The sequence below is a fragment of the Pseudomonas sp. ArH3a genome (genome assembly GCF_022648765.1).
Taxonomy (GTDB): domain Bacteria; phylum Pseudomonadota; class Gammaproteobacteria; order Pseudomonadales; family Pseudomonadaceae; genus Aquipseudomonas.
In genome coordinates this window covers 631,859-747,201 of record NZ_CP080330.1, presented here as the reverse complement: position 1 = coordinate 747,201, position 115,343 = coordinate 631,859, and the positions used below count along the sequence as shown (strand labels likewise).

Here is a 115,343-nt window from a genome sequence, read left to right as displayed (position 1 = left end):
AGCTCATGCACCGCGCGCAGGAACGCGCCGGCATGTTCCGGGTTCACTTCCGGCGTGATGCCATGGCCGAGGTTGAACACGTGCCCGCTGCCCTTGCCGTAGCTGGCCAGGATGCGGCCGACTTCGGTGCGGATCGCTTCCGGCTTGGCGTAGAGCACGGTGGGGTCCATGTTGCCTTGCAGCGCCACCCGGTTGCCAACGCGGCTGCGCGCGTCACCGAGGTCGCAGGTCCAGTCCAGGCCGAGTGCATCGGCACCGGCGTCGGCGATGCTTTCCAGCCACAGGCCACCACCTTTGGTGAACATGATCACAGGTACTTTGCGGCCTTCGTGTTCGCGGATCAGGCCGCTGACGATTTTGCGCATGTAGGCCAGGGAGAATTCCTGGTACGCCGCCGACGACAGGTTGCCGCCCCAGGTGTCGAAGATCTGCACCGCTTGCGCACCGGCCATGATCTGGCCGTTGAGGTAGCTGGTCACCGACTGGGCCAGTTTGTCCAACAGCAGGTGCATGGCTTGTGGGTTGTCATAGAGCATGGCCTTGGTCTTGCGGAAGTCTTTCGACGAGCCGCCTTCGACCATGTAGGTGGCCAGGGTCCATGGGCTGCCGGAGAAGCCAATCAGCGGCACACGGCCATTCAGCTCGCGGCGGATGGTGCTGACGGCGTCCATCACGTAACCGAGGTCTTTGTGCGGATCAGGGATCGGTAGGGCTTCGATGTCGGCGAGGGTGCTGACGACTTTCTTGAAACGCGGGCCTTCGCCGGTTTCAAAGTACAGGCCTTGGCCCATGGCGTCAGGGATGGTGAGGATATCGGAGAAAAGGATGGCCGCGTCCAGTTGTGGGTAGCGGTCCAGCGGCTGCATCGTGACTTCGCAGGCGAACTCCGGGTTCATGCACAAGCTCATGAAGTCGCCGGCATTGGCGCGACTGGCGCGGTATTCCGGCAGGTAGCGACCGGCCTGACGCATCATCCACACGGGCGTGACATCTACGGGTTGCTTGAGCAGGGCACGAAGGAAACGGTCGTTCTTGAGGGCAGTCATGTCGGCATCCGCAAAAAAAGTACGGGCATTTTCTCAGAGCGCGACGCAAAAGGCACGGAGTGAGCCGTGCCTTTTGTCTATCGGGTCAATTTGTCGCGGTGATTGGACCTCGCACTTGAGCCTCTTCGCTGCAATAACTTGAAACTAAACGTCACATTTGCTCGCACTCTTGCAACGTCGACTTAACAGCAAATTAACTGCTCGTTCCTAGCATCCATGCCTCTTTATGGAGGCATGTCGATGTATAGAAAACTGCGTTTCGCATCAGGTTCACTGGTGTTGGCGATTGCTGTGAGCGGCTGCACTCCGGCAACCGAGCCGCAGGCATCCGCCCCCGTAAAGGTGAGCACCGAAACCCTGCAAGCCAAACCCCTGTCTATCACCAGCGAGCTCAGTGGGCGCATTGCGGCACCACGAACGGCCCAGGTAAACGCTCGGGTAGCTGGGGTGGTGCTCAAAAGTGTGTTCGCGCAAGGCGCTGACGTAAAACAGGGCGACGTGCTGTTCTACATCGACCCGGCGCCGCTCCAAGCTGACTTGGATAGCGCGCTGGCCGGGCTCAAAAGGTCTCAAGCCGATGCTTCACGCGCGCGCCAGCAAGAACAGCGCTACCGCCAGTTGATCTCAGGCAATGCGATCAGTGCTCAGGAATATGACAACGCACGGGCGGGCGCACGGCAGGCCGAGGCTGACGTCGCGGCCAATGAGGCCTTGGTACAACGCGCGCGTCTTAATTTGGGTTACGCCACCGTTACCGCGCCCATCTCCGGGCGTATCGGGCGCGCCTTGGTGACCGAAGGCGCCTTGGTCGGCCAGAACGAATCAACCCCGCTGGCGCTGATCCAGCAACTGGACCCGGTCCATGTCGACCTCACGCAATCGACCCGTGAACTCAACGAACTGCGCCGCGCATTCCGCTCCGGCCAGTTGCAGCAATTGAGCCCAGGCCAGGCCAAAGCCACCTTGCTCCAGGACGACGGCAGCGCGTACCCGTTGCCCGGCAAGCTGCTGTTCAGCGACATCGCCGTCGACCCCGGCACCGGCCAGATCATCCTGCGCAGCGAATTTCCCAACCCCGACCTCGATTTGCTGCCCGGCAGCTTTGTGCGTGTGCGGCTGGAGCACGCCATCGACCAACAAGGCATCAGCGTGCCGCAGCGCGCCATCCTGCGTAACAGCGCGGGGTTGCCACAGGTGCTGTTCGTGGATGACCAACTGCGCGTGAGCCTGAAAACCGTGCAACTGGGCGCGGTGCACCAGAACCGGTGGGTCGTCACCGACGGCCTCAGCGCCGGCGACCGCATCGTCGTCGAAGGCCTGCAGCATGCCCGACCAGGCGAGCAGGTCGTGCTCGACAACGCCGCTCTTCCACTCGACCAAGCTATTGGTCAGTCAGCAGGACGCTAGCTTATGCCGCAATTCTTTATCGATCGCCCGGTATTCGCCTGGGTCATTGCGCTGTTTATCGTGCTGGCCGGTGTCCTGGCGATTTCGCAGTTGCCCGTGGCGCAATACCCCAACATTGCACCGCCCAAAATCGAGGTCGTTGCCACCTACCCCGGCGCGTCGGCGCAGGCCATGGACCAAAGTGTCGTCAGCCTGATCGAAGAAGAGCTCAGCGGGGCTGATCACCTGCTGTATTTTGAATCGCGCAGCAGCCAAGGCTCCGCCACGATCACCGCGACCTTCAAACCCGGCACCAACCCTGAGCTGGCGCAGGTCGACGTGCTCAATCGCTTGAAGGTCATCGAGTCGCGCCTGCCGCAAGCGGTGATAGAACAGGGCTTGCGCGTGGAGAAAGTTTCCACGGGTTTCCTGCTGTTCATCTCACTGATCGGCACCAGCGATGACGTCGACAACGTGTCCCTCAGTGATTACCTGGCGCGCAACGTGGTCAATGAGATCAAACGTCTGGACGGCGTCGGCAAGGTGCAGATGTTCGGCGCCGAGCGTGCCATGCGTATTTGGGTCGATCCGCAAAAGCTGATTGCCTTCAACCTGACAGCGGCGGACGTGAATGCCGCGATCATCGCGCAGAACGCCCTGATAGCCGCCGGCAGCCTCGGGGAGCTGCCGGTCGCCGGCAGCCAGGAAATCACTGCGAGCATCCTCGTAGACGGCCAACTGTCGAGCCCTGAAGCATTCGCCGATATTGTGCTGCGTGCCCAGCCCAATGGGGCCAGCGTGCGCATAGGTGATGTTGCCAGGGTCGAGATCGGCAGCCAGGAATACCAGTTCGGTACTCGCCTCAACGGCCAGCCTTCCAGCGAATTGGGCGTGCAACTGACACCCGGCGGCAACGCATTGAGTACTGCGACGCTGGTGCGCGCGAAAATGGATGAGTTGACGCGCTACTTTCCGGCAGACATGAAATACCAGATCGCTTACGACACCTCGCCCTTCGTCAAAGTCTCGATCACCAAAGTGGTTTACACCTTGCTCGAAGCGATGGTGCTGGTGTTTGCCGTGATGTACCTGTTCTTGCAAAACATCCGCTACACATTGATTCCGACATTGGTTGTGCCGGTGGCCCTGATGGGCACCTTTGCACTCATGCAGGTGCTGGGGTTCTCCATCAATGTGCTGACCATGTTCGGCATGGTGCTATCCATCGGCATTCTGGTGGACGACGCCATCGTGGTGGTGGAGAACGTCGAACGCATCATGCTTCAGGAGCGCCTCTCACCCAGGGACGCCACGCGCAAGGCGATGAAACAAATCGGCGGCGCCATCGTCGGCATCACCCTGGTGCTGGTGGCCGTGTTTATTCCGATGGCGTTCATGCAAGGTTCGGTCGGGATCATTTACCAGCAGTTTTCCCTGACCATGGCCACGTCGATTCTGTTCTCGGCGTTCCTTGCCCTGACCCTCACACCGGCACTGTGCGCCACGCTACTGAAACCCGTTGCACCGGGTGAGCACAAGGCCCGCGGATTCTTCGCCGGGTTCAACCGCCGATTCGAACAACTGACCGAGCGCTATCAGGGCTGGGTCGCACAGGCCTTGAAACGCAGTGGCCGCTATTTGTTCATCTATGCCGCGCTACTGATCGTGCTGGTGGTGAGTTTCAATCGTCTGCCCTCCTCGTTTCTTCCAGTCGAAGACATGGGCTATACGATCACCGATATTCAACTGCCTCCCGGGGCGAGCCAAAGCCGCACGATCGAGGTCATCAAGCAGATCGAAGCACACAACGCCACCGAGCCGGGTGTGGACAACAGCACCTTTGTGCTCGGTTTCAGTTTTTCCGGCAGCGGGCAGAATGCCGGGCTGGGTTACACGGTGCTCAAGGATTGGTCGCAGCGGGGCAGCAATGACACGGCGGCCGCGATCGCCGAACGGGCGAACGCGGTGGCCAGCCAAATCAAAGGCGCCGAAGTGTTCGTCGTATTGCCGCCGCCGATTGACGGGCTTGGCACTTCCAGCGGGTTTGAGTTCCGCCTGCAAGACCGTGGCGGCCTTGGGTACGCGACATTGATGCAGGCACGCAGCGATTTGCTGGAGGCCGCTCAAGCCAGCCCGATCCTGATCAATGTGCGCGAAAGCGCGCTGGCCGAAGCGCCCCAGGTAAAACTGGAAGTCGACCGCCGACATGCCAATGCGCTGGGTGTCGCCTTTGCCGATATCGGCAACGTCGTGTCCACCAGCATCGGTTCGGCCTATATCAATGACTTCCCCAATCAGGGCCGCATGCAACGGGTGGTGGTCCAGGCTGAAGGCGAGCAACGCAGGCAGGTCGAGGACTTGCTGAAGATGCACGTACGCAACAACGAGGGACAAATGGTGCCGCTGTCGGCTTTTGTCCAGGCCAATTGGATTAAAGGGCCGGCGCAACTGAACCGCTACAACGGCTACCCGGCGATCAGCATTTCCGGCGAACCGGCGCCCGGCTACAGCACCGGCGAAGCCATGGCGGAAATCGAGCGCCTAGTGGCGCAAGGGCCTGCCGGGCTGGGGCAGGAATGGACGGGGCTGTCATTGCAGGAGCGTTTGTCGGGCAACCAGGCGCCGATCCTGTTCGGCTTGTCGCTGCTGGTGGTGTTCCTGTGTCTGGCGGCGCTGTACGAGAGCTGGTCGATCCCGACGTCAGTCCTGCTGGTAGTGCCCCTGGGCGTGCTCGGTGCCGTGCTGGCGGTGACCCTGCGCGAGATGCCCAACGACGTCTTCTTCAAGGTCGGTTTGATCACCATCATTGGCCTGTCGGCGAAAAACGCGATCTTGATCATCGAGTTTGCCAAGAGCCTCTACGACGAGGGCCACGACCTGGTCGACGCCACCCTGCAAGCCGCGCGGCAGCGGTTGCGGCCGATTGTGATGACCTCCATGGCGTTCATCCTTGGCGTGGTGCCCCTGGCCATTGCCACCGGTGCCAGTTCGCAAAGCCAACAGGCCATCGGCACGGGCGTGATCGGCGGGATGATCACCGCGACGTTGGCCGTGGTGTTTGTACCGGTGTTTTTTGTGGAGGTGACGAAGCGAGTGAAAACCCGCCGTCGCTGAAACGCAAAAAGCGGGCTTGTCCGTAAAGAACACGCCCGCTTTTGTGTGTGGCTTAGCCGGGCCTAGACGCCCAGGTAATCCAGGATCCCTTCAGCGGCATTACGCCCTTCGAAGATCGCGGTTACCACCAGGTCAGAACCCCGAACCATATCGCCACCGGCGAAGATTTTCGGGTTGCTGGTCTGGTGCTTGTACTGGCCTTGTTCCGGGGCTACGACACGGCCCTGGCTATCGGTCTGGATTTCGAACTGCTCGAACCACGGCGCCGGGCTTGGGCGGAAACCGAAGGCGATGACCACGGCGTCAGCCGGGATAATCTCTTCAGAACCCGGGATCGGTTCAGGGCTGCGACGGCCACGGGCGTCCGGCTCGCCGAGACGGGTCTCGACCACCTTCACGCCTTCGACACGGTCTTCACCGACGATGGCAATCGGCTGGCGGTTGTAGAGGAATTTCACGCCTTCTTCCTTGGCGTTCTTCACCTCTTTGCGCGAGCCTGGCATGTTGGCTTCGTCACGACGGTACGCACAGGTCACCGACTTGGCGCCCTGGCGGATCGAGGTGCGGTTGCAGTCCATCGCGGTGTCACCACCGCCGAGCACCACAACCTTCTTGCCTTTCATGTCGACGAAATCTTCCGGCGACTTTTCAAAGCCCAGGTTGCGGTTGACGTTGGCGATCAGAAAGTCGAGCGCGTCGTAAACGCCCGGCAGGTCCTCACCGGCAAAGCCGCCCTTCATGTAGGTGTAGGTGCCCATGCCCATAAACACCGCATCGTATTCGGCGAGCAGTTGCTCCATGGTGATGTCTTTACCGATTTCGGTATTGAGACGGAACTCGATACCCATGCCGGTGAACACTTCGCGACGGTGGCTCAGTACGGTTTTTTCCAGCTTGAACTCGGGGATGCCGAAGGTCAGCAGACCGCCGATTTCCGGGTTCTTGTCGAACACCACCGGGGTCACGCCGCCACGCACCAACACGTCGGCGCAGCCCAAGCCCGCCGGGCCTGCTCCAACGATCGCGACACGCTTGCCGGTCGGCTTGACCTTGGACATGTCCGGGCGCCAGCCCATGGCGAACGCGGTGTCGGTGATGTACTTCTCCACCGAACCGATGGTCACCGCGCCGAAGCCGTCGTTAAGGGTGCAAGCACCCTCGCACAGACGATCCTGCGGGCACACCCGGCCGCAGACTTCCGGCAGGGTGTTAGTCTGGTGCGACAGCTCGGCGGCGGCGAGGATGTTGCCCTCAGCCACCAATTTTAGCCAGTTGGGAATGAAGTTGTGCACCGGGCACTTCCATTCGCAATACGGGTTACCGCAACCCAGGCAGCGGTGGGCCTGGTCGGCCGAGTGCTGGGGTTTAAAGGGCTCGTAGATTTCCACGAACTCTTTCTTGCGTTGACGCAACAGTTTCTTCTTCGGATCTTTGCGCCCGACATCGATGAACTGGAAGTCGTTATTCAGACGTTCAGCCATGTTAAAACCTCATCAAACTGTTCAGGCGCATATCACTGCGGGTTGGCACGGATGCTGGAAAGCAACGATTTCAGGTTGGCAGCCTTGGGCTTGACCAGCCAGAAACGACGCAGGTAATCATCGAGGTTTTCAGCGAGGTTACGCCCCCATTCGCTGCCGGTTTCCTCGACGTATTCGTCCAGCACGTGCTGCAAGTGGTTCCGGTAGGATTCCATGGCTTCACCGCTGATCCGCTGGATCTCGACCAACTCGTGGTTGACCTTGTCGACGAAGGTGTTGTCCTGGTCGAGCACGTAGGCGAAACCGCCGGTCATGCCCGAACCGAAGTTGTAACCGGTCTTGCCCAGTACCGCGACAAAGCCCCCGGTCATGTACTCGCAGCAGTGATCGCCAGTGCCTTCCACCACGGTGTGGGCACCGGAGTTACGCACGGCGAAACGCTCACCGGCCGTACCGGCGGCGAACAGCTTGCCGCCGGTGGCACCGTACAAGCAGGTGTTGCCGATGATGGCACTGTCCTGGGTCTTGTAGATGCTGCCTTTAGGCGGAACGATCACCAGCTTGCCGCCGGTCATGCCCTTGCCCACGTAGTCGTTGGCGTCACCTTCCAGGTACATGTGCAGGCCGCCGGCGTTCCACACGCCGAAGCTCTGGCCCGCAGTGCCGTTGAAGCGGAAGGTGATCGGCGCTTTCGCCATGCCTTGGTTGCCGTGCTTGCGCGCGATTTCGCCGGAGATGCGTGCGCCGATGGAGCGGTCGCAGTTGCAGATATCCAAGGCGAATTCGCCACCGCTGGCGTCGTTGATCGAGGCGCTGGCCATCTCGACCATCTTCTCGGCCAGCAAGCCTTTGTCGAACGGCGGGTTGCGCTCCACCTGGCAGAATTGCGGCTTGTCTGCCGGGATGTGATCGCTGCCCAACAGCGGCGTCAGGTCCAGGTGCTGTTGCTTGGCAGTCTGGCCTTCGAGGATTTCCAGCAGATCGGTACGCCCGATCAGCTCTTCCAGCGAGCGCACGCCCAGCTTGGCTAACCACTCACGGGTTTCTTCGGCGACGTAGGTGAAGAAATTCACCACCATGTCGACGGTGCCGATGTAGTGATCCTTACGCAGCTTCTCGTTCTGAGTCGCGACGCCGGTGGCGCAGTTGTTCAGGTGGCAGATGCGCAGGTATTTGCAGCCCAGGGCGATCATTGGCGCGGTGCCGAAGCCGAAGCTTTCGGCGCCGAGGATCGCAGCCTTGATCACGTCGAGGCCGGTTTTCAGGCCGCCGTCAGTTTGTACACGGACTTTGCCGCGCAGGTCGTTGCCGCGCAGGGTCTGGTGAGTTTCAGCCAGGCCCAGTTCCCACGGCGCGCCGGCGTACTTGATGGACGTCAGCGGCGAAGCGCCGGTGCCGCCGTCGTAGCCGGAGATGGTGATCAGGTCGGCATAGGCCTTGGCCACGCCAGCGGCGATGGTGCCCACGCCGGCTTCGGCTACCAGTTTCACCGAGACCAGCGCCTGCGGGTTGACTTGTTTCAAGTCGAAAATCAGCTGCGACAAGTCTTCAATCGAGTAGATGTCGTGGTGCGGCGGCGGCGAAATCAGGGTCACACCCGGCACCGCATAACGCAGCTTGGCGATCAAACCGTTGACCTTGCCGCCTGGCAGTTGGCCGCCTTCACCGGGCTTGGCGCCCTGGGCGACTTTGATCTGCAGCACTTCGGCGTTGACCAGGTATTCCGGGGTTACACCGAAACGGCCAGTCGCGACCTGCTTGATTTTCGAGCTTTTGATGGTGCCGTAGCGCGCCGGGTCTTCACCGCCTTCGCCGGAGTTGGAACGCGCACCCAGGCGGTTCATGGCTTCGGCCAGGGCTTCGTGGGCCTCAGGCGACAAGGCGCCGAGGGAAATACCCGCGGAGTCGAAGCGCTTGAGGATCGATTCCAGCGGCTCGATTTCGCTGATGGCCAGCGGCGTGTCCAGGGTTTTCACCTTGAACAGGTCGCGGATCATCGACACCGGGCGGTTATCCACCAGCGCGGTGTATGCCTTGAACTTGGCGTAGTCGCCCTGCTGCACAGCGGCTTGCAGGGTGCTGACCACGTCCGGGTTGTAGGCGTGGTATTCGCCACCGTGCACGAACTTGAGCAGGCCGCCTTGCTGGATCGGCTTGCGCGCGCTCCAGGCTTCGGCGGCCAGGGCTTTCTGTTCGGCTTCGATGTCGACGAAACGCGCACCCTTGATGCGGCTCGGCACGCCACGGAAGCTCAGCTCGCAGACTTCTTCAGACAGGCCGATGGCTTCGAACAATTGAGCGCCGCGATAGGACGTGACGGTGGAGATACCCATCTTCGACAGGATCTTCAACAGGCCCTTGGTGATGCCTTTACGGTAGTTCTTGAACACCTCGTAGAGGTCGCCCAGCACTTCACCGGTACGGATCAGGTCACCGAGCACTTCGTACGCCAGGAACGGATAAACCGCCGAGGCGCCGAAACCGATCAACACCGCAAAGTGATGCGGGTCGCGGGCTGTGGCGGTTTCGACGAGGATGTTGGAGTCGCAACGCAGGCCTTTTTCGGTCAGGCGGTGGTGCACCGCACCGGTCGCCAGGGAAGCGTGGATCGGCAACTTGCCTGGAGCGATATGACGGTCAGTCAGCACGATCTGGGTACGACCGGCACGCACCGCTTCTTCAGCCTGATCGGCGACGTTACGCACAGCGGCTTCAAGGCCGAGGCTCTCGTCGTAGTTCAGGTCGATGATCTGGCGGTCGAAGCCTGGGCGCTCCAGGGTCATCAACGAACGCCACTTGGCTGGCGAGATCACTGGCGAGCTGAGGATCACGCGGGAGGCGTGCTCAGGCGACTCCTGGAAGATGTTGCGCTCGGCACCGAGGCACACTTCCAGCGACATCACGATGGCTTCGCGCAGCGGGTCGATCGGTGGGTTAGTCACCTGGGCGAACTGCTGGCGGAAATAGTCGTATGGCGTGCGCACACGCTGGGACAGCACGGCCATCGGCGTGTCATCGCCCATGGAGCCGACCGCCTCGTAGCCTTGCTCGCCGAGCGGGCGCAGCACTTGGTCGCGCTCTTCGAACGTGACCTGGTACATCTTCATGTACTGCTTGAGTTGGTCGACGTCATAGAAAGCCGAACCGTGGTCGTTGTCTTCCATGGTCGCCTGGATGCGCAGGGCGTTCTTGCGCAGCCATTGCTTGTACGGGTGACGCGACTTCAAGCGGTTGTCGATGGCGTCAGTGTCGAGGATCTGCCCGGTTTCGGTGTCCACGGCCAGGATCTGGCCAGGGCCTACGCGGCCTTTAGCGATAACGTCTTCAGGCTTGTAGTCCCATACGCCGATTTCCGACGCAAGGGTGATGAAACCGTTGGTGGTGGTGACCCAACGCGCCGGGCGCAGACCGTTACGGTCGAGCAGGCACACCGCGTAGCGGCCGTCGGTCATTACCACGCCGGCCGGGCCGTCCCACGGCTCCATGTGCATCGAGTTGTACTCGTAGAACGCACGCAGGTCCGGGTCCATGGTCTCGACGTTCTGCCACGCTGGCGGAATGATCATGCGCACGCCACGGAACAGGTCAATGCCGCCGGTGACCATCAGCTCGAGCATGTTGTCCATGCTGGAGGAGTCGGAGCCCACACGGTTGACCAGCGGGCCGAGCTCTTCGAGGTCCATCAAGTCGTTGGCGAACTTGGTGCGACGGGCCACAGCCCAGTTGCGGTTGCCGGTGATGGTGTTGATCTCGCCGTTGTGGGCGAGGAAGCGGAATGGCTGGGCCAGCGGCCATTTCGGCAGGGTGTTGGTGGAGAAGCGCTGGTGGAACACGCAGATTGCGGTTTGCAGGCGCTCATCGCTCAGGTCTGGATAGAAGGCGGTCAAATCCGCCGGCATCATCAGGCCTTTATAAATGATGGTCTTGTGCGAAAAGCTGCAGATGTAGTGGTCGGTATCCAAGGCGTTGGACACTGACGAACGACGACGCGAGGTAAACAGCTTGATCGCCATGTCCTGGTCGCTCAGGCCACTACCTGCGATGAACACTTGTTCGATCTGCGGCAGGCGCTCCAGGGCCAGGCGGCCGAGCACGCTGGTGTCGATCGGCACTTTGCGCCAGCCGACAAGTTGCAGGCCGGCAGCGAGGATCTCGCGGTTCATGTTCTCGCGAGCGGCTTCGGCTTTGACTGGGTCCTGGTTGAAGAAAACCATGCCCACGGCGTATTGCTTGGGCAGGTCGACCGCAAATTGCTCTTTGGCGACAGCGCGCAGGAACTGGTCGGGCTTTTGAATCAGCAAGCCACAACCGTCACCGGTCTTGCCGTCGGCGTTGATCCCACCGCGGTGGGTCATGCAGGTCAGGGCCTCGATGGCCGTTTGCAAAAGGGTATGACTGGGCTCGCCCTGCATGTGGGCTATCAGGCCGAAACCGCAGTTATCCTTGAATTCATCGGGTTGGTACAGACCTGCTTTCATAGACACTTTCTCACCAGGCTGCCTCTTATACCGAGGCAAATTTCTTTTTAATTCAACCGGTTACCTTCCACGCCGAACGTACGCCGGCTTAGCGGGGGCAAAAGGGAGGTCATTGTACACACCGACACGAACGCTCACAAATTTAGCGACGAAATGTCGCAAATCTATGTCGCATTTATGAAAGGTTTAAAGCGATATGCTGTGCTAGTCAAAACTTTTTTAATTCTGACCGCTACGACTCAAAAGTGACGTGTGCAGACACCACAAAGCGCGCGGCCTTCAGGGCTGCACGCTTTGTCGTTTTTTTTGAGGTGCCGAGAGGGCGGCCTGGGTAAGGCCGCCGAATCTTCAGCGAGTTGTTGCGAGTTCTTGTTGAACGCTGGCAACAGTGCGAGGCCAAGGTTTACCAGCCTGAACCTTCGCTGGCAAGGCCTTGATAGCGGATTCAGCTGCTGCGCGGCTGGAGAAGTTGCCGTAAGTGATCACGTAGAGAGGCTTGCCGTTGAGCACTTTCTTGAAATAACGGTACTCGCCGCCCTGCTCTTTCACGAACGCCTGGGCATTGGCTTCGGAGCTGGTGCCGAGGATCTGCACCACGAAGTTGCCGGTCGGCTGGCTGGTGTACCAGCTGCTGCCGGCGGCGCCTGCCTTGGCGACAGTGGCTGCTGGTTTTTCAGCAGGCTTGGCAGCCGGTGCCGGCTTGGCGGCTGGTGCCGGTGCGACAGGCTTGGCAACCGGAGCCGGTTTGGCGGTGGCGACGGTCGGTGCCGGGGTCGGCTTGGCCGCTGGCGTGGCTGCCGGGCCGGCTGGTACGCCTGCAGGCGGCGCGGTAGTGGTCACGGTCGGTGGCGTGGCACTGGAGCCTTCCACCGGCACACCGTCGTCGCCTTCGGAGATACCACCGGCTTCTTCGGCGAGCGGGCCGCGCATCACCGGCTGGCCCACCATCGGCAGGTTGGTCGGTTGGCCGGAGTTGGCGAATTCGACATTTGGCGTGGGCTTGCCCAGTGGCAACTGCGCCTGTTCGGTTGGCGCGCCGGCGGTGGCGGGTGCCTTGCTGCGACCTGGGATCAACCAGGCGGCGGCGACAGCGACCACGACAACGGCGGAAATAGCCAATACGTGCTTCTTAGGCATAGTAAACCCCATCTTTGGACGCTTAACCGCAGAGCGGCTTGCAATCATGGCTTCGATCAAGGCATCCCGGGCAACCTGGTTGATGGTGCCAGGCCAGCCGTCGGAGCTTTCGTGAATATCAGAGATCTGCGCAGCGGAGAAAAGTTCGATACCGGCCCCGGCGCCTTCGAGGCGTTGAGCCAGGTATTCGCGGGTCTCTTCCTCTTCGTACGGCTGCAATTCGATAACGTGAAACAGCTCCTGGTCGCCACTGATCTGCTCCAGATCAGCGATCAACGACGATTCGCCAAAGAGGAACACGTGCGGGCGGCCTTCAGGCGTGCCCGCGGCCAGCGCCAGCAGGGCTTCCAGAGCGGATTCGTCGAGCTGCTCGGCGTCGTCCACCAGCAGGTAGACTTCCTGGCCGGTCAGGCCCAGTTGCACCACTTGCTTGAGAATCGCGTTCGGCTCGGCCGTGGCCACGTTCAGCGCTTGGGCCACTTGGCGCAACACGCCCGCCGCATCACCGGCGCCACGGGCCGACACCACCACGCTCTGTACCGATTGCTTGTTGGTGCTGGCGACCAGCGCCTGGCGCAGCAGGGTCTTGCCGCTGCCCAACGGGCCAGTGACTACCAGCAGCAATTGGCTGTAGCGCGCCAAATGGTGCAGTTGGCCAAGCACCGGCTTGCGCTGGGCAGGGAAAAATTTGAAGCCCGGCACCCGTGGAGCAAAGGGGTCGTGGCTTAGCTGGTAATGGCCGAGGAACGCCTCGTCGGCATGCAAACTAGTCATCGGGATCTTATTAACCTTTAAGCTGGGCCAGGGCGCGGTAATCCGCTCCCAGCGTGGCCTGTAAAATCTCTTTCGGATAATCGTCGGTCACTACCGCTTCGCCCATGCGGCGCAGCAGTACCAGTCGCAGGCGACCGTCGATCACTTTCTTGTCGATTGCCATATGTTCGAGGAAATCCGCCTCGGTCATCTCGGTAGGTGGAACGACCGGCAAACCGGCGCGCTGGAACAGGCGAATGCCACGATCACGTTCCTGGGCGCTGATCCAGCCCAGCCGTTGCGACATCTCCAACGCCATCACTGTGCCAGCCGCTACGGCTTCCCCATGCAACCACACACCATAGCCCATGTGCGTTTCGATCGCATGGCCGAAGGTGTGGCCAAGGTTCAGGGTGGCGCGTACGCCGGACTCCCGCTCGTCGGCATTCACCACCAGCGCCTTGGCGGCGCAGGAGCGGGAAATCGCTTCGGTGAGTGCAACCTGGTCCAGAGCGCGCAGGGCGTCCATTTGTTCTTCAAGCCAGGTCAGAAACGGCTCGTCGCAGATCAGCCCGTACTTGATGACTTCCGCCAGGCCCGCCGACAGCTCGCGCGGCGGCAGGGTGTTGAGGGTGGCGGTGTCGATCAGCACAGCTTGGGGCTGATAGAACGCGCCGACCATGTTCTTGCCCAGCGGGTGGTTGATGCCGGTTTTGCCGCCCACCGACGAATCGACCTGGGACAACAAGGTGGTCGGCACCTGGATAAAGTCCACACCGCGCTGGTAACAGGCCGCCGCAAAGCCGGCCATGTCGCCGATCACACCGCCGCCCAGGGCAACCACGGTGGTACGCCGGTCATGACGCGCGGTCAGTAGGCCATCAAAGATCAGTTGCAGGGTTTCCCAGTTTTTGTGGGCCTCGCCATCCGGCAAGATCACCGAAATCACCGAGTACGCCGCAAGGCTGCGGCTCAGACGCTCAAGATACAGCGGCGCGACCGTTTCGTTGGAGATGATCGCCACTTGCCGCCCGGCAATATGCGGTGCGAGCAACTCGGGCAGGTCCAACAAACCTTCGCCAATATGGATTGGGTAGCTGCGCTCGCCTAGATCGACCTTAAGTGTCTGCATGTGTCCCCGCGTGAAGATGTATGTACGATCGGCAACGCTCGGATCTGACGTCGCCTGATGGCTCTGCGCCACACCCCTAAGGCTGATAGCGCGCCGCCGAGAATAGCGCATTTCGGGTCTGGCTTTAACGGGGTGGCAACTGCTGCAAGCGCTCAAGAATGTCGAGAACCACCATTCGTGGTGGCCGCTCATCGGTTTCCACCACCAGATCGGCGATTTCCCGATAGAGCGGATCGCGCAGCGCCAGCAAATCCCGCAAGGTCTTGGCTGGGTCGGCGGTACGCAACAGCGGGCGATTGCGATCACGGGCGGTACGGCCCACTTGCTGCTCGACCGACGCATGCAGATAAACCACGCGACCACCGGCATGCAGCGCCCGACGGTTTTCATCGCGCATGACCGCGCCGCCGCCGGTGGCCAATACCACGCCATCGCAGCCGCACAGCTCGGCAATCATCGCCTGCTCGCGGTCGCGAAAGCCCAGTTCACCTTCCTTATCGAAGATCCATGGGATATTGGCGCCCGTGCGCAATTCAATTTCCTTGTCGGAATCTTTGAATGGCAGGCGCAGCTCTTTGGCCAGCAAACGGCCGATGGTGCTTTTACCAGCCCCCATCGGTCCTACAAGAATCAAATTTCGCACAGAATCAACGACTCACAGCAATCGCCTGGTTATTCATAATACGCGGAGTCAGGAATACCAGCAGCTCGGATTTTCTTTGCGCAACCACATCGCGCCGGAAAAGGCGGCCAAGATACGGCACATCGCCCAAAAATGGCACTTTATCTACCACTTTGCTTTGGGTATTGGAGAAAACCCCGCCGATGACGATGGTCTCGCCATCCTTGACCAATACCTTGGCATTAACTTCGTTTTTCTTGATCGGCGGCACGTCATTGAGCTTATTCAGGTAATCGGGCTCATCCTTGGTGACCTTGACCTCCATGAACACCCAGCCGTCAGGGGTAATTTGCGGGGTGACCTCCAGCGACAGCGAAGCCTCCTTGAAGGACACTGACGTTGCACCCCGGCCGCTGGATTCCTGGTAGGGGATTTCGGTGCCCTTGAGGATGCGCGCGGTTTCCTTGTCGGAGGTGACCACCTTGGGCTGTGAGACGATTTCACCGTTGCCGGTTTTCTCCATGGCGGTCAGCTCCAAGTCCAGCAACAGGTTGTCGGTGATATAGGCGATGCCCAGGCCTGCCGTACCGGTGAGCGAACCCATGTCGACAAACGGTGAGCTGGGCGGGTTTACCGGCGGCTCAACCCCTTCGCCCAAGGGCTTGCTGATACCACCCGCGCCCCAGTTGCCACGGTTGAGTCGGCCGCCCCAGCGCACGCCCAGGCTTTTGTCGTAATCGACATTGGCCTCGACGATCCGCGCTTCAATCATCACCTGGCGCACTGGAATGTCCAACTGCGCCACGATCCGCCGCAGCTCTTCGAGCCGCTCGCTGGTCTGGTAGGCGATGATGTTATTGGTGCGGTCATCCACCGCCACTGAGCCGCGCTCATCGGTGATGCCTTCCAGGCCCGTCACCGACTGGAACAACTTGGCCAGGTCCGCCGCCTTGGCGTAATTGACCTGCAACAGCTCCCGGCGCAACGGCGCCAAATCCGCCATCTGTTTACTTGCCTCCAGTGTCAGCAGTTCGCGAGCCGCCAGCTCTTCGGCCGGCGCCACCAGCAACACACCGGCTTTCACGCGCTTGTCCAAGCCTTTGCTTTGCAGCACCAGGTCCAGCGCCTGATCCCAGGGCACCTCTTTGAGCCGCAGGGTGATCGAGCCCTGCACCTCATCGCTGGCCACCAAGTTAAGCCCCGCGACATCCGCAATCTGCTGCAATACGACACGCACATCGATGTTCTGGAAGTTAAGGTTCAGCTTGTCGCCGGCATAGGGAGTGCCCAGAGCTGCCTGACCGGGAGGCGGCAGCTGGATCAGATCCACACGATTGGGCACAGCAGATGCCATCGGTGCCGTGAACGCTATCCATAGCGCCACACCGAAGGACGAGAAAGTCCTTTTCATTGTTTGATTCCGTTATGAGTTGACGTTTAACACGAGGGTTCGCGAACGCTCCAGCCATGCGCCCTGTTCATCCGGGAACAGTTCGGCCAGTTCGATGTAACTGTCATGAATAGCTGTGACCCGGCCATGGTGAGGCCCCAAGTAATCGCCGACTGCTAGGCGATGCACCGTCGAGGCCGCACGCAGCAATACAAAGGTCTGTAAGCCACGGGACAACGTGCCGACCATTTCGAACCGGTCGATGGCCAGACCTTCCAAGGCGCCACGCTTGCGCGCGAGGTCCGGCGCACGCGCCGGCCGGCCTGACACGTGGCCCACTTGCAAGGCCAGCGGCTGGAACGGATCACGCAGGGAGGCGGCGGCGTAGACAAATCGCGCGCCCTGCTCGACTGCCTGGGCAGGCTTGCCATGGCCTGAGGCGCTTCGATAACTCTTGGCCAGCAGATCAAGGCGCAGCAACGACCCATCAGGCCGAAGCACCACATCATGTGCGGTGACGATGCGCGGCAGCCCGCCCAAGCCGCTCACAAACATTGCCAGGTCGTGGTAGGCGCCAAACACACCGACCTGCACGGGCTCCTCGATGTAGAACGGATGAGGCTGCTCATCCAATACCGTGACGTCCTCGACCACCAGACCATTGGCAACCGCCAGCCGGGCAATGTCTTCCAACAAGCCGGGCATGTCGGATTCGCCGGGCAACTGCCGTAAAAGCCCGGCGACCTGATCCTCCGTCACTTGAGCCTGACGGGTGAGCCCCTCAAACCCCGCGACCTTGCCGGCATTTTGCGCGTGCGCCTGTTGCAGGATTACTTCCTGTACCTCTAACGCTTGCAGCCGCTCACGGGCCGGGGCCAGCAACACAACATCGCCCACCAGCAGCACCAGGCCCGCCAGCGCGCAGCCCAACAGGGCCTTACCGGGTAAGGGCCATTTCGCAGCGTTGTGAGAGAGCGTAGAGAAGTCGAGCCTGGGCAGGCTCATGGCTGGGCCTCGGTGGATTCGCCCTGGCGCACCATGAGTTGGAATTCGTTGCCGCCACCCTCGCCCTGCGCACGCACATGCTGCAACCGGGTAGCGTGGGCACCTTCAGAGGCCTGCAAGCGGCGCATCAACTGGGCGATATCCTGGCTGGACTCGGCACTGCCACTGATACTCACCGTGCCGCCCTTGGCGACAACCTCATGCAGGTGCACGCCATCGGGCACCGCACGCGCCAACTGGTCCAATAGCTGCGCGCTGGCCGAACGGCCTTCGTGCAGGTCCTGCACCACCTTCATGCGTTGCGCCAATTGCTGGCTTTGTTCTTGAAGGTTGTCGAAGGTCTTGAGGCGCGCATCCTCGACGGTGACTTCCTTGCCCAGATGGTTATTTCGCGCGGCTTGCCGGTCAATTGCCTGGTCGATCACCTGATCCGCCAGCCACACCGCCGCGAGCGCCACACAAGCGAACGCCAGCAAAAATATCAGGAAGTATTTGCGCCGCCGTTCCGCCAGCGCCTGGCGCCAAGGCAAAAGATTGATTCGTGTCATCCAGCGAAACTCCTCAGGGCCAACCCGCAAGCAATTCCCATCCCGTGGGCATCCACGGCCCACTGTGCGCCATCGACTCGATGGCCCGGCATGAAGCTGGCGAAATCCTGACTGCAAGCGCGCTCCAATGCAAACCCTTCGACATCCACGACCCGCGTCACCAGCCCGGCCAGGGCCAAAACCGCTTCGCGGGCTTCGACCTGCTGCTTGAGGCACGCCGCCAGCAGCACCTCGACGCGGGCCGGGTCGTGAGCCGAAGGGCCGCGCACCTGAAAATCGATGGCGACGTCGTCCAAGGGGTAAGGAATGTATTGATCGGCCTCCATCTGGATCTTCCAGACCATCTCCTCGTCGCTGAGCCCTGCCGCCATTTCTATCACCCGCGTGATAACCGAAGGGCCCGCCACCGCCACAGCCGCCTGCCTGGCCGAAGTATGCAACTCAGATAACGCCTGTTGCAGTACCCGTCCAATCGCCTCAAGGTCCAGCAGCGTGCCATCAACCACCGCATTGGCAGGCAAGCGCTGTGTGACATAGCCATGAACGCTATAGCCACGGGTTGAACGGCCCAGTTCAATCAGCTTGATGCCGGTGTCATTGATGTCGACGCCCAGCATGGTGTCGACTTTTCGCCTGAAAAATCCCTTTCTCATAAAACTCCCTAAAACTTTGCCTGTCATACCGCCTGATTAGCGCGAGGCATCGTGCATTCGGTCGACTTGTTTGAGTGGTGCGAATGACGCCCCAGGCCGAAAATGCTTTAATGCCCAGCGTTTTTCCCCGCTTTTTTCTGCTGCTCGGGTTGATCCATCGTTTGTTATGCATGCCCCGACGCGTAACTCATTCTTTTCTCTGGAAATCCAAAAGCCTTGATTCGTCTGCTGAAGTTTTTCGGGTACTCCATTGTCGCGATCGTCTGCGGGCTGATGCTCGTACTCAGCGGGGCCTACCTCTACCTTAGTCCGGGTTTGCCCTCCGTAGAGGCACTCAGAAGTATCCAGTTGCAGATTCCTTTGCGGGTCTACAGCAGCGACGAAAAACTGATCGCGGAGTTCGGCGAAATGCGCCGCACACCGATCCGTTTCGCCGATATTCCGCCCAATTTCATCAATGCCCTGCTCTCGGCTGAAGATGATAATTTCGCCAACCACTACGGTGTCGATCCCAGCAGCCTGGTGCGTGCGGCCACTCAGTTGGTAAAAAGCGGACACATTCAATCCGGCGGTAGCACCATCACCATGCAGGTGGCGAAGAACTTCTTCCTCACCAGCGAGCGCAGCTTTTCGCGCAAGGCCACTGAAATCCTGTTGGCCCTGCAGATCGAACGCCAGCTGACCAAAGATGAAATCCTTGAGCTGTACGTGAACAAGATCTACCTGGGTAACCGCGCCTACGGCATCGAAGCGGCGTCCCAGGTCTACTACGGCAAGTCGATTCGTGACGCCAGCCTGGCGCAGATGGCGATGATTGCCGGCCTGCCTAAAGCCCCTTCACGCTTCAACCCACTGGCCAACCCGGCGCGCAGCAAAGAGCGCCGCGACTGGATCCTGGGCCGCATGTACAAGCTGGGCAAGATCGACCAGGTCGCCTATGAAAGCGCCGTGGCTGAGCCGTTGAACGCCAGCTACCACGTGCCGACGCCGGAAGTGAACGCACCGTACATCGCGGAAATGGCGCGGGCCGAGATGGTCGGCCGCTATGGCAGCGAGGCCTACACTGAAGGCTTCCGCGTGACCACAACGATTCCGAGCGACCTGCAGGAAATCGCCAATAACTCGGTACACACAGGCTTAGTCACCTACGACCAACGCCATGGCTACCGTGGCCCTGAATCGCGCCTGCCGGGCAAGACCTTGAGCGCCTGGACCACAGAATTGGGCAAACAGCGCCCAATCAGCGGCCTGGAGCCGGCCATCGTCACCCAAGTGAATAAAGATGGCGTGCAGGTGCTGACCCGCACCGGCGAAGGTCATGTTTCGTGGGACAGCATGAAGTGGGCACGCCCCTTCCTGAACACCAACAGCATGGGCCCGATGCCCAAGCAGCCGTCTGACGTGGCGCAAGTGGGTGATTTGATCCGCGTGCAACGCCAGAAAGACGACAGCCTGAAGTTCAGCCAAGTACCTGTGGCGCAAGGCGCGCTGGTGTCCCTGGACCCGCAGAACGGTGCGATCCGCGCCCTGGTCGGCGGTTTTGCCTTCGAGCAAAGCAACTACAACCGCGCGACCCAGGCCAAGCGCCAACCGGGCTCGAGCTTCAAGCCGTTCGTCTACAGCGCTGCGCTGGATAACGGCTACACCGCCGCCAGCCTGGTCAACGACGCGCCGATCGTGTTTGTCGACGAGTACCTGGACAAGGTCTGGCGCCCGAAGAACGACACCAACACCTTCCTCGGCCCGATCCGTATCCGCGAGGCGCTGTACAAGTCGCGCAACCTGGTGTCGATCCGCTTGCTGCAGGCGATGGGCGTGGGCAAGACCATCGACTACATGACGCGCTTCGGCTTCGCCAAGTCGGACCTGCCGCCAAACCTGTCCCTGGCCCTCGGCACCGCGACCCTCACGCCAATGGAAATCGCCACGGGCTGGAGCACCTTTGCCAACGGCGGCTACAAGATCACGCCGTACCTGATAGAAAAGATCGAAAGCCGTAACGGCGACACCCTGTTCACCGCCAACCCGCCACGCGTGCCGGGTGACGTGGTCAATGGCGTGGCCGCGACGGATGGCCTCGCGGCACCGAGCAACGGCGGAATCACCATCGAACCGACCCCAGGCGCAGCGCCTGCGGCAAACGCCGCTGCGCCCACCGAGCCACAAGCGCCGGCAGTGGCTGAGCGGATCGTGGATGGTCGCACCACATATATCCTCAACAGCATCCTGGAAGACGTGATCAAGAAAGGCACCGGCCGTCGCGCACTGGCACTGGGCCGTGCGGATATCGCGGGCAAGACCGGTACCACTAACGAATCCAAGGACGCCTGGTTCTCCGGCTACAACGGCGACTACGTGACCACCGTGTGGACCGGCTACGACCAACCGGAAAGCCTGGGCCGCCGCGAGTTTGGTGGCACCGTCGCGCTGCCGATCTGGATGAGCTACATGGGCGCGGCCTTGAAGGACAAGCCGCTGCACACCCAGCCCGAGCCGGAAGGCATTCTCAGCCTGCGGATTGACCCGGTGAGCGGCCGTGCGGCATCGCCGAGCACGCCGAATGCGTTCTTCGAGCTGTTCAAAAGCGAAGACACGCCACCGTCGGTCAACGAGCTGGGCAATGGCGTTGCACCGGGCAGCCCGCTGCCGGCGGACGAGGGGGCACCGATCGATCTCTTCTAACTCGATCTGCGGCTGAGCGCAGCTCCAATGTAGGAGCTGGCTTGCCTGCGATAGCGGTCTACCGGATACACCGCCATCGCGGGCAAGCCCGACTTACACAGGGCTCACCCGACGTCTGAAGAGCGTATTCACCCCGCCACAAAAAAGCCCCGACTCGCGAGAGCCGGGGCTTTTTGTTGGTGCGCTACAACGGCTTAGCCGTTGAACACATCATCCACGCTTTGCAGCGGGTAGTGCTTCGGATACGGCAGGGTAGCCACACCGGTCTCGATGGCGGCTTTGGCCACGGCATCGGAGATCAGGGTGATCAGGCGCTTATCCATTGGCTTGGGAATGATGTACTCACGGCCGAATTCCAGCTTGATGCCACCGTAGGCGTCGCACACTTCCTGAGGCACCGGCAGTTTGGCCAGTTCACGCAGGGCGTTGGCGGCAGCCACTTTCATCTCTTCGTTGATGCGCTTGGCGCGAACGTCCAGGGCACCACGGAAGATGAACGGGAAGCCCAGTACGTTGTTGACCTGGTTCGGGTAGTCCGAACGGCCGGTGGCCATGATCACGTCGTCACGGGTGGCGTGCGCCAGTTCCGGGGCAATTTCCGGATCAGGGTTGGAGCAAGCGAACACGATCGGGTTGGCCGCCATGGACTTGAGGCCTTCAGCGCTCAGCAGGTTCGGGCCGGACAGGCCAACGAACACGTCTGCACCGTTGAGGGCGTCAGCCAGGGTGCGCTTGTCGGTCGCATGGGCAAACATCGCCTTGTACTGGTTCAGGTCGGTACGCTCGGACTGAATAACGCCCTTGCTGTCGACCATGAAGATGTTTTCAAGCCGGGCGCCCATGCTCACCAGCAACTTCATGCAGGAGATGGCCGCCGCGCCGGCGCCCAGGCAGACGATTTGCGCGTCAGCCAGCGTTTTGCCGGCGATTTCCAGGGCGTTGATCATGCCGGCCGCGGTAACGATCGCGGTACCGTGCTGGTCATCGTGGAATACCGGAATGTCGCACTGCTCGATCAGGGCCTTTTCGATCTCGAAGCACTCAGGTGCCTTGATGTCTTCCAGGTTGATGCCACCGAAGGTGATGGAAATGCGCTTAACCGTGTCGATGAACGCCTGCGGGCTTTCGGAGTCGACTTCGATGTCGAAAACGTCGATGCCGGCAAAGCGCTTGAACAGCACACCCTTACCTTCCATGACTGGCTTGGATGCCAATGGGCCGAGGTTGCCCAGGCCGAGAATCGCGGTGCCATCGGAAATCACTGCAACCAGGTTGCCTTTGCCGGTGTACTTGTACGCCAGTTCAGGGTCGCGGGCGATTTCACGTACGGGCTCGGCAACGCCAGGGCTGTAGGCCAGCGACAGGTCGCGGGCGGTGGCAGTGGCTTTGGTGAGCTCTACACTCAGCTTTCCTGGACGAGGATGGGCATGATATTCGAGAGCGGCAATTTTCAAATCAGACATATCGGCATTCCGCTTTTACTGTTGGTCGACGGACCGCCGAGGATACGCGTGTCGCAAAGTCCCTACAAGACTGGGCAGTCACAGGTGTCAAGGGCCCTGCGCTACGACTTTTGGCCAAGAGCCACGGGATACAAGGGCTTAACTGTTCACAATCACCTTAAAAAATGTCTACAATTTTTTATTCAAAAATCAATTTTGCAACGCTTCGCCAAATCGCGGCCACAAAAAAGGCGTCCACAAGGGACGCCTTTTTCAACAGCTGACAAAAACCCAAAGGGCTTTTGAGCCTTACTCTGCTGGAGTAGCAGCAGGCTTCTTGCCGAAAGCACCAAAGCGATCTGCGAAGCGCTGTACACGGCCGCCGGTGTCCAGAGTTTTCTGCTTACCGGTGTAGAACGGGTGGCACTCGTTGCATACGTCAGTACCCAGTGGCTTGCACAGGTTCGAACGCGTTTCGAACTTGTTGCCGCAGCTGCAGGTTACTGCGATGGTTTCGTACGCTGGATGGATATCGGCTTTCATGGTGACTTCCTCGGGCTAGCGTGCCGCCACACGACACTATTGTCGAATACCGCACGTAATTAGGCCGCGGATTCTACCAGACCTTTTTAAACGCGCAAGCGGCGGCGCCTGTCGTTTGCGCACATAAAAGCCCCTTTCATCAGAAAACTTCCGGTTCACCACGATCATTGTGGGAGCCGTGCTTGCCCGCGATGGCGGCGTGTCAGGCACCCAATCCGGCGACTGATACGCCGCTAGCGCGGGCAAGCCCGGCGCCCACAGAAGTGCTGCCTCCAACACCCGAGACGGGACACCTCCACCGCAGGTCTGCTAGGCTCGCGCCCCTGCGCCACCGCCTGCCTTTATAAGAGACCCCCCGCGTGCCCGACGCCATTTTGCGCCTAGCCCTGCCCTCGCCTCTGCGCCGCCTGTTCGACTACCGCGCCCCGGCCGGCGTGCTGCGCGCGCAGTTGCAGCCGGGCATGCGTGTGCGCGTGCCGTTCGGGCGGCGGGAAATGATCGGCATCCTGGTCGAAGTCGCCGACCACAGCGAAGTGCCCGCAGAAAAGCTCAAGCCCGCCATCGCTATCCTCGACGCCACTGCGCCACTGCCCCCGGCCTTGTTCAAGCTGTGCCTGTGGACTGCCCAGTATTACCAGCACAGCCTGGGTGACACGCTGAGCTGGGCGCTGCCGGTGCTGCTGCGCCAGGGCGAGTTGGCCGAAGCACGCCAAGAACGCTTCTGGTCGATGGTGCCCGGCGCCCGCCTGGACGACCCGCGCATCGCCCGCGCGCCGCGCCAGCGTGAAGCCCTGGCCACGCTGGCGCAGCACCCCCACGGCGTAGCGCATCAGCTATTAAGCAAGCTGATGCTGAGCAAGGACAGCCTCGACCTGCTGCTGGCCAAGGGCCTGGTGCAGGTGGAAATCCGCAAGCACGCGCCGGACCCGCGCCACGAACACTGGCTGGCCCAACCCGAACTGCCGCTGAACCCCGAGCAACGGGCTGCTTATGAAGCCATCCGCGCAGGCGCAGGCAGCTTCCATGCGTTCCTGCTGGCCGGCGTGACCGGCAGCGGCAAGACCGAAGTCTATTTGCAGCTCATCCGCGAAACCCTGAAGGCCGGCAAACAGGCACTGGTGCTGATCCCCGAGATTAACTTGGGTCCGCAAACCCTGGCGCGTTTCGAGCAGCGCTTCAATGCGCGCATCGCCCTGGTGCATTCGGCGGTCAACGACCGCGAACGCCTGGAGTCCTGGCTGGCGGCGCGGGACGGTGAGGCCGACATTATTATCGGCACCCGTTCGGCGCTGTTCACGCCAATGAAAAACCCCGGGCTGATCATCATCGACGAGGAGCACGACGGCTCCTATAAACAGCAGGAAGGCCTGCGCTACCACGCCCGCGACCTGGCGCTGGTACGCGCACGCCAGGAAGACATCCCGATTGTGCTGGGCTCGGCCACGCCTTCCCTGGAAAGCCTGCACAACGCCTACACCGGCCGTTACGGGCTCCTACGCCTGAATGAGCGCGCAGGTGGCGCCAAACAACCGCGTTTCCTGCGCCTGGACGTCAAAAGCCGCCCGCTGGACAGCGGCATTTCCGGGCCAATGCAACAAGCCATCGGCCAGACCCTCGCCGCCGGCCAGCAAGTGCTGGTGTTTCTCAACCGCCGGGGCTTTGCGCCGACGCTGCTGTGCCATGACTGCGGCTGGATGTCCGAGTGCGAGCGCTGCGATGCGCGCATGACCGTGCACCAGCGCCACGGCGAGTTGCGCTGCCATCACTGCGGCCATGTGGAACGGGTGCCGCGCCACTGCCCGCAATGCGGCAAGGTGGACTTGCGCCCAGTGGGCGCCGGCACCGAGCGTGCTGAAGAGCGCCTGGGGATTTTGTTCCCGGACTACCCGGTACTGCGAGTCGATCGCGACAGCACGTCGCGCAAAGACGCGATGAACCAGCTGTTCGCGACCATCCAGAAAGGCCAGCCGTGCATCCTGATCGGCACGCAGATGCTTGCCAAAGGGCACCACTTTCCACGGGTGACGCTGGTGTCGATCCTGGATGCCGACGGCGGCCTGTTCTCCGGCGACTTCCGCGCCAGCGAACGCATGGCGCAGTTGATCGTGCAGGTCGCGGGCCGGGCCGGGCGGGCCGAAGAGCCGGGCCGAGTGATTATCCAGACGCACCTGGCCGACCATCCGCTGTTGATCCAGCTGACCGAACAAGGCTACTTTGCCTTCGCCGAACAGGCCTTGAGCGAACGCCGCGCCGCCGGCCTGCCGCCCTTTTCCCATTTGGCCTTGCTGCGCGCCGAAGCCCACAAACCGGGGCAGGCAGAAAGTTTTCTGGATGAGGCGTGCAGCGCCGCCGAACGTTTGCTTGGCGAACTGGGTCTGACCGGCATCGAATTGCTCGGCCCGGTGCCCGCGCCTATGGAACGCCGCGCCGGGCGTTATCGCGCCCAGCTACTCTTGCAGGCAACGTCCCGCGCACCACTGCATCGGCTATTAAGTAGCTGGTTACTTGCCCTGGAGCAAATGCCCAGCGGCCGGCAAGTGCGATGGTCGTTGGATGTGGACCCGGTAGACCTGTATTGATAGCAGGCACGCCAGCGCCCACATTTTGAAATGTGAATACCCTTAAATGTGGGAGCGGGCTTGCCCGCGATGAGGCCCGCAGGTCCGCCATCTGGTCTGAACGGTTGGCAAGCCCGCCCTCGCCACGGATAATGCCCAGTTTTTCCACCTGCGCATCGCGCGCCGCCGCTTGCGGTCGAAAGAGAACACCATGAAAGACACCATTCGCCAGTTGATCCAACAAGCCCTCACCCAACTCGTCAACGAAGGTGTGTTGCCTGAAGGCCTGACGCCGGCGATCCAGGTGGAAAACACCCGCGACAAGACCCACGGCGACTTCGCCAGCAACATCGCGATGATGCTGGCCAAGCCTGCGGGCATGAAGCCGCGCGACCTGGCGGAAAAAATCATCGCCGCACTGCCGGCTGACGAGAGCGTCACCAAGGCTGAGATCGCCGGCCCAGGCTTCATCAACTTCTTCCAGAACACCCAGGCCCTGGCTTCGCGCCTGGACGCCGCCCTGGCCGACGCCAAGATCGGCGTGCGCAAGGCCGGCCCGCTGGAGCGCGTGGCGATTGACCTGTCGGCCCCCAACCTGGCTAAAGAGATGCACGTGGGCCACTTGCGTTCGACCATCATTGGCGACGGCGTGGCGCGGGTGCTGGAGTTCCTCGGTGACACCGTAATCCGTCAGAACCACGTGGGCGACTGGGGCACCCAGTTCGGCATGCTGATGGCCTACCTGCAGGAAAACCCGATCACCAGCAACGAGCTGGCCGACCTGGAAAACTTCTACCGCGCCGCCAAAAAGCGTTTTGACGAGTCCGAAGAGTTCGCCGACCGCGCCCGTGGCCTGGTGGTCAAGCTGCAAGCCGGCGACAAGGAATGCCTGGCGCTGTGGGGCCGCTTCCGCGAGATCTCGTTGTCGCACTGCCAGGAAATCTACGAGCTGCTCAACGTGAAGCTGACCATGGCCGACGTGATGGGCGAAAGTGCCTACAACGACGACCTGATCAACGTGGTAAACGACCTCAAGGCCAAGGGCCTGCTGGTGGAGAGTAACGGCGCGCAGTGCGTGTTCCTCGAAGAATTCAAGACCGCCGACGGCGAGCCGCTGCCGGTCATCATCGTCAAGGCCGATGGCGGCTACCTCTACGCCACCACCGACCTGGCGGCCGTGCGCTACCGCAGCGGCGTGCTGAAAGCCGACCGCGCGCTGTATTTCGTCGACCAGCGCCAGGCCCTGCACTTCCAGCAGGTGTTTGAAGTGGCACGCCGCGCAGGTTTCGTCACCCACCCGATGCACATGGAACACATGGGCTTCGGCACCATGAACGGCGCCGACGGCCGCCCGTTCAAGACCCGCGATGGCGGCACCGTGAAGCTGATCGACCTGCTGAACGAAGCCCAGGAGCGTGCCTACAACCTGGTGAAGGAAAAGAACCCGGAGCTGGCCGAAGCCGAGTTGCGCAACATCGCCCGCGTGGTGGGTATTGGCGCGGTGAAATACGCCGACCTGTCCAAGCACCGCACCAGCGACTACAGCTTCAACTTCGAACTGATGCTCAACTTCGAAGGCAACACCGCGCCGTACCTGCTGTACGCCTACACCCGCGTGGCCGGCGTGTTCCGCAAGCTGGGCAAGGACTTCAGCGAAGTTGAAGGCCAGATCGTGCTCGATGCTCCTCACGAACAGGAATTGGCGGCCAAACTGGCGCAATTCGCAGAAGTGTTGAACAGCGTCGGTGAGAAAGGCACGCCGCATGTCCTCTGCACCTATTTGTATGAAGTCGCCGGCCTGTTCTCCAGCTTCTACGAGCACTGCCCGATCCTCACCGCCGACGACGAAGCCCAGAAGCAAAGTCGCCTGCGCCTCGCCGCACTGGCTGGACGGACCCTCAAGCAAGGCCTGGAATTGTTAGGCCTGGAAACCCTGGAGCGTATGTAAGTTGGCTGCCAAGAAAAAACCTGCACCCAAGCGCGGCGCCAGCCGCTATCAAGCCCCGGCGAAAAAGCCGATTCCGGGCTGGTTGTGGATGGCCATCGGCCTGGCGGTCGGTGCGTTTGTCGTGATCCTGATGAAGCTGGAGCCGGGCAAGGGCGATGACGTTAAACGCGTCAAGCAAGAGCAGCAGAAAGCCACGAAAATGGCCGAAGCCAACAAGACGGCGCCGAGCCCGACCGCGCCGGTGAAGCCGAAGTACGATTTCTACACGCTGCTGCCGGAATCGGAAGTGATCGTGCCGCCCGACGCCGTGCCGGAGAAAACCCTGCCGACGCCGCAAGTGCCGACCACACCCGTGACGCCTGCGGAAGCGGCGAAAATCGACACCGCACGCGCTCAAGCGGCGCTGGCCGGGATCACCCCGCCGCCGCCACCGCCGGTTGCGCAGACCAAAGCGGCACCGGTGACCAAGTTCTTCCTGCAAGCGGGCTCGTTCCCGAAACAGGCGGACGCGGATCGGGTGCGAGCGCAGATCATTCTGCTGGGCCAGACGGTGACGGTGGAGTCCGGCACGGTGAAGGACTCGACTTGGTATCGCGTGCTGGTAGGGCCGTTCAGCAACCGTGAACAGCTGACCGTGGCGCAGAAACAATTGGCCGGCGCCGGGTTTAGCAACCTGTTGTTACAACAACGCCAGAGCCGCTGACTCATAGCCAACTCGGTATACATGTGGGAGCTGGCTTGCCTGCGATGGCGGTGTAACAGTCATTATTTTCAGTGACTGACACACCGCCATCGCAGGCAAGCCAGCTCCCACAGTTGGTTTTGGGACGCTCCCAAAAATGTGTCAGACCAATAAACACCACTCGTCCGCCACACCCCCCTACGGTTGAAATCCCCCTCGCCACCCCCATATGAGATTCCATCAGGGCATTTTCGCCCCGCTGCGTGGAGACTCTCCCCTTGACCACCATCGTTTCAGTACGTCGCCACGGCAAAGTCGTCATGGGCGGCGACGGCCAGGTTTCCCTTGGCAACACCGTGATGAAAGGCAACGCCAAAAAAGTGCGCCGCCTGTACCACGGCCAGGTTCTCGCGGGCTTTGCCGGCGCTACCGCCGACGCCTTCACCCTCTTCGAGCGTTTCGAGGGCCAGTTGGAAAAACACCAGGGCCACCTCGTGCGCGCCGCGGTCGAACTCGCCAAAGAATGGCGCACCGACCGTACCCTCAGCCGCCTGGAAGCCATGCTGGCCGTTGCCAACAAAGACGCTTCCTTGATCATCACCGGTAACGGCGACGTGGTTGAGCCTGAACATGGCTTGATCGCCATGGGTTCCGGCGGTGGCTACGCCCAGGCGGCAGCCAGCGCACTGTTGAAGAAAACCGACCTGTCGGCCCGTGAAATCGTCGAGACTGCCTTGGGCATTGCCGGCGACATCTGCGTGTTCACCAACCACAACTTCACCATTGAGGAGCAGGACCTCGCCGAGTAAGCCCTAGGCTTATTCCCGCTTGAGGCCGCAAACACTATGTCCATGACTCCCCGCGAAATCGTCCACGAACTTAATCGCCATATCATCGGCCAGGACGATGCCAAGCGCGCCGTTGCCATTGCGCTGCGTAACCGCTGGCGCCGGATGCAACTGCCCGAAGAATTGCGCGTTGAAGTAACGCCGAAGAACATCCTGATGATCGGCCCGACCGGCGTCGGTAAAACCGAAATCGCCCGGCGCTTGGCCAAGCTGGCCAATGCCCCGTTCATCAAGGTCGAAGCCACCAAGTTCACCGAAGTGGGCTATGTGGGCCGCGACGTCGAGTCGATCATTCGTGACCTGGCCGACGCCGCCCTGAAGCTGCTGCGCGAACAGGAAATGACCAAGGTTAGCCACCGCGCTGAAGACGCCGCCGAAGAACGCATCCTCGACGCCCTGCTGCCGCCGGCACGCATGGGTTTCAACGAAGACGCCGCACCGTCATCCGATTCCAATACCCGCCAGCTGTTCCGCAAGCGCCTGCGTGAAGGCCAACTGGACGACAAGGAAATCGAGATCGAAGTCGCCGAAGTCTCCGGCGTCGATATCTCCGCACCGCCTGGCATGGAAGAAATGACCAGCCAGCTGCAGAACCTGTTCGCCAACATGGGCAAGGGCAAGAAGAAAAGCCGCAAGCTGAAGGTCAAGGAAGCGCTGAAGCTGGTGCGCGACGAAGAAGCCGGGCGCCTGGTGAATGAGGAAGAACTCAAGGCCAAAGCCCTGGAAGCCGTCGAGCAACATGGCATCGTGTTTATCGATGAGATCGACAAAGTGGCCAAGCGTGGCAACTCCGGCGGCGTTGATGTGTCCCGCGAAGGCGTACAGCGCGACCTGCTGCCGCTGATCGAAGGCTGTACCGTGAACACCAAGCTGGGCATGGTCAAGACCGACCACATCCTGTTTATCGCCTCCGGTGCATTCCACCTGAGCAAGCCAAGCGACCTGGTGCCGGAGCTGCAAGGCCGTCTGCCGATTCGCGTGGAACTCAAGGCGCTGACCCCGGGCGACTTCGAGCGCATCCTCAGCGAGCCGCACGCCTCGCTCACCGAGCAGTACCGCGAGCTGCTAAAAACTGAAGGCTTGGGTATCGAGTTCCTGCCGGACGGGATCAAGCGTTTGGCGGAGATTGCCTGGCAGGTTAACGAGAAGACCGAGAACATCGGTGCGCGTCGTCTGCATACCTTGCTTGAGCGTCTGCTGGAGGAAGTTTCCTTCAGCGCGGGCGACATGGCGGGTTCGCAGAATGGCGAAGCGATCAAGATCGATGCTGACTACGTGAATAGCCACCTGGGCGAATTGGCGCAGAACGAAGACCTGTCTCGTTATATCCTGTAAGCCTCACAGGAAATGGTTTGTGTAGGAGCCAGGCTTGTGTGGGAGCTGGCTTGCCTGCGATAGCATCACCTCAGTGTTCCTGAAACACCGAGGTGCCTGCATCGCGGGCAAGCCCGGCTCCCACACAAGCCTGCTCCCGCATTAAGCCGGTTCCTTCAGGAGGATCATCTCTGAGCGAACCCCCAAATGACCCAATTCCCTACCGCTGTAAACCTGCATAAAACCTCCAACACCCTCGGCCTCACGTACGGGCCCGATGAGGTCTACCAGTTGCCCGCCGAACTGCTGCGGGTGCACTCGCCTTCCGCCGAAGTCCAGGGCCACGGCAAACCCATCCTGCAGTTCGGCAAACTCAATGTCCGGCTGATCAAGATAGAACCGGCCGGTCAGTACGCACTGAAATTGACCTTTGACGACGGGCATGACAGCGGACTGTTCACCTGGGACTACCTCTACCAGTTGGCCATGCGCCAGGAAGCACTGTGGGCCGACTATCTTGCTGAACTTAAAGCGGCCGGAAAAACCCGCGACCCGAGTGAGTCGGTCGTGCGGCTAATGCTCTAACTCAGGCGTCTTGCTCTTTAGAGGGCATTTTCTAATTTCATCTGCTTGAATGCCCTGTCGCGCGGCCAACGATTGGCCCGCTTGCGAAAAAAATTAAACTCGGGTAACCAATAGAACTGGCAAGTTCCCTGCATTTGACGATGCGGTATTTACGGTCACCCGAGTCGCAGTACCAGGCTGGTGTCGTGTATCGAAACTGGGTGCGCAGCAATCGCCGGTACTCGTCTTTCGGACAATGGAGCGTCGTAGATGAGTAACAAGAATAACGATGACTTGAAACGCCAGGCCTCAGAAAACACCCTGGGGCTGAACCCGATCATCGCGTTACGAAAAAAGGATTTATTAGCCTCGGCGAAGATGGTGCTGACCCAAGCCATCAAGCAACCGTTACACAGCGTCAAGCACGTGGCCCACTTTGGCGTCGAATTGAAGAACGTGATGTTTGGCAAATCCGCGCTGGTGCCCGAAGGCGATGACCGTCGCTTCAACGACCCCGCCTGGAGCGAGAACCCGCTCTACAAACGTTACCTGCAAACTTACTTGGCGTGGCGCAAGGAACTGCACGACTGGATTGGCGACAGTAACCTGTCGGAACAGGACATCAGCCGCGGCCACTTTGTGATCAACCTGATGACCGAAGCCATGGCCCCCACCAACAGCGCGGCCAACCCGGCGGCGGTCAAGCGCTTCTTTGAAACCGGCGGCAAAAGCCTGCTCGATGGCTTGTCCCACCTGGCCAAGGACATGGTGCACAACGGCGGCATGCCGAGCCAGGTCAACATGGGCGCCTTTGAAGTGGGCAAGAGCCTGGGCACCACCGAAGGCGCCGTGGTCTTTCGCAACGACGTACTGGAGCTGATCCAATACAAGCCGATCACCGAGCAGGTGCACGAGCGCCCATTGCTGGTGGTGCCGCCGCAGATCAACAAATTCTATGTATTCGACCTGAGCCCGGAGAAGAGCCTGGCGCGCTTCTGCCTGCGCAATGGTTTGCAGACGTTTATCGTCAGCTGGCGCAACCCGACCAAGGCCCAGCGCGAGTGGGGCCTGTCGACCTATATCGAGGCGCTCAAGGAAGCGGTCGATGTGGTCACGGCGATTACCGGCAGCAAAGACATCAACATGCTCGGCGCCTGCTCCGGCGGTATCACCTGCACCGCGTTGCTGGGCCACTACGCGGCGCTGGGGGAGAAGAAGGTCAACGCCCTGACCCTGCTGGTGAGCGTGCTGGACACCACCCTGGACACCCAGGTGGCGCTGTTTGTCGACGAGCAGACCCTGGAGGCAGCCAAGCGCCATTCCTACCAGGCTGGCGTGCTGGAAGGCCGCGACATGGCCAAGGTGTTTGCCTGGATGCGCCCCAACGACCTGATCTGGAACTACTGGGTCAATAACTACCTGCTGGGCAACGAGCCGCCGGTGTTCGACATCCTGTTCTGGAACAACGACACCACGCGCCTGCCAGCAGCGTTCCATGGCGACTTGATCGAACTGTTCAAGAACAACCCACTGATACGCGCCAACGCCCTGGAAGTGTGCGGCACGCCGATCGACCTCAAGCAGGTCACCGCCGATATCTACGCCCTGGCCGGCACCAACGACCACATCACGCCGTGGCAGTCTTGCTACAAGTCGGCGCAGTTGTTTGGCGGCAAAGTGGAATTTGTGTTGTCCAGCAGTGGGCATATCCAGAGCATCCTCAACCCGCCGGGCAACCCCAAGGCGCGTTACCAGACCAGCGATGGCCTGGCGGGCAAGGCGCTGGATTGGCAGGAGAATGCCACCAAACATACTGACTCCTGGTGGCTGCATTGGCAGGCCTGGCAGGCGGAGCGGTCGGGTAAATTGAAGAAAGCACCTACAAGCTTGGGTAACAAAACCTATGCCGTAGCTGAGGCGGCGCCGGGTACTTATGTGCATGAACGATAAGCAAATTGTGTAGTTGAAATGAGATCAATGTGGGAGCTGGCTTGCCTGCGATAGCGGTATGCCGGTAAGTGACAGAATGCCATCGCAGGCAAGCCAGCGCCCACATAGACCGAGTTCCTACCGATAAATAGCACCACTCCACAGGGCTTGAGCATGCCGCAACCGTTCATCTTCCGTACCATCGACCTGGATGGCCAGACCATCCGTACGGCGGTACGCCCGGGCAAGCCTCACTTGACGCCGCTGCTGATTTTCAACGGCATCGGCGCCAACCTTGAGCTGGTGTTTCCGTTCGTCCAGGCGCTGGACCCGGACCTCGAAGTGATCGCCTTTGATGTGCCGGGCGTGGGCGGTTCGTCGACGCCCAATCGGCCTTATCGCTTTCCCGGCCTGGCCAAACTCACCGCGCGCATGCTCGATTACCTCGACTATGGCCAGGTGAATGCGGTGGGTGTGTCCTGGGGCGGCGCGCTGGCGCAACAGTTCGCTTATGACTACCCGGAGCGCTGCAAAAAGCTGATCCTGGCCGCCACCGCAGCCGGTGCCTTTATGGTGCCGGGCAAGCCTAAGGTGCTGTGGCTGATGGCAAGCCCAAGGCGCTATATCCAACCGTCCCACGTGGTGCGCATCGCGCCAATGATTTATGGCGGCTCGTTCCGCCGCGATTCAAAACTGGCTGCCGAGCACGCGAGCAAAGTGCGCTCGGCCGGCAAGCTCGGTTACTACTGGCAGCTGTTTGCGGGGTTTGGCTGGACCAGCATCCATTGGCTGCACAAGATCCGCCAACCGACCCTGGTGCTGGCGGGTGACGACGACCCGCTGATCCCGTTGATCAATATGCGCATGCTGGCCTGGCGCATTCCGAATGCGCAGCTGCACATCATCGATGATGGCCACCTGTTCCTGATCACCCGGGCTGAAGCCGTGGCGCCGATCATCATGAAGTTTCTCGAAGAGGAGCGCCTGCGGGCGGTGATTCATCCGCGACCGGCGGTGTAAGGACTACACCGCCGCGCAACTTGCCCAGAACCGACTATGGTTCTCAATTGGCGTGCCTGTTGTTGCCCTGACGAAGGAGTGTTGGCTCATGCGAGAAAGACCCGTGACGAACCCGGCGCCCACCCCTGCTGTGTTCATCAATGCGCAAAATGCGATCACCGGCCTGCGCGGTCGGGATTTACTCGCAACCCTGCGCAGCGTCGCCGCCCACGGCTTGCGCAACCCGGTGCACACCGCGCGTCACGCCCTGGCGCTGGGCGGTCAGTTGGGTCGCGTGTTGCTGGGCGAAACGATGCATGAACCCAACCCCAACGACGCGCGCTTCATCGACCCCACCTGGAAACTCAACCCGCTGTACCGTCGCAGCCTGCAAGCCTACTTGAGCTGGCAGAAACAGACCCGCCACTGGATCGACGACAGTGCCCTGAACGCGGATGACCGCGCCCGCGCGCACTTCGCGTTCTCGCTGCTCAATGATGCGGTGTCGCCTTCCAACACGCTGCTCAACCCGCTGGCCATCAAGGAGCTGCTCAACTCCGGCGGCAACAGCGTGGTGCGCGGTGTGAGCAACCTGTTTGATGATTTACTGCACAACAACGGCCTGCCCCGTCAGGTCAGCAAGCATGCGTTTGAAGTCGGCAAGACCGTGGCGACCACGCCCGGCTCGGTGGTGTTTCGCAACGAGCTGCTGGAGCTGATCCAGTACAAGCCCATGAGCGAAAAACAGTACGCCAAGCCGCTGTTGATCGTGCCGCCGCAAATCAACAAGTACTACATCTTCGACCTCAGCCCGGCCAATAGCTTTGTGCAGTACGCGCTGAAAAACGGCCTGCAGACCTTTATGGTCAGTTGGCGCAACCCGGATGTGCGCCACCGCGAATGGGGCCTGTCCACCTATGTGGCGGCGCTGGAGGAAGCGCTCAACGTGTGCCGGGCGATCACCGGTGCCCGCGAGGTCAACCTGATGGGCGCCTGCGCCGGTGGCCTGACCATCGCCGCACTGCAAGGCCATCTGCAAGCCAAGCGCCAGCTGCGACGCATCTCCAGCGCCAGCTATCTGGTGAGCTTGCTGGACAGCCAGATCGACAGCCCCGCCACCCTGTTCGCCGATGAACAAACCCTCGAAGCCGCCAAGCGCCGCTCCTACCAGCAAGGCGTGCTCGACGGTCGCGACATGGCCAAGGTGTTTGCCTGGATGCGCCCCAACGACCTGATCTGGAACTACTGGATCAACAATTACCTGTTGGGCAAGGAGCCACCGGCGTTCGACATCCTGTACTGGAACAACGACAACACGCGCTTGCCCGCCGCGCTGCATGGCGACTTGCTGGACTTCTTCAAGCACAACCCGCTGAGCCATCCTGGTGGCCTTGAGGTGTGCGGCACGCCTATCGATTTGCAGAAGGTCACGGTGGACAGCTTCAGCGTGGCCGGGATCAACGACCACATCACGCCGTGGGATGCGGTGTACCGCTCCACGCAATTGCTCGGCGGTGAGCGGCGCTTCGTGCTGTCCAACAGCGGGCATGTGCAGAGCATCCTTAACCCGCCAGGCAACCCCAAGGCCAATTACGTCGAAAACCCCAAGCTAAGCAGCGACCCGCGCGCCTGGTACTACGACGCCAACCATGTCGAAGGCAGCTGGTGGCCGCAGTGGCTGGAGTGGATTCAACAGCGCTCCGGCGCACAACGCGAAACATTGACTGCCCTGGGCAACCAGAATTACCCACCCATGGAAGCGGCGCCGGGCACCTACGTGCGCGTGCGCTGAGCTCAACGACCCCATTAAGAAGATTGGATGAAGACTCGCGACCGTATCCTTGAATGTGCCCTGCAGTTGTTCAACCACAAGGGCGAGCCGAACGTGTCGACCATGGAGGTGGCCAATGAAATGGGGATCAGCCCCGGCAACCTCTACTACCACTTCCATGGCAAGGAGCCGTTGGTACTCGGGCTGTTCGAGCGCTTTCAAAATGAACTGGCACCGCTGCTCGACCCGCCGGCGGATGCACAACTCAGAGCCGAAGATTACTGGCTGTTCCTGCACTTGATCGTCGAGCGCATGGCCCATTACCGGTTTCTGTTTCAGGATTTGTCGAACCTGGCCGGGCGCCTGCCGAAGCTGGCCAAGGGCATTCGCAATTTGCTTACGGCACTGAAGCGAACACTGGCTTCATTACTGGCGCGACTCAAGGCGGCGGGGCAGTTGGTCAGTGATACCCAGGCGCTGGGGCAACTGGTGGAACAGATCACCATGACCTTGCTGTTTTCCCTGGATTACCAGCGGATTCTCGACCGTGAAGGGGAAGTGCGCGTGGTGGTGTACCAGATCATGATGCTGGTGGCGCCGCACTTGTTGTTGCCGGCACGGCAGGCGACCGAGCGGTTCGCCCTGAAATATCTGGATGACATGGATTAAAAATGTGGGAGCGGCGGTGGTCATAAGATCGCCAATAAAAAACGCCCAACCTTCGCAGGCCGGGCGTTTTTTGTACCCTGAAAAAATCAGGACTGACTGGATGGCGTCGGGGTTACCGGCGATGCAGTCGGGGCAGTAGCAGCGTGGGTCGGTGCGGACACCGAGTTGGCTGTCGAAGCGGTTGGCGCTGGGGTTGCAGGCTTGGCCGCAACGGCAGGCTTTGGCGCTGCTGGCTTTTTCGCTACAGCGGGCTTCTTCGCGGCGGCTGGTTTTGCCGCTGGCTTGGCAGCCACAGGTTTTGCTGCAGCAGGCTTGACGGCCGGTTTAGCGGCGGCTGGCTTGGCGGCAGATTTCGCAGCGGCCGGCTTGGCAGCAGGTTTGGCTGCGGCAGTTTTAGCAGCTGGTTTCGCAGCGGCCTTGGCAGCAGGTTTAGCCGCTGGCTTGGCAGCTGCTTTAGCGGCTACTGGTTTAGCAGCAGGCTTGGCGGCAGGTTTTGCAGCAGCGGTTTTAGCGGCAGGTTTGGCAGCCGGTTTTGCCGCTGCTTTAGCTGGGGCCTTGGCCACAGGTTTCGCAGCCGGCTTGGCAGCCGCTTTAACCAGAGGCTTGGCCGCAGATTTTGCAGCCGGTTTGGCGGCAGGCTTAGCAGCCGGTTTAGCCGCGGCAGTTTTAGCCGGGGCCACTTTGGCGCCCGTGAGTTTTTCGATTTGCTTGGTCAGCGTATCGACCTTGCTGTGCAGCGTCTTCAGTTCCGCTTTGCTGGGCACGCCCAGTCGCGAAATGGCACTGTTAAGACGCTTGTCGAAAGTCTCTTCCAACTTGCCCCATGTATCAGAAATGCTCGACTTGGCAGAACCTGCACTCGCCTTGGCCGCCTCGACTTTTTTACCCACTGTGGTCTTGGTCAACTTCTCGGCTTTCTCGCCGTCCTTGACCAAAGTCTCGAAGTACTTACCGCCGTCACTGCTAACCTTCGAGTACACGCCTAAACCAGCAAGCCAGATCTTACGGGAATATTTTTCAACTTCCCCGATCCACGAGCTGCCTTCTTTCTGAGTAGTCTTTTTAACAGCCATCCCGATGTCTCCTTAGTGTTTACGCGCGACACGTTCTAGCAATGTCGTCAGCTCTTCGAGCTTAGCAGAGAGTGTCTCAACGTCATGTTTAGACGCAATGCCGATCCGATTCAAGGCACTTGCAACACGCGTGTCAAAAGCTTTCTCAACTTTATCGAGTTGAACTTCAACCAAACCTTTGACGCTTGAGACGTTACTCTTTACTTGGTCAATCTGACTGTTGGCAGCATCAAGTTGTTCAACCACAACTTTTTTGCCTTTACTTTCAACATGTTGACCAGTCTTAACCAGCTCTTTGAAGTACTCCCCGCCCTCGCTTCCAACCTTGGCATAGGCACCAAGACCGGCCAGCCAGATCTTGCGGGCATAGCTTTTTACGTCACTCAGGGTAGTGGTCTGTGCGTCGATTTTTTTCTGCAAAATAACTTTGGCCATGGTGCACCTCACGCAAATTAGGGTCGAGGAACGGCCCACAGGAGTTGAGGGCTTGGGCACAAAGTAGGGCGAAAAATTAGAATCGGCACCCTAAGAACACCTCGATCAGGCCAGCGCCTTATCCAGGGCTTTCTCGATTTCGGACTTGATAGTGCCACTCATGGCCGACATCAACAGGCCCAGCTCCACATCGATACGCAGCGAATCATCCGCCACTAATACTGTGCCTTTAACCCCCGAACGTTTGAGGTTCAGGGTGTCGCCGGACCAGGATGGCTCCAGGCCATATTGCTCCTTGAGTTTCTGCGCCAACTTCTCGGCCTTCGCACGCGCGCCGTCTTTACCCAGGGAATGTGCACGCTCAACGGTAATACGGGCCATTGCAATGACTCCTCTTTATAACGACTCAGAACACCTGCCATGCGGCAAAAGGTCTCGGTGACCCCCTATCTTACCTTCAGCCTTGCCAAGACAAAGCAAGCCTTGGGGATTATCATGTCCCGCATTCTCTTTTGGTGACAGCGATATGACTGATCAGCGCAAAGGCAGCGATGCCGAACCCACCACTCACTTCGGCTTCAAGAACGTTCCGGAAAGCCAGAAAGCGGAAAAAGTCGCTGAGGTGTTCCACTCCGTCGCCGCCAAGTACGACCTGATGAACGACGTGCTGTCGGGCGGCATGCACCGCCTGTGGAAGCGCTTCACCATCGAACTGTCGGGCGTACGCACCGGCAACCGCGTGCTGGACATCGCTGGCGGCACGGGCGACCTGGCCGCCAAGTTCTCCAAGCTCGTCGGCCCTACCGGCCAGGTGGTGCTGGCGGACATCAACGGTTCGATGCTCAAGGTCGGCCGTGATCGCCTGCTGGATAAAGGCGTGGCCGGCAATATCGAATTCGTTCAGGCCGATGCGGAAAAGCTGCCGTTCCCGGATAACCATTTCGACTGCGTGACCATCGCTTTCGGCCTGCGCAACGTCACCCATAAAGAAGACGCGATCCGCTCGATGCTGCGCGTGCTCAAGCCGGGTGGCCGCCTGTTGGTGCTGGAGTTCTCCAAGCCGACCAACGCGCTGATGTCCAAGGTCTACGACACCTACTCGTTCGCCTTCATGCCGCTGATGGGCAAGCTGATCACCAATGACGCCGAGAGCTACCGCTACCTGGCCGAATCGATCCGCATGCACCCGGACCAGGAAACCCTGAAGTCGATGATGGTGGAGGCCGGTTTCGACCGCGTGACCTACCACAACATGACCGCAGGGGTAGTCGCCCTGCACCGCGGCATCAAGCCCTGATGCTGCTCAAAGGCCTTCTCGCCAGCGTTGAACACGGCGTCAACCGTGTACTGCGCCTGGACAGCACCGCCCTGGCGCGGCTCGCGCACTTGAACGGCAAAGTCATTGCCGTCGACTGCACGAGCCCGGCCCTGCAGCTGTTTATCCTGCCCAGCGATGAAGGCCTGCTGCTCGCGACCCAATGGGCCGCCGAAGCCGACTGCACGCTGCGTGCACCGGCGTCGAGCCTGTTGCACTTGGCCCTGAGCCGCAACAAGACCGCCATCCTCCACGGCCCTGAAGTGGAATTGGAAGGCGACAGCGCGGTGCTGATGGACCTGACCGCCGTGCTGCAAGACCTGGAGCTGGACTGGGAATACGAGCTGTCACGCTGGATCGGCCCCGTGGCCACCCAGTTGATCAGCGGGCACCTGCGCAGCCGTTCGCGCTGGTACCAGCAAGGCTTCGCCAGCCTCAACCAGAACCTTGCCGAATACCTGAGCGAAGAATCGCGCACCCTGGTCGGAGAACGCGAAGCGCAAGCGCGCTTTCGCGAACTCGACAAGGCCAAAATCGACCTGGAACGCCTCGAGGCGCGCTTCGAGCGCCTGAGCCGTTCCCTTGATCCAAGCGATAACGCATGAAGCTGCTCGCCGTCCGCCGTTTGTTTCGTATCCAGCGCGTCGTAATTCGCTACCGCCTCGATGACCTGCTGTTCGCCCTGCCCTTGCCGTGGTTCCTGCTGGCGGTGCGCTACGTGCTGCCGTGGCGCTGGTTCCCGCGCAAACAGCTGGAACTGAGCCGTGGCGCGCGCCTGCGCCTGGCGTTGCAGGATTTGGGGCCGATCTTTATCAAGTTCGGGCAGATCCTCTCCACGCGTCGCGACCTGTTGCCCGAAGACATCGCCGACGAGTTGATGCTGCTGCAGGACCGCGTACCGCCGTTTGACTCCCAGCAGTCGATGAAGCTGATCGAAGAGCAGCTGGGCAAGAAGATCAGCGAGGTGTTCAGCCGTTTCGACGTCGACCCGCTGGCCTCGGCCTCGGTGGCGCAAGTGCACGCGGCGCAGCTCAAGACCGGCGAAGAAGTGGTGGTGAAGGTGATTCGCCCCGGCCTCAAGCAGATTATCGGCCAGGACCTGGCGTGGCTTTTCATCCTCGCCCGTGCCGCCGAGCGTTTCTCCGCCGACGCGCGCCTGCTGCACCCGGTGGATGTGGTCGCCGACTACGAAAAGACCATCTACGACGAACTCGACCTGCTGCGCGAAGCCGCCAACGCCAGCCAGCTCAAGCGCAACTTCGAAGGTTCATCGCTGCTGTACGTGCCGCAAGTGTATTGGGACTGGTGCCGCCCAAAAGTGCTGGTGATGGAGCGCATCTACGGCGTGCAGGTCACCGACCTCGCGACCCTGGCCGACCAGCGCACCGACATGAAAATGCTCGCCGAGCGCGGTGTGGAGATCTTCTTCACCCAGGTGTTCCGCGACAGCTTCTTCCACGCCGACATGCACCCGGGCAACATCTTCGTCAGCACCGTGAACCCGTGGAGCCCGCAGTACATCGCAATCGACTGCGGCATCGTCGGCAGCCTGACCCCGGAAGACCAGGACTACCTGGCACGCAACCTGTTCGCCTTCTTCAAGCGTGACTATCGCCGCGTGGCGCAGTTGCACATCGATTCGGGTTGGGTGCCGGCGGAAACCAAGCTCAACGAATTCGAAGCGGCGATCCGCACCGTGTGCGAGCCGATTTTCGAAAAACCGTTAAAAGATATTTCCTTCGGCCAGGTGCTGATGCGCCTGTTCCAGACCGCGCGGCGCTTCAATATGGAAGTGCAGCCGCAGCTGGTACTGCTGCAAAAAACCCTGCTGAACATCGAAGGCCTGGGCCGCCAGTTGTACCCGGACCTCGACCTGTGGAACACCGCGCAGCCGTTCCTGGAACGCTGGATGCGCGAACGCGTCAGCCCGAAAACCTTGCTAGGCAACCTGCAAAGCCAGGTCGAACAGTTGCCGCACCTGGCCAATATGACCCGCGACCTGCTGGAGCGCATGTCCCAGCCGCACGCCAAAGACCCCGCGCCGCGTTGGCAGAAACGCAAGGACGACTGGTTCCTGCGCCTGCTGGGCGCCGCGCACCTGGTGGGTGGTGTGATGCTCGCCATCGGTGGGCCGCTGAACCAACTGGGCCATTGGCCGGCCGGCATCATGGTCGCCGTGGGTGTTTATCTGATCGTGCGTCGATAGCCGATCCGGTTATACACTGTCGCAAATTGCCGGAGCGGAACATGAAAGACTGGCTGGACGAGATCAAGTGGGACAGTGACGGCCTGGTGCCGGCCATTGCCCAGGACTACAAGACCGGGCGCGTGCTGATGATGGCCTGGATGAACCGCGAGGCCCTGAGCCTGACCGCCACTGAGCAGCGTGCCATTTACTGGTCACGTTCGCGTGGCAAACTGTGGCGCAAGGGCGAAGAGTCCGGGCACGTGCAAACCCTGCACGAGATGCGCATCGACTGCGACGCCGACGTGGTGATCCTGATGGTCGAGCAGATCGGCGACATCGCCTGCCACACTGGCCGTCACAGCTGCTTCTATCGCGTGTTCGAGAACGGCGAGTGGAAGGTGGTCGAACCGGTGCTCAAAGACCCGCACGCCATCTATTCGGCAGGACACTGAACATGACTGACACCCTGAACCGCCTGGCCCAGGTGCTCGAAGATCGCAAAGCCGCAACCGCCGAGGGCTCGTATGTCGCCAGCCTGTATGAAAAGGGCTTGAACAAGATCCTGGAAAAGCTTGGCGAAGAATCCATCGAGACCATCATTGCCGCCAAAGACGCACAAATCAGCGGGGATTGCAGCGACGTGATCTACGAAACCGCCGACCTGTGGTTTCATAGCATGATCATGCTTGCCCAGCTGGGGCTGCATCCACAGGCTGTACTTGATGAACTGGACCGTCGCCATGGCTTGTCCGGGCACGCCGAAAAGGCCTCGCGCCCGTCCGCCTGAATAACTTCTACAGAGGAATTGCAGCATGGGCATTTTTGACTGGAAACACTGGATCGTCATTCTGGTGGTGGTGGTACTGGTGTTCGGCACCAAGAAACTCAAGAACCTGGGCACCGACGTGGGCGAGTCGATCAAGGGCTTTCGTAAAGCCATGAACGACGACGAAAAGCCTGCGGACCCGGTCGTAAACCCAGTGCCGCCGGCCCAGCCTGTACACCCACAGGCGACCCAGCCGATCACTGAGCGTCGTACCTTCGACGTACAGGCTGAAAAAGTCGAAGAGCCGACCCGCAAAGACTCGTGAGCACTGACTAATGTTTGGTATCAGCTTCTCTGAACTGCTCCTCGTCGGCCTCGTGGCCCTGCTGGTATTGGGGCCGGAACGCCTGCCCGGTGCCGCGCGCACGGCCGGCCTATGGATCGGGCGCCTGAAACGCAGTTTCAACGCCATCAAACAGGAAGTTGAACGGGAAATCGGCGCCGACGAGATCCGTCGGCAACTGCACAACGAACATATTCTGTCGTTGGAGCAGGAAGCACGCAAAATCCTGTCGCCGGTGAATGAACCGAGCAAGCCGGCAGAGCCCGTGGCCGAGCACAGCATCGCGCCCGCTGCGCAAGCGACGCCGACTGCGCCCACCCCGACCGAGCCAGCGCCGACGCCCGTTGCGTTGCCCGCTCCCCATGACCCTACATTGCCGCCGCGAGCCCCATGAGCGCTGATAAACCGGAAAACGACCAGCACATGCCACTGGTCTCGCACCTCACCGAGTTGCGTACCCGCCTGCTGCGTTGCGTAGCGGCCATCTTCATTATCTTTGCCGGGCTGTTCGCCTTCACCCAGCAGATCTACACCTTCGTTTCGACGCCGCTGCGCCAGTACCTGCCGGCCGGTGCGACGATGATCGCCACCGACGTGTCGTCGCCGTTCCTCACGCCACTGAAGCTGACCATGATGGTCTCGCTGTTCCTGGCAATCCCGGTGATCCTGCACCAGATCTGGGGCTTTATCGCGCCGGGCCTGTACAAGCATGAGAAGCGCATCGCGGTGCCGTTGTTGGTGTCGAGCATCCTGCTGTTCTACACCGGCATGGCCTTCGCCTATTTCCTGGTGTTCCCACTGATCTTCAAGTTCTTCGCTGCGGCCACGCCGGCCGGCGTGGAAATGATGACCGACATCACCAGCTACCTCGACTTCGTGATGACGCTGTTCTTCGCCTTTGGCGTGGCCTTTGAAATCCCGGTGGCCGTGGTGCTGTTGGTGTGGATCGGCGTGGTCGACGTCAAATACCTGAAGAAAGTCCGCCCATACGTGATCATCGGCTGCTTCGTGGTCGGCATGATCCTGACCCCGCCGGACATCTTTTCGCAGACCCTGTTGGCCGTGCCGATGTGGATGCTGTTCGAGGTCGGCATCCTGTTCAGCAGCTTGATCACCAAGCGTGGCGAGCACCCGGATGACCAACCCGCCGACGACGACCAGCCGCCAGCGACTCAGCCGTGAACCTGCTGTTGCTTGAAGAGGCCGACTTTATCGCGGCCGACCGGGTGATCCTGCGTGATCGGCGCCTGGTGCATATGCAGGAAGTCCACCGCGCCGTGGTGGGCGACAACCTGCGGGTGGGGCGCATTGGCGGGTTGATGGGCAGTGCGCAACTGCTGCGCCTGCAGGCCAGTGAAGCCGAACTGCAAGTGAGCTTCGACCTGCCGCCGCCGGCCAAACTGCCATTGACCTTGCTGCTGGCCCTGCCGCGCCCGAAGATGCTGCGTCGGGTGCTGCAAACCGTGGCGGCCATGGGCGTGCCCAAGGTGGTGCTGGTCAACAGCTACCGCGTGGAGAAGAGCTTCTGGCAAACCCCATTCCTGGAGCCTGAGGCGATTCGCGAGCAGCTTATCCTCGGCCTGGAGCAGGCGCGCGACACGGTGCTGCCCGAGATCATCATCGAAAAACGCTTCAAGCCGTTCGTCGAAGATCGCCTGCCGGCCTTGACCGAAGGCACCCTCGGCCTGATCGGCCATCCAGGCGATTACCCGGCCTGCCCGCGTGGGCTGGATGAGACTGTAACCCTCGCCATCGGCCCGGAAGGTGGCTGGATACCCTACGAAGTGGACCTGCTGACCAAGGCTGGCTTGCAGCCGGTACAACTGGGCGCGCGCATCCTGCGTGTAGAAACCGCCGTAACCGCCCTACTCGCCCGCCTGTTCTGACTCTATCCCGATCGTTCCCACGCTCCGCGTGGGAACGCCCTCATGGACGCTCTGCGTCCGCTCTTGTGACGCAGAGCGTCACGGGATGCATTCCCCGCAGAGCGCGGGAACGATCATCGCACCTACAGAATAATCCTACGCCGCCGATAGCCTCTGAATAAGTCCAAGCCTTGTTCAAGGGGAGTTCGCAGTATGTATCGTTGGTTAGCCGAAAAACTGGGGAATGTGAGCGTCAACCGCAAGTTAAGCATTGGCTTTGGCTTGGTGTTGGTCCTGACGTTGTTGATCACCTTCACCGGCTGGACTGGCCTGGGCGATGTGATCAGTCGGGGTGACAAGCTAGGCTTTATCTCCAGCCTCAACGGGCTGACCAAAGACCTGCGCCTGGCGCGCCTGGACTTTGAAATGCGTCGCGGCGAACAAGGCACCGATGCGGTCAACGGCCTGCTCACCCAGCTGGACAACGGGTTGAACACCGCGCTAACCCTGATCGAGCAACCCGACGACAAGGCCCTGGTCGAGCAACAACAGGATGCCCTGAACCAATACAAAAAGGCCTTCACCGCCATGGTCCAGGCTGGTCTCAAGCGTGAAGGCGCGCGCAGCAAGCTCGGCGACACCGCCGATAACGCCGTGGCCAAGATCAACGAAGTCGAAAAAAACCTGCTGCAAGGTGACAGCGTCACCCAGTTCAACAGCGTGGTCGACCTGAGCAAGCTGATCCAGCAATCGCGCTTCCAAGTGCGCGGTTACACCTACAGCGGCAAGACGGAAGCCGAAAAGCCGGCCCTGGATGCCATCGATAACGCCCTGAAGAAAATCACCGAACTCCAAGGTCAACTGCCGGCCCAGTACCAGGCCAACCTGCAAGAGGCCGGCGTGTCGTTGCAAGCCTACCGCGCGGCTGTCAGCCAGTACCGCGACTCCCAGGTCGCCAGCGCTGCTGCGCTGAAAATCATGACTGGGCAAGGCGATATCCTGCTGGGCCACAGCGAAAAACTCACCACCTCGCAAACCGCAGTGCGCGATGCCGATGCGGCACACGCCAAACAGTTGCTGCTGCTGGCCACCGTGCTGGCGTTGATCTTCGGCATCGTCGCCGCTTGGGCCATTACGCGCCAAATCGTCATTCCGCTGAACCAGACCCTCAAAGTCGCTGAGCGCGTGGCCTCCGGCGACCTGAGCCACAACCTCAACTCCGCACGCCAGGACGAGTTGGGCCAATTGCAGCGCTCCATGCAAAGCATGACCGTCGGCCTGCGTGAGTTGATCGGCGGTATCAGCGACGGCGTCACCCAGATCGCCAGCGCCGCCGAGCAACTGTCCGCCGTGACTGAGCAAACCAGCGCCGGGGTCAACAGCCAGAAGGTCGAGACCGACCAAGTGGCCACCGCCATGAACGAAATGGCTGCGACCGTGCAGGAAGTGGCACGCAACGCCGAGGAAGCCTCTGAGGCGGCCGTGGCGGCTGACCAGCAGGCCCGTGAAGGTGACAAGGTGGTCAGCGAGGCCATCGCCCAGATCGAGCGCCTGGCCACCGAGGTCGGCAACTCTACCGAGGCCATGGGCCACCTGAAACGCGAAAGCGACAAGATCGGCAGCGTGCTCGATGTGATCAAGTCGGTGGCCCAGCAAACCAACCTGCTGGCACTCAACGCCGCGATTGAAGCGGCGCGGGCCGGTGAAGCCGGACGTGGCTTTGCCGTAGTGGCCGACGAGGTGCGCAGCCTGGCCCAACGCACCCAGAAGTCCACCGAAGAGATCGAAGAGCTGATCGTCGGCCTGCAAAGCGGCACCCAGCAGGTGGCGACCATCATGGACAACAGCCGTGGCCTCACCGACAGCAGCGTCGAGCTGACCCGCCGCGCCGGCAACGCACTGGGCAACATCACGCGCACGGTCTCGACTATTCAGGCGATGAACTCGCAGATTGCCACCGCCGCCGAGCAACAAAGCGCCGTGGCCGAAGAGATCAACCGCAGCGTGCTGAATGTGCGTGATGTGTCTGAACAGACCTCTTCGGCCAGTGAAGAGACCGCAGCGTCCAGCGCGGAACTGGCGCGCCTGGGTATTTACCTGCAAACCCTGGTAGGCCGCTTCAAGGTTTGAGCCCCTCGCGACGGCCATCATGGCCGTCGCCTTCACAAGTTGTGAAATTTCCTACACGCTTTTCAGGTCGAGGATTACACACCTTCCGCCGAATAGAAGTAGCGTTTCAACTCCCCTGACCGTGTCAGCCGGACTGTCGAAACGCTCCCTTTACTCGTAGGAGGTTCACCATGTTTGGTCCACTGACCCGCGCACTCGGCAACGCCAGTGTCACCCTTAAACTCTTCCTTGGCTTCGGCCTGGTCTTGACGCTCAGCTTGGCTATAGCCCTGACGGGCTGGCAAGCCTTAAACACCTCATTGTTTCGCTCGCAATCGTTGACCATTCTTTCGCAATTAGCGGTGGTCGGCGAAGAGCTGCGGGCTGACCGCATTGTGTATCGCACCCTGAATAACCCGGCCAGCCTGACCAAGGTCGGCGTGCACATGGAAAAAATCGATCGCTACCTGATGGAAATGTCCACCCGCTTGGTCCATCCGGCCAGCTTGCAACAAGTGCAAGACGCCACGCGTCTGACCGCCAGCTTCAAGACGTCGCTGGGCGGCCTGGCCAACCTGATCGAACAACGCGAAAACGCGCGCGAGGGGCTCAAGAAAAGCGCCGCCCAAGCCAGCGACACCCTCGCCCAGCTGTCCAGTGACTTGCCCAATCAAGACGACGAAAAGGCCCTGGACACCGTAGAGCTCATGCGCCAGACCATGGAAAAAGCCGAAGACAGTGCTCAAAGCGCAGCCTGGGCAGCCACCTCGCTGGAGGCCTATACACAAAACGTCACGGACGCGCTCCAGGCCCTCGACGGCGCACAGGCCTCCGTGGCCAAGCTGCCGGTGGACGCGACTGCACTGGCCGGCGCCCTGCGCGACTACCGCACCCAGCTGAACCGCCTCAAGGACGCCCAAGTCACCACCGAAACCACCCAGAACCAACTGGAACAATGGTTGGATGAGCTGCTCAAGCAAAGCGACCTGTTGAGCCAGTACCAGACCGAGCAGCGTGATAAAGAAGCCGACCAGGCCCGCACTTTACTGATCAATGTCACCGCTGCCGCGCTGCTGCTGGGCGCCTTGGCCGCCTGGCTGATTGCCGGGCAGATCGTCACGCCCCTGCGCCGGGCTCTGGTGGTGGCGAACCGAGTGGCCGAGGGTGACTTGAGCCACGATATCCAGACCACACGCCGGGATGAACTGGGGCAATTGCAGCGCAGCATCGGGCAAATGACGGTCAACCTGCGCGGTTTGATCGGTGGTATCGGTGACAGCGCGCGGCAGATCGCCAGCGCCTCCGAGCAATTATCCAGCGTGACCGAGCAATCCCGCGCCGGCATCGACGAACAGCGGCAGGAAACCGAACAGGTGGCCACGGCGATGAATGAAATGCTCGCCACCTCCCAGGAAGTCGCGCGCCACGCCGAGCAAGCCTCGAACGCCGCCACCGAAGCCGATCAACAGGCCAGCGCGGGCGACCACGTGGTGGCCGAGGCGATTGCGCACATTGAGCACCTGGCCCAGGAGATGACCCACTCAAGCCAGGCCATGCAAGGGTTGCGGCAGGAAAGCCAGAAGATCGGCAGCGTGTTGGAAGTGATCAAGTCGGTCTCGGAGCAAACCAACTTACTGGCCCTCAATGCCGCCATCGAAGCCGCCCGCGCCGGTGAAGCCGGCCGAGGCTTTGCGGTGGTTGCCGACGAGGTACGCAGCCTGGCGCAACGCACGCAGCAGTCGGCCGAGGAAATAGAAGAGCTGATCGGCAGCCTGCAACGGGGCACACAGCAGGTCGCCGACAGCATGGACAACAGCCGTAGCCTGACCGACAACAGCGTGCAACTGACCCGCCGTGCGGGCGATGCTTTGGCCAACATCACCCGCACGGTCTCAGTGATCCAGGAAATGAACCCGCAGATTGCCGCCGCTGCCGAGGAGCAAACGGCGGTTGCCGAAGAGATCAATCGCAGCGTGCTGAAGGTCAAGGACGTGTCGGAACAGACCTCGGCCGCGAGTCAGGAGACAGCGGCGGCCAGTGTCGAACTGGCGCGCCTGGGCGCGGATTTGCAGCGCTGGGTGGGCAAGTTCAAGGTCTGAAAATGCCTTTTTGGGGGCCGCTGCGCGGCCCAACGAGAGCAAGCTTCCTCGCCACAAAAAACGATCTTTTTGCAGCGGTTACAGCACTTGGCGCAGGAAGGCCTGGGCCCGCGGGTCTTTGGGCGCATCGAAGAACTCGGCCGGGGCCGCGTCTTCCAGCAACTTGCCATGGTCGAAGAACAACACCCGGTCGGCCACTTCGCGGGCAAAGCCCATCTCGTGGGTGACGCAGACCATAGTCATGCCTTCCAGGGCCAGAGTCTTCATCACGTCCAGCACTTCGCCGACCATTTCCGGGTCCAGCGCCGAGGTGGGCTCGTCAAACAGCATTACCTTGGGCTCCATCGCCAAGGCGCGGGCGATCGCCACGCGCTGTTGCTGGCCACCGGACAAGCGTGACGGAAACTCGTTGGCTTTTTGCGCAATGCCAACCTTTTCCAGCAGCGCCAGGGCCTTGGCCTCGCGCTCTTGCTTGCCACGCTTGCGCACGACTTTTTGCGCCAGGCACAGGTTTTCCAGCACGGTCATGTGTGGGAACAGGTTGAAGTGCTGGAACACCATGCCGACTTCGCGGCGATAGGCGTTGACGTCGGTTTTCGGGTCGGCCAGTTGCAGGCCGTCGATGCTGACCGAGCCTGAATCGAATTCTTCCAGGCCATTAAGGCAGCGCAGGAAGGTCGACTTGCCTGAACCCGAGGGGCCGATCACAACCAGCACTTCGCCCTTGGCGACCTGGGTGCTGACATGGTCCACCGCGCGCACCACGTGGCCACGGGTGTCGAAGACTTTTACCAGATCGCGAACTTCAATCACTTTGCGCGAGCCTCCGCTCAAGCCGGCTGGCCATTTTCGACAGCGGCAGGTTGATCAGCAGGTACAGGCCTGCCACACAGAACAGGATTTCAAACGGCGAGAACGAGGTGGTGATCACCTCGCGGCCGCTTTTAAGCAGCTCGGTAATCGCGATCACCGACACCAACGAGGTGTCTTTCACCAAGCTGATAAATTGCCCAGCCAGCGGCGGCAGCACGCGTTTGAACGCTTGCGGCAACACCACATGGCGCATCGACTGGCTGGCACTCAAGCCCAGCGAGCGCGCGGCTTCGTTCTGGCCACGGGTGATCGACTGCACGCCGGCGCGGACGATTTCCGCTACATAAGCGCCGGTGAACAGCGAGAGCGCCGCGATCCCGGCAAATTCCCGGGACAGGTTGAGCACCGTGCCGATGAAGAAGTAGAAAATGAAGACCTGCACCAATAGCGGCGTACCGCGCACCAGTTCGACGTAGATCGTCGACAAGTCGCGCAAGGTCGGGTTACTCGACAGCCGGCACAGGCCAGTCGCCAAGCCGATGGCCAGGCCCAGGATGCCTGAGACCACCGATAACCACAGCGTGGTCCACAGCCCCCACATCAATGGGCCCAAGGCCCAATGCCGGGTCACGCCCACCACGTCACCTTCGGCGACATCATCGCCGCGCGAAACCTGCAGGCTGTTGTCGGCCACGGTGAGCTTTTGCTCAGCGCCGGCATCGTTACGCAGGGTGACTTCGGCTACGTCGCCCTTGCGCACCAGTTCGACCACGGTGGAAATGTCGGCGGCGCGCTGCGACGTTTCGGCCTGATAGGCGAAGTACTGCGGCACGCGGTTCCAGCGCCACTCGTAGGACATCAGCGAGGTGGCGTAGTACAACGCGCCCGCCAGGCCAACCAGCACGACCACGGTTAGCAGGTGCCACGGCCATTGGGCTTTTTTCTGTTTCATCTCAGGTTCCGGGAGGTGTATCGCCTGGCGGGCCGTCATCGCGAGCAAGCCCGCGATACAGGCAACTCGGTCTCAGCCTTTATTCCATGTCCTTGAGCCACTCGGAGCTCTTGAACCACTTGTCATGGATGCGATCGTAGGTGCCGTCGTTGCGGATCTGGTGCAGGAAGTTGTTGATGTAGTTGAGGCTGTCGTAATCGCCTTTTTTCAGGCCGAACGCCAACGGTTCGAAGGTGAAGGGTTCGTCCAGGAACACCAGCTTGCCGTTACCGACTTTTTTCTCGGCAACCACGTTGTACGGTGCGTCATACACAAAGGCATCAGCCTTGCCGTTGACCACGTCCAGCACGCCTTCTTGCTCGTTGTCATAGCCGTGGTACTTGGCTTTGGAGATCAGTTTTTTGGCGACCATCTCACCGGTGGTGCCCAGCTTGGAGGTCAGGCGGTATTTTTCGTCGTTGAGGTCTTTGTAGGACTTGATAGTGCCTTCCAGGTCCTTGCGAATCAGCAGGGTCTGGCCAACCACGATGAAGGGTTCGCTGAAGTTCAGGCGCAGGTTGCGTTCCTGGGTCAGGGTCATGCCGCTGCCGATCATGTCGAACTTGCCGGTCAGGAAGGCTGGGATGATGCCGTCGTAACCGGTGGACACCAGCTCCAGCTTGACGCCCATGGACTTGGCCATGGCCTTGAGGATGTCGACTTCAAAACCGATGATTTCACCGCGTTTGTCTGTCATTTCGAACGGCATGTAGGTCGGGTCCATGCCGACTTTCAGCGTGCCGCGCTTGACCGCATCGTCGATGGCACCTGCGTGAGCGGCAGTGGCCGCGACCAGCGCGGTGACGCCAAGCATCAGCATCGAAAGATACTTTTTCATCATCAAGTCCCCTGAACGATTCTTATAAGGTCGGGGCACAAAAAGGCTGCACCCATTCGGGGTGCGATCCTAACCCACTCGTTGCCCGTCACAAAGGTTTCGCGGGTAAATGTTAACGGCGTATGTCGGATACGCCCCACAACGGTGCAGCCAAGCGCAAAGATAGACACGTCAGGCCGCGGGCGCGCCAATTGACTGATATGTAAGTAGTTATGGCGATCACTCGATTTCCACCAGCCAGGCAGTGTCCTTGAACCACTTGTCATGCAAGCGATCGTAGGTCCCATCCTGGGCCACCTGACTCAAGAAGTGATTGATCCAGTTGAGGCTGTCGTAATCCCCTTTTTTCAGGCCGAACGCCAAGGGTTCAAAGGTAAACGGCTGCTCCAGTGCCAACAGGGCATGGTTTTCCGCCCTGGCCATGGCAATCAGGTTGTAGGGCGCATCATGAATAAACGCATCGACCTTGCCCTCACGCACCTGTCGCACGCCCTCCTCGGGGGTGGCGAAGCTGCTCAACCGAGCTGCTCCCAAAAAGCGCTGTGCCGCAGACTCCCCGGTGGTGCCCTCGGTAGCCGCAATCCGGTAGCCGGCCTCGTCCAGGTCTTCGATACTGGCAATCTTGCCGGCCAGGCTTGGATGCAGCAGCACGGTCTGGCCGACCACGATAAAGGAGTCGCTGAAATTGAGCTTCAGGTTGCGCTCCTGCGTGACGGTCATGCCGCTGCCAATCAGGTCAAACTTCTTCGCCATCAACCCCGGCACCAAGTCGGTATAGGGCACGGCGACCAGCTCAAGCTCGACGCCCAGGGCGCGGCTCATCGCCTGCAGTAAATCAACCTCGAAGCCGACGATGCGCCCCTGCTTGTCGGTCATTTCGAAGGGGACATAGACCGGCGTGGTGCCGACTTTCAGCACACCACGTCGCACGGCATCATCAAGGGCGCCCGCGCTTACCCAGCCGGCATAGAGGAAGACGACAGCGCCGATCAGCCATGCCGAACAATACCTTTTGATCATGAATCCCCCTGAGGCCTAGTCAATTTGGGGGGCGATGCTAACCCAGCCGCAGGCACGACAATACGTCTCGAACAAAGGTCTTTTGTTTCGAAATAACAAGGCGTTAGGGATAAAAAGAAGAATCGTGAAACGCTGTAGGACCAGCGCTTCGAACACCCCCGAGGTGAGCCCTCGGGGGTGTCTGAATCAGGCCGGTTGGGCCTGGGACAGCAGCGGTTTCAGCGGCAGCAAGGGCGCATGCGGATCAGCCTTGATCGATGCACGCCAAGCGCCGAGCCACTCGGCGTGGCCTTCGCTCCACACCTGCTGGTGCAGGCGAGCCAGGGCTACCGGATCGCTGAGCAACGCCAGGCGCTCGCCGTTGTTGAGACCGGCAGGGCCGACTTTCAACGCATGGCGCACACGCTCCTGACGCAAGTGCTCGATCGGCTCCGCCTCACGGTGACGCGAGGTCGCCAGGGCACAGGCCAAGGCGTTCTGCTGCGGGTCGACCACCGAACGCACAAACCCGTCATTCAGGGCGTGCCAACGGTTTTCGTGGGTGTACTTCTCGGTCGACAGCAGGGCCTGCGGCGGATTGTATTCCTCAGGAATCAGGAACAGGCTCTCGTCGCGGGACTTGAGGCCCAGCTTGACCCGGCTGGAAATCACCGACACCGGGATCGACAACATCAGCGAACCGACGATCGGGATCAGCCACCACAGGAAGCTTGGGTTCAACCACACCACCAGCAGTGCCCACAGGAAGCCCAGCAGGGTTTGTGGACCGTGGCGTTTGACCGCTTCACTCCACGGGGTGGAGTCGTCGTCACGCTGCGGCGAGTTCCAGGTAGCAGCCCAGCCGAGGAACGCGGCGAGCACGAAGCGGGTGTGGAATATCATCCGCACCGGTGCCAGCAGCATGGAGAACAACATCTCCAGCAACATCGACAAGGTCACTTTGAACTTGCCGCCGAACTCTTTCGCGCCCTTGGCCCAGATCAGAATGATGCTCAGCAACTTGGGCAGGAACAGCAGCACGATGGTGGTGGAGAACAGCGCCACCGCCTTGTCCGGATGCCATTGCGGCCACAGCGGGTACAGCTGGCGTGGCGCCATGAAGTACTGCGGCTCCATCAGGGTGTTCACCGCCAGCAACGCGGTGGACAACACCAGGAAGAAGAACCATAACGGCGCCGACAGGTAGGACATCACGCCGGTCAGGAACACCGCGCGGTGCACCGGGTGCATGCCTTTAACCAGGAACAGGCGGAAGTTCATCAGGTTACCGTGGCACCAGCGACGGTCACGCTTGAGCTCATCCAGCAGGTTCGGCGGCAATTCTTCATAGCTGCCCGGCAGGTCGTAGGCAATCCACACGCCCCAGCCGGCACGGCGCATCAGCGCTGCTTCAACGAAGTCGTGGGAGAGGATCGCACCGGCAAAGGCGCCTTTACCCGGCAACGGCGCCAAAGCGCAATGCTCGATAAACGGCTTCATGCGGATGATCGCGTTGTGGCCCCAGTAGTGGGATTCACCCAACTGCCAGAAGTGCAGGCCGGCGGTAAACAGCGGGCCGTACACGCGAGTGGCGAACTGCTGCATGCGCGCATACAGGGTGTCCATGCCCGACGCCCGTGGCGCGGTCTGGATAATCCCGGCATCCGGCGTGGCTTCCATCAAGCGCACCAGGCTAGTCAAGCATTCGCCGCTCATCACGCTGTCGGCGTCGAGCACCACCATGTACTTGTAGTCACCGCCCCAGCGACGGCAGAAGTCGTCGAGGTTGCCGCTTTTGCGTTTAACGCGACGGCGACGGCGGCGATAGAAAATCTTGCCGAAACCGCCGGCTTCGCGGCACACGTCGAGCCAGGCTTGCTGTTCGGCGATGCAGATATCAGCTTCGTTACTGTCGCTGAGCACGAAGAAATCGAAGCGGTCCAGGTCGCCGGTGGCGGCTACAGATTCAAAGGTGGCGCGCAAACCGGCGAATACCCGGGGCACGTCTTCGTTGCAGATCGGCATCACCAACGCGGTACGGGCATCCTTCGGAATCGGCTCGTCGCCGGCACTTTTACCGGAGATCCGGTATTTATCGTGACCGGTGAGCAGTTCCAGGAAGCCCATCAGCGCAGTCCAGAAACCGGCCGACACCCAGCAGAACAAGATCCCGAACATGATCAGGATGCTGGTTTGCAAGGCGTAAGGCAGTACTTGGGTCGCGGTTTGCAGCAGGGTCTGGTTGCGCACTTCGTCGAAGTCGACCAGCGACCAGCCCTGGTACGGCATGATGCCTTTCATGTACCAGCCGGCCACGATGGTCTGACCGAGCATCAGTATCAGCAGGATGTAGCGACGGATCGAACCGACGGTACGCCAGCGCGCGGCCGGCAATACGCGATCGTCTTTGGGCGGCAGGGGTGGGTTGGTGCGACCGGTCATCCGGCGCCAACCGCGCACCAGGATGTTGGTGCGCCAAGGCTCAGGCACGACTTTGGTCCGACGAATCGGCGGCGTGGCCTTCAAGCAAACCCGGCCGCTGGCGTCGAGCGCGAGCATCTCCGCGTCTTGCAGCTCTTCGGCGGTATTGAGGGTCAGCCGACGGCCGACCGAGGCCTGGGCGGCATCGGTCGGTGCGTCGAAGGTCTTGGACGACAAGCGTTCGTGCAGCTCACTGAAGGAGGTGCAGCCCGCCAATTCGGCGCGCTGCTCTGCGGTCATCGGGAGATGCGCCAGGTACTCGGACAGCGTCTCGGGCGTGGCTTGAGAATTACTCATCGGCAGGCAACTGGTAGCTCCAGGTCTCGGTCAGGACTTGTTCTGTCTTGCTCGGCTCCGGATTAGAGAGTGGCGTGGCCGGGGCAGCTTCTGGCTGCTTGGCTTCCTTGTCTTTGGCTTCTTTTGCTTCTTTCTTGGCCTGTTTCTCGTGTTGCTTGGCCAGAAGCTTGTCGGCCTTGAGTACTTGGGTCGAAGGCTTCTCTGGCTCAGGCTGCGGAACATCCTGGACCAGCGCCGCGCGCATTTCGGTCGGTTTGCCTGCGTCTTTGATCTTCATGCGCAGGGTCAGGCGCCAGCCTTTGGTGTGCTCGTTGTAGCGCACGCTGTTTTCAACGATTTCGGCGTTGTCGCCAACACTCACCTGGCTGCGCACCGGGGCGTCCGCCGGCAGGGCTTTGAGGGACGGGCCCTCGAAGTCGACCAGGTAGGCCACGCTGCCGTCAGGCTGACGGATCAGGTTGGATTGCTTCACGTCACCGGTGGAGCGCAGGGTCTGCTTGACCCAGGCGCTGTCGGCCGGGTGCAGGGCTTTCTCGTCCATGGTCCAGTGCAGGCGGTAGCTGATGTCCAGCGGCTCGCCGACTTTTGGCAGCTCGGCCGGGCTCCAGAACGCAACGATGTTGTCGTTGGTTTCATCGGCGGTCGGAATCTCGACCAGGTCGACGGAACCCTTGCCCCAATCGCCTTCAGGCTCGATCCAGGCGCTTGGGCGCTTGTCGTAGTTGTCGTCCAGGTCTTCGTAGTGGCTGAAGTCGCGGCCGCGTTGCAGCAGGCCGAAACCACGCGGGTTTTCTACGCTGAAGTTGCTGACCGACAGGTGTTTAGGGTTGTTCAGTGGGCGCCAGATCCACTCGCCGTTGCCGGCATGGATCGACAGACCGCTGGAGTCGTGCAGTTCACGGCGGTAGTTAAGCACTTTGGACGGCTGGTTCGCGCCGAACAGGAACATGCTGGTCAACGGGGCAACGCCCAGCTTGGTGACCTTGTCACGCAGGAACATTTGGGATTTGACGTCGACGATGGTGTCGCTGCCAGGGCGCAGGATCAGGCGATAGGCGCCGGTTGCGCGTGGCGAATCCAGCAGGGCGAAGATCACCAGCTGCTTTTCACCCGGTTTTGGACGCTCGACCCAGAACTCGGTGAAACGCGGGAACTCTTCACCGGACGGCAAGGCAGTGTCGATCGCCATGCCACGGGCAGACAGGCCATACGACTGGCCTTTGCCGACGACGCGGAAGTAGCTGGCGCCGAGCATGGTCATGATTTCGTCTTGCTTGTCATCTTTGTTGATCGGGTACAGCACACGGAAACCGGCATAACCCAGTTGTTCGGTGGACTTGGGATCATATTTCGCGTCGCCGAAATCGAAACGCGTCGGGTCGTATTTGATTTCATGAACGCTGTCGGCGGTCACTTCGTTGATTTTCACCGGCGTGTCGAAGTGCATGCCCTGGTGATAGAAGGACAGCTTGAACGGGGTGTTTTGATCGGCCCACTCAGCTTTTTCGTTGCGGAAACGAATCTTCTGATAGTCGGCGAATTTCATTTCGCGAAATTCGTTCGGCAGATTGCTGCGCGGAGCTTCGTATTTCTGCCCGGCCAGCTCTTTTGCCTTGGCCGACACATCATCCAGACTGAATGCCCACAGTTGACCCGCGCCGAACAGGCAAAACAGGGCGGAGCCTGTCACCAGTGCGTTTCGTAACCGTTTGGCAGACAATTTTGGTGCATTACAGGGACTAACAATCACGAGCAACCCTCGCCGAAAACAGATCAAAAAACCAACGGCCAGCTATCTATATGCCAGGTTGGCGAGCATTGTTCCGACTCCCCTGGGTCAAAATGATTCCCCAATGGCCGTCGGACAAGTCTCTACCTAAGTCAAAATGGACCAAACAACGCTGATCCCCGTAGCGCGCGATTATCTAGTAGCCCGCGAAACAACGCATCAGGGACAACGAAGTATTTGTAGCGAAACCCTGCGTTTTTAGGCATTAAAGTCGTTTTTAATACATTCACGTCTGTAAGAGGAAGGTTACAGGGCCATCATTGACCAAATGCACCTGCATATCCGCGCCAAAACGCCCTGACGCCACCTTGCCATGCATTTGTTGCGCTTGTAACAACAAGTGTTCAAAAAGCGCCGCTCCCAGGGCCGGAGGGGCCGCCGTGGAGAAGCTCGGCCGCAACCCGCTTTTGGTATCCGCCGCCAGGGTGAACTGCGACACCAGCAGCAAACCGCCGCCGATATCCTTCAACGACAAGTTCATTTTGCCCTCGTCGTCGCTGAACACCCGATAGTTAAGCAGCTTGTGCAGCAGTTTGTCGGCGCTCTCGGGCGTATCTGAAGGCTCGACGGCCACCAGCACCAGCAAACCTTGGTCAATCGCCCCTACAACTTCGCCTTCCACCTCGACCCGGGCGCCACGCACCCGTTGCAACAGGCCCTTCATGCTTCTTCTGGCGGCAGATCAAGCAGGCGCCGTGCCATCTCGCCGGTCGCGCGCACCAGCGCATCAGTGATGCCGGGCTCGGACGCGGCATGGCCGGCCTCACGGATCACCTGCAGCTCGCTGTTGGGCCAGGCCTGATGCAATTCCCAGGCGTTGTCCAACGGGCAGATCATATCGTAGCGACCATGAATGATTACGCCAGGCAGATGGGCGATCTTGTGCATGTCGCGAATCAGCTGGTTGGGCTCAAGGAAAGAGTTGTTGGTGAAGTAGTGGCACTCGATACGGGCGATCGACAGCGCGCGCTGCGGTTCGGAAAACCGCTCGACATGCTGCGGGCTCGGGCACAGGCCCAACATGCGCCCTTCCCAGCCGGACCAAGCCTTGGCCGCGTGCATCTGGGCGATCTGGTCATTGCCGGTCAGGCGCTTGTGGTAAGCGGCGACCATATCGTGGCGCTCATCTGCCGGGATCGGTGCGAGGTAGTCCTGCCAGTAATCCGGAAACATGCGGCTCGCGCCTTCCTGGTAGAACCAGTGAATGTCCTGCGGGCGAGCCAGGAAAATGCCGCGCAAGATCAGGCCATGCACGCGCTCGGGGTGGGTTTGCGCGTAAGACAGGGACAGGGTCGAGCCCCAGGAACCGCCAAACAGCACCCATTTGTCGATGCCCAGGTGTTCGCGGATGCGCTCAAGGTCAGCGACCAGATCCCAGGTGGTGTTGTTTTCCAGGCTGGCGCGAGGCGTAGAGCGCCCGCAGCCACGCTGGTCGAAGGTGACAATGCGGTACAGGTTGGGATCAAAGTAGCAGCGGCTCTGGGCGTCGCAACCGGAGCCGGGGCCACCGTGGATAAAGACCACGGGCAAACCTTCGGGGGAGCCACTTTCATCGACGTACAGCGTGTGGGTGTCATCGACGGCCAGATCGTGCCTGGCGTAGGGTTTGATCTGCGGGTACCAAGTCTGCATTGCGCGCTCCGTAGGGTGTCGGGTTCATCCCTGAGGGGACGTCTATTATTTTTGCCGTCTGGCATCATAAACCCGAATTGTGCAATGAGCATGTCCTTGAGTACTTAGACCTGTGTCAGCCGCTCGCTCCTCACGTAAGACAACAGGTAGTCGTACAGCTGATCCACCTCCGGCGCCTGGCCGCGCGCGCGCAAACAGCCGTGGACCAAGCCTTTGCCGGGATACAGCACGGCCTCGACGCCCGCCGCTTGCAGGCGTTCGGCATACAGCATGCCGTCGTCGCGCAGCGGGTCGAACTGGGCCACGGCGATCAGCGCCTTGGGCAAGCCGCTGAAATCCTCGGCCAGCAGTGGCATGGCATAGGCAGACGGCTTGCCCGCCCCCTGCAGGTACAGCGCCAGGTAGTCGCCAGTGTCGGCGGTACTGAGCAGCGGCGCGTCCATGCAGTCACGGCGCGACGGCAAATCGGCCGGCCCGCCCAACCCGGGATAAATCAGCATCTGGGCGCAGGGCAGCGGCAGGCCGTCGTCGCGCAGGCCCAGGCACAACGCCGCCGCCAGATTGCCGCCCGCGCTGTCACCCATCACCACCAAGCGCTGCCGGTTGATGGCGTGCGGCCCCTGCCCCGCTTGGATCGCCTGCCAAACCGCGCGGCAATCTTGGTACGCCGCCGGGAACGGATGCTCCGGCGCCAGACGGTAGTCGATGGCAATCACCAGCACCTGCAGCGCGCTGGCCAGTTCGAAGCAGATGAAATCATGGGAATCCAGCCCGCCGACCACCCAGCCGCCGCCGTGCATATAAAGGAGGCATGGCCAGCCTTGCGCTGGAGGGGTCGTTGCGGGGTGATAGCAGCGAACCTTCACCCCGCCAAGCGTAGCGTCCGAGACTTGCAGCTCATCAGGCTGCGCCGGGGTGAACGCCTGGCACATGCGATCGTAGTTCTGGCGCAAGCCGGTCAGCGATGAATCGTCACTGGTGAAGGACTCAGTCTTGGCAACAAAGGCCGCCATCTGCGGAGAAATCGGGTACATGCGCAAATATCCCTATCAATGGAAATCAACCTGTGGGAGCGGGCTTGCTCGCGAAGGCGGTGTATCAGTCGCCTGATGAGTGGCTGACCCACCGCCATCGCGGGCAAGCCCGCTCCCACATTTGCTCGTGCCCGGCTTAGGGTTTTAGGCTGGCTTGCACGGCCGCCGCGCCATCGCCGCCATCAAACGCCGTAACACCCGCCAACCAGCGCTGCAAGTCCTCGGGGTGGTCGCGCAGCCATTGCTTGGCAACCTCCTGGGGCGATTGGCGTTCCATGATCGGCACCATCAGTTGGCTTTCCTGGGCGGCGGTGAAGGTCAGGTTGGTCAGCAAGCGGTTGGCGTTGGGGCAGCGCTCGGCGAAGTCCGGCGCAGTGACGGTAGAAACCGTGGCGCGGCCTTCGTCGGCGCCGAACACATCTTCGCTGCCGGTGAGGTAGGCCATTTTCATGTTGATGTTCATCGGGTGCGGGGTCCAACCGACAAACACCACAAACTCCTTGCGATTCACCGCGCGCTGCACCGCCGCCAGCATCCCCGCTTCACCGGAGGCCACCAGCTTGAAGCCGCCCAGGCCGAAATGATTGGTGTCGATCATTTTCTGGATGTCGGTATTGGCGCCGCTGCCGGGCTCGATGCCGTAGAGCTTGCCGCCCAGTTTGTCTTTGAAGCGGGCGATATCAGCAAAGGTTTTCAACCCAGCGTCGGCTACGTATTGCGGCACGGCCAGGGTGGCTTGGGCGTCAGACAGGCTGGGCGTGTCGAAGACCTTGACCTGCTTGGCGGCCAGGAACGGGGCGATGTTGTTGTCCATCGCCGGTTTCCAGTAACCGAGGAAGATATCCAGGCGCTTGTCGCGGATGCCAGCAAAGATGATCTGCTGCACCGCGCTGGTCTGTTTGCTGTCATAGCCCAGGCCGTTGAGCAGCACGTCGGCCATTCCGGAGGTGGCGACCACGTCGGTCCAACTGACCACGCCCATGCGCACGGTTTTGCACGACGCAGGTTCTGCGGCCATGGCGTGCGCACTGAGTAGCGCGGCGCCGGTGAGGGTCAACAGGTAGCGGTTGAACAGTCTTTTCATGGAAAGAGGTCTCACTCGGCAGCTTTTATTGTGGGGAGTGGCGTCTAGCGCGCCGTGCCCAGCACCTTACCCGGCGAAACCTTATTTAAAGAGACCTACAGCGACCCTGTTTTGCACTGGGGCGACTGTGGTATTGCAGAACAAAACGCATGGCGACACTTTTACAGAACGCTCCTTTCCCCCCAAAACAGCAGGGAGTTATCATGTAAAACCTACACTGTCTACTGTTACATATACCAGTAGACGCCGCGCGCCGTTCAAACTTTAATCACACGAGGCACGGAGAAGCTCAGTCAGTCGAGTTCATGATCAGGAGAAACACATGACTACGCAAGACACTCAGGTTTTTGGACCGGAAAGTTTTGAAGCAACCCTATATTTTTCAACCTCTGAAGAACACTTCAAAGCAAACAGAGTCAGCGTAGAAGAAACCACTACGCCTTCAGGTGTTGTCTGCTGGACCCTTAAGGCTTATGAAGATACGCAGGACAAAAAAGACGGTACTACTGAAATAAACACCCTCCGACTTCATATAAAGAAAGACTTCGCGGGCGGCCCCGTTCAGATTGTTTCAGCGCTGTCTCCACCCGACATACGAGAAAATTCGGCAGCCTACTATAAATTGAAAGACAGCCCGGACGATGATGACGACTTGGTCGACACGGCTTATGAATTCCCGTCCATCAAAGGCGAACTTGTCTACTCATGGCCAGACAATAGAGCACGCATTACTGGCGCTTTTAACTTCAAGGTCAAAAATCCAGACAACACGGCATTTGAAATCAAAGGTGCTTACAACATTCTCAATAAAGGCATGCACTCAATTTAAATGTGCACTTGTTAACATATCAATATAACAGTGCGAGTTACCGTCCCCGAGAACTCGCACTTTAATTACCTTGAATAACGCTGCCGCCCCCAACCTAAAAACCCTTCCAGCAACTGCTTCAACACCACCCGCGTCGGCTCAGCCAAATCTGGCCGATAACGAAACGGCTCAAACTCTTCCATATAAGCGCTCTGGCACAACTCCAACTGCACGGCGTGGATATCCTGCGCCGGGTCGCCGTAATGCCGGGTGATGTGCCCGCCCTTGAAGCGCCCGTTGAGCACGTGGGTGTACTGCGGATGCGTGGCGCAGATGGCTTCCAACTGGCTCGCCAGCTCGGGGTCGCAAGCCGCGCCGTTGAAGGTGCCGAGGTTGAAGTCCGGCAGCTTGCCGTCGAACAGGTGCGGGATCACCGAGCGGATCGAGTGCGCATCAAACAGCAATGCGTAGCCGAACTCGGCTTTGAGCCGCGCCAGTTCCTCTTGCAGGGCGCGGTGGTACGGGCCCCAGATCTTTTGCAGGTAGGTGGCGCGCTCCTCTGCCGACGGCTCCAGGCCTTCGCGGAACAGCGGCACGCCGTCGAACAATGTCGCCGGGTACAGGCCGGTGGTGGCGCCGACGTACAGCGGCTTGTCGTCCGATGGCCGGTTCAGGTCGATCACAAACCGCGAGTACTCCGCCGACAGGGTGCTGGCGCCCAGCGCCTCGGCAAAGTCATACAGCGTGGGGATGTGCCAGTCGGTGTCCGGCAGGCTTTGCGCCTCGGGGATCAAACCGGCTTCGACCGCAGGCGTCAGGCGCAGGCCGGCATGAGGCATGCTGATCAGCAGCGGTACGCGGCCTTGTTTGAAGTTCAGAACCTTATCCACAGCAGTACTCCTCGTTCACAAAGGCAGCCTTAAACAGTGACATCGACGCCGTGGCGCACAACGCGTTTATCCAGCTCACCGCCGAGCCAGTAGGCCAAGTCGGCGGGGCGATCAATCTGCCAAGCGACAAAATCAGCGACCTTGCCCACTTCCAGCGAGCCATGGGTATCGCCCATGCCCAGCGCGGTAGCCGCATGCTGGGTGGCACCGGCCAGGGCTTCTTCCGGGGTCATGCGCAGCAGCGTGCAGGCCATGTTCAGCATCAGGCGCACCGACAAGGCCGGCGAGGTGCCGGGGTTGAGGTCACTGGCGATGGCAATCTTCACGCCGTGCTTGCGCAGGGCATCCATCGGCGGCAACTGGGTTTCACGCAGAAAGTAGAACGCACCCGGCAACAGCACCGCGACGGTGCCGGAGGCAGCCATGGCGATCGCGTCATCTTCGGTCATGAATTCCAGGTGGTCCGCCGACAGCGCGTGGTAACGCGCGGCCAGGCTGGAACCGTGCAACGACGACAGTTGCTCGGCGTGCAGCTTCACCGGCAGGCCGAGTTGCTGGGCAACCTTGAAGACGCGCTCAACCTGCTCCGGGGAAAACGCCAGGTATTCGCAGAACGCATCCACCGCGTCCACGAGCCCTTCCGCGGCCAGGGCCGGCAGCATCTCGGCGCAGATGTGGTCGATGTAATCGTCAGCGCGATCCTTGTACTCCGGCGGCAACGCGTGGGCCGCCAGGCAGGTGGCGCGCACGCTGACCGGCAGCGCTTCGCCGAGGCGACGGATCACCCGCAGCAATTTACGCTCACTGGCCAGGTCCAGGCCGTAGCCGGATTTGATCTCCACCGTGGTCACGCCGTCACGCAGCAAACTGCGCAGGCGCTTGTGCGCGCTGGCAAACAGTTCATCTTCAGTGGCGGCGCGGGTGGCGCGTACGGTGCTGGCAATGCCGCCACCCTTGGCCGCGATTTCGGCGTAGCTCACGCCTTCAAGGCGCTGCTCGAATTCGCCGCTGCGATTGCCGCCGAACACCGTGTGGGTGTGGCAGTCGATCAGCCCGGGGGTGACCCACGCGCCTTGCAGGTCATGCACCTGGGCGTAATCCGCCGGCGGCACTTGGCTGCGGGGGCCGACCCACTCGATGAGCTGGCCTGCAGTGACCATGGCGGCATCCTCGATGATCGAGTACTTGCCGCCTGCCATGGTTGCGACGTGGCAGTGTTGCCAAAGCGTTTTCATCAACGCCTCCCTAAGTTAACGATGAGACAAAGCCGTGTCGTAATGGACCTTGGCCGTTTGCCCGGCAGCGGGTTTGACCCACAGCAGGTAGGCCAGAACCAGCAGCACGATCCACACGGCGCCGACCAGCAAAGCGGCCTGGGTGTCCGGGAAATAACCCAGCACACCAAACACGAACAGCATGAACACGATGGCAGCCGCGGGCGCATACGGCCAGAACGGTACTGGGAATTTCAGCTCGGCGACCTGTTCTTTGGTCATCGAGCGGCGCATCGCGACCTGGGTGAACAGAATCATCAGCCACACCCACACGGTGGCGAAGGTGGCAATCGAGGCGATCAGCAGGAACACGTTTTCCGGGATCAGGTAGTTGAGCACCACGCCGCCAAGCAGCGCCGCGCCCATCACCACCACGGTCATCCACGGCACGCCTTGCTTGGACAGCTGGGCAAAGCCCTTGGGCGCCTGCCCTTGCTGAGCCAGGCCGTACATCATGCGGCCGGCGCCGAAGATGTCGCTGTTAATGGCCGAGACGGCCGCCGAGATCACCACGATGTTGAGGATGGTCGCTGCCGAGCCGATGCCGAGGTTGCTAAAGATCTGCACGAACGGGCTGCCCTCGCTGCCGATCTGCGGCCACGGGTAAATCGCCATCAGCACAAACAGGGTCAGCACGTAGAACAACAGGATGCGCAGCGGCACTGCGTTGATCGCCTTGGGGATCACGCGCTGCGGGTCTTTGGCTTCACCGGCGGTGATGCCGATGATTTCGATGCCGCCGAAGGCAAACATCACCACCGCGAACGAGGCGATCAGGCCGCCGATGCCGTTGGGCATAAAGCCGCCGTGGGCCCACAGGTTGCTCAGGCCGCTGGCCTGGGTATCGCCGGCCGAATGGATGCCGAACAGCATGATGCCGAAGCCACCGAGGATCATCGCCACAATGGCGCCGACCTTGAGCAACGACAGCCAGAACTCCATCTCGCCAAACACTTTGACGTTGCACAGGTTCAGGCCGCCGATCAAAAACACGATGCCAAGCACCCACACCCAGCGCGCAACTTCGGGAAACCAGAAGCCCATGTAGATGCCAAAGGCGGTGACGTCAGCCAGACAGACGATGATCATTTCAAACGCATAGGTCCAGCCGAGGACGAACCCGGCCATAGGCCCCAGGTAGGTGCTGGCGTACTGGCCGAAGGAGCCGGAAACCGGGTTGTGCACAGCCATTTCGCCGAGGGCGCGCATAACCATGAATACCGCGGCGCCGCCGATCAGGTAGGCCAGCAGCACGGCGGGGCCGGCCATCTGGATGGCTGAGGCGGAGCCGTAGAACAGCCCGGTGCCGATCGCGGAACCGAGTGCCATGAAGCGAATATGTCGGGCGCTAAGCCCGCGTTTCAAACCTTTTTCTTGCTGGTGCATTTCTCGTCCCTAATTATTCTTATGAGGAGAAGATCGTTCCCTCGCGCTGCGTGGGAAGGCCGCCTTGGACGCTCTGCGTCCGCTTTCGGTGCCGTGACGCGGAGCGTCACAGGAGGCGTTCCCACGCAGAGCGTGGGAACGATCAGCGTGTTAGAGACTTGGTAGCAACTTGGCCGGCACCAGCTCATTCAGGCAGCGGGTGGCGAGCAGTTCGCTGGCGGCATTGATGTCCGGGGCGAAGAAGCGATCCTTGTCGTAGAAGCCCACTTTGGCGCGCAGGATGCCACGGGCTTTTTCCAACTTCGGCGAGGTTTTCAGGCCATCGCGCAGGTCCAGGCCCTGGCACGCGGCCAGCCATTCCACCGCCAAAATGCCACGGGTGTTCTCAGCCATTTCCCACAGACGCTTGCCTGCTGCCGGCGCCATCGACACGTGGTCTTCCTGGTTGGCCGACGTCGGCAAACTGTCGACGCTGTGCGGATGGGACAGTGCCTTGTTTTCGCTGGCGAGCGCGGCGGCGGTCACCTGGGCAATCATGAAGCCGGAGTTGACCCCGCCATTGCCCACCAGGAACGGCGGCAGTTGCGACATGTGCTTGTCCATCATCAGCGAGATACGGCGCTCACTCAGGGAGCCGATTTCGGCGATGGCCAGCGCCATGTTATCAGCGGCCATGGCCACCGGTTCCGCGTGGAAGTTACCACCGGAGATCACGTCGCCTTCGGCTGCAAACACCAGCGGGTTATCCGACACGGCATTGGCTTCCACCACCAGCACTTCGGCAGCCTGGCGGAACTGGGTCAGGCAGGCGCCCATGACTTGCGGCTGGCAGCGCAGGGAGTACGGGTCTTGGACCTTGTCGCAGTTCTGGTGCGACTGGGACACCTCGCTGCTTTCACCGAGCAGGTCGCGATAGGCCGCAGCCGAATCGATCTGCCCACGTTGGCCGCGAGCGGCGTGGATACGCGCGTCAAACGGCGAGCGTGAGCCGAGTACCGCTTCCACGGTCAGGCCGCCGCAGGCCAGCGCGCCGGCGAACAGGTCTTCGCCTTCGAACAGGCCACGCAAGGCGTAGGCGGTGGACACTTGGGTGCCGTTGAGCAGCGCCAAGCCTTCTTTGGCGGCGAGGGTCAGCGGCGTCAGGCCGGCGACTTTCAGTGCTTCGGTGGCTGCCAGCCATTCGCCTTTGTAGCGCGCCTTGCCTTCGCCCAGCAGTACCAACGACATGTGCGCCAACGGCGCCAGGTCGCCGGAGGCACCGACCGAACCTTTGAGCGGGATGTGCGGGTACACCTCGGCGTTGATCAGCGCGATCAATGCGTCGATGACCTGGCGGCGGATCCCGGAGAACCCACGGCTGAGGCTGTTGACCTTGAGCACCATGACCAGCCGCACCAGCGCGTCGCTGATCGGCTCACCGACGCCGGCGGCGTGGGACAGCACCAGCGAACGCTGGAGGTTTTCCAGGTCCTCACTGGCGATGCGGGTCGAGGCCAGCAGGCCGAAACCGGTGTTGATGCCGTAGGCGGTGCGGTTCTCGGCGAGAATCTGCTCCACGCAGGCAACACTGGCTTCGATCTGCGCCGTGGCGCTGTCATCCAGGCTGAGGGTTACCGGCTGCTGGTAGATAGCCCGCAGTTGGGCAAGGCTCAATTGGCCTGGAATCAGATTTAGCGCAGTCACATTCATGCTCCTTGTGAATTATTTTTAGTGCAAATTAGGTAATACGTGGTGCAGCAAAGCGGTGTCTTTAAGCAACGCGGCGGCACTCGCGATATCTGGCGCCAACCAGCGGTCCTGCTCGTAGGCCGGGACCTTTTCACGCAGCAGGCGCCAGGCGCTGTGGGTGCCCGCGCCGAAACGCTGGTCCTTGAGAAACTCAAAAGCCTGGGCCGCCAACAGGTATTCGATGGCGAGAATCTGGGTAACGTTGGCCAACAGCTGGTGCAGCTTGAGCGCGGCGTTGGTGCCCATGCTCAGGTGGTCTTCCTGCAGGCCCGAGGTGACGAAATTATCGAGCACCGCCGGTTGCGCCAACTGGCGGTTTTGCCCGCACAGCGAGGCGGCGACGTACTGCACGATCATCATCCCGGAGTTAACCCCAGGGTTGCTGACCAGGAACGCCGGCAAGCCGCTGACGTGCGGGTTAATCAGGCGGTCCAGACGGCGCTCGGCCACCGAGCCGATTTCGGCCATGGCGATGGCGAGCATGTCGGCCGCCAATGCCACGGACTGCCCGTGCGGGTTGGCCTGGGACACCACGCGGTAGTTATCCGGCGTGCCCAGCAACAGCGGGTTATCGGTGGCGCTGTTAAGTTCGGTCTCGATCTGGCGGGTGGCGTGTTCAACTTGGTCGCGCGCCGCGCCGTGAATCTGCGGGATCGAGCGGATGCTCAAGGCGTCCTGAGTACGAATGCCCTTGCTGCTGGCGATCACTTCACTGCCATCGAGCAAGGCGCGCAGGTTGATGCCGACTTGCTGCATGCCCGGGTGCGGCTTGAGGGCGATGATGGCTTCGTCGAAGGCGTCGATCTGGCCGCGCTGGGCCTCAAAGCTCATGGCGCCGATCACGTCGGCCCATTGCAGCAAGTGGTGGGCGTCGGCCAGGGCCAGGCAGCTCAGGCCGGTCATGCACGGCGTGCCGTTGACCAGGCACAGGCCGTCTTTGGCGCCGAGTACCACAGGCTGCAAGCCTTCTGCGTGTAATGCTTCTTGCGCTGTCACGATCTGACCGCGATAGCTCACCGTGCCGACACCGAGCAAGGCCACGCCGACGTGGGCCATGTGGGTCAGGTAGCCCACCGAACCCTGGGACGGTACTTGCGGGGTGATGCCGTGGTTGAGCAGCGCCAGCAGCGAATGCACCACCTGCGGGTGCAGGCCGGATTTACCGTGGCTGTAGTTGATGACAGCCGCGCAAATGATCGCACGGGTTTGCTCGTCGCTGAGCACCGGGCCGACGCCACAGGCGTGGCTCAAAAGCGTATTGCGCGACAGCTGGCTGAGTTGCTCGCCCTTGAGCGACACATTGCACAGCGCGCCCAGGCCGGTGTTCACACCATAGGCGCGCTCACCGCTGGTGACGATGCGCTGCACGATGGCCTGGGCATTGTCGATGCGCGCCCAGGCGTGGCCCGAGAGTTCGAGCTCGGCGCCGAAGCGGGCGACGGCGACCACGTCCTGCCAGCGCATGGGGGCGTCGGCGATGATGATTTTTGCTGCCTGGGACATCTTAAGCCTCTTGAATTGATCGTTCCCACGCTCTGCGTGGGAATGCCGCCTGGGACGCTCCGCGTCCCGCTATCAGGTGTGACGCAGAGCGTCACGGGATGCATTCCCACGCAGAGCGTGGGAACGATCACTTACACCACCGCCGCCCGCCGCTGAACAAACCGGTCCACATACTCATCCGCCGGCGAATGCAGGATCTCGCGCGGGGTGCCGACCTGGATCAGCTTGCCGTCCTTGAGGATCGCGATGCGGTTGCCGATGCGCACGGCCTCGTCGAGGTCGTGGGTGATGAACACGATGGTTTTGTGCAGGGTCTTTTGCAGCTCGAGCAACTGGTCCTGCATCTCGGCGCGGATCAGCGGGTCGAGGGCGCTGAACGCTTCGTCCATCAAGATGATGTCGGTATCCGCCGCCAAGGCGCGAGCCAGGCCCACACGCTGGCGCATGCCGCCGGACAGCTGGTGCGGGTATTTGTTTTCGTAGCCTTTGAGGCCTACGGTTTCGATCCAGTGCAGCGCGCGTTCGGCGCAGACCTGCTTGGTTTCGCCACGCACTTTCAGGCCGTAGGCGACATTGTCGAGCACGCTCTTGTGGGGCAGCAGGCCGAAGCTCTGGAACACCATGCTGATCTTGTGCCGACGGAATTGGCGCAAGGCTTCCATGTCCAGTTGCAAGATGTCTTCACCGTCCACCAGGATCGCGCCGCTGGTAGGGTCGATCAGGCGGTTGAAGTGGCGCACCAAGGTGGATTTGCCGGAGCCCGACAGGCCCATGATCACGAAGATCTCGCCGGTGCCGATGCTCAGGGACAAGTCATTTACGCCGACCACGCAACCTGTCTCGGCCAGTACCTGGTCCTTGGTCTTGCCCTGGCCAACCAGCGCCAGGGCTTCCTTGGAGCGGTTGCCGAAGATCTTGAAGACGTTTTTAACTTCAATTTTGCTGACAGTACTCATTTGCTCGCCTCATGCCGTGGACGACCATAGGCCTGGGTAATGCGGTCGATGACCACTGCGAGAATCACAATCGCCAGGCCGGCTTCGAGGCCACGGCCGACGTTGAGGGTCTGGATGCCGACGAGCACGTCTTCGCCCAAGCCACGGGCGCCGATCATCGAGGCGATCACCACCATCGACAGCGCCATCATGGTGGTCTGGTTGATCCCGGCCATGATGCTCGGCAGGGCCAGCGGCAGTTGCACCCCAAAGAGTTGCTGCCAGCGGTTGGCACCAAAGGCGTTGATGGCTTCCATGACTTCGCCGTCGACTTGGCGAATGCCCAAATCGGTGAGGCGAATCAGCGGCGGTGCGGCGTAGATCACCGTGGCGAAAATCGCCGGCACCTTGCCCAGGCCGAACAGCATCAGCACCGGGATCAGGTACACGAAGCTCGGCATGGTTTGCATGATGTCGAGCAACGGCATCAGCACCGAACGCAGGCGATTGCTGCGCGCCGACAGAATGCCCAGCGGAATGCCGATCAGCACCGAGATCACCGTGGCGACCATCATCAAGGCCAGGGTTTGCATCAGCTTGTCCCACAGGCCAACCGCACCCACCAGAAACAGCAGGCCGACGATCACGGCCGTGGTCACCACCTTGCGGGTGGCGTGCCAGGCGATGCCGCCGACGATGGCCAGCATCAGCCACCAGGGCGCTGCGCGCAGCAGCCCTTCCAGGTTGACGATGGCCCATAGCAGGGTGTCGGAGATCTGCCGGAACACATCGCCGTAGTTGGTGACCAGCGAGTCCACCCAACCGTTGACCCAGTCGGCGATGGAAAACGTAAAACTCTCAGGAAACATATCGTGCTCTCGATCCAGTGGGTTGTGGCCGGGCGCCCGGTTGCCTGTTCAGACAACCGGGAACGCTCGCCCTACAAGGCCGCGTCGATTTTCTTGGCTGCGTCGTCGCTCACCCATGCGTGCCAGACTTCAGGATGTTCCTTGAGAAAAATTTTCGCCAGTTTTGGCGACTCAATTCGCTCTTTGGCCATGCGGCCCAGGTTCTGGTTCAGCAGGTCGATCGGCAGGTTGACCTTCTCCAGCACCGCCACCAACTCCGGCGCTTGTTCGTGGAAGGTCTTGGACAAGCCGACCTTGATGCTCACGCTTTTATCCACACCGGGCTTTTCTTCCAGCTTGACCAGGTCCACCTGGCCCATCAGCGGAGTGGGCGACCAGTAGTAGAACAGGATCGGCTCGCCACGCTTGTAGCTCGACAGCACCGCCGCATCCAGCGCCGGGCCGGTGCCTGGGCGGAAGTTGGTGTAGGTGCTTTCCAGGCCGTAGCTTTTGAGCATTTCGCTGTTGTCCAACTCACAGGTCCAGCCAGCCGGGCAATTGTAGAAACGGCCTTTGGACGGCTCTTCCTGGTCCTTGAATACCGAGGCGTATTTGGCCAGATCCGCGATGTTTTTCAGGTCCGGCGCCTTGGCTTCCAATTTGCGCTTGGCGTCGCCTTCGATCACGTAACGCGGCACGTACCAACCTTCCACCGCACCGACGACCGGCGCACCCACGCCAACGACTTTGCCGGCCTTCTCGGCCTTGTTCCAGACTTCGCTGCGGCCGACCCACTCTTCGGCAAACACTTGGATGTCGTTGCTGCTCAGGGCGTTTTCCATGGTGATGGAGTTGCCCGGCAGGCTGTCGGTTTTACAGTCGTAGCCTTTTTCCAGCACGGTTTGCAGGATGTCGGTGAGCAACATGCCGCTTTCCCAGTTCAAACCTGCAAATTTCACCGGCTTGCCGGATTCACACCAACCGGCCGCCTGGGCGCCAGCAGAGGCCAGCAAGCCCGCAGAAAACAAGGTGGCCAGCAGGGTCTTATTCATCTTCATTGTTGTGACGCTCCCAATCTTGAAATGGATTACGGCAGTCAGTAGGCGTCCTGCCCTGTCCACGTCCCATCAGGCCTGTGCAACCAGCCCGTTTGCTATTGGTGTAGCGCCCTGCTCTACCGGCAGGATCAGGTGTTCAGGAATTGCGCTGTGCCACTTTTTCGCACAGACGTAATAGAGGGCTGCGGGAAGTACCAGACCGATGATCCAGGAAATATCCACATCACCCAGCGCGGCCACCAGCGGGCCGGTGTAGAACTTGGTGGAGATGAATGGCAATTGCACCAACACGCCGAAGACATAGACGCTGATACCGAGCAGGTTCCAGCGACCGTAGCGACCGTTCGGGTCGGCCAGCGCCGGCACGTCATAGCGCTCGCGGGTGATGCAGTAGTAATCCACCAGGTTGATCGCGCTCCAGGGCGTAAAGAACGCCAGCAGGAACAGGATGAAAGACTTGAAAGCACCGAGGAACGAGTGCTGGCCGAGCAACGCGATCAGGGTCGCAGTACCGACAATAACCAGCACGAAAACCAGACGCTGCAGGCGCGTGACTTCCAGGCGACCGCGAAAACCGCTGATGATGGTCGCGATGCACATGAAACTACCGTAGGAGTTCAGCGTAGAGATGGTGACCTTGCCAAAAGCGATGCTGAAGTACAGCAGCGCAGCGGTGGCACCCGTGCCGCTCAAACCAACGATGTAAGCCACTTCGTGCCCGGCGAATTGCCCGTTGGACATGGCCGCGGCAAACACGCCGAGGATCATCGCCACCTGTGCACCAATGACCGAACCCGCGCCAGCGGCGAGAAAGGTTTTCACCGAGGACGTCTTGCTCGGCAAGTAACGTGAGTAGTCCGCCACGTAAGGGCCGAAAGCGATCTGCCAGGATGCCGCGAGCGACACCGCCAGCAAAAAACTGCTCCAACTGAAGTGGCGGATTTGCAGCAGTGCGCCAATGTCGGTCTGGCTGATCAGGCGACTGAACAGGTAGACGAAGGCGATCACACCGATGACGCTGGCGATGCGGCCGATCCAATGGATCACCCGGTAACCGAGCACCGTGACCAGCACAATGACACTGGCGAAGATAAGGATACCGACGCTGTCACTGACACCAAACAACTGGCCCAGCGCTTGGCCGGAAAGCACGGTGCCGGTCGCGGTAAAGCCGAGGTACATCAAACAGACCAGCACGATCGGGATGGCCGCGCCATAAACACCAAACTGCACGCGGCTGGAGATCATCTGCGGCAAGCCAAGCTTCGGCCCTTGCGCCGCATGCAACGCCATGACGCCGCCACCCACCAGTTGGCCGATCAGCAGGCCGATCAACGACCAGAACACATCACCGCCCAGCACCACGGCCAAGGCCCCGGTGACAATGGCGGTAATTTGCAGGTTGGCACCCATCCATAGGGTGAACTGGCTAAACAGACGACCGTGTCTTTCCGCTTCCGGGATGTAGTCGATCGAACGCCTTTCGATCAACGGGGTGGTGCTTGCACGTGCGTCATTTGCAGCCATGTCTGTTCAACCTCTGATGGATTGTTTTTTGGTGGTGCGGGTGAAACATGTCTTGTGTACACAGCCGGTCAACTGTGGGGGCTGGCTTACCTGCGATGCGGGCGACTCGGTCTGTCAGTAAAACCGAGGTGATGCCATCGCAGGCAAGCCAGCTCCCACAGGAACCTTGCCAGCCGTTACTTGATCATCGGGAGGTTGAGGCCCTGCTCTTTGGCGCAGTCGATGGCGATCTGGTAACCGGCATCGGCGTGGCGCATCACACCGGTGGCCGGGTCGTTGTGCAGCACGCGAGCAATTCGTTCAGCGGCTTCGTCGGTGCCGTCGCAGACGATCACCATGCCGGAGTGCTGCGAGAAGCCCATGCCAACGCCGCCGCCGTGGTGCAGCGAAACCCAGGTCGCGCCGCTCGCGGTGTTGAGCAAGGCGTTGAGCAGTGGCCAGTCAGACACGGCGTCGGAACCGTCCTGCATGGCTTCGGTTTCGCGGTTCGGGCTGGCAACCGAGCCGGAGTCGAGGTGGTCACGGCCGATCACCACCGGCGCTGACAGCTCGCCGCTGCGCACCATTTCGTTGAACGCCAGGCCGAGCTTGGCGCGCTGGCCCAGGCCAACCCAGCAGATACGTGCCGGCAGGCCCTGGAAGCTGATGCGCTCGCGCGCCATGTCCAGCCAGTTGTGCAGGTGCGCGTCGTCGGGGATCAGCTCTTTGACTTTGGCGTCGGTCTTGTAGATGTCTTGCGGGTCGCCGGACAGTGCCGCCCAACGGAACGGGCCGATGCCACGGCAGAACAGTGGGCGGATGTAGGCCGGTACGAAGCCTGGGAAAGCGAAGGCGTCTTCCACGCCTTCTTCTTGCGCCATCTGGCGGATGTTGTTGCCGTAGTCGAAGGTCGGGATGCCTTGCTTCTGGAACTCGAGCATGGCTTTTACGTGCACGGCCATCGACTGTTTGGCGGCCTTGATCACGGCAGCCGGTTCGGTCTTGGCGCGGGCGCGGTATTCGTCCCAGGTCCAGCCGGCCGGCAGGTAGCCATTGAGCGGGTCGTGGGCACTGGTCTGGTCGGTGACCATGTCTGGGCGCACGCCGCGCTTGACCAGTTCCGGCAGGATTTCCGCCGCATTACCCAGCAAGGCGATGGAGATGGCCTTGCCTTCCTTGGTGTATTTGGCGATGCGGGCCAGGGCGTCGTCGAGGTCGGTGGCTTGCTCGTCGACATAGCGGCTGCTCAAGCGGAAATCGATGCTGACCTGCTGGCACTCGATGTTCAGCGAGCACGCGCCGGCCAGGGTCGCGGCCAGCGGCTGAGCGCCGCCCATGCCGCCGAGGCCGGCGGTGAGTACCCAGCGGCCGGTCAGGTCGCTGTTGTAATGCTGGCGACCGGCTTCGACGAACGTTTCGTAGGTGCCTTGAACGATGCCTTGGCTGCCGATGTAGATCCAGCTGCCGGCGGTCATCTGGCCGTACATGGCCAGGCCTTTGGCATCCAGTTCGTTGAAGTGTTCCCAGCTGGCCCAGTGCGGCACCAGGTTGGAGTTGGCGATCAGCACGCGCGGGGCGTTGCTGTGGGTCTTGAACACGCCGACCGGCTTGCCGGATTGCACCAGCAGGGTTTCGTCGTCATTCAGGTTGGTGAGGCTCTCGACGATCTGGTCGTAACACTCCCAGTTGCGCGCCGCACGGCCGATACCACCGTACACCACCAATTCTTTCGGGTTTTCGGCCACTTGCGGATCGAGGTTGTTCATCAACATGCGCAGCGGCGCTTCAGTCAGCCAGCTTTTGGCAGTGAGCTTGTTACCGCGGGCGGCGCGGATTTCGACGTCACGGTATTTTGTAGGCTTGGTCACAGCTAAGACTCCTCGGCGATCGATGCGCGAACATTGATGGTGCGAAGGAGAGTCTTACGCACACATCTTTACTTGTACATACAAGCATATGCAATCGAGCGGCCAACTTTCTTAGCGAGGGCGTGAGATTTTTTGGGAAGGTGTGTGAAAGCCTTGGAAATTAAGGCCTGGAGGCTTGGTGAAATTTCTTGCGGAGGCGTTTTGCAGCGAGGGAGATTGTTCATAACAGCGTGGCGTTGCGCCACGCTGGGGCGTTCGGTAACAAATTGGTGCGCTGGCCGGAAACAGATCCCTTGAACAACACAGAAACAAGTGTGGGAGCTGGCTTGCCTGCGATGACGGTGTGTCAGCCAGCACATCCAGTACTGATACACCGCCATCGCAGGCAAGCCAGCTCCCACAGTTTTTAACCGAGTGCGGTCAGTTCGATGACGCAGCAGCGGCCGGTAACCGATAGGTCCAGCAGGTCGGTGTTACCGTCGATTTGCAGGCAGTCGTGATGCCCCAGCTTTTGGTCCAGCACCTTCACTTCATCCGCCACGCTGAACACCAGCACGGTCTGCGCCGTGGTGAAAAACCGCTGCACACCATCCACCCACTGAAAGCGCGCGTGGTAACGCTGGGGCGAATAAATCAGGTTGAAATCGCGGATCGGCCCGGTGATCAAGCGGCAAGAAACCTCGCTCTCACCACTGAACGCAAACGGCTGCAGCGGTAACAAGCCACGTTGCTCTTCGCCATCCACCGTCAGCACCATGCCCGCGCCTTTGATCACGGTGATCACGCGCTGGTAGCCGGCGAAGGTGGAGAACCCGCCCGACTCGGCGATATCGGCAATCGACAGGCGCCAGCCAAAGCCATCCAGGCCTAAGCCTGCGTCACGGGTGATTTCTTCGGTACTGCCGCCGCCGTTTTTCCACGGCATGCGGATGTAATCGGCGGCGCGCCAGACGTTCACTGCACTCATTTACTGAAACGTCCTTCCAGGCTATGACGGGAACCGGGGTGGATCAAACGCGCAGCGGTCACCGGCTGGCGCCCCGACCAAGTGCGGCGGCGAATCAACAGGCACGGCTCGCTCGTCTCGATCTGCAGCAGCTTGCACTCTTCAGCATCGGCGAGGATCGCTTCAACCACGTGCTCGCCTTCGGTCAGCGGCGCAACTTGGTTCAAGTAGGCGTACGGCGTTTGTTGCGTGAAGTCTTGCTGCAAGTAGTCCGGCGCCACCAAGGCGTTGACGAAACGGTCTTCGATTTGCACCGGGATGTCGTTTTCGAAGTGCACGATCAGCGAGTGGAACACCCGCCCGCCTTCGCGCATTTCCAAGGCGACGGCGCGCTCGGAACCTGCGGCCTCTTCGCACAAGTGGATGACTTGGCAGGTATGCCGATGGCCGCGGGAGGCGATCTCGTCGGCGATGTTGTGCACTTCAAACAGCGCCGATTGGCTCTTGGGCTCGGCGACGAACGTGCCGACGCCTTGCATGCGCACCAGCAACCCTTCGGCGGTGAGCTCGCGCAGGGCGCGGTTGATGGTCATGCGGCTGAAACCCAACTGGCTGACCAGCTCGCTCTCGGACGGCACGCGGTAATGCGGCGGCCAGTTGCCGTTGAGGATCTGCTGGCTGATCATCTGTTTGACGCGGGCATACAAGGGCGCCGGACTTTCGTCCATGTGGGCAGCCAGCGAAGACTTGGCAGGCGGAGTCGGCACAGGGAATCCTTGCAGGGGGAAAAGATGCATAGATTGCCGGAGTTTACCGAGCAGGCAAACGTCTGTATATGTATATACAAATAAACACACGACCGGGGTGCCTTGATCATGTCCGCTTTCTTTGCCGAACGCGCGCTGCTGCCTAATGGATGGGCCAACGATGTACGTTTTGAAGTCAGCGCCGATGGCGTGCTGACCCACGTTGAGCCTAATGCCAGTGCAGACGGCGCCGAACGGCTCAGAGGCCCGGTGTTGGCGGGCATGCCGAACCTGCATTCTCATGCGTTCCAGCGTGCCATGGCGGGCTTGGCCGAAGTGGCCGGCAACCCGAATGACAGCTTCTGGACCTGGCGCGATTTGATGTACCGCATGGTCGGCAAGATCAACCCGGACCAACTGCACGTCATCGCCCGCCAGCTGTATATCGAGATGCTCAAGGCCGGTTACACCTCGGTGGCCGAATTTCACTACGTGCATCACGACGTCAGCGGCCAGCCGTATGCCGACCGCGCGCAGCTGTCGCGGCAAATCAGCCAGGCGGCCGCCAGCAGTGGGATTGGCCTGACCTTGGTGCCGGTGCTCTACTCCCACGCAGGCTTTGGTGGCCAGGCGCCGAATGAAGGCCAACGACGGTTTATCAACAGCACTGAAAACTACCTGGACCTGCAAGCGCAGCTCAAGCCGATCCTCGCCGCGCAACCGGCGCAGCAGTTGGGCCTGTGCTTTCACTCCCTGCGCGCCGTCACGCCGCAACAAATCCATGATGTCCTGGCTGCCAGCGACAAGGCGTGCCCGGTGCATATCCACATCGCCGAGCAGCAAAAAGAGGTCGACGATTGCCTGGCCTGGAGCGGCAAACGCCCGCTGCAATGGCTGTATGACAACGTCGAGGTGGATGAGCGCTGGTGCCTGGTGCACGCCACTCACGCGGATGCTGACGAAGTGGCGCGCATGGCCAAGAGCCGCGCGATTGCCGGTTTGTGCCTGACCACCGAAGCCAACCTGGGCGACGGGATTTTCCCGGCCGTGGATTTCCTCGCCCAAGGCGGGCGCATGGGCATTGGCTCCGACAGCCATGTGTCGCTTAGTGTGGTGGAAGAGTTACGTTGGCTGGAATACGGCCAGCGCCTGCGTGACCAGCGGCGCAACCGCTTGTACCGCAGTGATCAGCCGATGGTCGGCCGCACGCTGTTTGATGCTGCATTGGACGGCGGCGCCCAGGCGCTGGGCCAGCCTATTGGTCGTTTGGAAGTGGGTAAACGCGCGGATTGGCTGGTGCTCGACGGCAACGATCCGTACCTGGCGACGGCGACTGAGGATGGGATTCTTAATCGCTGGCTGTTCGCCGGCGGTGATCGGCAAGTGCGCGATGTGCTGGTCAACGGCAAGTGGGTGGTGCGCGATGGGCGGCATGCGGGTGAGGAAGAGAGCAGCCGCGCCTTTACGCAAGTCCTGAGAGACCTGCTGGGCTAACAGGCAACACATAACAAATGTGGGAGCTGGCTTGCCTGCGATAGCATCACCGAGGTGTTTGCATCGCAGGCAAGCCAACTCCCACATTTTTTGATTGGCGGTGACCCAGGCTTAGTGCGAGGTCTTCGCCATCTGCGTGTCCGACGTACGCCAGATCAACCGCGTCGTGTCATACCCTTGCTGGCGCGCCCGGCTCAGCAGGTCCTCGCGGGTGTCGGCACTCACCGTAGGTGTGCGCGACAAGATCCACATGTAGCGCCGGCTTGGGCTGCCGACGAGGGCGGTCTTGTAGTCATCGCTGACGTACAGCACCCAGTAATCGCCCTTGGCGACGCCCGGCAGCAGCGCCGTGAACCAGTTATTGAATTCCACCCAGAGCTTGTCGGTCTTGCCCGGCACTTGCGGCGTGGCCGTGCCCTTGGCTTCCTGCCACTGCCACTCAGGTGTCAGGCAGCGGTTGAACACCGACATGTCGCCATCAGGCAGCAAGGTGTAACGGGCTTCGGACTGCGCGCAGTTGCGCTGGAAGTACATCGGTAATCGGGCCAACTCATACCAGGTGCCCTGGTAACGCTTGAGGTTGACGTTGCTCGCTGTCTTGGGTTGCAGATCATCGCCAGAATGGCTGGCGCAGCCCGCCAAAAACAGGCTGGCACAAAGGCACAAAACAAAACGCATCATTCTTCTTCTCCCGCAGGCTCGCGCCCCGGTTTACTTCAGGCCTTGCCCGGAAAACATCAGAACTTTGTCACCGGCATATTGAACGCTGATAAAGCTGTTTTTATCGCCCCAGGTGCAACTGGACATGCCCAGTGCGCCGGAACAGTCGGTCGGCTTGCCCAGCAGCGACTCCACCTCAGCCTTGGCCATGCCAGCCGACAACTTCGCGTAATTTTCTTGGTTGACCTTGCTGCAAGCGGCCAATAGCACGCAAAAAGCCAGCAGGGCGAGACGGCGTAACGACATGGAAAAACTCCTGGAGGGACGAAGCAGCTTGGGTATCTGCCAGAAGCTTAGAAGGGAAAAGAGGTGTCTGGTTCCCGATGTGCAAAAACAAAAAAGCCCCGAAAACGCTGAAACGTTTCGGGGCTTCTTGAAGAGTGAACAGCCTCACAACATGGCGGATAACTTATCGCCGCGAATTACTTCTTGTGGTAGCCGGTCACGCGCTCAACTTCTTCCTTCGAACCCAGGAACACGGCCACACGCTGGTGCAGGCCCTCGGGTTGGATGTCGAGGATACGCTGGTGGCCGTCGGTGGACGCGCCGCCTGCTTGCTCAACCAGGAACGACATCGGGTTGGCTTCGTACATCAAGCGCAGTTTGCCCGGCTTGGACGGCTCGCGGCTGTCGCGTGGGTACATGAACAAGCCACCACGGGTCAGGATACGGTGTACGTCAGCCACCATCGCGGCGACCCAACGCATGTTGAAGTTTTTCTTCAACGGGCCTTCCTCACCGGCCATCAACTCGCCGACGTAGCGGGTTACCGGCTCTTCCCAGTGGCGCTGGTTGGACATGTTGATCGCGAATTCCTGGGTGGATGCAGGAATAGTGATGTCTTCGTGGGTCAGCACAAAGCTGCCCATTTCGCGGTCCAGGGTGAAGCCTTTGACGCCATCGCCCAAGGTCAGCACCAGCATGGTCTGCGGGCCGTAGATCGCGTAACCGGCAGCGACCTGCTCAGTGCCTGGCTGCAGGAAGGCCTTTTCGTTCAAGGCTTCGTTCTGGCTCAGGTACTCGTTCGGGCAGCGCAATACCGAGAAGATGGTGCCGACCGGTGCGTTGATGTCGATGTTGGACGAACCGTCCAGTGGGTCGAACACCAGCAGGTAGGCGCCCTTGGGGTACTTGCCCGGGATCTGGTAGGCATTGTCCATTTCTTCGGACGCCATGCCGGCCAGGTGACCGCCCCATTCGTTGGCTTCGAGCAGGATCTCGTTGGAGATCACGTCGAGCTTCTTCTGCACTTCGCCTTGAACGTTTTCAGTGTCCATGCTGCCCAGGACACCACCCAGTGCGCCTTTGGATACGGCGTGGCTGATTTCCTTGCAAGCACGCGCCACCACTTCGATAAGGAAGCGCAGATCGGCAGGCGTGTTGTTGCTGCGGGTCTGCTCGATCAAATAGCGACTCAGGGTAACGCGGGACATGGAAGGCTCCGGAGAATGGGGGGCTTAAAAACCCGCGCAGTTTAACGCGAGTCGGGGCGTATTTCCTCTAATCAGAGGATTTAACTCCAATAGAGTTCACGGTTTGGCCGCAGGTTGGCGCAACAAACTGTAGGCCATCGCCCCCAGCGCCGCCACACCCAACAGGAGCACGGCCCACAGGCCGAGTTTCTTCCAGTCGGTGCCTGCTTCGGGCGATGCGGCGACGGCGGCGGTTTTGACCACCACCTCTCCCGCAACGCTGGCCTGGCCTAACGTCTTGAGACGTTCGGCGCTGTAGTCGGGGATCAGGGTCGACAACGGCAGGTTCGCCGCCTTGACCGAGCCATTGCCCAGCGCCAGGGTGAACGGTGGCTCACCCCGCGCCAGGAACACCAACTGCGTGGCGCGCACGGCAAAACGCAGGGCCGGCGCTTCAACGCCCAAGCCACCGCCGCGCTCATCCACCTGCAACTTGAGCTCGCCGACGGCAATGCCCGGCAGTTGCAACTCGTCCTGCACGACGTCTTGGCCGTTCTGGGCCAGGCGGTACAACAAGCCATTGCTCAGCGGCTGCCAGGCTTGCTTGGCTTCACGGCGCCCCGCCAAGGCGACCGGCGCCAGCGTGTTCGGCTGCTTCAACTCGATACGCAAGCGCTCGACATTCAGACCCGTCGGCAGCTGCCAGCTGTATTCCCCGGCCTTGAGCCGCGTACCCGACAACGGCTGCGACCACACCAACGGCATCGGCAGACTGCTGCTGGTGGCGCTCACAAGCTTGGCCGAGGTCAGCGTCGGCGCGACCTGGCCTTGCCACACCAAGCGCAGGTAACGCGCCGATTGCCCCGGCAAGCTCACGTCATGCTGCTCGACCCGCTCGTCGGCAAACGACAGGCGCGCCACCTGGCCATCGCCCCAGGATTCCCAGTGCTGCAAGTCGTCACTGGCTTCAATGCTGAAACGCTGGAAGCCGTCCTGTTCGCGGCTCCAGTCCAGGCTCAGTTGCTGCAACGGCGCCTTGATCGCGCTGGCGTCCAGCACCCAGCCACGCAGTACTTGCTTGCCGGCCTTGGACGGGCGCACCTCGAGCAGCGTGCCTTCAGCAGTGGATTTCATCACCACGTCCGGCACGCTTTCGCGGGTGTCGGCGGCGTACAGCGGGAACCACTTCACATCGGCCACATTGCGGCTTTCGGTGCGTTGCGCGGATTGGCGCGACAACGCATACGCCTGAGGCTCACCGGCGGCATTGAACACGCGCACATCGCTCAGATCGGCCTGGCGCGCGCTCAATTGCACAGACAGCGGCAACTCCAGGCGATACCAAGGGCCGTTGCCACTCACCGCCAACGGCACCTGCGTGGTGAAGTCGGCGGGCGTTTCCTGCGCCCATACCGACAACGTCGTACACAAGCCCACCGCGATTACGCTCAACTTACCGATCAAGAGGATGCTCCTTCAGTTTCCAACACAGGCTCGGCACGCTTGGGCGGCAGTGGTGCAAAGTAGCCCACCACCAGCAACAGCCCGCCCACGCCGATAAACGACACAATCCGCGCCAGCCCGCCACGGTTACTCAGCTCGACAAAGAACAGCTTGGCGACCACCACTGCAATCAACGCCGCGCCGATCAACCACACTTCGCGACGATGGCGCAGGTGGCCGCCGATCATCAGGCCGAGGGCGATCAGGGTCCACACAATCGACAGGCCGGCCTGTACCAACATGGACGCCAGCAACGCATCCAGCTGGAACGGCACACCCGCCCAGTGGTGGGCGGTGCGCATCACCAAGGCGGTGAAGAAGGCAAACAGCGAAGCCCCCGCGACACCTTGGGCGACTAGCTCGGCACGCGGCCCGCGTTGCGGCGCAACGCTGCGCGACCACAGGTAAATACCCAGCAATGCGAACAGCAGGCCCAGGTCCAGCGGGTTAAGCAGCGGCACGTACGGCAGCGGTTCAGCGGTGCCGTCGCTGAAAATATTCGCCAGCCAGAACCAGCCGAGCATCAATACCGCCAGCGGCAACGCGGCCAGCACGCGGTATTCACGCGGATACGCCGACACCGGCCACGGCCAGCTGCGCGGCGCAGCCGCCAGCACCAGGTACAGGCTTGGCAGAATCGCCCAACCCAACCAGCGCCAGGCGTTGTATTCGCTCGACAGCAACAGCAGGCCGTAACGCAGCTCCAGCGCCAGCACGCCGATCAACATCCAGCAGCCGAGCACGTGGGCGATGCTCAATACGTTGCCCGGCACCCGCGCAGTCAAACGGCGCAGCGAGAGGAAATGCACAACGAACACCGCCAACCAAGCCAGCCAGCCGTACTGCGCCGCCGGGTGGTAGTAGTCATGGGCAGACACCAGCAACACCACACCCGCCGCCGGCATCAGCAAGGCGCACAGCATGCCCAGCGATGCCCAGCGCAAACGTTCGGCCAGCACTGCCCAGATCGCCACGCTAATCGCCGCGATACCGAGCAAAAATGGCCCCTGCAGCGCCTGCGGGATAAACCGCAACACTTCCCCGATCAGCGCCAGCGTCCACCAGGCCGCGCCCCATACCAGCAGCAGGTCGGACAGGCGTTGCAGCTTCAACACGGCAAACACCGGCGCATGCGGTTCACGCTGCAAGCGCCAGGCGCCCACCATCGCGGCCAGGCCCAGCACCATTGGCGTCCAGAAACCGCTGTGGGCAAAGGGGCGCAAGCCCTCGCTGCTCAACGGCCCGAGCAACTGCGGCACCGCCAACAGGAACGAAGCGCCGCCGATCAGTTGCAGCAGCAACCCAAATACGAAACTCGCGCGCTGCTGCAAGTACAGGCTCAGCCAGATAATCAACAAGCCACTCGCCGCCCATACGCCGCTGGCGCTTTCCCATGGCAGCACAAACAGCACCGCGAGGTTGATCAGCACCAAACCGGCGAGCAGCACCACCGACAGCCCGCGCAGCAGCCGCACATCGCTACGCACCAGGTCATCGCGCGCGGCCATCAGCATGCCGCCGACCAACGCCAGGCCGATCAGCGAGGCGGTCAATAAGCCGGTCCACCCGGCGCTGAATACCGCCGTCCCATCACCGCCCTGCAAGCGCAACAGGAACAACGCACCGCCAAGCAGTTGCACGCCGAAGGCGGTGAACAGGAAGGTGCGCGAGCCGATGCGCAGGCCGACAAACAGCGTCACAAGACCCGCGATTGCCCAACTGACGGCGGTGCCTTGGGTCAGCAGCAGCAACGGTGCAAGCAGGTACAAAAAGCTCAGGCCCAAGCTCGCCAGCACGGGCAGGCCTTTGCGCTCCCAGTGCGCCGCCTGTTCGGTCGATGCCTTGCGCAACTGATCGAAGCTGAACAGCAGCGCCGCACCCAGCAACAGCGCGCCCAGCGGTGCACCGTCGAGTAAGGTCAGTTCGCCTACGCGCAGTTCGCTGAGGAACGCCAGCGCCGAACCCAACTGCAACAACAGGCCAAATGCCCGCGCCAGCGGCCGCTGTTGGCGCAAGCCGAGCCAGAAGATCCCCGCGCCCTCCACCGCCCACGCCGCCGCCGTCCAGCGCGCATCAAGGCCCAGCGGAATCGCCAGGCTGGCAAAGATCACCCCCAGGGCCAGGCAGGTTTCCGCCAGCAGCAAGGCGCGACCGCCACTGAGCAACCGCGCCAGGCCCATGTAGATAAGCCCTAGGCCCAGCGCACTGAACGCGGCGGCAAATTCCAGGTGCTGCACCAGCGCGAACTGCAGGCCGAAGCCCACCAGCGGCGGCCCGAACAGCATGCTGCCATCGACATAATCGCCCTTGGCCGCCGACCAGCGCAGCAGCGCATGACGGTCTTCGGGGGCATCGCCCATCTCTTGCAACTTACGTCGGGCGAACAACAGGCCGATGGCCAAGTACATCAGGAAAAACAGGATCAGAAACGGCTCGGTGCTCCACAGCAGTTCCGGTGTGTACGAACGCAGGCCCCAGGCGAAACCGATGCCGAAGGTGCCGACAAACCCGATCAGGTTGAGCAAGCGCCAGGCCTTGAACCAGGCGATGGCGAGGATGCCGGCATTGAGCAACGCAAAATAGCTGAACAGCGCCACATGGTTACCGGCGCCGGTGGACGTAAGAATCGGCGCGGCAAACCCACCCAGCGCTGCCGCGCACGCAAGGCCAAGGGCGTCCTGAGTGATCGCCAGGATCGCCGAGAACACCGTGACCGCCACCAACAGGCCGAGCGCAGCGCTCGGGTCGATCAATGGGTGCAAGCGCATCGCGGCAAACACCGTCAGGTACAACACGGCAATCCCGGTGCCTTGCAGCATCAGGCCGTAATTGCTGTTGCGCAGCCGTAACCACCAACCCAGGCCCAGCAGGCCGATGGCGGCAGCGGCAACGCCGGCGTAACGCAGTTCGATCGGCACCACCACACCTTCGGTGGCATAGCGCAGCAAAAATGCCAGGCCGAGAAACAACAGCACCACGCCAACGCGCAGCACGGTGTTACCGCCAAACAACCAAGTGCGTGCGCCACTGATGGCGCGCTCGATCAGGTTGGGGCCACGGGGAATGGCAGGTTCTTTAGGTGTTGGCGTCGGCGCTGGGGCCCAGACGTCATCCGGCAGCGGCTGGCTGGTTTCGGCCACTGTGGCGACAGGCGCCAGTTCGGCGGGCAGTTCCCAAACAAGTTCGGGCTTTTCAACCACAGGTACGGGTTCTGGGAGAGGGGTTTCAACAATCACGCTGCTGGTCGGCGGGGGCACTTCCAACTGCCGCAGGCGCTCACCCAGCGCTATCAGCGCCTTCTGCGTGGTCTCCAACTGACGAGCTTGCTGGTCCGCTTGGGCGGACAGCCTCGACAGGCGAATCGCCTGGCCAATGCCCAAGCCCAATAGCGCACCGAAACCGGCATCAGTGAACGACTCATCGAGTGTCCAGCCGAGCACCAGGCCAATCAGCATGAAGATCCATTGCATAGTCGATATCCCTAAGCAGCCCGAGGCGGGCAAACCGGGGGCTAGTATATCGACGCAGCACTAATGTGGGAGCGGGCTTGCCCGCGATAGCGGTGTATCAGTCGACATATTTGCAAACTGACACTGCGCTATCGCGGGCAAGCCCGCCCCCACACTTGGATCAGCGGTGTTTAGTCGAGGGCTTTCCATATCTCGGTGGCGTATTCGCGGATCGTGCGATCCGAGCTGAACCACCCCATCCGCGCCGTATTGAGCACCGCCGAACGCCACCACGCCTTGGAGTCATGCCAATGCGCCTCGACCCGTGCCTGGGCATCCCAGTAGGAATCGAAGTCGGCACACACCAGGAAACGGTCGTAGTCGATCAGGCCATCGATCAAACCCACATAACGGCCCGGATCATCCGGCGAGAACACCCCGCCCCGGATCGCTTGCAGCACATCGTTGAGGCGATGGGAGGCGGCAATTTCCGGCCCGGCGTTGAATTCACCGGCGTGCTTGCGGGCTTCCACCTGCTGCGCACTGAGGCCGAAAATAAACATGTGATCGGCGCCCACGCGCTCGTGCATCTCCACGTTGGCGCCGTCCATGGTGCCGATGGTCAGCGCGCCGTTGAGGCCAAACTTCATGTTACTGGTGCCCGAGGCTTCGAAGCCCGCCGTGGAGATCTGCTCCGACAAATCTGCCGCCGGGATGATGCTTTCCGCCAGGCTGACGTTGTAGTTGGGCAGGAACACCACCTTGAGCAAGCCGCGCACGGTGGGGTCGTTGTTCACGGTGCGGGCGATGTCGTTGGTCAACTTGATGATCAACTTGGCCTGGTGATAACTCGCGGCGGCCTTGCCCGCGAAGATCTTCACCCGTGGCACCCAGTCAGTGCCCGGCTCGGCGCGTATCGCCTGGTACAGCGCCACGGTGTGCAGCAGGTTGAGCAACTGGCGTTTGTATTCGTGGATGCGTTTGACCTGCACGTCGAACATCGCCGCCGGGTTGACGGAGATGCCCAGGCGCTCGTGGATGATCTCGGCCAGCGCGCGCTTGCTGTGCAGGCGCTGATCGGCGAAGGCTTTGCGGAAAGACTGCTTCTCGGCGAAGGTTTCCAGCTCCGTCAGGCGGGTTTCCATGGTGTCGAGAATGTCCGGGCCCAGCGCTTCCACCAGCATCTCGGTGAGCTTGGGGTTGGCCTGGTACAGCCAGCGGCGGAAGGTGATGCCGTTGGTTTTGTTGTTGATGCGCTCCGGGTACAGCTTGTGCATTTCGGAGAACACCGTGCTGCGCATCAGCTGGGTGTGCAAGCCGGACACGCCGTTGACGCTGTGGGAGCCCAGGAACGCCAGGTTGCCCATGCGCACACGGCGGCCGTTGTCTTCTTCGATCAGCGACACGGCGCGCAGCACGTCAAAGTCGTGAATGCCTTTGGCGCGCAGCGAGTCGATGTGCTGGGCGTTGATCAGGTAGATGATCTGCATGTGCCGGGGCAGCATGCGTTCCATCAGGCCCACAGGCCAGGTTTCCAATGCCTCGGGTAGCAAGGTGTGGTTGGTGTAGGAAAGGGTTTCAACCGTCACATCCCACGCGGCTTCCCACGGAATGTCATGCAGGTCGACGAGTTGGCGCATCAGCTCAGCCACGGCAATCGAGGGGTGAGTGTCGTTGAGCTGGATGGCGGCGTGCTCGCCCAGGCTCAATACCGAGCCGTGCATGTTTTTGTGGCGGCGCAGCAAGTCTTGCAAGGAGGCGGCGACGAAGAAGTATTCCTGGCGCAGGCGCAGTTCCTGCCCCGCTTCGGTGCTGTCGGCCGGGTAAAGCACTCGCGAGATGCTTTCGGCGCGGGCGACTTCGGCGACGGCGCCCAAGTGGTCACCGGCGTTGAAACGTTCCAGGTGCAGGTCTTCCACGGCGCGTGCACGCCACAGGCGCAGGGTGTTGACGCTGGCGCCACGCCAGCCGACGACTGGGGTGTCATAAGCAACCGCGCGCACGGTTTCACTGGGCGTCCACACTTGGATCAGCTTGCCGGAGGCGTCCGGCAGGGTTTCGACGCTACCGCCAAAGCCGATCGGGTAAATCACTTCGGCCCGCTCGAATTCCCATGGGTTACCAAAGTCCAGCCAGCGCTCGGTCTGTTCCTGCTGCCAGCCATCAACAATCGCCTGGCGGAACAGGCCGTGCTCATAACGAATGCCATACCCGTGGCCGGCAATGCCCAGGGTCGACATGCTTTCCATAAAGCATGCCGCCAAGCGGCCCAGGCCACCGTTGCCGAGCGCCGCGTCGGGCTCCAGCAGGCGGATGCGCTCCAGGTCGACTCCCAGTTCGGAGAGTGCTTCGCGCGCGATCTCCAGCACGCCAAGGTTGCTCAGGCTGTCGTAGAGCAAACGACCGATCAGGAATTCGAGAGAGAGGTAATAAACCCGCTTCTGGCCTTTGCGGTAAATACGCCGTGTATGGTCCATCCAATGGTCGACCATCTGGTCGCGCGCGGCCAGGGCAATGGCTTCAAACCAGTCGTGGTCGAAGGCGTGGTCGGGGTCTTTGCCCACCGCGTAGGTGAGTTTGGTCAAGACAGCATCGCGGAATGCGGCTACCTCTGCTTCTCGTGCAAGCGGTTCCTGAGACATCGGTGCGACCTCGGGCGAGATTGAAGGAGTTGCTAGAGCCTAGTCGGTCTGACAGACGGCGGACGTGCTGGTTCGGCAGTTTTTTAACTCATTCACCTTTGCGGGAAATTGATGCAGGGGTCGTGCCCGAACGGCGCTTGAGCAGCCTTCGGGCTGAAAACCGCAAAATATTGTTCAAAAAATCATCAATCCCGGTATTATCGCGCGCCCGGATATAGCCCCACCTTGGAACCCTGATGAAGCCTCAACTGATCGCCGCCGCGGAACTCGACCGTCTCGAGACCTGGCAGAAATATTCCGCCCACATGTGCGGTGGCTGCGTGTCCAGCTGCTGCACGCTGCCGGTTGAGGTGAAGATCAAGGACCTGATCCGCATTGGCATCGTTGACGAGTTCGAACGCGGCGACCCGCCGAAGAACATCGCCAAGCGTTTGCAGAAGGAAGGCATCGTCGAGCGCTACAACTCCAAATCCGAAATTTTTACCCTGCAGCGCATGAGCAACAACGATTGCCTGTACCTGGATCGTAAGACGCGCTTCTGCACTATTTATGACAAGCGCCCGGATACCTGCCGCAACCACCCGAAAATCGGCCCGCGGCCTGGGTATTGCGCGTATAAGCCGAAGGAAGTGGTGCGCGAGACTAAGTTCAAGACCCTCGACAAGTTCTGATCATCGTTCCCACGCTCTGCGTGGGAACGCCTCTTGGGACGCTCCACGGCCCGCCTTTAAGAGCGGACGCGGAGCGTCCAGAGCTAAATTCCCACGCAGAGCGTGGGAACGATCAGGCATAAAAAAACGCCCCCGGCCTTTCGACCGGGGGCGTTTTTCATTCAGCCTGAGTTAACTCAGTTCTTGGCTTTCTTGGCAGCGCGGGTACGCTCGCCTTCGTCCAGGATCTTCTTACGCAGGCGGATCGACTTAGGCGTAACTTCGCACAGCTCGTCGTCCTGGATGAATTCCAGAGCCTGTTCCAGGGTGAAGCGAACAGGTGGAACCAGAGCGATGGTTTCGTCTTTACCCGAAGCACGCATGTTGTCGAGCTTCTTGCCTTTGGTTGGGTTGACGCCCATGTCGTTGTCACGGCTGTTCAGACCAACGATCTGACCGTTGTAGATCTCTTGACCGTGTTCAACGAACAGCTTGCCACGCGCCTGGAGAGTTTCCAGGGAGTAGGTCAGCGCCTTGCCGGTTTCTACCGATACCAGAACACCGTTCTGACGGCCGGACATGTCGCCGGACTTCATGGTGTCGTAGCGATCGAAGATCGAGGTCAGGATGCCAGCACCGTTGGTCAGGGTCAGGAACTGGTTACGGAAACCGATCAGACCACGAGCAGGGATGTTGTATTCCAGACGCACACGGCCTTTGCCATCCGGCACCATGTTGGTCAGGTCGCCGCGACGCAGGCCCATCTCTTCCATGACTTTGCCCTGGGATTCTTCCGGGGTGTCGATGGTCACGTCTTCAAACGGTTCCTGCTTCACGCCGTCAACCTGACGGATGATCACTTCCGGACGACCAACGCCCATTTCGAAGCCTTCGCGACGCATGGTCTCGATCAGTACCGAGAGGTGCAGCTCACCACGGCCGGAAACCTTGAACTTGTCAGCCGAGTCGCCTTCTTCAACGCGCAGTGCAACGTTGTACAGCAGCTCTTTGTCCAGACGTTCCTTGATGTTACGGGAAGTCACGAACTTGCCTTCTTTACCGCAGAAAGGCGAGTCGTTTACCTGGAAGGTCATGGAAACGGTTGGCTCGTCAACGGTCAGAGGCTTCATCGCCTCGACAGTGTCCGGCTGGCACAGGGTGTCGGAGATGAACAGCGAGTCCATACCGCTGACGCACACGATGTCGCCTGCGAAAGCTTCTTCAACGTCGATACGGTGCAGACCGTGGTGACCCATCAGCTTCAGGATACGACCGTTACGCTTCTTACCGTCGGCACCGATAGCAACAACCGGAGTGTTCGGCTTGACGCTACCACGAGCGATACGGCCAACGCCGATAACACCCAGGAAGCTGTTGTAGTCCAGTGCCGAGATTTGCATCTGGAACGGGCCTTCACGGTCAACCTTCGGCGGTGGAACGTGGTCAACGATCGCCTGGTACAGCGGGGTCATGTCTTCCGCCATGGCGGTGTGTTCCAGACCGGCAATACCGTTCAGGGCAGAGGCGTAGATCACTTGGAAATCAAGCTGCTCTTCGGTTGCACCCAGGTTGTCGAACAGGTCGAAAATCTGGTCCAGAACCCAGTCCGGACGCGCGCCTGGACGGTCAACCTTGTTGATGCACACGATCGGACGCAGGCCGGCTTCGAAAGCCTTCTTGGTCACGAAACGGGTTTGCGGCATAGGGCCGTCTTGGGCATCAACCAGCAGCAGAACGGAGTCAACCATCGACATTACACGTTCAACTTCACCGCCGAAGTCGGCGTGGCCCGGGGTGTCCACGATGTTGATGTGGTAGCCGTTCCAGTTGATAGCGGTGTTTTTAGCCAGGATGGTAATACCGCGCTCTTTTTCCTGGTCGTTGGAGTCCATCACGCGCTCGTCGTTGAGCTCGTTGCGCTCCAGGGTGCCGGATTGACGCAGGAGTTTGTCTACCAGGGTGGTTTTACCATGGTCAACGTGAGCAATGATGGCGATGTTACGTAGATTTTCGATCACTTGTGTATCTCGATCAGAGGATTCGGTGTGCTGACAGGTCGTGGCAGCGATTAACAGTAGAGTCAGGCCTTGCCGTTACAGCTTGACGGCAGAGTCGGGGGGCCGGTGACGCAGGCCACAGGCAAACAGCCCCGGGCTCTTAGCTCGGTCGATAAACGCGCACATTGGCATGCCCCTCACTGAGCAAATGGTGGGCATGCAGGCGACTCATCACGCCTTTGTCGCAATACAGCAGGTACTGACGGCTGTTATCCAGTTCCTTGAAACGCGCGTTCAATGCGTAGAACGGCAGCGCTTGCACGTCGATGCCAGTGATTTCCAGCGGCTCATCTTCCGCGGCATCCGGGTGACGGATGTCGACGACAATCTGGCCGGCCAGGGCTTCGCTGACTTCTTCGATTTGCACGTCTTGGCCCAGTTCGTCGATTACGCGATCGATCGGGACCATTTTGGCGTTCTCGAGCGCACGCTCCAGAATCGCCATGTCGAACTGTTGTTCTTCGTACTCCACGCGGTTGCGCTTGGCGTGGGTCTTGGGGTTCACCGAGATGACCCCGCAATATTCAGGCATGTGCTTGGCGAAATCCGCCGTGCCGATTTCTTCGGCCAGGTCGATGATGTCCTGCTTGTGACTGGCAATCAGCGGGCGCAGCACCAGCTTTTCGGTCACGCAGTCAATCAGCGACAGGTTCGGCAGCGTCTGGCTGGAAACCTGGGAGATCGCTTCGCCGGTCACCAGCGCGTCGATCTGCAACTGATCGGCGATTCGGGACGCAGCGCGCAACATCATACGCTTCAATACTACGCCCATATGACTGTTATCGACTTTGCCGAGAATTTCGCCCAGCACTTCCTCGAACGGCACGCTTACGAATAGCACGCGCTGGGAGCTGCCGTACTTCTTCCAGATAAAATGCGCGACTTCCATCACGCCCAATTCGTGTGCACGCCCGCCCAGATTAAAGAAGCAGAAGTGGCTCATCAGGCCGCGGCGCATGATCTGGTAGGCCGCCACTGTGGAATCGAAACCGCCGGACATCAGTACCAGGGTCTGTTCCAGGGCGCCCAACGGGTAGCCGCCAATGCTGTTGTGCTGGCTGTGGATCACAAACAACCGTTGGTCGCGAATTTCCATGCGCACTTCAATTTGCGGCGCTTTCAGGGAAATTCCGGCGGCGCCGCACTCGCGACGCAGCTTGCTGCCGACGTATTTCTCGACGTCCATGGAGGTGAAGGTGTGCTTGCCGGCGCGCTTGCAGCGCACCGAAAAAATCTTGCCTTCTAACTCTGTGCCGAAATGCAGTTTGCACTTTTCGGTGATGTCGTCGAAGTCGCCCAGCGGGTACTCATCCACCTGCAGGAAATGCGCGATGCCCGGCATGCAGCTCAGGCGCTCGGTCATGTCCTTCAAGGCTTTGGCGTCGGTGACACGGGTTTCCAGCTCGAGGTTGTCCCACACGCCGTTCACCACCACAGCCGGGTCCAAGTCACGGAGCACGGCACGGATGTTCTTGGCCAACTGACGGATGAAACGCATCCGTACCGGTCGGCTTTTGATGGTGATCTCGGGGAACACTTTAACGATTAATTTCATGGAAACAGCGCGCGCCGGGCCTGCTGAAAAAGGGGGGCGCGGATTATAGCGGAAATCGCTCAAGGTTTAACCAGTTAATATGCATTGACGATACCGCGCACCAAAACGGGTCATTTGCGCAAATTAACGCTACATTGCAGTGCGTTAATTATTCCGCTTCAGCGGATTGCACCGTTATAGGGGCCATTTTGAGGCAAAAAGGCCATGTTGGCGCACTGGCATGCAATTTGCTCTCTTGTGAGGCAGGTTGCCTTGGTCGAGTATTCGCGCCGGCATCACCCACATTCTAAGGGCTAACTCCACTACCCCAGCCCGAAGCCACCCGGAGGACACCATGTCGAAGTCGGTTCAACTCATCAAAGATCATGACGTTAAATGGATTGATCTGCGCTTCACGGACACTAAAGGTACTCAGCACCACGTGACCATGCCGGCTCGCGACGCGCTGGATGATGCTTTCTTCGAAGAAGGCAAAATGTTCGACGGTTCCTCCATTGCTGGCTGGAAAGGCATCGAAGCTTCCGACATGATCCTGATGCCGGACGACAGCACTGCCGTTCTCGACCCGTTCACCGAAGACCCAACCCTGATCATCGTCTGCGACGTGATCGAGCCTTCGACCATGCAAGGCTACGACCGCGACCCACGTGCGATCGCCAAGCGTGCCGAGGAATACCTGAAGTCGACCGGTATCGGCGACACCGTATTCGTTGGCCCAGAGCCAGAATTCTTCATCTTTGATTCGGTCAAGTTCAAGTCCGACATCTCCGGCTCCATGTTCAAGATCTTCTCTGAACAAGGTTCGTGGATGTCCGACCAGGACATCGAAGGCGGCAACAAAGGCCACCGTCCAGGTATCAAAGGTGGCTACTTCCCAGTTCCGCCATTCGACCACGACCACGAAATCCGTACCTCCATGTGCAACGCCATGGAAGAAATGGGCTTGGTCATCGAAGTTCACCACCACGAAGTGGCGACTGCCGGCCAGAACGAAATCGGTGTGAAGTTCAACACCCTGGTGGCCAAGGCTGACGAAGTTCAGACCCTGAAGTACTGCGTACACAACGTGGCTGATGCCTACGGCCGTACCGCTACCTTCATGCCTAAGCCGCTGTATGGCGATAACGGTTCGGGTATGCACGTTCACCTGTCCATCGCCAAAGATGGCAAGAACACCTTCGCTGGCGAAGGTTATGCCGGCCTGTCCGACACCGCCCTGTACTTCATCGGCGGTATCATCAAGCACGGTAAGGCCCTGAACGGCTTCACCAACCCGTCGACCAACTCCTACAAGCGTCTGGTCCCAGGTTTCGAAGCGCCGGTAATGCTGGCCTACTCGGCTCGCAACCGTTCCGCCTCGATCCGTATTCCTTACGTGTCCAGCCCACGCGCTCGCCGTATCGAAGCGCGCTTCCCGGACCCAGCAGCTAACCCGTACTTGGCTTTCGCTGCCCTGGTCATGGCTGGCCTGGACGGTATCCAGAACAAGATCCACCCAGGCGACGCCGCCGACAAAAACTTGTACGACCTGCCGCCTGAAGAGGCCAAAGAGATCCCACAAGTGTGCGGCAGCCTGAAAGAAGCCCTGGAAGAGCTGGACAAGGGCCGTGCGTTCCTGACCAAAGGCGGCGTATTCAGCGACGACTTCATCGATGCCTACATCGAGCTGAAAAGCGAAGAAGAAATCAAAGTACGCACCTTCGTACACCCACTGGAATACGAGCTGTACTACAGCTGCTGATCCGGTAGCGCTGCTTAACGTGGCGTGATGAAAAAAGACCTCCTTCGGGAGGTCTTTTTTTTTGCCTGGGGTTCAGCAGGCCGGGGCGTGGCGGTCGAGCATCTTGGCAATCATCAAGGTACCCAAGGCACTGAGCTGGTGAATCGCCAGAACCGTATCGCGGTGTTTGCCTTCCAGCGCCTCGGACAAATCAAGCAACAAGGTGCTGACCGAGGAGAAGGCTTCAAAGCTGTTGACCAGCAGGGACTCGTCGTCGCTACCGGGATCGATGGTGAAGACGGATGGAGGTGGATTTGGGGTTGGTTTGAACATTTTCTACATTCCTCAATGAGGCCGCCTTCGCTTCGCTACTAAACGAAAGGGTGGCGGCTGTGCGCAGGTTAGTAGACCGGTGAATGTAGAAGCCCGGCGCATCCGAGGATGCCCTGCGCACAGCCACCATCAAGCACAGATTTGGGAAATCTGATTGATGGAGAATGCACGACCTACAATTCGAATCCAGGCTACTAAACCTGATCGCTGATGAGCAGCGACCGAGCAACCTTAAAGACGACAAGCCAGCCGTACAAGCCGGCGGATTCTGGCTCACCTGTAGGCAAGCACGCAAGTTAAGGTAGCCTCTGACTGACACCGCCCCCAACCTGCAAACCCAATCAACATGTGGGCGCTGGCTTGCCTGCGATAGCATCAGCTGGGTATACCTGCTGTACCGAGTTGCCCGCATCGCAGGCAAGCCAGCTCCCACAGGAGATCTGCTTTGAAACATCGACTTGTGTTCGCTTTGTTATTTATCAGCGCCAGTGCGAGCGCCGCGCCGCCCACCCTGGAGCCTCTGCTCAACAGCATCGCCGAGCGCCTGGAGATCGCCGACCAGGTTGCCCTGAGCAAATGGGACAGCCACAAGCCCGTAGAGGACAAGAAGCGCGAACAGGAAGTGATCGCCAGCGTCGTCGCCCAGGCGCCTACTTACAAACTGGACCCCGCCGCCGCCGAGCAATTTTTCTCGGCGCAGATCGAAGCCAATAAGTTGGTGCAATACACCCATCTATCCGACTGGCAGTTCCAAGGCAAAGCGCCCGACAACCCGCGCCCGGACCTGGTGAAGCAGATTCGTCCGCAGCTGGATCAACTGCAAAAACGCCTGCTCCAGCAGCTTGCGGACTTCACCCCACAGCGCACCGACCCACAGTGCCCGCAATGGTTGACGCAAGCCGTCCATGAGCCACAGAACGAACCAATGCGCCAACTGGCGATGATCCGCGCCACCGCTGAGCTGTGCATCTACAAAGGTTAAAGACTGCAAACCCAATCAGAACTGTGGGAGCTGGCTTGCCTGCGATAGCGTCGGCACATTCAATATTGCTATCGCAGGCAAGCCAGCTCCCACATTGACCTAGATACTCATGCCAATTCATCGCCAGCCCTCACTTCCTGAACAGGTTTCACAAAACCGCACTATATTGGTGCGATAGCCTGCACGCTTCCCATCTGCCCAGCCCATTTTGGTTCGATTCTTCCCGAACAAGCTGGCAGAACGCCACAGTTTCGCGCCTTAAACCCCTATTTCAGGGGTTTAACGCTTCTTTTCGGAGCCTTGGTTTGGTTTTTGCATTTTCCTTGTATCAGCGTGTGCCTCAAGCCCGCGCCTTGCTCCAAAAGAGGTCCTGATGACCATCAGCGATGCACTGCACCGTTTGTTACTCGACAACCTGACCACCGCGACCATTCTGCTCAATGACGACCTGCGTCTTGAGTACATGAACCCGGCGGCGGAGATGCTCCTGGCCATCAGCGGCCAGCGCAGCCATGGGCAGTTCATCAGCGAATTGTTCACCGAGTCGGCCGAAGCCTTGAGTTCTTTGCGCCAGGCGGTGGAGCAGGCACACCCGTTCACCAAGCGCGAAGCGATGCTCACCGCCCTCACCGGCCAGACGCTGACGGTCGACTACGCCGTGACCCCGATCCTGAGCAACGGCACCACCCTGCTGCTGCTCGAAGTGCACCCACGTGACCGCCTGCTGCGCATCACCAAGGAAGAAGCGCAGCTGTCCAAGCAGGAAACCAGCAAGATGCTGGTGCGCGGCCTGGCCCACGAGATCAAGAACCCGTTGGGCGGGATTCGCGGCGCCGCGCAACTGCTGGCCCGCGAACTGCCGGAGGAGCACCTCAAGGACTACACCAACGTCATCATCGAGGAGGCCGACCGCTTGCGTAACCTGGTGGACCGCATGCTCGGCTCCAACAAGTTGCCATCGCTGGCGATGACCAACGTGCACGAGGTGCTGGAGCGCGTCTGCCAACTGGTCGAGGCCGAAAGCCAAGGCTGCATCACCCTGGTGCGCGACTACGACCCAAGCATTCCCGACGTGTTGATCGACCGCGAACAGATGATCCAGGCGGTGCTCAATATCGTGCGCAACGCCATGCAGGCCATCAGCAGCCAGAACGAGCTGCGCCTGGGCCGCATCAGCCTGCGCACCCGCGCCCTGCGCCAGTTCACCATCGGCCATGTGCGCCATCGCCTGGTGACCAAAGTCGAGATCATCGACAACGGCCCGGGCATTCCTGCGGAACTGCAGGAAACCATTTTCTTTCCCATGGTCAGCGGCCGCCCGGACGGTACCGGGCTGGGCCTGGCCATTACTCAGAACATCATCAGCCAGCACCAGGGCTTGATCGAATGTGAAAGCCATCCCGGCCACACCACGTTCTCGATCTTTCTGCCTCTGGAACAAGGAGCCCCATCGACATGAGCCGTAGTGAAACTGTCTGGATCGTCGATGACGACCGTTCTATCCGCTGGGTCCTCGAGAAAGCCTTGCAACAGGAAGGCATGACCACCCAGAGCTTCGACAGCGCCGACGGCGTGATGAGCCGCCTGGCGCGCCAGCAGCCGGACGTGATCATCTCCGACATCCGCATGCCCGGCGCCAGTGGCCTGGACTTGCTCGCGCGCATCCGTGAGCAGCACCCGCGCCTGCCGGTGATCATCATGACCGCGCACTCGGACCTGGACAGCGCTGTCGCGTCCTATCAAGGCGGCGCCTTTGAATACCTGCCCAAGCCGTTCGACGTGGATGAGGCGGTGGCGCTGGTCAAGCGCGCCAACCAGCACGCCCAGGAACAACAGAACCAGCAAGCCCCACCCGCCCTGACCCGCACCACGGAAATCATCGGCGAAGCGCCGGCGATGCAGGAAGTGTTTCGCGCCATCGGGCGCTTGAGCCACTCCAACATCACCGTGCTGATCAACGGCGAGTCGGGCACCGGTAAAGAGCTGGTGGCGCATGCACTGCACCGCCACAGCCCACGGGCGGCCTCGCCGTTTATCGCGCTGAACATGGCGGCGATTCCCAAGGATTTGATGGAATCCGAGCTGTTCGGCCATGAGAAAGGCGCCTTCACCGGTGCCGCCAACCTGCGTCGCGGCCGCTTTGAACAGGCCGACGGCGGTACGCTGTTCCTGGATGAGATCGGCGACATGCCGGCCGACACCCAGACCCGCTTGCTGCGCGTATTGGCCGACGGCGAGTTCTATCGCGTTGGCGGGCACACGCCGGTCAAGGTCGACGTGCGCATCATCGCGGCGACCCACCAGAACCTCGAAACCTTGGTGCACGCGGGCAAATTCCGTGAAGACTTGTTCCACCGTCTGAACGTGATCCGTATCCATATCCCACGCATGTCGGACCGTCGCGAAGACATCCCGACCCTGGCCCGCCACTTCCTCAGCCGCGCCGCGCAGGAGCTGGCCGTCGAGCCGAAGCTGCTGAAAAGCGAGACTGAGGAATACCTCAAGAACCTGCCATGGCCAGGTAACGTGCGCCAGCTGGAGAACACCTGCCGCTGGATCACCGTGATGGCTTCGGGTCGCGAAGTGCATATCAGCGACCTGCCGCCGGAGCTGCTCAGCCTGCCGCAGGACTCAGCCCCTGTGACCAACTGGGAACAGGCGCTGCGCCAATGGGCAGATCAGGCCTTGGCGCGTGGCCAGTCGAACCTGCTCGACAGCGCCGTGCCGGCGTTCGAGCGAATCATGATCGAAACCGCCTTGAAGCACACCGCCGGCCGCCGCCGCGACGCCGCCGTGCTGCTGGGCTGGGGCCGTAATACCCTGACGCGCAAGATCAAGGAGCTGGGGATGAAGGTGGATGGCGGGGATGAAGATGAGGGTGATGAGGGCTGACTGATCGTTCCCACGCTCTGCGTGGGAATGCCTCCCCGGACGCTCCGCGTCCAGGCCTCACTGCAACTTGAGGTCTGTGCACTGGTGACGCGGAGCGTCACACGATGCATTCCCACGCGGAGCGTGGGAACGATCAGATCAGATGCAGTGCACCGCTTCAATGCACCATGAACCGGCATCGGGCATGGATCCAACGCTTGAAACATCAGCCACGCTGAAAAAACCTTGAACAGCAAAAACACCAAAGCCCCGTATTCCGGGGCTTTGCGCTTTATGGCGTGATTTTTTGGCACAAATTACAAACTCTGGCACGCGCCCTGCAATAACCCTTGTACTACCCAGTTTCGGGGACCTTGGTACAGGCAGGCCGAGAATCCCCTCTTTACACCTGGGGTGCTTGATGCGGATCGCGTCGTGCCCCACACCCGTTTCGGGAACCTCGGTACAGGCAGGCCGGGGATTCCCTCTTTTATTGCTCTTGGAGATGGATCTCAAGCCGCCAGCGGCCATCGGCCTTCTCTCCCTTCCATTCCCCGCGCAACGGCCGAGCCGCCACCAGGTTGAGCAGCAAGCCGCTATCGGTCTTGCGGATGCGCCAGTTCACGTCCTTGTCATTGACCTTGAGTTGCCCATTGGCCACCTTGCCCTGCGCGTCGAACAGCAGCGCCACGGTGCCATCCACCTGCTCGCCGTGCAGCTTGGGCTCGCTGTTGAACCACACCACCACGCCGTCCTTTGCCAGCTCTACCTGTTGCAATTCGACCGGCTCCGGGGTGGTCAGGCGGCCAATCATCAGGCCGATCATCAAACCGACAATCACCATTGAGCCCAAGACCCTGGGCAATAGCTTCGGCCTTGGGTCGTCTTCAGGGGTAGAATGCAGCGCATCTTTGCCTTCGGAGCCGTGCATGTTTCACGTCATCCTTTTTCAACCAGAAATTCCGCCGAATACCGGCAACGTTATCAGGCTGTGCGCCAACAGTGGCTGCCACCTGCATTTGATTGAGCCGCTGGGCTTCGACATGGACGACAAGCGCCTGCGCCGCGCCGGGCTGGACTACCACGAGTACGCCACGCTCAAGCGCCACGCCGATCTGGCCAGTTGCCTGGAAAGCCTGGGCCACCCACGGCTGTTCGCGTTTACCACCAAGGGCTCGCGGCCGTTTCATGATGCCAGCTTTGCCGAAGGCGACGCCTTCCTGTTCGGCCCGGAAAGCCGTGGCCTGCCGGCCGAGGTGCTCGACGCACTGCCCGACGGCCATCGCCTGCGCTTGCCGATGCGCGAGGGTTGCCGCAGCTTGAACCTGTCGAACACCGTGGCCGTCGCGGTCTACGAAGGCTGGCGCCAGCTCGGCTTCAAGTAACACGTAAAAACAAATGTGGGAGCGGGCTTGTGTGGGAGCCGGGCTTGCCCGCGATGCAGGCACCTCGGTGTGTCAGTCACACCGGGGTGATGCTATCGCAGGCAAGCCAGCTCCCACACAAGCCCGCTCCCACATTTTTACCGCGTCGACTTACTGAACGGTCGACGAACCTTCCTGTTGCATGCGCTGCAGCTCTTGCGCGTACAAGGCATCGAAGTTCACCGGAGCCAGCATCAGCGCAGGGAACGAGCCACGGGTGACCAGGCTGTCCAGGGTCTCACGGGCATACGGGAACAGGATGTTCGGGCAGAACGCGCCCAGGGTGTGGCTCATGGACGCTTCGTCCAGGCCCTGGATCAGGAAGATACCGGCCTGTTGCACTTCAGCGATGAAGGCGACTTCTTCGCCATTCTTGACGGTGACCGACAGGGTCAGCACGACTTCGTGGAAGTCACCTTCCAGTGCCTTTTGACGGGTGTTCAGGTCCAGCGCAACGCTTGGAGTCCATTCCTGACGGAAGATGGCCGGGCTTTTCGGCGCTTCGAACGACAGGTCACGCACGTAGATCCGCTGCAGCGAGAATTGTGGGCCTTGGGTTTCTGCTGCTTCAGTATTCTGTTGGTCAGTCATCACAGATCCTTCTTGATCTTGGGGTCTTTTAGGGTTTAGGAGTCAGACGAGCAGCAGCGCATCGAGTTTACCGGCGCGCTCCAGGGCGAACAGGTCATCGCAACCACCGACATGCTTGTCGCCGATCCAGATCTGCGGCACGGACGTGCGCCCCGCCTTCTGGGTCATTTCGGCGCGCACCTGGGGTTTGCCGTCGACCTTGATCTCTTCGAAGGCAACGCCCTTTTTCTCAAGCAGGGCCTTGGCCCGCATGCAGTAAGGGCACCAATCGCTGGAGTAAACGACAACCTGACTCATGTCACTTCACCAACGGCAGGTTATCGGCCTTCCAACTGCCGATACCGCCGGACAGTTTGGCGGCGGTGAAACCAGCCTTGAGCATCTCGCGGGCGTGGGTCCCGGCGTGCTGGCCTTGGGCGTCGACCAGAATAATGGTCTTGCCTTTGTATTTTTCCAGCTCGACCAGGCGTGCGATGAGCTTGTCCTGTGGAATGTTCAGGGCGCCGACGATATGGCCGGCGGCAAAATCCTTGACCGGGCGAATATCCACGACAACGGCCTCATCCTTGTTGACCAGCGCGGTCAGCTCCGACGTGCTCAGGCTGCGGCCACCGCGGCTCATTTCATGAGCGATCAGCAGCGCCAGCAGGATGACGAAGGCACCCGCGAGCAGGTAGTGGGCAGTGGCAAATGCAATCAGGTGATCAACCATCAAGGAGGTTCCAGGGCGTTAAAATGGCGGTAAGTATACACAGCCGTCAGGGGGGGCCAACCCCCGTAAAGCGGTGACGTGGTCGGAACTTCGCTTTAGACTGCTACTCCCTTTTAGATTGCCTTCCTTTATTACCGCCGCGAGAGGATCTATGACTACTACGCCTAAACCTTTGGTCCTGATAATTCTCGATGGCTTCGGACACAGTGAAAGCCACCACGACAACGCCGTGTACTCGGCCAAGAAGCCGGTACTCGACCGCCTCACCGCCACCGTACCCAACGGTTTGATCTCAGGTTCGGGCATGGATGTAGGCCTGCCGGACGGCCAGATGGGCAACTCGGAAGTCGGCCACATGAACCTCGGCGCCGGACGAGTGGTATACCAAGACTTCACACGCGTGACCAAATCGATCCGCGACGGCGAGTTCTTCGAGAACCCGACCATCTGCGCGGCGGTGGATAAAGCAGTCGCAGCCGGCAAGGCCGTGCACTTCATGGGCCTGTTGTCCGACGGCGGCGTGCACAGCCACCAGGACCACCTGGTCGCCATGGCCGAGCTGGCGTTCAAGCGCGGCGCCGACAAGATCTACCTGCACGCCTTCCTCGACGGCCGCGACACCCCGCCAAAAAGCGCGCAGTCGTCCATCGAGCTGCTCGACGCCACCTTCGCCGCCCTCGGCAAGGGCCGCATCGCCAGCCTGGTCGGCCGTTACTTCGCCATGGACCGTGACAACCGCTGGGACCGCGTGGCCCAGGCCTACAACCTGATCGTCGACGGCCAGGCCGAATTCAACGCCGCCACCGCACAGGAAGGCCTGGAGGCCGCCTATGCGCGTGGCGAGAGCGATGAATTCGTCAAAGCCACTACCCTCGGCGAGCCGGTGAAAGTCGAAGACGGCGACGCCGTGGTGTTCATGAACTTCCGCGCCGACCGTGCCCGTGAGCTGAGCCACGTGTTCGTCGATACCGGTTTCAAAGATTTTGAGCGCGCACGCCAACCGAAAGTCGAGTTCGTGATGCTCACCCAATACGCCGCCAACATTCCGGCCCCCTCGGCGTTTGCCCCGGGCAGCCTGGAAAACGTGTTGGGCGACTACCTGGCGAAAAACGGCAAGACCCAGTTGCGCATCGCCGAAACCGAAAAATACGCCCACGTGACCTTCTTCTTCTCCGGCGGGCGTGAAGAACCGTTCCCGGGCGAAGAACGCATCCTGATCCCGTCGCCAAAAGTCGCCACCTACGACCTGCAGCCGGAAATGAGCGCACCCGAAGTCACCGACAAGATCGTCGATGCCATCGACAATCAGCGTTACGACGTGATCGTGGTCAACTACGCCAACGGCGACATGGTGGGCCACAGCGGTAACCTGGAAGCGGCCGTAAAAGCCGTGGAATGCCTGGACCTGTGCGTCGGCCGCATCGTCGACGCCCTGGAGAAAGTCGGCGGCGAAGCGCTGATCACCGCTGACCACGGCAACTGCGAGCAGATGTCCGACGAATCCACCGGGCAAGCCCACACCGCCCACACCACCGAGCCGGTGCCGTTCATCTATGTCGGCAAGCGCGACCTGAAAGTGCGTGAAGGCGGCGTGCTGGCGGATGTGGCGCCGACCATGCTGAAGCTGATGGGGTTGGAGAAGCCGAAAGAGATGACCGGGACTTCGATTCTGGTTTGACCCTGAGAAGCACCGCAAGCCCCTGTGGGAGCTGGCTTGCCTGCGATAGCATCAACTCGGTATCTCTGAAGCACCGAGGTGTCCGCATCGCAGGCAAGCCAGCACCCACAGGGTTGGAAGGTGCTTTTGAGGATATCTTTTTGCCACACCAACGCCACTCGGCACCTATCTTGCCCGCAAGCCCCAATTGGGCGTTTTTTTTGCGGCGCTTGGCGGGCATACTAGGCTGTCCCTTTCCCTGGTGTCGCCCGCCTCTATGCTTCGCGCCTTGATTACCCTCGCTCTTGTCTGCCTGCTCCAACCGGCGTTTGCCGATGAGCGCGCACAAACCCAACAACAGTTGGACGCTACGCGTCAGGACATTACTGAGCTGAAAAAACTGCTCGGCAAGCTCCAGGAAGAAAAATCCGGGGTGCAGAAAGACCTGCGCGGCACGGAAACCGAGATGGGCAAGCTCGAGAAGCAGGTCCAGGAGCTGCAAAAAGAATTAAAGAAGAGCGAGTCGGAACTGGAGCGACTCGACGCTGAGAAAAAAAAACTCCAGAGCGCACGCGTTGAACAGCAACGCCTGATCGCGATCCAGGCCCGCGCCGCCTACCAGAGCGGCCGCCAGGAATACCTCAAGCTGCTGCTTAACCAGCAGAACCCAGAAAAATTCGCGCGTACCCTCACCTATTACGACTACCTGAGCAAGGCACGCCTGGCGCAACTTAAGGGTTTTAACGAAACCCTGCGCCAATTGGCCAATGTCGAACAGGAAATTGCCGACCAGCAATCCCAGCTGCTCGACCAGAAAAGCGCCCTCGACACCCAGCGCGACCAACTGGACAAGGTACGTAAGGAGCGCCAGCTGGCACTGGCCAAGCTCAATAACGATGTAAAAGCCCGCGACGCCAAGCTCCAAGCACGCGAGCAGGACCAGGCCGACCTCGGCAAAGTGCTCAAAACCATCGAAGAAACCCTGGCCCGCCAGGCACGTGAGGCTGAAGAAGCGCGCCAGAAAGCGCTGATCGCCCAGCAGGAAGCGGAAAAAAAGCGCCAGCGTGAGGCCGAACTGGCAGCGACCACCGACGCACCGGCGCCCCGTAAACCGCCGCGCGCAGCCCCTGGGCCACTGGTTTCCAGCGCCGGCGAGAACTTCGGCGGCCCTTTTGCATCAGCGCGCGGCAAACTTCCATGGCCCGTTGATGGTCGACTACTGGCACGCTTCGGTGAAACCCGTGGCGATGACACCCGCGCCAAGTGGGATGGCGTCATGATCAGCGCCGGCGCCGGCAGCCAGGTGCATGCCGTGCATGGTGGCCGTGTGGTGTTTGCCGATTGGCTGCGGGGCGCGGGTTTGTTGGTGATTCTTGACCACGGTAATGGCTATTTGAGCCTTTACGGCCACAATCAGACTTTACTCAAGTCGGCAGGTGATGTTGTAAAAGCCGGCGAATCCATCTCCACTGTCGGTAACAGTGGTGGGCAGGACACGCCAGCGCTGTACTTCGCTATTCGTCAGCAGGGCCGCCCGAGCGACCCTGCACAATGGTGCCGTTCCCAAGGATAGGGCCGCATCTACATTAGGAGTTCGTTCGACATGCTGCATTTGTCCCGCCTCACTTCGCTGGCCCTGACGATCGCCCTGGTGATCGGCGCGCCTCTGGCTTTTGCCGACCAGGCCGCTGGAGCTGCACCCGCCGCTACGACCGCGACCACGGCAGCGACCACCAAGGCCCCGCTGCCGCTGGACGAGCTGCGTACCTTTGCCGAGGTCATGGACCGGATCAAGGCAGCCTATGTCGAACCCGTAGACGATAAAACCCTGCTGGAAAATGCCATCAAGGGCATGCTCAGCAACCTCGACCCGCACTCTGCCTACCTGGGCCCGGAAGATTTCGCTGAGCTGCAGGAAAGCACCAGCGGCGAATTCGGCGGCCTGGGCATCGAAGTTGGCTCCGAAGACGGCCAGATCAAAGTGGTGTCGCCGATCGACGACACCCCAGCATCCAAGGCCGGTATCCAGGCCGGCGACTTGATCGTGAAGATCAATGGCCAGCCGACCCGTGGCCAGTCCATGACCGAAGCCGTCGACAAGATGCGCGGCAAGCTCGGCCAAAAAATCACCCTGACCTTGGTGCGCGACGGCGGCAACCCGTTTGACGTAACCCTGGCCCGCGCGACCATCACGGTCAAGAGCGTGAAGAGCCAGCTGCTGGAGTCGGGCTACGGTTACATCCGTATCACCCAGTTCCAGGTCAAGACCGGCGACGAAGTGGCCAAGGCCCTGGCCAAGCTGCGCAAAGACAACGGCAAGAAACTCAACGGCATCGTGCTCGACCTGCGTAACAACCCGGGCGGCGTGTTGCAGTCGGCGGTGGAAGTGGTCGACCACTTCATCACCAAAGGCCTGATCGTCTACACCAAGGGCCGTATCGCTAACTCCGAACTGCGCTTCTCAGCGACCGGCAATGACCTCAGCGAAAACGTGCCATTGGCTGTGCTGATCAACGGCGGCAGCGCCTCGGCCTCCGAAATCGTCGCCGGCGCCCTGCAAGACCAGAAACGCGGCGTACTGATGGGCACCACCAGTTTCGGCAAAGGCTCGGTGCAAACCGTGTTGCCGCTCAACAACGAGCGCGCGCTGAAGATCACCACGGCGCTGTACTACACGCCGAACGGTCGCTCGATCCAGGCCCAAGGCATCGTGCCGGACATCGAAGTACGTAAAGCCAAGATCACCAACGAGATCGACAGCGAGTACTACAAAGAGGCCGACCTGCAAGGCCACCTGGGCAATGGCAACGGCGGCGCCGACCAGCCGACCGGCAGCGCCACCAAAGCCAAGCCGATGCCGCAGGACGATGATTATCAACTGGCCCAGGCGCTGAGCCTGCTTAAAGGCCTGAGCATTACGCGCAGCCGTTGATATGCGTTTTGCCCTGATCATCGCTGTGCTGTGCAGCCTGGCAGGCGTCGCCCACGCGACGCCTGCGGGCGAGCCGCATAAAGCCTACCTGACCCTTATCATCGACGACCTGGGGCAAAACCTGCCCCGGGATCGTCGCGTGCTGGCCCTGCCTGGGCCGGTGACCATGGCGATCATGCCGGACACGCCCCACGCCGCCGAATTCGCCCGCGAAGCGCACAAGGCCGGCAAGATCGTGATCCTGCACATGCCCATGGACCCGGCTACCGGCCCGTTCGCCTGGCACCCCGACTTGCCCATCGAAGAACTCGGCAAACGCCTGGAGGCCGCCTTCAAGGCCGTGCCCTACACCGCCGGCATCAATAACCATATGGGCAGCCGCATGACCGCCCAACCGGCCGCCATGGCGTGGCTGATGGCCGAGCTGCAACGACGCAACAAGTTCTTTGTCGACAGCCGCACCAGTGCACAGACCGTCGCCGCCGCCGAGGCGCAGAAGATTGGCTTGGCGCATGTCTCGCGGGATGTATTCCTCGATGACGAGCGCACCGAAGCGGCGATCACCACGCAGCTGCAAACCGCAATCAAACTGGCGCACAAACAAGGTTCAGCCGTAATGATCGGCCACCCTTACCCGCAAACCCTGGCGGTATTGGAGCGCGAGTTGCCCAAGCTCAAGGCCCAGGGCATCGACTGGATTGATATCAAGTTGATGATCAGCGTACGTGGCAATCAGGCCATGGCCGGGCATGGGAAAAACGGCATTTATCTTCCGTTGCGTAGATAAATACAGCTCGGCAATGCGCTCGCTCTTCGATAGTTGATACTCCTATCAACTGGAGAGCCTCCAATGAAGCCTCTGCAATTCAACGACCTGCTCATCAACTTTACCAGCGAGTTTCTTCCGCTCTGGAGCGATAAGGGATCAGGCGCGCATAAAGACGTCGGCCTTTGGCGGCCCAGCACAACATCCGATGAACTAAGCCCGTTTTTCTCCTTGGGCGATGTTGCGGTTGGTCACCATGACAATATCAACCGGAGCAAGATCGTCCCGGTCGTCAGCGACGTGAATAAGGTCAACGGCACGGCCCTGCGCGCGCCGCTCGATTACCAATTGGTGTGGCACGATAAAGGAACCGGGGCCTTAGGCAATTTATCCATCTGGCGCCCACTGCCACCGCAAGGCTATGTCGCGATGGGGCTGGTGTGCGGTGTGGCCTATGACAAACCTTCGACCAGTGCCATGCGCTGCGTACGCGAAGATCTGGTGCAAACAGCCCAAGTGGGCGACCTGATCTGGGACGATAAAGGCAGTGGCGCTACCCAAAACCTGAACACTTGGTCGATTACTCCGCCCGATGCATCAGCCGGCGAAATTTACTTGGCCCCTGGCACCTTTATCGGCAGTGAAAGCGCTACCAAGCCAAGCCTCCTGGCCTATTCGCTGCGCCTGGCGCTCACCGCGCAATCCAGCGAAGCACCGCCACTCCCCGTTCTCAGCGGGTATGAGAACCCGATGCTGGAGGAGACCACCCCCATAATTAAGGTGTGCGAACTGCCGTGGTTCTGCGTAAAAGATCCGGAATTAACCGCTATTGAGCAGCTGCAGACCTCACCCACTTATCGGTTGGAACGTACTGATCGTCACGTTTTCGTCGGCTTTGAGCACAACACCGAAGCGACCAGTCGCCCCTCTACGTGGAAAGCCACGAAGGGCGAAATCGGAGAAAATACCAGGGTGCTGGCAACTGGCACCGGCGTCGAACTAAGCAAGCAATGGCCCGCAAACACTCGCGCATTCGCGCTGAGTTTCTCGGCGCAGCTGGACCGTGACTTCACGCATACGCAGCACTCGGCGAAAGGTTGGAGCAACGCCTCAGCGCTGGAAATCATCACTTATGCGCCGCCGAAGATAGCCGTTGCGGGCTCCATCCTGAACAGTGAATACCGCCTGCTACGCCTGGATGGCAGCCAGGTATCAGACACTGTGAGCTACAACAGCGGCGAGCACGTGTACATGAGCCAGTACCCCAGCGTGGAGCCACTGCCTGAGAAAGCGCCTGGAGTAGACCCCCTTGAAGCACAGCCCACACTAGAGATAGCGGGCTATGATCTGTTCGAGGACACCCTCGCCCCGTAACTGATCGAGTGCCGCTTGGAGTTTGGTCACCACGTCATCCGGCACGTCTTTGTTCAGCGCGAGGTAGAGCTGGGCGCTGTTGAAGCGCAACACGGTCTTGAGCCCCGTTACGCCGACCTGACGCGCCAGGTAACGCCCGGCGGGATCGCCGGTGGCCCACAGGTCGATCTGGCCATCCATGAGCTTTTGCGCGTTGTCTTGGTCGCGCAGCACCACCAACGGGTTGAGGCCCTGTTTTTCCAGGGTCTGGGCAATGGCGTCGCCCTTGTAGGCACCAATCTTGTAACGACGGGCATGCTCAAGGTCCGACAGCTCTATCTTGCTGTCGGCCTTGGCCAACAACACCCAATCATCAGGGCCGATAGGGCCGACCCATTTGAACAAAGCTTCGCGATCCGGCAGGCGCGCCATCACGAATACGCCGTAACCAGGTTTTTCCAGGGCGAGTTTGTAGATTCGCTCCCAAGGAAACCGCAGGGTCAGATTGTAGGAAATGCCGGCACGCTTGAAAGTCTCGCGCACGATGTCCACGGCGATGCCTTCGATGTTCTCGTCCTTGGCGAAATTTTTGCCGTTTTTCGCCATGTTGTAAGGCGGAAAGTTTTCCGTCAGCAACACCAGGGCGGCGTCAGACGGTTCTTCGGCGTGGGCAGCACCGGCCATAAGCACGGAGGTACTGGCGAGGGCGAGCAACAAGGTCTTGAACATGAAGGCTACCGGAATCCATGGCAAGCGCAAAGAGTGCCGCGCGCCTGCCATGGTGTCCAGTAGCGTTTAGCGAACGACGATACCGCGCGCCGCCATGTAGGCCTTGGCCTCGGGAACGGTGTATTCGCCAAAGTGGAAAATACTCGCCGCCAGCACGGCGCTGGCGTGGCCTTCGATCACGCCGTCGGCCAGGTGCTGCAGGTTGCCGACGCCGCCGGAGGCAATCACCGGAATGCCCAGCGCATCGCTGATGGCGCGGGTGACGCCGAGGTCGAAGCCGTTTTTCATGCCGTCCTGGTCCATGCTGGTCAGCAGGATTTCACCGGCGCCCAGGCCTTCCATCTTCATCGCCCACTCCACCGCGTCCAGCCCGGTGGGCTTGCGGCCGCCGTGAGTGAAGATCTCCCAGCGCGGTGTTTCACCCGGGCCGGAGACTTTTTTGGCGTCGATGGCGACCACGATGCATTGCGAGCCGAAGTGCTGCGCGGCTTCGCCGACAAACTCCGGGTTGAATACCGCCGCGGTATTGATCGAGACCTTGTCCGCGCCGGCATTGAGCAGGTTGCGGATGTCTTGCACGGTACGCACGCCGCCGCCCACGGTCAGCGGGATAAACACCTGGCTGGCCATGCGTTCCACGGTATGCAGCGTGGTGTCACGGCCGTCGACGCTGGCGGTGATGTCGAGAAAGGTAATCTCGTCGGCACCTTGCTCATCGTAGCGACGCGCGATTTCCACCGGGTCGCCGGCGTCACGGATGTTCTCGAACTTGACGCCCTTGACCACGCGACCGTTGTCGACGTCCAGGCAAGGGATGATGCGTTTGGCCAGCGCCATGGTCAGTCCTCAGCCGTTGTAGGCGTCGCAGTAAGCCTGGGCTTCGGCGACGTCCAAGGTACCTTCGTAGATCGCGCGGCCAGTGATGGCGCCGATGATGCCAGGCGCCTTGGCGTCCAGCAGCGACTTGATGTCGCCCAGGTTGTGGATACCACCGGAAGCGATCACCGGGATCTTGGTAGCCGCAGCCAAAGCAGCGGTGAACGGTACGTTGCAGCCCTGCATCATGCCGTCTTTGGCGATGTCGGTATAAACGATGGCGGACACACCGTCAGCTTCGAACTGCTTGGCCAGGTCGATCACCTGCACGGTGCTGATTTCAGCCCAGCCGTCGGTGGCGACAAAACCGTCTTTGGCGTCCAGGCCCACGATCACCTTGCCCGGGAACGCGCGGCAGGCTTCAGCAACGAAGGCTGGGTCTTTAACGGCTTTGGTGCCGATGATTACGTAGCTCACGCCGGCTTTGACGTAGTGCTCGATGGTTTCCAAGGAGCGAATACCGCCGCCGATCTGGATCGGCAGGTTCGGGTAGCGCTTGGCGATGGCGGTAACCACCTCACCATTCACCGGCTGGCCTTCGAAGGCGCCGTTCAAGTCCACCAGATGCAGACGACGGCAGCCACCTTCTACCCATTTGGCAGCCATGCTCACCGGGTCGTCGGAGAACACGGTGGAATCTTCCATGCGGCCTTGGCGCAGGCGTACACAAGCGCCGTCCTTGAGATCGATAGCGGGGATAATCAGCATCTGGCAAACCTTATTCGATATTCAGCAATGCTTGGGAAATCAGGGTTTCTCAAGCGACCACAAGTCGCTTTCGATGCTTTCGAACCTTTCTTTAAGGAGCGTCTGCGTGTCGAAAATCGCCCTGTTGTAATAATGCGGCGCCACTTCGGTGGTGAACAACTCAAGAAGCTCGGCGACCTCGAACGAGCCCAGCTTGAGCTCGAAGCGGTCTTCCATGAAGCGCTTGATCGTGAGGGTAGCCTCACCCTCCTGTTCGGGCGTGAGGTTCAAGACCGGCACTTTCGGCTTCTTGGCCATTTACCAGCGACCATCCCACGCGGCGAAGTTCTGCAACAATTGCAGGCCATGGGTATGGCTCTTCTCCGGGTGGAATTGCACGGCAAAACGCGAACCTTCGGCCAGCGCTGCGGCGAAGTCGACGCCGTAGTGCCCGCCACCCACCACCTGGCGCGGGTTACCGGCGGCGATGTAGTAGCTGTGCACGAAGTAGAAACGCGCCATGTCTGGCACTTCGTGCCACAACGGGTGATCCACGGCCTGGCGAACTTCGTTCCAGCCCATATGCGGGACTTTCAGGTGTTCGCCGTCTTCGTGCAGGCCTTTACCGAAGAACTTCACCTGGCCTGGGAACAGGCCGATGCAGTCGACGCCGTCGTTCTCTTCACTGCTGTCGAGCAAGGCTTGCATGCCCACACAGATGCCGAGGAACGGCCGGTCCTGGCTGACTTCACGCACCAGGCTGTCAAAGCCCAGGCGGCGGATCTCAGCCATGCAATCGCGAATCGCGCCCACGCCGGGAAATACGACCCGGTCGGCTTCGCGAATCACATTGGCATCGCTGGTGATCAGCACCTTGCCAGCGCCTACGTGTTCGAGGGCCTTGGCCACCGAGTGCAGGTTACCCATGCCGTAATCGATAACCGCGACCGTCTGCATTACAGAACGCCCTTGGTCGAAGGCATTTGCCCGGCCATGCGGTCATCCAGCTCCACCGCCATGCGCAGCGCGCGGCCGAAAGCCTTGAACACGGTTTCGATCTGGTGGTGGGTGTTGGTGCCGCGCAGGTTGTCGATGTGCAGGCTGACAAGTGCGTGGTTGACGAAGCCCTGGAAAAATTCCTGGAACAGGTCGACATCGAAGCCGCCCACGGTGGCGCGGGTGTAGGGCACATGCATCTGCAGGCCTGGGCGGCCGGAGAAGTCGATGACTACGCGCGACAGCGCTTCGTCCAGCGGAACATAGGCGTGGCCGTAGCGACGGATGCCTTTTTTGTCACCGATGGCTTTGGCAAATGCCTGGCCCAACGTGATACCGACGTCTTCCACCGTGTGGTGGTCGTCGATATGCAGGTCGCCCTTGCTGACGATATCCAGGTCGATCAGCCCATGGCGGGCGATCTGGTCCAGCATGTGCTCAAGAAAAGGTACACCGATATCAAATCGGGCCTTTCCGGTGCCATCCAGGTTGATCGAGGCTTTGATCTGGGTTTCCAGAGTGTCGCGCTCGACGGACGCCTTACGTTCGGCCATCACCAACTCCGCAAAATCATTGGGCGAAAAAGGCAGCCATTATAGGGGCGCGGGCGCTAAACAGAAACATCGAAGGGGATAAGACTGATGGAGTGTCGGCGATAGACATGTGTGTACAAGCAGGCGCTCCAGAATGGTGCGCCGACCCGATATCTTCAGATGGGTGAAGATCAAGTGTGGGAGCTGGCTCCCACACAAGCCAGCTCCCACATGAGCCCGGCTCCCACAGAAACCGTGCCCACAAGGAGTTACGCGGTGTTAGTGGAACAATACCGCCGTCTTCTGCAGGGTCACCCACACACCCCACGCCAACGGAATACCCACCACCAGCCAGGCGGCAATCGCCAATGGCACCGTGCCGGAAGCCGCTTTCCATTCCAGCGAGGTGGAAGCATCCGCCCCTTTGTCATGGCCCAGCGCCTGTTCGGCAGCCAGTTCGGCGTCGGTCATGAAGTACTTGTCAGCCACCGGGCGTACCAGCAGGTTGCAGATGAAGCCCAGCACCAGCAGGCCGGCGAGGATGTACAAGGTGATGTCGTAGGCCGCCGCGCGTTCAACGCCGATGCTCAGCTGATACTCACGCAGGTAGTTCACCAGCACCGGGCCCAACACGCCCGCCGCTGCCCATGCGGTCAACAGGCGACCGTGGATCGCGCCAACCATCTGGGTGCCGAACAGGTCGGCCAGGTAAGCCGGGACAGTCGCGAAACCACCGCCGTACATCGACAGGATGATGCAGAACGCCGCCACAAACAGCGCTACGTTGCCCAGATGCCCCAGGTTCGGGATCAGCGCGTACAGGGCAAAACCCAGCGCGAAGAACACAAAGTAGGTGTTTTTACGCCCCAGGTAGTCGGAGAACGACGCCCAGAAGAACCGGCCACCGATGTTGAACAGGCTCAACAAACCGGTGAAGCCCGCGGCGATGGCGGCTATAGACGCAAGCTGCCCAGCATCCAGTTGGCCGAACGGCACATCAACACCCAGCAACTTGCCACCAAACACTTCCTGCAGCAGCGGCGAAGCCATGCCGAGGATGCCGATACCGGCAGACACGTTCAGGCACAGCACCAGCCACACCAGGCGGAATTGCGGGGTTTTCCACGCCACGTTCACGTGCACGTGACGGTGAGTGATCATCGCATTACTGGCTTTTTTCGCCGGCGCGGTCCAGCCCTCAGGCTTCCAGCCGGTCGGCGGAACGCGGTACGACAATGCGCCACCGATCATGAACACGAAGTAGATCGCGGCCATGACCACGAAGCTCTGCCACACGCCCACGCTGGTTGGCGAAGCGAAGTGGCCCATCAGCGCTGCGGCCAACGGTGCACCGACCATCGCGCCGCCGCCGAAGCCCATGATCGCCATGCCGGTAGCCATGCCGCGCTTGTCCGGGAACCACTTGATCAGGGTCGACACGGGCGAGATATAGCCCAGGCCCAGGCCGATGCCGCCAATGACCCCGGAGCCGATCCACATCAGCCAGATCTGGTGGGTATAGATGCCCAACGCCGAGATCAACAGGCCGCCGCACCAGCACAAGGCCGATACAACGCCGGCTTTACGTGGCCCGGCGTGTTCCAGCCAGCCGCCCCAGATCGCTGCCGAGCAGCCCAGGAAGATAAAGAACAGGGTGTAGATCCAGCCCAGCATGGAGATGGGCCAGTCGCATTGCGACGAGAAGACTTGTGCGATGAAGCTCATGTCCGGCGCGCAGGCAACCGGTGCGGTGATACCCAGCGCTTTGGACAGTGGCAACCAAAACACCGAGAACCCGTAGGCCATGCCGATGCACAGGTGGATGGCCAGGGCGGCCGGTGGAACCAGCCAGCGGTTGAACCCCGGCTTGGCGATAATGCGTTCCTTGGACAGGAACGCAGGCTGTGCGGCAGTACTGCCAGCCGCAGTGCTTGTGCTCATTGGTGTTTCCCCCAGTTATTAGTATGTGTCCGTCAGGCGCTCTCTCCCTCGACCTTGCACGCAAAGCGTTGGCCGTTGTTGTTGAGTAAAGCTCCATTTGAGCGCGACGCTGTGTCGCAGACGACAGACGAACCCGCGCAGATTAGCACCAGTGGATGACAGAAAAACCAAACTGACATCACCTTTTTCACGCAACCTGATCTGCCCGACAGCAAAATCCGATTTTGCTGCGTCTAGATACAATGTAACGATGCATGAACTGACGCAGGCCGTCGGGCGTTATACTCTGCGGCTAAATTTTGAAATCGACATACAAGGACTCGCCCATGAAAGCGTTCGGCAAAATCCTGGGTCTGGTACTTCTCGGGCTGTTGCTGATCATTGTGGCCCTGGGCTTTGCCCTGACCCACCTCTTCGATCCCAACGATTACAAAGACGAGATTCGCCAGATTGCCCGCGACAAGGCCCACATCGAGCTGACGCTCAATGGCGATATCGGTTGGAGCCTGTTCCCCTGGCTGGGCCTTGAGTTGCACGAAGCCAGCGTCGCGACCCTGACCAACCCGACCCAACCGTTCGCCGACCTGCAGATGATCGGCCTGTCGGTGCGCGTCCTGCCGCTGCTGCGCCGCGAAGTGCAGATGAGCGATGTGCGTGTCGAGGGCCTGAACCTGCGCCTGACCCGTGACAAACAAGGCCACGGCAACTGGGAGGACATCGGCAAGAACGTGGCCGAGACAACGGCCAATGCGCCGGTGCCTGCGCCAGTGGAAACGCCAGCCGAGCCCGAACCGGAAAAGCCGCCAAAACCGATCCGCCTGGACATCGACAGCCTGACCATCAACAACGCCCGCGTTGAATACAACGATGAGCAGACCGGCAAACAGTACAGCGCCGAAAGCATTCAGTTGAGCGCCGGCGCCGTGCACGAAGGCGCGAGCATTCCGCTCAAACTCACCGCATTCCTGGGCAGCAACCAGCCGCTGATGCGCGTCAAGACCGAGCTGAACGGCAACCTGCGCATTCAACGCGCGCTCCAGCGTTACCAATTCGAAGACATGAAACTCAGCGGCGAAGCCACCGGCGAGCCACTGCAAGGCAAAACCGTAACCTTCTCGACCCAAGGCCAGTTGCTGGTGGACCTGGCGGCTAACATCGCCGAATGGACCAACCTGAAACTTTCCGCCAACCAGCTGCGCGCCTTGGGCGAACTTAAGGTCAACGACCTGAACAAAACCCCGCAACTGAGCGGTGCCCTGTCCATTGCCCAGTTTGACCTGGCCAAGTTCCTCGACAGCGTGGGGCACCCGCTGCCGGCCATGGCCGCGGGCAGCCTGAGTAAAGTCGAGCTGGTCAGCCGCCTTAAAGGCACGCCCACCAGCATGGCGCTGGAAGACTTGAACCTGAAACTCGACAGCAGCACCTTTACCGGCCGCATCGCTGTGGACGACTTCGCCAAGCAATCGCTGCGTGTGCAACTCAAAGGCGACAGCTTCAACGCCGACAACTACCTGCCGGCCAAATCCGAAACCGCCAAAGGTGCAGCCGCCGCACGCCAGGCCGAAGTACAGAACAGCGAAGCCGGCGCCATGGCTGCCGGTGGCACCACACCCCTGCCGGACGCACCGACCAAAGGCGCGTGGAGCACCGACAAGCTGCTGCCATTGACCCGCCTGCGCACCTTGGATATCGACGCCGACCTGGCCTTTGGCGAACTGACCCTGAGCAAACTGCCGATCCAGAACGCCGCGCTCAAAGCGTCCGGCATCGATGGCCAGCTCAAACTCGAGACCCTCAGCGGCGGCCTCTACAACGGCACCTTCCAGGCCAACGGCACACTCGATGTGCGCCAGGACATCCCGGTGCTGGCGTTGCAGACCCGCATCAAGCAGGTACCGGTTGAACGCATCCTGCAAGCCCAGGGGCAAACCCCGCCGGTGAAAGGCCAGATCACCCTCGACAGCAACCTCAACGGCCGTGGTAACAGCCAGAAGGCGCTGATCGACAGCCTGAACGGCACCGCCAGCTTTGTGATCAATAACGGCGCGCTGCTCAACGCCAACATTGAACAACAACTGTGCACCGGCATCGCCCTGCTCAACCGCAAGACCTTGAGCACCACGCCACAAGGCAAAGACACGCCGTTCCAGGAACTGCGCGGCAACCTGACCTTGCGTAACGGTGTGGCCAGCAACCCTGACCTGAAAGTGCGCATCCCGGGCCTGACGGTCAACGGCAACGGTGACGTCGACCTGCGCGTGTTGGGCATGGACTACCGCGTCGGCATCATCGTCGAAGGCGACAAGCGCGACGTGCCGGACCCGGCCTGCCAGGTCGGCTCCAACTTCCAGGGCATCGAAGTGCCGCTGCGCTGCCGTGGCCCGCTGGAACTGGGCGCCAAGGCCTGTCGCCTGGAC

95 protein-coding genes (2 of these 95 running past the window's edge) are annotated in these 115,343 nt (G+C 60.8%); 38 read left to right on the top strand and 57 right to left on the bottom strand.

The genetic code is table 11. From position 1 onward, the window contains the following. Positions 1 to 1,046, bottom strand: the 5' portion of a protein-coding gene (gene hemE / locus K0P33_RS03280) for a uroporphyrinogen decarboxylase (protein ID WP_094949284.1). It extends 22 nt beyond the left edge of the window; 1,046 of the gene's 1,068 nt are visible here — the first part of the coding sequence; it begins with the start codon at positions 1,044 to 1,046; the stop codon falls past the left edge of the window. Positions 1,047 to 1,286: 240 nt separating this feature from the next. Here hemE and K0P33_RS03275 point away from each other — a divergent pair, with 240 nt between their 5' ends. Together K0P33_RS03275 and K0P33_RS03270 are read left to right on the top strand one after the other, a co-directional pair. After that, positions 1,287 to 2,453 carry an efflux RND transporter periplasmic adaptor subunit gene (locus K0P33_RS03275; RefSeq protein ID WP_242154005.1) on the top strand — a complete coding sequence of 389 codons (1,167 nt, stop codon included), beginning with the start codon at positions 1,287 to 1,289 and terminating at the stop codon, positions 2,451 to 2,453. A 3-nt stretch (positions 2,454 to 2,456) separates the two neighbouring features. Continuing rightward, the gene (locus tag K0P33_RS03270; protein ID WP_242154003.1) at positions 2,457 to 5,546 is read left to right on the top strand and encodes an efflux RND transporter permease subunit; all 3,090 of its coding nucleotides are present in this window, start codon (positions 2,457 to 2,459) and stop codon (positions 5,544 to 5,546) included. Positions 5,547 to 5,608: 62 nt separating this feature from the next. On the opposite strand, the gene K0P33_RS03265 is transcribed toward K0P33_RS03270, so the two are convergent. The 9 genes from K0P33_RS03265 to pilM form a co-directional block, all read right to left on the bottom strand. Beyond that, positions 5,609 to 7,027 carry an FAD-dependent oxidoreductase gene (locus K0P33_RS03265; RefSeq protein ID WP_094949287.1) on the bottom strand — a complete coding sequence of 473 codons (1,419 nt, stop codon included), beginning with the start codon at positions 7,025 to 7,027 and terminating at the stop codon, positions 5,609 to 5,611. A gap of 32 nt (positions 7,028 to 7,059) precedes the next feature. Then, positions 7,060 to 11,505, bottom strand: coding sequence for a glutamate synthase large subunit (gene gltB, locus K0P33_RS03260; RefSeq protein ID WP_242154001.1), 4,446 nt, complete (start codon positions 11,503 to 11,505; stop codon positions 7,060 to 7,062). A gap of 348 nt (positions 11,506 to 11,853) precedes the next feature. Beyond that, positions 11,854 to 13,416: an AAA family ATPase gene (locus tag K0P33_RS03255; protein ID WP_094949289.1), complete on the bottom strand. Its 1,563-nt coding sequence runs from the start codon at positions 13,414 to 13,416 to the stop codon at positions 11,854 to 11,856. Positions 13,417 to 13,426: 10 nt separating this feature from the next. After that, the gene (aroB, locus tag K0P33_RS03250) at positions 13,427 to 14,527 is read right to left on the bottom strand and encodes a 3-dehydroquinate synthase (RefSeq protein ID WP_094949290.1); all 1,101 of its coding nucleotides are present in this window, start codon (positions 14,525 to 14,527) and stop codon (positions 13,427 to 13,429) included. 124 nt (positions 14,528 to 14,651) lie between these two features. Continuing rightward, on the bottom strand, positions 14,652 to 15,170 hold the full coding sequence (aroK, locus tag K0P33_RS03245) for a shikimate kinase AroK (protein ID WP_071482666.1): 519 nt from the start codon (positions 15,168 to 15,170) through the stop codon (positions 14,652 to 14,654). Positions 15,171 to 15,174: 4 nt separating this feature from the next. Then, positions 15,175 to 16,503: a type IV pilus secretin PilQ family protein gene (locus tag K0P33_RS03240; protein WP_094949291.1), complete on the bottom strand. Its 1,329-nt coding sequence runs from the start codon at positions 16,501 to 16,503 to the stop codon at positions 15,175 to 15,177. Between the two features lie 69 nt (positions 16,504 to 16,572). Further along, a complete protein-coding gene (locus tag K0P33_RS03235) occupies positions 16,573 to 17,544 on the bottom strand; it encodes a pilus assembly protein PilP (protein WP_242153999.1) in 972 nt (323 codons plus the stop codon). Continuing rightward, complete coding sequence (locus K0P33_RS03230; protein ID WP_094949293.1) at positions 17,541 to 18,092, bottom strand: PilN domain-containing protein; 552 nt, start codon at positions 18,090 to 18,092, stop codon at positions 17,541 to 17,543. The genes K0P33_RS03235 and K0P33_RS03230 overlap by 4 nt, the downstream gene beginning before the upstream one ends. After that, positions 18,089 to 18,745: a type IV pilus assembly protein PilM gene (pilM, locus tag K0P33_RS03225; RefSeq protein WP_242153997.1), complete on the bottom strand. Its 657-nt coding sequence runs from the start codon at positions 18,743 to 18,745 to the stop codon at positions 18,089 to 18,091. Before pilM ends, K0P33_RS03230 begins: the two co-directional genes overlap by 4 nt. 216 nt (positions 18,746 to 18,961) lie before the next feature. Between pilM and K0P33_RS03220 the strand changes: the two genes are divergently transcribed. Continuing rightward, complete coding sequence (locus K0P33_RS03220; protein ID WP_242153995.1) at positions 18,962 to 21,427, top strand: penicillin-binding protein 1A; 2,466 nt, start codon at positions 18,962 to 18,964, stop codon at positions 21,425 to 21,427. A 194-nt stretch (positions 21,428 to 21,621) separates the two neighbouring features. On the opposite strand, the gene K0P33_RS03215 is transcribed toward K0P33_RS03220, so the two are convergent. Together K0P33_RS03215 and rpmE are read right to left on the bottom strand one after the other, a co-directional pair. Beyond that, complete coding sequence (locus K0P33_RS03215; protein ID WP_242153993.1) at positions 21,622 to 22,890, bottom strand: malic enzyme-like NAD(P)-binding protein; 1,269 nt, start codon at positions 22,888 to 22,890, stop codon at positions 21,622 to 21,624. 288 nt (positions 22,891 to 23,178) lie between these two features. Then, positions 23,179 to 23,412 carry a 50S ribosomal protein L31 gene (gene rpmE / locus K0P33_RS03210; protein ID WP_094949297.1) on the bottom strand — a complete coding sequence of 78 codons (234 nt, stop codon included), beginning with the start codon at positions 23,410 to 23,412 and terminating at the stop codon, positions 23,179 to 23,181. Positions 23,413 to 23,771: 359 nt separating this feature from the next. Between rpmE and K0P33_RS03205 the strand changes: the two genes are divergently transcribed. The 10 genes from K0P33_RS03205 (at position 23,772) to K0P33_RS03160 (ending at position 36,694) form a co-directional block, all read left to right on the top strand. After that, entirely contained in the window at positions 23,772 to 25,991 is a 2,220-nt protein-coding gene (locus K0P33_RS03205; protein ID WP_094949298.1) for a primosomal protein N', read from the top strand. A gap of 190 nt (positions 25,992 to 26,181) precedes the next feature. Further along, a complete protein-coding gene (argS, locus tag K0P33_RS03200; protein WP_094949299.1) occupies positions 26,182 to 27,918 on the top strand; it encodes an arginine--tRNA ligase in 1,737 nt (578 codons plus the stop codon). A 1-nt stretch (position 27,919) separates the two neighbouring features. Beyond that, on the top strand, positions 27,920 to 28,621 hold the full coding sequence (locus K0P33_RS03195; protein WP_094949300.1) for an SPOR domain-containing protein: 702 nt from the start codon (positions 27,920 to 27,922) through the stop codon (positions 28,619 to 28,621). A 257-nt stretch (positions 28,622 to 28,878) separates the two neighbouring features. Then, positions 28,879 to 29,409: an ATP-dependent protease subunit HslV gene (gene hslV / locus K0P33_RS03190; protein WP_064450299.1), complete on the top strand. Its 531-nt coding sequence runs from the start codon at positions 28,879 to 28,881 to the stop codon at positions 29,407 to 29,409. 36 nt (positions 29,410 to 29,445) lie between these two features. Continuing rightward, a complete protein-coding gene (gene hslU / locus K0P33_RS03185; RefSeq protein ID WP_083355661.1) occupies positions 29,446 to 30,783 on the top strand; it encodes an ATP-dependent protease ATPase subunit HslU in 1,338 nt (445 codons plus the stop codon). Between the two features lie 186 nt (positions 30,784 to 30,969). Then, the gene (locus tag K0P33_RS03180) at positions 30,970 to 31,347 is read left to right on the top strand and encodes a DUF971 domain-containing protein (RefSeq protein WP_094949302.1); all 378 of its coding nucleotides are present in this window, start codon (positions 30,970 to 30,972) and stop codon (positions 31,345 to 31,347) included. Positions 31,348 to 31,596: 249 nt separating this feature from the next. After that, on the top strand, positions 31,597 to 33,276 hold the full coding sequence (gene phaC / locus K0P33_RS03175) for a class II poly(R)-hydroxyalkanoic acid synthase (protein WP_242153991.1): 1,680 nt from the start codon (positions 31,597 to 31,599) through the stop codon (positions 33,274 to 33,276). 153 nt (positions 33,277 to 33,429) lie between these two features. Beyond that, the gene (gene phaZ, locus K0P33_RS03170; RefSeq protein ID WP_094949304.1) at positions 33,430 to 34,275 is read left to right on the top strand and encodes a poly(3-hydroxyalkanoate) depolymerase; all 846 of its coding nucleotides are present in this window, start codon (positions 33,430 to 33,432) and stop codon (positions 34,273 to 34,275) included. Between the two features lie 88 nt (positions 34,276 to 34,363). Next, on the top strand, positions 34,364 to 36,046 hold the full coding sequence (gene phaC, locus K0P33_RS03165) for a class II poly(R)-hydroxyalkanoic acid synthase (protein WP_242153990.1): 1,683 nt from the start codon (positions 34,364 to 34,366) through the stop codon (positions 36,044 to 36,046). Between the two features lie 27 nt (positions 36,047 to 36,073). Beyond that, the gene (locus tag K0P33_RS03160) at positions 36,074 to 36,694 is read left to right on the top strand and encodes a TetR/AcrR family transcriptional regulator (protein WP_094949306.1); all 621 of its coding nucleotides are present in this window, start codon (positions 36,074 to 36,076) and stop codon (positions 36,692 to 36,694) included. Positions 36,695 to 36,780: 86 nt separating this feature from the next. On the opposite strand, the gene K0P33_RS03155 is transcribed toward K0P33_RS03160, so the two are convergent. From K0P33_RS03155 to K0P33_RS03145, 3 genes are all read right to left on the bottom strand, one after another. Further along, positions 36,781 to 37,767: a phasin family protein gene (locus tag K0P33_RS03155; RefSeq protein WP_094949307.1), complete on the bottom strand. Its 987-nt coding sequence runs from the start codon at positions 37,765 to 37,767 to the stop codon at positions 36,781 to 36,783. Between the two features lie 12 nt (positions 37,768 to 37,779). Next, positions 37,780 to 38,202, bottom strand: a complete 423-nt coding sequence (locus K0P33_RS03150; protein WP_094949308.1) for a phasin family protein — start codon at positions 38,200 to 38,202, stop codon at positions 37,780 to 37,782. Positions 38,203 to 38,307: 105 nt separating this feature from the next. Beyond that, positions 38,308 to 38,583, bottom strand: coding sequence for a polyhydroxyalkanoic acid system family protein (locus tag K0P33_RS03145; RefSeq protein WP_094949309.1), 276 nt, complete (start codon positions 38,581 to 38,583; stop codon positions 38,308 to 38,310). A gap of 145 nt (positions 38,584 to 38,728) precedes the next feature. Between K0P33_RS03145 and ubiE the strand changes: the two genes are divergently transcribed. The 11 genes from ubiE (at position 38,729) to K0P33_RS03090 (ending at position 48,887) form a co-directional block, all read left to right on the top strand. After that, entirely contained in the window at positions 38,729 to 39,499 is a 771-nt protein-coding gene (gene ubiE / locus K0P33_RS03140) for a bifunctional demethylmenaquinone methyltransferase/2-methoxy-6-polyprenyl-1,4-benzoquinol methylase UbiE (RefSeq protein WP_094949310.1), read from the top strand. Next, entirely contained in the window at positions 39,499 to 40,122 is a 624-nt protein-coding gene (locus K0P33_RS03135; protein ID WP_242153987.1) for an SCP2 sterol-binding domain-containing protein, read from the top strand. Before ubiE ends, K0P33_RS03135 begins: the two co-directional genes overlap by 1 nt. Beyond that, on the top strand, positions 40,119 to 41,723 hold the full coding sequence (gene ubiB / locus K0P33_RS03130; protein WP_242153986.1) for a ubiquinone biosynthesis regulatory protein kinase UbiB: 1,605 nt from the start codon (positions 40,119 to 40,121) through the stop codon (positions 41,721 to 41,723). Before K0P33_RS03135 ends, ubiB begins: the two co-directional genes overlap by 4 nt. A 41-nt stretch (positions 41,724 to 41,764) precedes the next feature. Further along, positions 41,765 to 42,157 carry a phosphoribosyl-AMP cyclohydrolase gene (gene hisI, locus K0P33_RS03125; protein WP_058423690.1) on the top strand — a complete coding sequence of 131 codons (393 nt, stop codon included), beginning with the start codon at positions 41,765 to 41,767 and terminating at the stop codon, positions 42,155 to 42,157. A 2-nt stretch (positions 42,158 to 42,159) separates the two neighbouring features. Beyond that, on the top strand, positions 42,160 to 42,492 hold the full coding sequence (locus K0P33_RS03120; protein ID WP_083355678.1) for a phosphoribosyl-ATP diphosphatase: 333 nt from the start codon (positions 42,160 to 42,162) through the stop codon (positions 42,490 to 42,492). Between the two features lie 25 nt (positions 42,493 to 42,517). Beyond that, positions 42,518 to 42,796, top strand: coding sequence for a twin-arginine translocase TatA/TatE family subunit (locus K0P33_RS03115; RefSeq protein ID WP_012721795.1), 279 nt, complete (start codon positions 42,518 to 42,520; stop codon positions 42,794 to 42,796). A gap of 10 nt (positions 42,797 to 42,806) precedes the next feature. After that, a complete protein-coding gene (gene tatB / locus K0P33_RS03110; RefSeq protein ID WP_242153984.1) occupies positions 42,807 to 43,208 on the top strand; it encodes a Sec-independent protein translocase protein TatB in 402 nt (133 codons plus the stop codon). Further along, the gene (tatC, locus tag K0P33_RS03105; protein WP_094949314.1) at positions 43,205 to 43,996 is read left to right on the top strand and encodes a twin-arginine translocase subunit TatC; all 792 of its coding nucleotides are present in this window, start codon (positions 43,205 to 43,207) and stop codon (positions 43,994 to 43,996) included. Before tatB ends, tatC begins: the two co-directional genes overlap by 4 nt. After that, a complete protein-coding gene (locus K0P33_RS03100; RefSeq protein WP_242153982.1) occupies positions 43,993 to 44,700 on the top strand; it encodes a 16S rRNA (uracil(1498)-N(3))-methyltransferase in 708 nt (235 codons plus the stop codon). Before tatC ends, K0P33_RS03100 begins: the two co-directional genes overlap by 4 nt. Positions 44,701 to 44,892: 192 nt before the next feature. After that, positions 44,893 to 46,809, top strand: a complete 1,917-nt coding sequence (locus K0P33_RS03095; protein WP_094949316.1) for a methyl-accepting chemotaxis protein — start codon at positions 44,893 to 44,895, stop codon at positions 46,807 to 46,809. A gap of 170 nt (positions 46,810 to 46,979) precedes the next feature. Continuing rightward, a complete protein-coding gene (locus K0P33_RS03090) occupies positions 46,980 to 48,887 on the top strand; it encodes a methyl-accepting chemotaxis protein (RefSeq protein WP_242153980.1) in 1,908 nt (635 codons plus the stop codon). 78 nt (positions 48,888 to 48,965) lie between these two features. Here the strand turns inward: K0P33_RS03090 and K0P33_RS03085 are convergent, their stop codons facing one another. The 10 genes from K0P33_RS03085 to K0P33_RS03040 form a co-directional block, all read right to left on the bottom strand. Next, positions 48,966 to 49,700: an amino acid ABC transporter ATP-binding protein gene (locus tag K0P33_RS03085; RefSeq protein WP_094949317.1), complete on the bottom strand. Its 735-nt coding sequence runs from the start codon at positions 49,698 to 49,700 to the stop codon at positions 48,966 to 48,968. Then, positions 49,693 to 50,652: an amino acid ABC transporter permease gene (locus tag K0P33_RS03080; protein WP_242153978.1), complete on the bottom strand. Its 960-nt coding sequence runs from the start codon at positions 50,650 to 50,652 to the stop codon at positions 49,693 to 49,695. Before K0P33_RS03080 ends, K0P33_RS03085 begins: the two co-directional genes overlap by 8 nt. A gap of 79 nt (positions 50,653 to 50,731) precedes the next feature. Continuing rightward, entirely contained in the window at positions 50,732 to 51,529 is a 798-nt protein-coding gene (locus K0P33_RS03075; RefSeq protein ID WP_094949319.1) for a transporter substrate-binding domain-containing protein, read from the bottom strand. A 219-nt stretch (positions 51,530 to 51,748) separates the two neighbouring features. Further along, complete coding sequence (locus tag K0P33_RS03070; protein ID WP_242153976.1) at positions 51,749 to 52,549, bottom strand: transporter substrate-binding domain-containing protein; 801 nt, start codon at positions 52,547 to 52,549, stop codon at positions 51,749 to 51,751. A gap of 186 nt (positions 52,550 to 52,735) precedes the next feature. Next, the gene (gene mdoH / locus K0P33_RS03065) at positions 52,736 to 55,306 is read right to left on the bottom strand and encodes a glucans biosynthesis glucosyltransferase MdoH (RefSeq protein ID WP_242153973.1); all 2,571 of its coding nucleotides are present in this window, start codon (positions 55,304 to 55,306) and stop codon (positions 52,736 to 52,738) included. After that, positions 55,299 to 57,056: a glucan biosynthesis protein G gene (locus tag K0P33_RS03060; protein ID WP_277933788.1), complete on the bottom strand. Its 1,758-nt coding sequence runs from the start codon at positions 57,054 to 57,056 to the stop codon at positions 55,299 to 55,301. Before K0P33_RS03060 ends, mdoH begins: the two co-directional genes overlap by 8 nt. A 265-nt stretch (positions 57,057 to 57,321) precedes the next feature. Continuing rightward, positions 57,322 to 57,759: a D-aminoacyl-tRNA deacylase gene (gene dtd / locus K0P33_RS03055; RefSeq protein WP_242153969.1), complete on the bottom strand. Its 438-nt coding sequence runs from the start codon at positions 57,757 to 57,759 to the stop codon at positions 57,322 to 57,324. After that, positions 57,756 to 58,727, bottom strand: a complete 972-nt coding sequence (gene pip, locus K0P33_RS03050) for a prolyl aminopeptidase (RefSeq protein WP_056860643.1) — start codon at positions 58,725 to 58,727, stop codon at positions 57,756 to 57,758. The genes dtd and pip overlap by 4 nt, the downstream gene beginning before the upstream one ends. A 104-nt stretch (positions 58,728 to 58,831) precedes the next feature. Then, complete coding sequence (locus K0P33_RS03045) at positions 58,832 to 59,761, bottom strand: alpha/beta hydrolase (RefSeq protein WP_242153967.1); 930 nt, start codon at positions 59,759 to 59,761, stop codon at positions 58,832 to 58,834. 136 nt (positions 59,762 to 59,897) lie between these two features. Continuing rightward, the gene (locus K0P33_RS03040) at positions 59,898 to 60,845 is read right to left on the bottom strand and encodes a choline ABC transporter substrate-binding protein (protein ID WP_094949324.1); all 948 of its coding nucleotides are present in this window, start codon (positions 60,843 to 60,845) and stop codon (positions 59,898 to 59,900) included. A gap of 322 nt (positions 60,846 to 61,167) precedes the next feature. On the opposite strand from K0P33_RS03040, the gene K0P33_RS03035 reads away from it, so the two are divergent. Beyond that, positions 61,168 to 61,674, top strand: a complete 507-nt coding sequence (locus tag K0P33_RS03035; RefSeq protein WP_094949325.1) for a hypothetical protein — start codon at positions 61,168 to 61,170, stop codon at positions 61,672 to 61,674. Positions 61,675 to 61,739: 65 nt separating this feature from the next. Here the strand turns inward: K0P33_RS03035 and hutG are convergent, their stop codons facing one another. The 12 genes from hutG to hutC form a co-directional block, all read right to left on the bottom strand. Then, complete coding sequence (gene hutG / locus K0P33_RS03030; RefSeq protein WP_094949326.1) at positions 61,740 to 62,543, bottom strand: N-formylglutamate deformylase; 804 nt, start codon at positions 62,541 to 62,543, stop codon at positions 61,740 to 61,742. Positions 62,544 to 62,572: 29 nt separating this feature from the next. After that, positions 62,573 to 63,778 (bottom strand): imidazolonepropionase, encoded by a 1,206-nt coding sequence (gene hutI / locus K0P33_RS03025; protein WP_094949327.1) that lies wholly within the window; start codon positions 63,776 to 63,778, stop codon positions 62,573 to 62,575. 15 nt (positions 63,779 to 63,793) lie between these two features. Beyond that, positions 63,794 to 65,203 (bottom strand): amino acid permease, encoded by a 1,410-nt coding sequence (locus K0P33_RS03020; protein ID WP_094949328.1) that lies wholly within the window; start codon positions 65,201 to 65,203, stop codon positions 63,794 to 63,796. Positions 65,204 to 65,353: 150 nt separating this feature from the next. Next, a complete protein-coding gene (gene hutH / locus K0P33_RS03015) occupies positions 65,354 to 66,892 on the bottom strand; it encodes a histidine ammonia-lyase (protein ID WP_242153965.1) in 1,539 nt (512 codons plus the stop codon). 18 nt (positions 66,893 to 66,910) lie between these two features. Next, the gene (hutH, locus tag K0P33_RS03010; RefSeq protein WP_242153963.1) at positions 66,911 to 68,434 is read right to left on the bottom strand and encodes a histidine ammonia-lyase; all 1,524 of its coding nucleotides are present in this window, start codon (positions 68,432 to 68,434) and stop codon (positions 66,911 to 66,913) included. Between the two features lie 131 nt (positions 68,435 to 68,565). Beyond that, positions 68,566 to 69,390, bottom strand: a complete 825-nt coding sequence (locus K0P33_RS03005; protein WP_094949331.1) for a glycine betaine/L-proline ABC transporter ATP-binding protein — start codon at positions 69,388 to 69,390, stop codon at positions 68,566 to 68,568. Next, positions 69,387 to 70,238 (bottom strand): proline/glycine betaine ABC transporter permease, encoded by an 852-nt coding sequence (locus K0P33_RS03000; RefSeq protein WP_083355696.1) that lies wholly within the window; start codon positions 70,236 to 70,238, stop codon positions 69,387 to 69,389. Before K0P33_RS03000 ends, K0P33_RS03005 begins: the two co-directional genes overlap by 4 nt. Positions 70,239 to 70,309: 71 nt before the next feature. After that, positions 70,310 to 71,275 carry an ABC transporter substrate-binding protein gene (locus K0P33_RS02995; protein WP_094949332.1) on the bottom strand — a complete coding sequence of 322 codons (966 nt, stop codon included), beginning with the start codon at positions 71,273 to 71,275 and terminating at the stop codon, positions 70,310 to 70,312. A 69-nt stretch (positions 71,276 to 71,344) separates the two neighbouring features. Continuing rightward, positions 71,345 to 72,802 carry a cytosine permease gene (locus K0P33_RS02990; protein ID WP_242153960.1) on the bottom strand — a complete coding sequence of 486 codons (1,458 nt, stop codon included), beginning with the start codon at positions 72,800 to 72,802 and terminating at the stop codon, positions 71,345 to 71,347. Between the two features lie 176 nt (positions 72,803 to 72,978). Then, a complete protein-coding gene (gene hutU, locus K0P33_RS02985; RefSeq protein ID WP_094949334.1) occupies positions 72,979 to 74,649 on the bottom strand; it encodes a urocanate hydratase in 1,671 nt (556 codons plus the stop codon). Between the two features lie 406 nt (positions 74,650 to 75,055). Then, complete coding sequence (locus tag K0P33_RS02980) at positions 75,056 to 75,616, bottom strand: HutD family protein (protein ID WP_083355699.1); 561 nt, start codon at positions 75,614 to 75,616, stop codon at positions 75,056 to 75,058. Further along, on the bottom strand, positions 75,613 to 76,392 hold the full coding sequence (gene hutC / locus K0P33_RS02975) for a histidine utilization repressor (protein WP_242153958.1): 780 nt from the start codon (positions 76,390 to 76,392) through the stop codon (positions 75,613 to 75,615). Before hutC ends, K0P33_RS02980 begins: the two co-directional genes overlap by 4 nt. A 78-nt stretch (positions 76,393 to 76,470) precedes the next feature. Between hutC and K0P33_RS02970 the strand changes: the two genes are divergently transcribed. Beyond that, positions 76,471 to 77,835: a formimidoylglutamate deiminase gene (locus tag K0P33_RS02970; protein ID WP_094949336.1), complete on the top strand. Its 1,365-nt coding sequence runs from the start codon at positions 76,471 to 76,473 to the stop codon at positions 77,833 to 77,835. 111 nt (positions 77,836 to 77,946) lie between these two features. On the opposite strand, the gene K0P33_RS02965 is transcribed toward K0P33_RS02970, so the two are convergent. From K0P33_RS02965 to K0P33_RS02940, 6 genes are all read right to left on the bottom strand, one after another. Continuing rightward, positions 77,947 to 78,516: a lipocalin family protein gene (locus K0P33_RS02965; RefSeq protein ID WP_094949337.1), complete on the bottom strand. Its 570-nt coding sequence runs from the start codon at positions 78,514 to 78,516 to the stop codon at positions 77,947 to 77,949. A 30-nt stretch (positions 78,517 to 78,546) separates the two neighbouring features. Continuing rightward, the gene (locus tag K0P33_RS02960; RefSeq protein WP_017849914.1) at positions 78,547 to 78,801 is read right to left on the bottom strand and encodes a hypothetical protein; all 255 of its coding nucleotides are present in this window, start codon (positions 78,799 to 78,801) and stop codon (positions 78,547 to 78,549) included. A 176-nt stretch (positions 78,802 to 78,977) separates the two neighbouring features. Then, entirely contained in the window at positions 78,978 to 79,988 is a 1,011-nt protein-coding gene (locus K0P33_RS02955; protein WP_094949338.1) for a class 1 fructose-bisphosphatase, read from the bottom strand. A gap of 96 nt (positions 79,989 to 80,084) precedes the next feature. Beyond that, entirely contained in the window at positions 80,085 to 81,428 is a 1,344-nt protein-coding gene (locus K0P33_RS02950; RefSeq protein WP_242155990.1) for a DUF3999 domain-containing protein, read from the bottom strand. Continuing rightward, a complete protein-coding gene (locus K0P33_RS02945) occupies positions 81,428 to 84,940 on the bottom strand; it encodes a DUF2339 domain-containing protein (RefSeq protein ID WP_242153955.1) in 3,513 nt (1,170 codons plus the stop codon). Before K0P33_RS02945 ends, K0P33_RS02950 begins: the two co-directional genes overlap by 1 nt. A 170-nt stretch (positions 84,941 to 85,110) precedes the next feature. Then, entirely contained in the window at positions 85,111 to 87,561 is a 2,451-nt protein-coding gene (locus K0P33_RS02940; RefSeq protein ID WP_094952190.1) for a glycogen/starch/alpha-glucan phosphorylase, read from the bottom strand. A gap of 236 nt (positions 87,562 to 87,797) precedes the next feature. On the opposite strand from K0P33_RS02940, the gene K0P33_RS02935 reads away from it, so the two are divergent. Further along, complete coding sequence (locus K0P33_RS02935) at positions 87,798 to 88,232, top strand: YkgJ family cysteine cluster protein (protein WP_003171132.1); 435 nt, start codon at positions 87,798 to 87,800, stop codon at positions 88,230 to 88,232. Positions 88,233 to 88,408: 176 nt separating this feature from the next. On the opposite strand, the gene typA is transcribed toward K0P33_RS02935, so the two are convergent. Next, on the bottom strand, positions 88,409 to 90,229 hold the full coding sequence (gene typA, locus K0P33_RS02930) for a translational GTPase TypA (RefSeq protein ID WP_094952189.1): 1,821 nt from the start codon (positions 90,227 to 90,229) through the stop codon (positions 88,409 to 88,411). A gap of 139 nt (positions 90,230 to 90,368) precedes the next feature. Then, the gene (gene thiI / locus K0P33_RS02925; protein ID WP_242153954.1) at positions 90,369 to 91,823 is read right to left on the bottom strand and encodes a tRNA uracil 4-sulfurtransferase ThiI; all 1,455 of its coding nucleotides are present in this window, start codon (positions 91,821 to 91,823) and stop codon (positions 90,369 to 90,371) included. A 334-nt stretch (positions 91,824 to 92,157) separates the two neighbouring features. Between thiI and glnA the strand changes: the two genes are divergently transcribed. Beyond that, positions 92,158 to 93,564 carry a glutamate--ammonia ligase gene (glnA, locus tag K0P33_RS02920; RefSeq protein ID WP_017138628.1) on the top strand — a complete coding sequence of 469 codons (1,407 nt, stop codon included), beginning with the start codon at positions 92,158 to 92,160 and terminating at the stop codon, positions 93,562 to 93,564. Positions 93,565 to 93,636: 72 nt separating this feature from the next. On the opposite strand, the gene K0P33_RS02915 is transcribed toward glnA, so the two are convergent. Next, the gene (locus K0P33_RS02915) at positions 93,637 to 93,876 is read right to left on the bottom strand and encodes a DUF6124 family protein (protein WP_242153952.1); all 240 of its coding nucleotides are present in this window, start codon (positions 93,874 to 93,876) and stop codon (positions 93,637 to 93,639) included. Between the two features lie 445 nt (positions 93,877 to 94,321). Between K0P33_RS02915 and K0P33_RS02910 the strand changes: the two genes are divergently transcribed. The 3 genes from K0P33_RS02910 to ntrC all read left to right on the top strand — a co-directional run bounded on the left by K0P33_RS02910 (position 94,322) and on the right by ntrC (position 97,750). Further along, complete coding sequence (locus K0P33_RS02910; protein ID WP_242153950.1) at positions 94,322 to 94,858, top strand: chorismate mutase; 537 nt, start codon at positions 94,322 to 94,324, stop codon at positions 94,856 to 94,858. Positions 94,859 to 95,231: 373 nt separating this feature from the next. Further along, entirely contained in the window at positions 95,232 to 96,317 is a 1,086-nt protein-coding gene (gene glnL / locus K0P33_RS02905) for a nitrogen regulation protein NR(II) (protein ID WP_078046461.1), read from the top strand. Next, the gene (gene ntrC, locus K0P33_RS02900; RefSeq protein ID WP_242153948.1) at positions 96,314 to 97,750 is read left to right on the top strand and encodes a nitrogen regulation protein NR(I); all 1,437 of its coding nucleotides are present in this window, start codon (positions 96,314 to 96,316) and stop codon (positions 97,748 to 97,750) included. The genes glnL and ntrC overlap by 4 nt, the downstream gene beginning before the upstream one ends. A 469-nt stretch (positions 97,751 to 98,219) precedes the next feature. Here ntrC and K0P33_RS02895 read toward each other — a convergent pair whose 3' ends face one another. Further along, positions 98,220 to 98,660, bottom strand: a complete 441-nt coding sequence (locus tag K0P33_RS02895; RefSeq protein WP_094952185.1) for a hypothetical protein — start codon at positions 98,658 to 98,660, stop codon at positions 98,220 to 98,222. On the opposite strand from K0P33_RS02895, the gene K0P33_RS02890 reads away from it, so the two are divergent. Further along, on the top strand, positions 98,659 to 99,114 hold the full coding sequence (locus tag K0P33_RS02890) for a tRNA (cytidine(34)-2'-O)-methyltransferase (protein WP_003171120.1): 456 nt from the start codon (positions 98,659 to 98,661) through the stop codon (positions 99,112 to 99,114). The genes K0P33_RS02895 and K0P33_RS02890 overlap by 2 nt on opposite strands. Positions 99,115 to 99,264: 150 nt before the next feature. On the opposite strand, the gene secB is transcribed toward K0P33_RS02890, so the two are convergent. The 3 genes from secB to K0P33_RS02875 are packed head-to-tail and all read right to left on the bottom strand — an operon-like array spanning position 99,265 to position 100,456. Continuing rightward, complete coding sequence (gene secB / locus K0P33_RS02885) at positions 99,265 to 99,744, bottom strand: protein-export chaperone SecB (RefSeq protein ID WP_083355711.1); 480 nt, start codon at positions 99,742 to 99,744, stop codon at positions 99,265 to 99,267. A gap of 42 nt (positions 99,745 to 99,786) precedes the next feature. Then, complete coding sequence (gene grxC / locus K0P33_RS02880) at positions 99,787 to 100,041, bottom strand: glutaredoxin 3 (RefSeq protein WP_094952184.1); 255 nt, start codon at positions 100,039 to 100,041, stop codon at positions 99,787 to 99,789. Position 100,042: 1 nt separating this feature from the next. Continuing rightward, complete coding sequence (locus K0P33_RS02875; RefSeq protein WP_094952183.1) at positions 100,043 to 100,456, bottom strand: rhodanese-like domain-containing protein; 414 nt, start codon at positions 100,454 to 100,456, stop codon at positions 100,043 to 100,045. A gap of 151 nt (positions 100,457 to 100,607) precedes the next feature. Between K0P33_RS02875 and gpmI the strand changes: the two genes are divergently transcribed. From gpmI to K0P33_RS02850, 5 genes are all read left to right on the top strand, one after another. Next, positions 100,608 to 102,134, top strand: a complete 1,527-nt coding sequence (gene gpmI / locus K0P33_RS02870) for a 2,3-bisphosphoglycerate-independent phosphoglycerate mutase (protein ID WP_242153946.1) — start codon at positions 100,608 to 100,610, stop codon at positions 102,132 to 102,134. Positions 102,135 to 102,390: 256 nt separating this feature from the next. Continuing rightward, positions 102,391 to 103,686: a murein hydrolase activator EnvC gene (locus K0P33_RS02865; protein ID WP_094952181.1), complete on the top strand. Its 1,296-nt coding sequence runs from the start codon at positions 102,391 to 102,393 to the stop codon at positions 103,684 to 103,686. Positions 103,687 to 103,716: 30 nt separating this feature from the next. Then, positions 103,717 to 105,045 (top strand): S41 family peptidase, encoded by a 1,329-nt coding sequence (locus K0P33_RS02860; protein ID WP_094952180.1) that lies wholly within the window; start codon positions 103,717 to 103,719, stop codon positions 105,043 to 105,045. 1 nt (position 105,046) lies between these two features. Further along, positions 105,047 to 105,832 (top strand): divergent polysaccharide deacetylase family protein, encoded by a 786-nt coding sequence (locus K0P33_RS02855; RefSeq protein ID WP_094952179.1) that lies wholly within the window; start codon positions 105,047 to 105,049, stop codon positions 105,830 to 105,832. A gap of 63 nt (positions 105,833 to 105,895) precedes the next feature. Then, positions 105,896 to 107,185, top strand: coding sequence for a Vps62-related protein (locus K0P33_RS02850; protein ID WP_242153944.1), 1,290 nt, complete (start codon positions 105,896 to 105,898; stop codon positions 107,183 to 107,185). Here K0P33_RS02850 and K0P33_RS02845 read toward each other — a convergent pair. From K0P33_RS02845 to K0P33_RS02815, 7 genes are all read right to left on the bottom strand, one after another. Further along, positions 107,138 to 107,893 (bottom strand): ABC transporter substrate-binding protein, encoded by a 756-nt coding sequence (locus K0P33_RS02845; RefSeq protein WP_094952177.1) that lies wholly within the window; start codon positions 107,891 to 107,893, stop codon positions 107,138 to 107,140. The two genes, K0P33_RS02850 and K0P33_RS02845, sit on opposite strands and share 48 nt — an antisense overlap. A gap of 66 nt (positions 107,894 to 107,959) precedes the next feature. Next, entirely contained in the window at positions 107,960 to 108,730 is a 771-nt protein-coding gene (hisF, locus tag K0P33_RS02840; RefSeq protein WP_003171107.1) for an imidazole glycerol phosphate synthase subunit HisF, read from the bottom strand. A gap of 9 nt (positions 108,731 to 108,739) precedes the next feature. Then, positions 108,740 to 109,477: a 1-(5-phosphoribosyl)-5-[(5-phosphoribosylamino)methylideneamino]imidazole-4-carboxamide isomerase gene (gene hisA, locus K0P33_RS02835; RefSeq protein WP_003187784.1), complete on the bottom strand. Its 738-nt coding sequence runs from the start codon at positions 109,475 to 109,477 to the stop codon at positions 108,740 to 108,742. A gap of 39 nt (positions 109,478 to 109,516) precedes the next feature. Then, positions 109,517 to 109,774, bottom strand: coding sequence for a DUF2164 domain-containing protein (locus K0P33_RS02830; protein WP_094952176.1), 258 nt, complete (start codon positions 109,772 to 109,774; stop codon positions 109,517 to 109,519). Further along, the gene (hisH, locus tag K0P33_RS02825; RefSeq protein WP_094952175.1) at positions 109,775 to 110,413 is read right to left on the bottom strand and encodes an imidazole glycerol phosphate synthase subunit HisH; all 639 of its coding nucleotides are present in this window, start codon (positions 110,411 to 110,413) and stop codon (positions 109,775 to 109,777) included. After that, complete coding sequence (gene hisB, locus K0P33_RS02820; RefSeq protein ID WP_003218037.1) at positions 110,413 to 111,006, bottom strand: imidazoleglycerol-phosphate dehydratase HisB; 594 nt, start codon at positions 111,004 to 111,006, stop codon at positions 110,413 to 110,415. Before hisB ends, hisH begins: the two co-directional genes overlap by 1 nt. A gap of 258 nt (positions 111,007 to 111,264) precedes the next feature. Further along, positions 111,265 to 112,926, bottom strand: coding sequence for an OFA family MFS transporter (locus K0P33_RS02815; RefSeq protein WP_094952174.1), 1,662 nt, complete (start codon positions 112,924 to 112,926; stop codon positions 111,265 to 111,267). A 326-nt stretch (positions 112,927 to 113,252) separates the two neighbouring features. Here K0P33_RS02815 and K0P33_RS02810 point away from each other — a divergent pair, with 326 nt between their 5' ends. After that, a protein-coding gene (locus K0P33_RS02810; RefSeq protein ID WP_094952173.1) for an AsmA family protein crosses the window boundary here: on the top strand, positions 113,253 to 115,343 show its 5' portion. It continues 126 nt past the right edge of the window; only the first 2,091 of its 2,217 coding nucleotides appear in the window; its start codon is at positions 113,253 to 113,255; its stop codon lies beyond the right edge, outside the window.

Excerpts from the sequence above, each read along its gene's own strand:
- K0P33_RS03275 (WP_242154005.1), top strand. The coding sequence starts at position 1,287 with ATGTATAGAAAACTGCGTTTCGCATCAGGTTCACTGGTGTTGGCGATT.
- K0P33_RS03270 (WP_242154003.1), top strand. The coding sequence starts at position 2,457 with ATGCCGCAATTCTTTATCGATCGCCCGGTATTCGCCTGGGTCATTGCG.
- K0P33_RS03265 (WP_094949287.1), bottom strand. The coding sequence starts at position 7,027 with ATGGCTGAACGTCTGAATAACGACTTCCAGTTCATCGATGTCGGGCGC.
- gltB (WP_242154001.1), bottom strand. The coding sequence starts at position 11,505 with ATGAAAGCAGGTCTGTACCAACCCGATGAATTCAAGGATAACTGCGGT.
- K0P33_RS03255 (WP_094949289.1), bottom strand. The coding sequence starts at position 13,416 with ATGACTAGTTTGCATGCCGACGAGGCGTTCCTCGGCCATTACCAGCTA.
- aroB (WP_094949290.1), bottom strand. The coding sequence starts at position 14,527 with ATGCAGACACTTAAGGTCGATCTAGGCGAGCGCAGCTACCCAATCCAT.
- K0P33_RS03240 (WP_094949291.1), bottom strand. The coding sequence starts at position 16,503 with ATGGCATCTGCTGTGCCCAATCGTGTGGATCTGATCCAGCTGCCGCCT.
- K0P33_RS03235 (WP_242153999.1), bottom strand. The coding sequence starts at position 17,544 with ATGAGCCTGCCCAGGCTCGACTTCTCTACGCTCTCTCACAACGCTGCG.
- K0P33_RS03230 (WP_094949293.1), bottom strand. The coding sequence starts at position 18,092 with ATGACACGAATCAATCTTTTGCCTTGGCGCCAGGCGCTGGCGGAACGG.
- pilM (WP_242153997.1), bottom strand. The coding sequence starts at position 18,745 with ATGAGAAAGGGATTTTTCAGGCGAAAAGTCGACACCATGCTGGGCGTC.
- K0P33_RS03215 (WP_242153993.1), bottom strand. The coding sequence starts at position 22,890 with ATGTCTGATTTGAAAATTGCCGCTCTCGAATATCATGCCCATCCTCGT.
- rpmE (WP_094949297.1), bottom strand. The coding sequence starts at position 23,412 with ATGAAAGCCGATATCCATCCAGCGTACGAAACCATCGCAGTAACCTGC.
- argS (WP_094949299.1), top strand. The coding sequence starts at position 26,182 with ATGAAAGACACCATTCGCCAGTTGATCCAACAAGCCCTCACCCAACTC.
- hslU (WP_083355661.1), top strand. The coding sequence starts at position 29,446 with ATGTCCATGACTCCCCGCGAAATCGTCCACGAACTTAATCGCCATATC.
- K0P33_RS03180 (WP_094949302.1), top strand. The coding sequence starts at position 30,970 with ATGACCCAATTCCCTACCGCTGTAAACCTGCATAAAACCTCCAACACC.
- phaC (WP_242153991.1), top strand. The coding sequence starts at position 31,597 with ATGAGTAACAAGAATAACGATGACTTGAAACGCCAGGCCTCAGAAAAC.
- phaZ (WP_094949304.1), top strand. The coding sequence starts at position 33,430 with ATGCCGCAACCGTTCATCTTCCGTACCATCGACCTGGATGGCCAGACC.
- phaC (WP_242153990.1), top strand. The coding sequence starts at position 34,364 with ATGCGAGAAAGACCCGTGACGAACCCGGCGCCCACCCCTGCTGTGTTC.
- K0P33_RS03160 (WP_094949306.1), top strand. The coding sequence starts at position 36,074 with ATGAAGACTCGCGACCGTATCCTTGAATGTGCCCTGCAGTTGTTCAAC.
- K0P33_RS03155 (WP_094949307.1), bottom strand. The coding sequence starts at position 37,767 with ATGGCTGTTAAAAAGACTACTCAGAAAGAAGGCAGCTCGTGGATCGGG.
- K0P33_RS03150 (WP_094949308.1), bottom strand. The coding sequence starts at position 38,202 with ATGGCCAAAGTTATTTTGCAGAAAAAAATCGACGCACAGACCACTACC.
- K0P33_RS03145 (WP_094949309.1), bottom strand. The coding sequence starts at position 38,583 with ATGGCCCGTATTACCGTTGAGCGTGCACATTCCCTGGGTAAAGACGGC.
- ubiE (WP_094949310.1), top strand. The coding sequence starts at position 38,729 with ATGACTGATCAGCGCAAAGGCAGCGATGCCGAACCCACCACTCACTTC.
- K0P33_RS03135 (WP_242153987.1), top strand. The coding sequence starts at position 39,499 with ATGCTGCTCAAAGGCCTTCTCGCCAGCGTTGAACACGGCGTCAACCGT.
- ubiB (WP_242153986.1), top strand. The coding sequence starts at position 40,119 with ATGAAGCTGCTCGCCGTCCGCCGTTTGTTTCGTATCCAGCGCGTCGTA.
- hisI (WP_058423690.1), top strand. The coding sequence starts at position 41,765 with ATGAAAGACTGGCTGGACGAGATCAAGTGGGACAGTGACGGCCTGGTG.
- K0P33_RS03120 (WP_083355678.1), top strand. The coding sequence starts at position 42,160 with ATGACTGACACCCTGAACCGCCTGGCCCAGGTGCTCGAAGATCGCAAA.
- K0P33_RS03115 (WP_012721795.1), top strand. The coding sequence starts at position 42,518 with ATGGGCATTTTTGACTGGAAACACTGGATCGTCATTCTGGTGGTGGTG.
- tatB (WP_242153984.1), top strand. The coding sequence starts at position 42,807 with ATGTTTGGTATCAGCTTCTCTGAACTGCTCCTCGTCGGCCTCGTGGCC.
- tatC (WP_094949314.1), top strand. The coding sequence starts at position 43,205 with ATGAGCGCTGATAAACCGGAAAACGACCAGCACATGCCACTGGTCTCG.
- K0P33_RS03095 (WP_094949316.1), top strand. The coding sequence starts at position 44,893 with ATGTATCGTTGGTTAGCCGAAAAACTGGGGAATGTGAGCGTCAACCGC.
- K0P33_RS03090 (WP_242153980.1), top strand. The coding sequence starts at position 46,980 with ATGTTTGGTCCACTGACCCGCGCACTCGGCAACGCCAGTGTCACCCTT.
- K0P33_RS03080 (WP_242153978.1), bottom strand. The coding sequence starts at position 50,652 with ATGAAACAGAAAAAAGCCCAATGGCCGTGGCACCTGCTAACCGTGGTC.
- K0P33_RS03075 (WP_094949319.1), bottom strand. The coding sequence starts at position 51,529 with ATGAAAAAGTATCTTTCGATGCTGATGCTTGGCGTCACCGCGCTGGTC.
- K0P33_RS03070 (WP_242153976.1), bottom strand. The coding sequence starts at position 52,549 with ATGATCAAAAGGTATTGTTCGGCATGGCTGATCGGCGCTGTCGTCTTC.
- mdoH (WP_242153973.1), bottom strand. The coding sequence starts at position 55,306 with ATGAGTAATTCTCAAGCCACGCCCGAGACGCTGTCCGAGTACCTGGCG.
- dtd (WP_242153969.1), bottom strand. The coding sequence starts at position 57,759 with ATGAAGGGCCTGTTGCAACGGGTGCGTGGCGCCCGGGTCGAGGTGGAA.
- pip (WP_056860643.1), bottom strand. The coding sequence starts at position 58,727 with ATGCAGACTTGGTACCCGCAGATCAAACCCTACGCCAGGCACGATCTG.
- K0P33_RS03045 (WP_242153967.1), bottom strand. The coding sequence starts at position 59,761 with ATGTACCCGATTTCTCCGCAGATGGCGGCCTTTGTTGCCAAGACTGAG.
- K0P33_RS03040 (WP_094949324.1), bottom strand. The coding sequence starts at position 60,845 with ATGAAAAGACTGTTCAACCGCTACCTGTTGACCCTCACCGGCGCCGCG.
- K0P33_RS03035 (WP_094949325.1), top strand. The coding sequence starts at position 61,168 with ATGACTACGCAAGACACTCAGGTTTTTGGACCGGAAAGTTTTGAAGCA.
- hutI (WP_094949327.1), bottom strand. The coding sequence starts at position 63,778 with ATGAAAACGCTTTGGCAACACTGCCACGTCGCAACCATGGCAGGCGGC.
- K0P33_RS03020 (WP_094949328.1), bottom strand. The coding sequence starts at position 65,203 with ATGCACCAGCAAGAAAAAGGTTTGAAACGCGGGCTTAGCGCCCGACAT.
- hutH (WP_242153965.1), bottom strand. The coding sequence starts at position 66,892 with ATGAATGTGACTGCGCTAAATCTGATTCCAGGCCAATTGAGCCTTGCC.
- hutH (WP_242153963.1), bottom strand. The coding sequence starts at position 68,434 with ATGTCCCAGGCAGCAAAAATCATCATCGCCGACGCCCCCATGCGCTGG.
- K0P33_RS03005 (WP_094949331.1), bottom strand. The coding sequence starts at position 69,390 with ATGAGTACTGTCAGCAAAATTGAAGTTAAAAACGTCTTCAAGATCTTC.
- K0P33_RS03000 (WP_083355696.1), bottom strand. The coding sequence starts at position 70,238 with ATGTTTCCTGAGAGTTTTACGTTTTCCATCGCCGACTGGGTCAACGGT.
- K0P33_RS02995 (WP_094949332.1), bottom strand. The coding sequence starts at position 71,275 with ATGAAGATGAATAAGACCCTGCTGGCCACCTTGTTTTCTGCGGGCTTG.
- K0P33_RS02990 (WP_242153960.1), bottom strand. The coding sequence starts at position 72,802 with ATGGCTGCAAATGACGCACGTGCAAGCACCACCCCGTTGATCGAAAGG.
- K0P33_RS02980 (WP_083355699.1), bottom strand. The coding sequence starts at position 75,616 with ATGAGTGCAGTGAACGTCTGGCGCGCCGCCGATTACATCCGCATGCCG.
- hutC (WP_242153958.1), bottom strand. The coding sequence starts at position 76,392 with ATGCATCTTTTCCCCCTGCAAGGATTCCCTGTGCCGACTCCGCCTGCC.
- K0P33_RS02970 (WP_094949336.1), top strand. The coding sequence starts at position 76,471 with ATGTCCGCTTTCTTTGCCGAACGCGCGCTGCTGCCTAATGGATGGGCC.
- K0P33_RS02965 (WP_094949337.1), bottom strand. The coding sequence starts at position 78,516 with ATGATGCGTTTTGTTTTGTGCCTTTGTGCCAGCCTGTTTTTGGCGGGC.
- K0P33_RS02960 (WP_017849914.1), bottom strand. The coding sequence starts at position 78,801 with ATGTCGTTACGCCGTCTCGCCCTGCTGGCTTTTTGCGTGCTATTGGCC.
- K0P33_RS02955 (WP_094949338.1), bottom strand. The coding sequence starts at position 79,988 with ATGTCCCGCGTTACCCTGAGTCGCTATTTGATCGAGCAGACCCGCAGC.
- K0P33_RS02945 (WP_242153955.1), bottom strand. The coding sequence starts at position 84,940 with ATGCAATGGATCTTCATGCTGATTGGCCTGGTGCTCGGCTGGACACTC.
- K0P33_RS02940 (WP_094952190.1), bottom strand. The coding sequence starts at position 87,561 with ATGTCTCAGGAACCGCTTGCACGAGAAGCAGAGGTAGCCGCATTCCGC.
- K0P33_RS02935 (WP_003171132.1), top strand. The coding sequence starts at position 87,798 with ATGAAGCCTCAACTGATCGCCGCCGCGGAACTCGACCGTCTCGAGACC.
- thiI (WP_242153954.1), bottom strand. The coding sequence starts at position 91,823 with ATGAAATTAATCGTTAAAGTGTTCCCCGAGATCACCATCAAAAGCCGA.
- glnA (WP_017138628.1), top strand. The coding sequence starts at position 92,158 with ATGTCGAAGTCGGTTCAACTCATCAAAGATCATGACGTTAAATGGATT.
- K0P33_RS02915 (WP_242153952.1), bottom strand. The coding sequence starts at position 93,876 with ATGTTCAAACCAACCCCAAATCCACCTCCATCCGTCTTCACCATCGAT.
- glnL (WP_078046461.1), top strand. The coding sequence starts at position 95,232 with ATGACCATCAGCGATGCACTGCACCGTTTGTTACTCGACAACCTGACC.
- ntrC (WP_242153948.1), top strand. The coding sequence starts at position 96,314 with ATGAGCCGTAGTGAAACTGTCTGGATCGTCGATGACGACCGTTCTATC.
- K0P33_RS02890 (WP_003171120.1), top strand. The coding sequence starts at position 98,659 with ATGTTTCACGTCATCCTTTTTCAACCAGAAATTCCGCCGAATACCGGC.
- K0P33_RS02895 (WP_094952185.1), bottom strand. The coding sequence starts at position 98,660 with ATGCACGGCTCCGAAGGCAAAGATGCGCTGCATTCTACCCCTGAAGAC.
- secB (WP_083355711.1), bottom strand. The coding sequence starts at position 99,744 with ATGACTGACCAACAGAATACTGAAGCAGCAGAAACCCAAGGCCCACAA.
- grxC (WP_094952184.1), bottom strand. The coding sequence starts at position 100,041 with ATGAGTCAGGTTGTCGTTTACTCCAGCGATTGGTGCCCTTACTGCATG.
- K0P33_RS02875 (WP_094952183.1), bottom strand. The coding sequence starts at position 100,456 with ATGGTTGATCACCTGATTGCATTTGCCACTGCCCACTACCTGCTCGCG.
- gpmI (WP_242153946.1), top strand. The coding sequence starts at position 100,608 with ATGACTACTACGCCTAAACCTTTGGTCCTGATAATTCTCGATGGCTTC.
- K0P33_RS02865 (WP_094952181.1), top strand. The coding sequence starts at position 102,391 with ATGCTTCGCGCCTTGATTACCCTCGCTCTTGTCTGCCTGCTCCAACCG.
- K0P33_RS02860 (WP_094952180.1), top strand. The coding sequence starts at position 103,717 with ATGCTGCATTTGTCCCGCCTCACTTCGCTGGCCCTGACGATCGCCCTG.
- K0P33_RS02855 (WP_094952179.1), top strand. The coding sequence starts at position 105,047 with ATGCGTTTTGCCCTGATCATCGCTGTGCTGTGCAGCCTGGCAGGCGTC.
- K0P33_RS02850 (WP_242153944.1), top strand. The coding sequence starts at position 105,896 with ATGAAGCCTCTGCAATTCAACGACCTGCTCATCAACTTTACCAGCGAG.
- K0P33_RS02845 (WP_094952177.1), bottom strand. The coding sequence starts at position 107,893 with ATGTTCAAGACCTTGTTGCTCGCCCTCGCCAGTACCTCCGTGCTTATG.
- hisF (WP_003171107.1), bottom strand. The coding sequence starts at position 108,730 with ATGGCGCTGGCCAAACGCATCATCCCTTGCCTGGACGTCGACAACGGT.
- hisA (WP_003187784.1), bottom strand. The coding sequence starts at position 109,477 with ATGCTGATTATCCCCGCTATCGATCTCAAGGACGGCGCTTGTGTACGC.
- K0P33_RS02830 (WP_094952176.1), bottom strand. The coding sequence starts at position 109,774 with ATGGCCAAGAAGCCGAAAGTGCCGGTCTTGAACCTCACGCCCGAACAG.
- hisH (WP_094952175.1), bottom strand. The coding sequence starts at position 110,413 with ATGCAGACGGTCGCGGTTATCGATTACGGCATGGGTAACCTGCACTCG.
- hisB (WP_003218037.1), bottom strand. The coding sequence starts at position 111,006 with ATGGCCGAACGTAAGGCGTCCGTCGAGCGCGACACTCTGGAAACCCAG.
- K0P33_RS02815 (WP_094952174.1), bottom strand. The coding sequence starts at position 112,926 with ATGAGCACAAGCACTGCGGCTGGCAGTACTGCCGCACAGCCTGCGTTC.